92 protein-coding genes, 2 tRNA genes and 5 pseudogenes are annotated in these 106,816 nt (G+C 65.7%); 47 read left to right on the top strand and 52 right to left on the bottom strand.

Annotation, left to right across the window (positions count from 1 at the left end; translation table 11 throughout):
* Nucleotides 1-326 precede the first annotated feature (326 nt).
* Nucleotides 327-992 carry a TetR/AcrR family transcriptional regulator gene (locus L5G33_RS15885; protein ID WP_236999151.1) on the bottom strand — a complete coding sequence of 222 codons (666 nt, stop codon included), beginning with the start codon at nucleotides 990-992 and terminating at the stop codon, nucleotides 327-329.
* A 113-nt stretch (nucleotides 993-1,105) separates the two neighbouring features.
* On the opposite strand from L5G33_RS15885, the gene L5G33_RS15880 reads away from it, so the two are divergent.
* Nucleotides 1,106-2,338 (top strand): oxygenase MpaB family protein, encoded by a 1,233-nt coding sequence (locus L5G33_RS15880; RefSeq protein WP_236999150.1) that lies wholly within the window; start codon nucleotides 1,106-1,108, stop codon nucleotides 2,336-2,338.
* 77 nt (nucleotides 2,339-2,415) lie between these two features.
* Here L5G33_RS15880 and L5G33_RS15875 read toward each other — a convergent pair whose 3' ends face one another.
* The 12 genes from L5G33_RS15875 to L5G33_RS15820 all read right to left on the bottom strand — a co-directional run bounded on the left by L5G33_RS15875 (nucleotide 2,416) and on the right by L5G33_RS15820 (nucleotide 15,060).
* Nucleotides 2,416-3,186 (bottom strand): enoyl-CoA hydratase/isomerase family protein, encoded by a 771-nt coding sequence (locus L5G33_RS15875; protein WP_236999149.1) that lies wholly within the window; start codon nucleotides 3,184-3,186, stop codon nucleotides 2,416-2,418.
* Entirely contained in the window at nucleotides 3,186-4,064 is an 879-nt protein-coding gene (locus L5G33_RS15870) for a 3-hydroxyacyl-CoA dehydrogenase family protein (RefSeq protein WP_308191588.1), read from the bottom strand. The genes L5G33_RS15875 and L5G33_RS15870 overlap by 1 nt, the downstream gene beginning before the upstream one ends.
* Entirely contained in the window at nucleotides 4,061-4,609 is a 549-nt protein-coding gene (locus L5G33_RS15865; RefSeq protein WP_236999148.1) for a DUF6158 family protein, read from the bottom strand. The genes L5G33_RS15870 and L5G33_RS15865 overlap by 4 nt, the downstream gene beginning before the upstream one ends.
* Before the next feature lie 55 nt (nucleotides 4,610-4,664).
* Nucleotides 4,665-5,225 carry a gamma carbonic anhydrase family protein gene (locus L5G33_RS15860; RefSeq protein ID WP_236999147.1) on the bottom strand — a complete coding sequence of 187 codons (561 nt, stop codon included), beginning with the start codon at nucleotides 5,223-5,225 and terminating at the stop codon, nucleotides 4,665-4,667.
* The gene (locus L5G33_RS15855) at nucleotides 5,222-6,103 is read right to left on the bottom strand and encodes an amidohydrolase family protein (RefSeq protein WP_236999146.1); all 882 of its coding nucleotides are present in this window, start codon (nucleotides 6,101-6,103) and stop codon (nucleotides 5,222-5,224) included. Before L5G33_RS15855 ends, L5G33_RS15860 begins: the two co-directional genes overlap by 4 nt.
* Before the next feature lie 11 nt (nucleotides 6,104-6,114).
* The gene (gene fdxA / locus L5G33_RS15850; protein ID WP_236999145.1) at nucleotides 6,115-6,444 is read right to left on the bottom strand and encodes a ferredoxin; all 330 of its coding nucleotides are present in this window, start codon (nucleotides 6,442-6,444) and stop codon (nucleotides 6,115-6,117) included.
* 8 nt (nucleotides 6,445-6,452) lie between these two features.
* The gene (locus L5G33_RS15845; protein ID WP_236999144.1) at nucleotides 6,453-7,460 is read right to left on the bottom strand and encodes an NAD(P)/FAD-dependent oxidoreductase; all 1,008 of its coding nucleotides are present in this window, start codon (nucleotides 7,458-7,460) and stop codon (nucleotides 6,453-6,455) included.
* Nucleotides 7,457-9,046 carry a benzoate-CoA ligase family protein gene (locus L5G33_RS15840; RefSeq protein ID WP_236999142.1) on the bottom strand — a complete coding sequence of 530 codons (1,590 nt, stop codon included), beginning with the start codon at nucleotides 9,044-9,046 and terminating at the stop codon, nucleotides 7,457-7,459. The genes L5G33_RS15845 and L5G33_RS15840 overlap by 4 nt, the downstream gene beginning before the upstream one ends.
* Before the next feature lie 2 nt (nucleotides 9,047-9,048).
* On the bottom strand, nucleotides 9,049-10,749 hold the full coding sequence (boxC, locus tag L5G33_RS15835) for a 2,3-epoxybenzoyl-CoA dihydrolase (protein ID WP_236999141.1): 1,701 nt from the start codon (nucleotides 10,747-10,749) through the stop codon (nucleotides 9,049-9,051).
* Between the two features lie 46 nt (nucleotides 10,750-10,795).
* The gene (gene boxB, locus L5G33_RS15830; RefSeq protein ID WP_236999140.1) at nucleotides 10,796-12,289 is read right to left on the bottom strand and encodes a benzoyl-CoA 2,3-epoxidase subunit BoxB; all 1,494 of its coding nucleotides are present in this window, start codon (nucleotides 12,287-12,289) and stop codon (nucleotides 10,796-10,798) included.
* A 58-nt stretch (nucleotides 12,290-12,347) separates the two neighbouring features.
* Nucleotides 12,348-13,898 carry a phenylacetic acid degradation bifunctional protein PaaZ gene (gene paaZ, locus L5G33_RS15825; protein WP_236999139.1) on the bottom strand — a complete coding sequence of 517 codons (1,551 nt, stop codon included), beginning with the start codon at nucleotides 13,896-13,898 and terminating at the stop codon, nucleotides 12,348-12,350.
* Between the two features lie 244 nt (nucleotides 13,899-14,142).
* The gene (locus L5G33_RS15820) at nucleotides 14,143-15,060 is read right to left on the bottom strand and encodes a PaaX family transcriptional regulator (protein ID WP_236999138.1); all 918 of its coding nucleotides are present in this window, start codon (nucleotides 15,058-15,060) and stop codon (nucleotides 14,143-14,145) included.
* Between the two features lie 188 nt (nucleotides 15,061-15,248).
* Here L5G33_RS15820 and L5G33_RS15815 point away from each other — a divergent pair, with 188 nt between their 5' ends.
* From L5G33_RS15815 to L5G33_RS15800, 4 genes are all read left to right on the top strand, one after another.
* A complete protein-coding gene (locus L5G33_RS15815) occupies nucleotides 15,249-15,821 on the top strand; it encodes an acetate uptake transporter family protein (protein WP_236999137.1) in 573 nt (190 codons plus the stop codon).
* Between the two features lie 68 nt (nucleotides 15,822-15,889).
* Complete coding sequence (gene metA / locus L5G33_RS15810) at nucleotides 15,890-16,804, top strand: homoserine O-acetyltransferase MetA (protein WP_236999136.1); 915 nt, start codon at nucleotides 15,890-15,892, stop codon at nucleotides 16,802-16,804.
* Between the two features lie 45 nt (nucleotides 16,805-16,849).
* Nucleotides 16,850-17,494 (top strand): hypothetical protein, encoded by a 645-nt coding sequence (locus L5G33_RS15805; RefSeq protein WP_236999135.1) that lies wholly within the window; start codon nucleotides 16,850-16,852, stop codon nucleotides 17,492-17,494.
* 619 nt (nucleotides 17,495-18,113) lie between these two features.
* Entirely contained in the window at nucleotides 18,114-18,710 is a 597-nt protein-coding gene (locus L5G33_RS15800) for a recombinase family protein (RefSeq protein ID WP_236999134.1), read from the top strand.
* A gap of 190 nt (nucleotides 18,711-18,900) precedes the next feature.
* Here L5G33_RS15800 and L5G33_RS15795 read toward each other — a convergent pair whose 3' ends face one another.
* Nucleotides 18,901-19,416 carry an antitoxin Xre/MbcA/ParS toxin-binding domain-containing protein gene (locus L5G33_RS15795; RefSeq protein ID WP_236999133.1) on the bottom strand — a complete coding sequence of 172 codons (516 nt, stop codon included), beginning with the start codon at nucleotides 19,414-19,416 and terminating at the stop codon, nucleotides 18,901-18,903.
* Nucleotides 19,417-19,420: 4 nt separating this feature from the next.
* Nucleotides 19,421-20,275 carry a hypothetical protein gene (locus tag L5G33_RS15790; RefSeq protein WP_236999132.1) on the bottom strand — a complete coding sequence of 285 codons (855 nt, stop codon included), beginning with the start codon at nucleotides 20,273-20,275 and terminating at the stop codon, nucleotides 19,421-19,423.
* Nucleotides 20,276-20,592: 317 nt separating this feature from the next.
* Between L5G33_RS15790 and L5G33_RS15785 the strand changes: the two genes are divergently transcribed.
* The 4 genes and pseudogenes from L5G33_RS15785 to L5G33_RS15770 all read left to right on the top strand — a co-directional run bounded on the left by L5G33_RS15785 (nucleotide 20,593) and on the right by L5G33_RS15770 (nucleotide 26,181).
* Nucleotides 20,593-20,742 (top strand): hypothetical protein, encoded by a 150-nt coding sequence (locus tag L5G33_RS15785; protein ID WP_236999131.1) that lies wholly within the window; start codon nucleotides 20,593-20,595, stop codon nucleotides 20,740-20,742.
* 344 nt (nucleotides 20,743-21,086) lie between these two features.
* A pseudogene (locus L5G33_RS15780) lies at nucleotides 21,087-21,239 on the top strand (ImmA/IrrE family metallo-endopeptidase); the annotation flags it as partial.
* A gap of 338 nt (nucleotides 21,240-21,577) precedes the next feature.
* Nucleotides 21,578-22,567 (top strand): hypothetical protein, encoded by a 990-nt coding sequence (locus L5G33_RS15775; RefSeq protein WP_236999130.1) that lies wholly within the window; start codon nucleotides 21,578-21,580, stop codon nucleotides 22,565-22,567.
* Nucleotides 22,552-26,181, top strand: coding sequence for a DEAD/DEAH box helicase (locus L5G33_RS15770; protein ID WP_236999129.1), 3,630 nt, complete (start codon nucleotides 22,552-22,554; stop codon nucleotides 26,179-26,181). Before L5G33_RS15775 ends, L5G33_RS15770 begins: the two co-directional genes overlap by 16 nt.
* Before the next feature lie 423 nt (nucleotides 26,182-26,604).
* Here L5G33_RS15770 and L5G33_RS15765 read toward each other — a convergent pair whose 3' ends face one another.
* The 4 genes from L5G33_RS15765 to L5G33_RS15755 all read right to left on the bottom strand — a co-directional run bounded on the left by L5G33_RS15765 (nucleotide 26,605) and on the right by L5G33_RS15755 (nucleotide 28,883).
* Nucleotides 26,605-26,868 carry a hypothetical protein gene (locus L5G33_RS15765; protein ID WP_236999128.1) on the bottom strand — a complete coding sequence of 88 codons (264 nt, stop codon included), beginning with the start codon at nucleotides 26,866-26,868 and terminating at the stop codon, nucleotides 26,605-26,607.
* Nucleotides 26,823-27,245 (bottom strand): AAA family ATPase, encoded by a 423-nt coding sequence (locus L5G33_RS19500; RefSeq protein WP_372476919.1) that lies wholly within the window; start codon nucleotides 27,243-27,245, stop codon nucleotides 26,823-26,825. Before L5G33_RS19500 ends, L5G33_RS15765 begins: the two co-directional genes overlap by 46 nt.
* A gap of 1,208 nt (nucleotides 27,246-28,453) precedes the next feature.
* A tRNA-Gln gene (locus L5G33_RS15760) sits at nucleotides 28,454-28,525 on the bottom strand.
* Nucleotides 28,526-28,607: 82 nt separating this feature from the next.
* A complete protein-coding gene (locus L5G33_RS15755) occupies nucleotides 28,608-28,883 on the bottom strand; it encodes a hypothetical protein (RefSeq protein ID WP_236999127.1) in 276 nt (91 codons plus the stop codon).
* Nucleotides 28,884-29,171: 288 nt separating this feature from the next.
* On the opposite strand from L5G33_RS15755, the gene L5G33_RS15750 reads away from it, so the two are divergent.
* The 3 genes from L5G33_RS15750 (at nucleotide 29,172) to L5G33_RS15740 (ending at nucleotide 32,424) form a co-directional block, all read left to right on the top strand.
* A complete protein-coding gene (locus L5G33_RS15750; RefSeq protein WP_236999126.1) occupies nucleotides 29,172-29,843 on the top strand; it encodes a GntR family transcriptional regulator in 672 nt (223 codons plus the stop codon).
* Between the two features lie 127 nt (nucleotides 29,844-29,970).
* Nucleotides 29,971-31,443: a bifunctional UDP-N-acetylglucosamine diphosphorylase/glucosamine-1-phosphate N-acetyltransferase GlmU gene (gene glmU / locus L5G33_RS15745; RefSeq protein WP_236999125.1), complete on the top strand. Its 1,473-nt coding sequence runs from the start codon at nucleotides 29,971-29,973 to the stop codon at nucleotides 31,441-31,443.
* 3 nt (nucleotides 31,444-31,446) lie between these two features.
* The gene (locus tag L5G33_RS15740) at nucleotides 31,447-32,424 is read left to right on the top strand and encodes a ribose-phosphate diphosphokinase (protein ID WP_236999124.1); all 978 of its coding nucleotides are present in this window, start codon (nucleotides 31,447-31,449) and stop codon (nucleotides 32,422-32,424) included.
* A gap of 20 nt (nucleotides 32,425-32,444) precedes the next feature.
* Here the strand turns inward: L5G33_RS15740 and L5G33_RS15735 are convergent, their stop codons facing one another.
* Entirely contained in the window at nucleotides 32,445-33,062 is a 618-nt protein-coding gene (locus tag L5G33_RS15735; protein ID WP_236999123.1) for a hypothetical protein, read from the bottom strand.
* Nucleotides 33,063-33,105: 43 nt separating this feature from the next.
* Between L5G33_RS15735 and arsC the strand changes: the two genes are divergently transcribed.
* Nucleotides 33,106-33,447, top strand: a complete 342-nt coding sequence (gene arsC, locus L5G33_RS15730; protein WP_236999122.1) for an arsenate reductase (glutaredoxin) — start codon at nucleotides 33,106-33,108, stop codon at nucleotides 33,445-33,447.
* Between the two features lie 3 nt (nucleotides 33,448-33,450).
* Here arsC and L5G33_RS15725 read toward each other — a convergent pair whose 3' ends face one another.
* The gene (locus L5G33_RS15725) at nucleotides 33,451-33,888 is read right to left on the bottom strand and encodes a limonene-1,2-epoxide hydrolase family protein (RefSeq protein WP_236999121.1); all 438 of its coding nucleotides are present in this window, start codon (nucleotides 33,886-33,888) and stop codon (nucleotides 33,451-33,453) included.
* Nucleotides 33,889-34,051: 163 nt separating this feature from the next.
* On the opposite strand from L5G33_RS15725, the gene L5G33_RS15720 reads away from it, so the two are divergent.
* The 5 genes from L5G33_RS15720 (at nucleotide 34,052) to L5G33_RS15700 (ending at nucleotide 39,117) form a co-directional block, all read left to right on the top strand.
* Nucleotides 34,052-34,663 carry a 50S ribosomal protein L25/general stress protein Ctc gene (locus L5G33_RS15720; RefSeq protein WP_236999120.1) on the top strand — a complete coding sequence of 204 codons (612 nt, stop codon included), beginning with the start codon at nucleotides 34,052-34,054 and terminating at the stop codon, nucleotides 34,661-34,663.
* Nucleotides 34,664-35,230: an aminoacyl-tRNA hydrolase gene (gene pth / locus L5G33_RS15715; RefSeq protein ID WP_236999119.1), complete on the top strand. Its 567-nt coding sequence runs from the start codon at nucleotides 34,664-34,666 to the stop codon at nucleotides 35,228-35,230.
* Nucleotides 35,231-35,339: 109 nt separating this feature from the next.
* Complete coding sequence (locus L5G33_RS15710) at nucleotides 35,340-36,677, top strand: GH1 family beta-glucosidase (RefSeq protein WP_236999118.1); 1,338 nt, start codon at nucleotides 35,340-35,342, stop codon at nucleotides 36,675-36,677.
* Complete coding sequence (locus L5G33_RS15705) at nucleotides 36,674-37,924, top strand: MFS transporter (protein WP_236999117.1); 1,251 nt, start codon at nucleotides 36,674-36,676, stop codon at nucleotides 37,922-37,924. Before L5G33_RS15710 ends, L5G33_RS15705 begins: the two co-directional genes overlap by 4 nt.
* A 122-nt stretch (nucleotides 37,925-38,046) precedes the next feature.
* Entirely contained in the window at nucleotides 38,047-39,117 is a 1,071-nt protein-coding gene (locus tag L5G33_RS15700; protein ID WP_236999172.1) for a beta-ketoacyl-ACP synthase 3, read from the top strand.
* 37 nt (nucleotides 39,118-39,154) lie between these two features.
* Here L5G33_RS15700 and L5G33_RS15695 read toward each other — a convergent pair whose 3' ends face one another.
* The 3 genes from L5G33_RS15695 to L5G33_RS15685 all read right to left on the bottom strand — a co-directional run bounded on the left by L5G33_RS15695 (nucleotide 39,155) and on the right by L5G33_RS15685 (nucleotide 41,664).
* A complete protein-coding gene (locus L5G33_RS15695; protein ID WP_236999116.1) occupies nucleotides 39,155-39,916 on the bottom strand; it encodes an ABC transporter permease in 762 nt (253 codons plus the stop codon).
* Nucleotides 39,916-40,929: an ATP-binding cassette domain-containing protein gene (locus L5G33_RS15690; RefSeq protein ID WP_236999115.1), complete on the bottom strand. Its 1,014-nt coding sequence runs from the start codon at nucleotides 40,927-40,929 to the stop codon at nucleotides 39,916-39,918. The genes L5G33_RS15695 and L5G33_RS15690 overlap by 1 nt, the downstream gene beginning before the upstream one ends.
* A 105-nt stretch (nucleotides 40,930-41,034) precedes the next feature.
* Nucleotides 41,035-41,664 carry a PadR family transcriptional regulator gene (locus L5G33_RS15685; RefSeq protein ID WP_236999114.1) on the bottom strand — a complete coding sequence of 210 codons (630 nt, stop codon included), beginning with the start codon at nucleotides 41,662-41,664 and terminating at the stop codon, nucleotides 41,035-41,037.
* Between the two features lie 86 nt (nucleotides 41,665-41,750).
* Between L5G33_RS15685 and L5G33_RS15680 the strand changes: the two genes are divergently transcribed.
* The 3 genes from L5G33_RS15680 to L5G33_RS15670 all read left to right on the top strand — a co-directional run bounded on the left by L5G33_RS15680 (nucleotide 41,751) and on the right by L5G33_RS15670 (nucleotide 45,183).
* Nucleotides 41,751-42,770, top strand: coding sequence for a beta-ketoacyl-ACP synthase III (locus tag L5G33_RS15680; RefSeq protein WP_236999113.1), 1,020 nt, complete (start codon nucleotides 41,751-41,753; stop codon nucleotides 42,768-42,770).
* 144 nt (nucleotides 42,771-42,914) lie between these two features.
* Nucleotides 42,915-44,522, top strand: a complete 1,608-nt coding sequence (locus L5G33_RS15675) for a peptide chain release factor 3 (RefSeq protein WP_236999112.1) — start codon at nucleotides 42,915-42,917, stop codon at nucleotides 44,520-44,522.
* 1 nt (nucleotide 44,523) lies between these two features.
* A complete protein-coding gene (locus L5G33_RS15670; RefSeq protein WP_236999111.1) occupies nucleotides 44,524-45,183 on the top strand; it encodes a hypothetical protein in 660 nt (219 codons plus the stop codon).
* A gap of 38 nt (nucleotides 45,184-45,221) precedes the next feature.
* Here the strand turns inward: L5G33_RS15670 and L5G33_RS15665 are convergent, their stop codons facing one another.
* The 6 genes from L5G33_RS15665 to L5G33_RS15640 all read right to left on the bottom strand — a co-directional run bounded on the left by L5G33_RS15665 (nucleotide 45,222) and on the right by L5G33_RS15640 (nucleotide 52,006).
* A complete protein-coding gene (locus tag L5G33_RS15665; protein WP_236999110.1) occupies nucleotides 45,222-46,223 on the bottom strand; it encodes an enoyl-CoA hydratase/isomerase family protein in 1,002 nt (333 codons plus the stop codon).
* Nucleotides 46,224-46,238: 15 nt separating this feature from the next.
* Nucleotides 46,239-48,071 carry an ABC-F family ATP-binding cassette domain-containing protein gene (locus tag L5G33_RS15660; RefSeq protein ID WP_236999109.1) on the bottom strand — a complete coding sequence of 611 codons (1,833 nt, stop codon included), beginning with the start codon at nucleotides 48,069-48,071 and terminating at the stop codon, nucleotides 46,239-46,241.
* Nucleotides 48,072-48,154: 83 nt separating this feature from the next.
* On the bottom strand, nucleotides 48,155-49,078 hold the full coding sequence (locus tag L5G33_RS15655; RefSeq protein WP_236999108.1) for a 4-(cytidine 5'-diphospho)-2-C-methyl-D-erythritol kinase: 924 nt from the start codon (nucleotides 49,076-49,078) through the stop codon (nucleotides 48,155-48,157).
* Nucleotides 49,075-49,950, bottom strand: coding sequence for a 16S rRNA (adenine(1518)-N(6)/adenine(1519)-N(6))-dimethyltransferase RsmA (gene rsmA, locus L5G33_RS15650; protein WP_236999107.1), 876 nt, complete (start codon nucleotides 49,948-49,950; stop codon nucleotides 49,075-49,077). Before rsmA ends, L5G33_RS15655 begins: the two co-directional genes overlap by 4 nt.
* A gap of 17 nt (nucleotides 49,951-49,967) precedes the next feature.
* Nucleotides 49,968-51,044 carry a resuscitation-promoting factor gene (locus L5G33_RS15645; RefSeq protein WP_236999106.1) on the bottom strand — a complete coding sequence of 359 codons (1,077 nt, stop codon included), beginning with the start codon at nucleotides 51,042-51,044 and terminating at the stop codon, nucleotides 49,968-49,970.
* 92 nt (nucleotides 51,045-51,136) lie between these two features.
* The gene (locus L5G33_RS15640) at nucleotides 51,137-52,006 is read right to left on the bottom strand and encodes a TatD family hydrolase (protein WP_236999105.1); all 870 of its coding nucleotides are present in this window, start codon (nucleotides 52,004-52,006) and stop codon (nucleotides 51,137-51,139) included.
* Nucleotides 52,007-52,111: 105 nt separating this feature from the next.
* On the opposite strand from L5G33_RS15640, the gene L5G33_RS15635 reads away from it, so the two are divergent.
* From L5G33_RS15635 to L5G33_RS15620, 4 genes are all read left to right on the top strand, one after another.
* Nucleotides 52,112-52,816, top strand: a complete 705-nt coding sequence (locus tag L5G33_RS15635) for an HAD family hydrolase (RefSeq protein ID WP_236999104.1) — start codon at nucleotides 52,112-52,114, stop codon at nucleotides 52,814-52,816.
* An 88-nt stretch (nucleotides 52,817-52,904) separates the two neighbouring features.
* Nucleotides 52,905-55,277 carry a glycoside hydrolase family 65 protein gene (locus L5G33_RS15630; RefSeq protein WP_236999171.1) on the top strand — a complete coding sequence of 791 codons (2,373 nt, stop codon included), beginning with the start codon at nucleotides 52,905-52,907 and terminating at the stop codon, nucleotides 55,275-55,277.
* Between the two features lie 16 nt (nucleotides 55,278-55,293).
* A complete protein-coding gene (gene metG, locus L5G33_RS15625) occupies nucleotides 55,294-56,859 on the top strand; it encodes a methionine--tRNA ligase (RefSeq protein ID WP_236999103.1) in 1,566 nt (521 codons plus the stop codon).
* 19 nt (nucleotides 56,860-56,878) lie between these two features.
* A complete protein-coding gene (locus tag L5G33_RS15620) occupies nucleotides 56,879-58,051 on the top strand; it encodes an aminodeoxychorismate synthase component I (protein WP_236999102.1) in 1,173 nt (390 codons plus the stop codon).
* On the opposite strand, the gene L5G33_RS15615 is transcribed toward L5G33_RS15620, so the two are convergent.
* From L5G33_RS15615 to L5G33_RS15605, 3 genes are all read right to left on the bottom strand, one after another.
* Nucleotides 58,031-59,053 (bottom strand): tellurite resistance/C4-dicarboxylate transporter family protein, encoded by a 1,023-nt coding sequence (locus L5G33_RS15615; RefSeq protein ID WP_236999101.1) that lies wholly within the window; start codon nucleotides 59,051-59,053, stop codon nucleotides 58,031-58,033. The two genes, L5G33_RS15620 and L5G33_RS15615, sit on opposite strands and share 21 nt — an antisense overlap.
* Before the next feature lie 53 nt (nucleotides 59,054-59,106).
* Nucleotides 59,107-59,955, bottom strand: coding sequence for a 16S rRNA (cytidine(1402)-2'-O)-methyltransferase (gene rsmI / locus L5G33_RS15610; protein WP_308191586.1), 849 nt, complete (start codon nucleotides 59,953-59,955; stop codon nucleotides 59,107-59,109).
* A gap of 114 nt (nucleotides 59,956-60,069) precedes the next feature.
* A complete protein-coding gene (locus L5G33_RS15605; RefSeq protein WP_236999100.1) occupies nucleotides 60,070-60,681 on the bottom strand; it encodes a TetR/AcrR family transcriptional regulator in 612 nt (203 codons plus the stop codon).
* Between the two features lie 188 nt (nucleotides 60,682-60,869).
* On the opposite strand from L5G33_RS15605, the gene L5G33_RS15600 reads away from it, so the two are divergent.
* A complete protein-coding gene (locus L5G33_RS15600) occupies nucleotides 60,870-62,447 on the top strand; it encodes a dolichyl-phosphate-mannose--protein mannosyltransferase (RefSeq protein WP_372476918.1) in 1,578 nt (525 codons plus the stop codon).
* Here the strand turns inward: L5G33_RS15600 and L5G33_RS15595 are convergent.
* Nucleotides 62,395-63,627 carry an MFS transporter gene (locus L5G33_RS15595; protein WP_236999099.1) on the bottom strand — a complete coding sequence of 411 codons (1,233 nt, stop codon included), beginning with the start codon at nucleotides 63,625-63,627 and terminating at the stop codon, nucleotides 62,395-62,397. The genes L5G33_RS15600 and L5G33_RS15595 overlap by 53 nt on opposite strands.
* A gap of 121 nt (nucleotides 63,628-63,748) precedes the next feature.
* Nucleotides 63,749-64,615 carry a universal stress protein gene (locus L5G33_RS15590; protein WP_236999098.1) on the bottom strand — a complete coding sequence of 289 codons (867 nt, stop codon included), beginning with the start codon at nucleotides 64,613-64,615 and terminating at the stop codon, nucleotides 63,749-63,751.
* 165 nt (nucleotides 64,616-64,780) lie between these two features.
* Between L5G33_RS15590 and L5G33_RS15585 the strand changes: the two genes are divergently transcribed.
* Complete coding sequence (locus L5G33_RS15585) at nucleotides 64,781-65,077, top strand: hypothetical protein (protein WP_236999097.1); 297 nt, start codon at nucleotides 64,781-64,783, stop codon at nucleotides 65,075-65,077.
* 27 nt (nucleotides 65,078-65,104) lie between these two features.
* On the opposite strand, the gene L5G33_RS15580 is transcribed toward L5G33_RS15585, so the two are convergent.
* On the bottom strand, nucleotides 65,105-66,838 hold the full coding sequence (locus L5G33_RS15580) for a cation:proton antiporter (RefSeq protein ID WP_236999096.1): 1,734 nt from the start codon (nucleotides 66,836-66,838) through the stop codon (nucleotides 65,105-65,107).
* Nucleotides 66,839-67,023: 185 nt separating this feature from the next.
* On the opposite strand from L5G33_RS15580, the gene L5G33_RS15575 reads away from it, so the two are divergent.
* The 8 genes from L5G33_RS15575 (at nucleotide 67,024) to L5G33_RS15540 (ending at nucleotide 76,364) form a co-directional block, all read left to right on the top strand.
* Nucleotides 67,024-68,037 carry an AurF N-oxygenase family protein gene (locus tag L5G33_RS15575; RefSeq protein WP_236999095.1) on the top strand — a complete coding sequence of 338 codons (1,014 nt, stop codon included), beginning with the start codon at nucleotides 67,024-67,026 and terminating at the stop codon, nucleotides 68,035-68,037.
* A 5-nt stretch (nucleotides 68,038-68,042) separates the two neighbouring features.
* Entirely contained in the window at nucleotides 68,043-69,515 is a 1,473-nt protein-coding gene (locus L5G33_RS15570) for an FAD-dependent oxidoreductase (protein WP_236999094.1), read from the top strand.
* A gap of 133 nt (nucleotides 69,516-69,648) precedes the next feature.
* Nucleotides 69,649-69,942 carry a hypothetical protein gene (locus tag L5G33_RS15565; protein ID WP_236999093.1) on the top strand — a complete coding sequence of 98 codons (294 nt, stop codon included), beginning with the start codon at nucleotides 69,649-69,651 and terminating at the stop codon, nucleotides 69,940-69,942.
* The gene (locus L5G33_RS15560) at nucleotides 69,939-71,603 is read left to right on the top strand and encodes an alpha/beta hydrolase (protein ID WP_236999092.1); all 1,665 of its coding nucleotides are present in this window, start codon (nucleotides 69,939-69,941) and stop codon (nucleotides 71,601-71,603) included. Before L5G33_RS15565 ends, L5G33_RS15560 begins: the two co-directional genes overlap by 4 nt.
* Nucleotides 71,604-71,654: 51 nt before the next feature.
* Complete coding sequence (locus L5G33_RS15555; RefSeq protein ID WP_372476917.1) at nucleotides 71,655-72,344, top strand: HNH endonuclease family protein; 690 nt, start codon at nucleotides 71,655-71,657, stop codon at nucleotides 72,342-72,344.
* A gap of 104 nt (nucleotides 72,345-72,448) precedes the next feature.
* Nucleotides 72,449-73,630 (top strand): tyrosine-type recombinase/integrase, encoded by a 1,182-nt coding sequence (locus L5G33_RS15550; protein ID WP_236999091.1) that lies wholly within the window; start codon nucleotides 72,449-72,451, stop codon nucleotides 73,628-73,630.
* 14 nt (nucleotides 73,631-73,644) lie between these two features.
* Nucleotides 73,645-73,959, top strand: a complete 315-nt coding sequence (locus L5G33_RS15545) for a helix-turn-helix domain-containing protein (RefSeq protein WP_236999168.1) — start codon at nucleotides 73,645-73,647, stop codon at nucleotides 73,957-73,959.
* A 203-nt stretch (nucleotides 73,960-74,162) separates the two neighbouring features.
* A complete protein-coding gene (locus L5G33_RS15540) occupies nucleotides 74,163-76,364 on the top strand; it encodes a tyrosine-type recombinase/integrase (RefSeq protein ID WP_236999090.1) in 2,202 nt (733 codons plus the stop codon).
* Nucleotides 76,365-76,524: 160 nt separating this feature from the next.
* Here the strand turns inward: L5G33_RS15540 and L5G33_RS15535 are convergent, their stop codons facing one another.
* The gene (locus L5G33_RS15535; RefSeq protein ID WP_236999089.1) at nucleotides 76,525-77,334 is read right to left on the bottom strand and encodes an HNH endonuclease family protein; all 810 of its coding nucleotides are present in this window, start codon (nucleotides 77,332-77,334) and stop codon (nucleotides 76,525-76,527) included.
* Nucleotides 77,335-79,016: 1,682 nt separating this feature from the next.
* Between L5G33_RS15535 and L5G33_RS15530 the strand changes: the two genes are divergently transcribed.
* On the top strand, nucleotides 79,017-79,364 hold the full coding sequence (locus L5G33_RS15530) for a TetR/AcrR family transcriptional regulator (protein ID WP_236999088.1): 348 nt from the start codon (nucleotides 79,017-79,019) through the stop codon (nucleotides 79,362-79,364).
* Between the two features lie 30 nt (nucleotides 79,365-79,394).
* Nucleotides 79,395-79,553: a hypothetical protein gene (locus tag L5G33_RS15525; protein WP_236999087.1), complete on the top strand. Its 159-nt coding sequence runs from the start codon at nucleotides 79,395-79,397 to the stop codon at nucleotides 79,551-79,553.
* A 231-nt stretch (nucleotides 79,554-79,784) separates the two neighbouring features.
* On the opposite strand, the gene L5G33_RS15520 is transcribed toward L5G33_RS15525, so the two are convergent.
* From L5G33_RS15520 to L5G33_RS15495, 6 genes and pseudogenes are all read right to left on the bottom strand, one after another.
* Nucleotides 79,785-80,189: a hypothetical protein gene (locus L5G33_RS15520; RefSeq protein ID WP_236999086.1), complete on the bottom strand. Its 405-nt coding sequence runs from the start codon at nucleotides 80,187-80,189 to the stop codon at nucleotides 79,785-79,787.
* A 268-nt stretch (nucleotides 80,190-80,457) separates the two neighbouring features.
* A pseudogene (locus L5G33_RS15515) lies at nucleotides 80,458-81,698 on the bottom strand (IS3 family transposase).
* 54 nt (nucleotides 81,699-81,752) lie between these two features.
* Nucleotides 81,753-82,523, bottom strand: a pseudogene (locus L5G33_RS15510) (IS110 family transposase); the annotation flags it as partial.
* A 120-nt stretch (nucleotides 82,524-82,643) separates the two neighbouring features.
* Nucleotides 82,644-83,246 (bottom strand): carboxymuconolactone decarboxylase family protein, encoded by a 603-nt coding sequence (locus tag L5G33_RS15505; protein ID WP_236999085.1) that lies wholly within the window; start codon nucleotides 83,244-83,246, stop codon nucleotides 82,644-82,646.
* 90 nt (nucleotides 83,247-83,336) lie between these two features.
* Nucleotides 83,337-83,873 carry a cupin domain-containing protein gene (locus L5G33_RS15500; RefSeq protein ID WP_236999084.1) on the bottom strand — a complete coding sequence of 179 codons (537 nt, stop codon included), beginning with the start codon at nucleotides 83,871-83,873 and terminating at the stop codon, nucleotides 83,337-83,339.
* A gap of 46 nt (nucleotides 83,874-83,919) precedes the next feature.
* On the bottom strand, nucleotides 83,920-84,753 hold the full coding sequence (locus L5G33_RS15495; RefSeq protein WP_236999083.1) for a mycofactocin-coupled SDR family oxidoreductase: 834 nt from the start codon (nucleotides 84,751-84,753) through the stop codon (nucleotides 83,920-83,922).
* A 207-nt stretch (nucleotides 84,754-84,960) separates the two neighbouring features.
* Between L5G33_RS15495 and L5G33_RS15490 the strand changes: the two genes are divergently transcribed.
* The 7 genes from L5G33_RS15490 to L5G33_RS15460 all read left to right on the top strand — a co-directional run bounded on the left by L5G33_RS15490 (nucleotide 84,961) and on the right by L5G33_RS15460 (nucleotide 94,488).
* Nucleotides 84,961-86,121 carry an acyl-CoA dehydrogenase family protein gene (locus L5G33_RS15490; protein WP_236999082.1) on the top strand — a complete coding sequence of 387 codons (1,161 nt, stop codon included), beginning with the start codon at nucleotides 84,961-84,963 and terminating at the stop codon, nucleotides 86,119-86,121.
* The gene (locus tag L5G33_RS15485) at nucleotides 86,114-87,274 is read left to right on the top strand and encodes an acyl-CoA dehydrogenase family protein (protein ID WP_236999081.1); all 1,161 of its coding nucleotides are present in this window, start codon (nucleotides 86,114-86,116) and stop codon (nucleotides 87,272-87,274) included. Before L5G33_RS15490 ends, L5G33_RS15485 begins: the two co-directional genes overlap by 8 nt.
* A 92-nt stretch (nucleotides 87,275-87,366) precedes the next feature.
* Nucleotides 87,367-88,581, top strand: coding sequence for an acetyl-CoA C-acetyltransferase (locus L5G33_RS15480; RefSeq protein ID WP_236999080.1), 1,215 nt, complete (start codon nucleotides 87,367-87,369; stop codon nucleotides 88,579-88,581).
* A gap of 37 nt (nucleotides 88,582-88,618) precedes the next feature.
* On the top strand, nucleotides 88,619-90,781 hold the full coding sequence (locus L5G33_RS15475; protein WP_236999079.1) for a 3-hydroxyacyl-CoA dehydrogenase NAD-binding domain-containing protein: 2,163 nt from the start codon (nucleotides 88,619-88,621) through the stop codon (nucleotides 90,779-90,781).
* A 104-nt stretch (nucleotides 90,782-90,885) separates the two neighbouring features.
* Entirely contained in the window at nucleotides 90,886-91,677 is a 792-nt protein-coding gene (locus L5G33_RS15470) for an SDR family NAD(P)-dependent oxidoreductase (protein WP_236999078.1), read from the top strand.
* Nucleotides 91,678-91,761: 84 nt separating this feature from the next.
* Nucleotides 91,762-92,412: a TetR/AcrR family transcriptional regulator gene (locus L5G33_RS15465; RefSeq protein ID WP_236999077.1), complete on the top strand. Its 651-nt coding sequence runs from the start codon at nucleotides 91,762-91,764 to the stop codon at nucleotides 92,410-92,412.
* 243 nt (nucleotides 92,413-92,655) lie between these two features.
* The gene (locus tag L5G33_RS15460; RefSeq protein WP_236999076.1) at nucleotides 92,656-94,488 is read left to right on the top strand and encodes an AMP-dependent synthetase/ligase; all 1,833 of its coding nucleotides are present in this window, start codon (nucleotides 92,656-92,658) and stop codon (nucleotides 94,486-94,488) included.
* Between the two features lie 354 nt (nucleotides 94,489-94,842).
* On the opposite strand, the pseudogene L5G33_RS15455 reads toward L5G33_RS15460, so the two are convergent.
* From L5G33_RS15455 to L5G33_RS15430, 6 genes and pseudogenes are all read right to left on the bottom strand, one after another.
* Nucleotides 94,843-96,223, bottom strand: a pseudogene (locus L5G33_RS15455) (IS1380 family transposase); the annotation flags it as partial.
* A gap of 314 nt (nucleotides 96,224-96,537) precedes the next feature.
* Nucleotides 96,538-96,885 carry an IS3 family transposase gene (locus L5G33_RS15450; protein ID WP_236999075.1) on the bottom strand — a complete coding sequence of 116 codons (348 nt, stop codon included), beginning with the start codon at nucleotides 96,883-96,885 and terminating at the stop codon, nucleotides 96,538-96,540.
* A gap of 372 nt (nucleotides 96,886-97,257) precedes the next feature.
* Entirely contained in the window at nucleotides 97,258-98,361 is a 1,104-nt protein-coding gene (locus L5G33_RS15445) for an agmatine deiminase family protein (protein ID WP_236999074.1), read from the bottom strand.
* Between the two features lie 237 nt (nucleotides 98,362-98,598).
* Complete coding sequence (locus tag L5G33_RS19495) at nucleotides 98,599-98,781, bottom strand: transposase (RefSeq protein ID WP_372476924.1); 183 nt, start codon at nucleotides 98,779-98,781, stop codon at nucleotides 98,599-98,601.
* Between the two features lie 17 nt (nucleotides 98,782-98,798).
* Nucleotides 98,799-98,969, bottom strand: coding sequence for a hypothetical protein (locus L5G33_RS15440; RefSeq protein ID WP_236999073.1), 171 nt, complete (start codon nucleotides 98,967-98,969; stop codon nucleotides 98,799-98,801).
* 1,018 nt (nucleotides 98,970-99,987) lie between these two features.
* Entirely contained in the window at nucleotides 99,988-102,846 is a 2,859-nt protein-coding gene (locus tag L5G33_RS15430; RefSeq protein ID WP_236999072.1) for an NACHT domain-containing protein, read from the bottom strand.
* Nucleotides 102,847-103,093: 247 nt separating this feature from the next.
* Between L5G33_RS15430 and L5G33_RS15425 the strand changes: the two are divergent.
* The 3 genes and pseudogenes from L5G33_RS15425 to L5G33_RS15415 all read left to right on the top strand — a co-directional run.
* Nucleotides 103,094-103,249, top strand: a pseudogene (locus L5G33_RS15425) (GmrSD restriction endonuclease domain-containing protein); the annotation flags it as partial.
* A gap of 501 nt (nucleotides 103,250-103,750) precedes the next feature.
* Nucleotides 103,751-103,823: transfer RNA gene (locus tag L5G33_RS15420), tRNA-Ala, on the top strand.
* An 89-nt stretch (nucleotides 103,824-103,912) separates the two neighbouring features.
* The gene (locus L5G33_RS15415) at nucleotides 103,913-104,173 is read left to right on the top strand and encodes a DUF3263 domain-containing protein (protein ID WP_236999071.1); all 261 of its coding nucleotides are present in this window, start codon (nucleotides 103,913-103,915) and stop codon (nucleotides 104,171-104,173) included.
* Between the two features lie 217 nt (nucleotides 104,174-104,390).
* On the opposite strand, the gene L5G33_RS15410 is transcribed toward L5G33_RS15415, so the two are convergent.
* From L5G33_RS15410 to L5G33_RS15400, 3 genes are read right to left on the bottom strand one after another with little or no spacing between them, the layout of a single operon-like run.
* The gene (locus tag L5G33_RS15410; RefSeq protein WP_236999070.1) at nucleotides 104,391-105,107 is read right to left on the bottom strand and encodes a hypothetical protein; all 717 of its coding nucleotides are present in this window, start codon (nucleotides 105,105-105,107) and stop codon (nucleotides 104,391-104,393) included.
* 18 nt (nucleotides 105,108-105,125) lie between these two features.
* The gene (locus L5G33_RS15405; RefSeq protein ID WP_236999069.1) at nucleotides 105,126-105,308 is read right to left on the bottom strand and encodes a hypothetical protein; all 183 of its coding nucleotides are present in this window, start codon (nucleotides 105,306-105,308) and stop codon (nucleotides 105,126-105,128) included.
* Between the two features lie 17 nt (nucleotides 105,309-105,325).
* Nucleotides 105,326-106,735: a SepX/GlpR family protein gene (locus L5G33_RS15400; protein ID WP_236999068.1), complete on the bottom strand. Its 1,410-nt coding sequence runs from the start codon at nucleotides 106,733-106,735 to the stop codon at nucleotides 105,326-105,328.
* Nucleotides 106,736-106,816: the final 81 nt, after the last annotated feature.

Genomic DNA, 106,816 nt, shown 5'->3' with positions numbered 1-106,816 from the left:
GAAAAAATCCATCACACACTATCGAGTTCTCAAAGAACACACACCCACCAGCACCAACCCAAACAAATCAGGCCGAACTCCAGCGAACATATACTGTTGTATCAACCGTTTCAGGCCGACCTTTCCAGAGTAGCAGCACCCTGATTTGCTAAGCAAACCGGTGGATTCTGACCGCTCCGGTCCCGCACGACGTCCGCCGTCCGATCGCGAGATCATCTGGCGGAGAAGTTTGGGGGTTTGTCTTCGCGGCCGTGCCGCTCTGACTGGACATAAGTTACGCACATCCAAACGGAGCGTCAAATCCGCTGGTCAGACGGGTGCGAATGTCAGTCAGTCGGAACCTTGAGCATCGGGAGCAGGTATGAGCGAGCGAGTTGTTCCAGCTGAGCAGTGTCGTCGAGCCGTACCTGTCCGCCCGGCGTGGTCACGAACGAGCCGGTGAGGCGAGCGATGAGTTCTGCGGCCATGTCCGGATCCACCGAGGGATCGAGGTTGCCAGCCTGCTGCTCCCTACCAAGCGCGGTCGCTACGAACTGGCTGACCGCATACATGTTCCGTCCGCCGCCGCCTCCGACCAGTCCGGGAACGAGTGCCGGGTCGTCTGCGATCAATCGCTTGATGAGCGGGTTGGACCAGATCTGTTGAATCGAGGTGACGAATCCGGTGACCAGTCGTTCAGCGAAGGTGTCGGCTTCGGCCATAGCCTTCTGAAAGTAGGCGAAGTATTCCGACAGTTCGTGCGCGATGACCTCGTCGACGAGTGCATCCTTGCTGTCGAACTTGCGGTAGATGGTGATTCGGGACGTGCCCGCACGCTTCGCGACGTCTTCCATTGAGGCTCCGGAGACCCCGTCGATACAGAACTGCTCATAGGCGGCAACCAGTAGCTTCTCCCTGGTCGCGTCGGCCGATCGGCCCGGTGGCGCACTGATCGCACGTTGCGTCGCACGCTCGAACAGCGTGGGCGGCACGGTCGCCTTCTCGATCGTCATCGGTTCGACCCTACCTCCCGATGTCGCGGGCTTGTGACGGAGACCACTGAATGCTAGGAATGTTACACAGTTAGTTGTGTTGTTTCATATCGGCCGGATCGGGACGGGAAGAAATGGAAGACCTCACACGTCGACGCGTACTGCAAGCGGGAGCTGGGGCGGGGGCCGCGCTCCTCGCCGCACCCGCATTTCCGTGGACCTCCGGGCCGGCGGAGGGCTCGCCCGGTTCTAGGCCCGGGGTCGGTGCGAAACACACTGACGCGAAACACACTTGGGATGACGAGCCCGACGAACTCATCGCCGACATCTATCGACATCGCGACGTAACCAAGGTGATCAACGCTCTGCGCGGATGGACCAAGAACGGTCAGGCTCTGCCGAAGTCACTGCCCTCGGATCTGCGGGCCTTCATCGAGGACGCACGCGAGCTCCCCGAGTGGGCAGACCGGGGCAAGCTCGCCGATGCGGTCACTTTCAATCAGAAGCGCGGCACCTATCTCGGAGCTCTCTACGGGTTCGCGAGCGGGATGATGAGCGCCGTCATCCCCCACGAGGCGATGGTCGTCTACTACTCGCGCGGCGGCGCCGCCCTGAAGGACAGGATCTCCAAGACCGCCAAACTCGGGTACGACATCGGTTCGCTCAACGCGTATCAAGACAGCGGCGAGATGGCAGTGACCTGTGTGAAGACGCGGCTCATCCATTCGGCGGTCCGGCACCTGTTACCCGAGCAGCACCAATGGTCCTCACGCATGCCGTACCAGGAGAAGCCGATCACCCAGGCCGATCAAATGGTGACCTGGCACAGTCTGCCGACCACCGTCATGCGGATGCTCAAGCGCTGGCAGGTTCCGATCGATCCGGCGGAATCGGCCGGATTCCTGCATTCGTGGCAGGTCGCAGGACACATGCTCGGCATCCAGGACGGCCTCATCCCCGCCACTTGGTCGGACGCCGAAGCGCAAGCGAAGATCGCGCTCGACCCTGTCCTCAAGGGCACCCCAGAAGGCCGCAAGCTCGCCGACATGCTGCTCGATCTCGGCTTCAACCTGGATCTCAGCCTCCTGTCGCGCGGCGTCCTCGGCGCCCTGACCCGTTTCATGCTCGGCGACAGGATCGCGCGCGAACTGCGCATCCCCCGTGAGCCGGTCTGGGATCCACTGCTCGAGACCGCGTGGGGCCCGTTCATCCTCGTCCGCGAAGGCATCCTGCAGGCCGGCATGCCGAAGGAGGCGTACTGGACGTTCGACGAAATGCTGCGCCAGTTCGTCCTCCTGTACATCTCCGAGCTGCGCATGCCCATCACCATCGAACTGCCGTACACGAACAACCCGAACTACAGGTAGTTCACCCGTACTCGCCCCGGGGGCCCTTGGAAGGAGGGCGGACCGTCCGACATCACTGACTGTCGGACGGTCCGCCGTCACTCACGACCAGCAGCGAGCCTCAGGGCCTCTGAACTCTTCCGGTCCAGGAAGGCGGTCATCCGCCGATGCTTCTCGTCGGTCTCGAAGAGGACGGCCTGCGCGACGTTGTCGAAGGCAGGGTGCGCAGACCTGGGCATCCGCAGAGCGAGCTTGGTCATTCGGAGTGCGAGCGGCGCGTTCTGAAGCATCCGGTCGATCCAACGGTTGGCGGTCGGCAGAAGGTCGTCGGGTTCGACGACCTCGTTGAGCAGCCGCACGTCGAGCGCCTCGCTGGCATTCAAGGTGCGTCCGGCGAGCAAAATCTCCTTGGCGAGCGGCTCGCCGACGAGTTCGGTGAGCCGCCACGAGGCCCCGGCGGCGGCGAGAATCCCGAGACCGCCCTCCGGATTGCCGAGCCTGACGCTCGGTGTGCCGATCCGGAAGTCGCACGCGTACGCCAACTCCGCTCCCCCGCCGAGCGCGAACCCTGCGACAGCGGCGACCGTCGGCATCGGCAGAGCCGCGATCCGGTCGAAGACCCTTGAGTTCACCCCGGCCAACGCATCGACGTTCCGTCGCTCGCGTAACTGGCCAATGTCGGCGCCGCCCGCGAAGATCTCCGTCCCGCCCGTTACGAGCAGCGGTTTCGGGTCCTTTTCCACCTGGTCGCAGACAACGTGGAGTTCGGCGACCATCTCCGCGTCGATCGCATTCCGCGTCGCGGGCCGGTCCAAGGTGATGACGACCCGGTCGTCGAGGGTCTCGACCGCGAGACGTTCGTCGCTCATCAGTCGTCCCACTCGTAGAACCCGCGGCCAGCCTTACGGCCGAGGTCACCGCGTTCGACCATGTCGACCATCAACTGCGGCGGTGCGAACCGCGATCCCAACTCCTGCTCGAGATACCGCGCGACTCCGAGACGCACATCGACGCCGACGACATCCGTCAACTTCAACGGCCCCATCGGATATCCGTAACCGAGCTCCATCGCGGCATCGATGTCGGCGGCCGCCGCGACACCGTCTTCGACCATCCGGATCGCTTCCAGACCGACCGCGACACCGAGTCTGCTGCTCGCGAAGCCGGGAGCGTTGCGCACCACGACAGGCGTCTTGCCCAGAGCACGCACCCAGCCGGCGGCACGCTCGGTGAGCGAGGCGTCGGTGGCGTCTGCGTAGACGACCTCGATGAGCTTGCTGGCCGGTACCGGATTGAAGAAGTGCAGTCCGACGAGGCGTGTCGCGTCGCGCATCGCCGCGCCGAGCACGTCGAGCGAGATGCTGCTCGTGTTGGTCGCGATCACCGCGTCGTCGGCGACGACGCCTTCCACGCGGACGAGGGTCTCGGTCTTGAGCGCGATGTCCTCGGGAACGGCTTCGACGACCAGACCCGCTGATGCGAGATCACCGGCCTCCGTCGTGTGCTTGAAGCTCGCGAGTACGCGCGCCGCGTCGTCGAGGACGCCACGCTTCACACTCGCGTTCACGGCGCGTTCCACCCGCTCGCGTGCTCCGGCAGCCGCGTCGTCGTCGCGTTCGAGCACCGTCACCGAACTGCCCGCTAGGAGAAGCGCGTGGACGATCCCCGCGCCCATGCGTCCGCCGCCCACCACCGCGGAGACTTCCGGAAGCGCGGGGACTTCGGGGAGCGCGACCGAGCCGGTCACTCGCCCGCCTCCGCCAACCGAGCGCGACCCGCATCAGTCAGCACCCGGTCGGACTGCTCAGTGATCAACAGCGGCGGATCGGACTGGTACAGCTTCGCCAACGCGGACCGCTCCAAGCTGACCTCACGCGCCGCCTGATGCACCTCGAGCTTGTGCATGCGGCCGCCGTCGGCCGCCGCGATCCGCGACAGCAGCGCGACGGCCGGGTCGGCTCCATGGTCCGACGGCCCGCCGGACGCGGCGGGCTCGTGGTCGAGCAAAGCCGTGATCTGCACCAGGATGCCGCGCAACGCCTGCTTGAGGACGTCCAGCTCAGACCGCTCGCTGGCCGCACCGCCCGACCCCTGCCAGGTGCGCATCGGATGCCTACGCAGATACTCCTGCTCCAACTCGAGCATTCGCGCCGTGTGCGTCGCGAACTGTTCGGCGGTGCCGTTGAGAAAGACCCAGTTGCGCGTCTCATGCGCGGTCGTGCCCTGCTGTTCGAGGTCGGCGTCGCTCAATTCGCGCGCCGGGCGGCCGGTGAGGCCGGTCGTGGGGGTCATGGCGTCTCCTGTGCGTGGGTTGATGGTCGTGGGGTGAGGTCTCGACTTCGCTCGACTAGCGAGGTTCTCGACTCTTCTCGGGGAGCAGTTCGGGTTCGCAGGGACGGAGGTCAGCGCGGAAACGGCTCGCGTTCTCGCGGTACTCGTCGACGCCATACGCGATCCACGCCGAATGGTCGTCGCCGACGACACCGCGGGGCCGGGCGGGAACACCGAGCAGCATCGTTCGCGGCGGCGCGACGGTGTCCTCCGCGACGAGTGCCTGTGCGCCGACCACACTGTCGTCGCCGATCTGCGCGCGGTTGAGAACTACCGAACCCGAGCCGATCAGGCAGCGGTCGCCGACAGTGCAGCCTTCCAGGTGGACGATGTGCCCGACGACGCAGTCGTCGCCGATGATCGTCGGCCACTCCTGCGTGGTGTGTAGCACTGTGTTGTCCTGAATCGAGGTGTGTTCACCGATCACGATCGTGCCCAGGTCGCCGCGGAGGACTGCTCCGGGCCACACCGACGCCTCCGCGCCGATCGTGACGCGGCCGATGACGACGGCCATCGGGTGGACGTACGCGGTCGGATGGACGAGCGGAGTCGAATCGCCGAGAGCATAGAAGGTCATGGTGTCTCCTTCACGGCAGCGAGATGGTCGAGCCCGGCGTACACGCGCATCGCGTTGCCTCCGAGGACGAGGTCGGCCGTCTGTTCGTCGAGTCCGACGTCAACGACGGCCCGCGCGTTCGCTGCGACGCCGGGCACCCCCGGCCAGTCGGTGGCGAAGATCCACTTCTGCGACAGGCGTTTCAAGCTGAACTTCGAGTAGTAATCAGGCAGTCGTTTCGGCGGCAGACCCGACAGCTCGATCCACACGGTCTCGTACGACAGCGCCATGAAAGCCGCTGCGTCGTACCACCATCCGCGGCCGCCGTGCGCGAGCACGACATTCAAACTCGGGAAGTCGCGGACCACCGGGAGCAGGATCTCCGGGTCGGCCAACTCGTTCATCGATCCGGGGAAGGTACTCGTACCGCAGTGCACGATCAGCGGCACACCGCGTTCTGCCAGCACCTGGTAGGCGGGGTACAGCGCCCGGTCGTCACACCGAAACCCGCCGTGGACAGGGTGCAGCTTGAGCGCGGCCGCGCCATGATCGAGTTGGCGGGACAGCTCTCTCGCGATCGGGAAGTGCAGGTGCGGGTTGACGTTGGCCACCGGACGGAACCGCACCGGGTTGTGCTCGACGAGCGGCAACAGATCGTCGAAGAGCTGCATGCCCGTCGCCTTCGGGCTGTACTCGCACAGCAGGAGTGCGGCGTCGACGCCCTGCGCCGCGAAGACTGCGTCGAGCTGCGCCGGGATCGGCGCCCCACCGGCGTCCCACACCGTCTCCAACAGCCCGTCCGGGCCGAACTCGCGCGCCCAATCCACCCATGCCGGAGCAAGCGTGTCGAGCATCGGGACGTGGACGTGCGCGTCGACGAGCAAGTGTCGGTCAAGCACGGCACGTCACCTCACCGGTCCGCGACCATCGGCGTGTCGACGCCGAGCGGCCCCACTTTGTGCGCGCCACCCGGAGCACCGAGCGGCTCATCGCGTCCGGGCAGCGCGAGTTCGAAGAACGCGCGGTTGTCGGCGATGAACTCCTCGTCGTCGTCGGGCACCCGGCGGTCCTGACTGATCGCCTCCACCGGACACACCGGCTCGCACGCGCCGCAGTCGATGCACTCCTTCGGATTGATGTACAGCTTGCGGTCGCCCTCGTAGATGCAGTCGACGGGGCACTCCTCCGTGCAACTGCGGTCCATGGTGTCGACACAAGGACTGGCGATGACATAAGGCATGACTTCTCCTAGTGAGGGTTGTCCGTGGAATGACCCGGAAACAGCATCGCGTCCGGATCGAGGTGGACGGCGGCGTTGTTCACCGCTGTTGCGACCTCCCCGAAACCGACGGCGATCAGCCGGACCTTGCCGTCGTAATCGGTGATGTCGCCCGCCGAGAACACACCCGGGACATTGGTGCGCATCGCCGAATCGACGACGAGGTGCCGGTTGTCGTGCAACGCCAGACCCCAATCGCGCAACGGGCCGAGGTTCGCGGTGAATCCGAGAGCGGCGACGACACGCTCGCATTCGAGCACCGTGGTGCCCTCGCCTTTCGTCTCGACGACCGCCTTTTCGATACCGACCCCGCCTTCGAGGCCAGCGACCTGCGCGTTGATCATCACCGAGATCTCTGGGTGCGTGAGCACCTTGTCGACGCTCGCCTGATGCGCACGGAACTTGTCGCGTCGGTGCACCAAGGTGACGCTGCGGGCGATCGGCGTCAACATGAGACACCAGTCGACGGCCGAGTCGCCGCCGCCGACCACGACGACGTTCGCGTCGTGGAACGGTGTCGAGTCGGGCACGAAATAGTCCAACCCGCGACCGAGGAACTCTTCGCCCGCCGGCAGCGGACGCGGCGTGAACGTGCCGATCCCGCCGGTGATGACCACCGCCCCGGCATCGACTATCGAGCCGTCTGACAGTCCGACGAGATGCCTGCCGTCGGCGGACGTCTCGTGCGTCTGCGCCTCCCGCCCCAGCAGATATGTCGGGTGGTACTGCCCCGCCTGTTCGACGAGGTCGGCGACGAGCCGGCGGCCGGTGACCGCCGGGAACCCGGCGATGTCGTAGATCTCCTTCTCCGGATACATCGCGGTGATCTGACCGCCGAGCTGACTCAACGAGTCGACGACGGCGACGCTCAGACCGCGAGCACCCGCGTAGTAGGCGCCGAACAAGCCGACCGGACCAGCGCCGATGATGAGGATGTCAACAGTAGTGTCCCCCGTCGCTTCGCTCGCCCCGGTCACAACACCGCTCCCGTCAGCTCGCCCGCACCGTCCGCGAGTTGCTCGCGGACACGGAATCGTTGAAGTTTCCCCGTTGCCGTCTTCGGCAGCGATGTCGCGAAGACGATGCGCCGCGGCGCCTTGAAGTGCGCCAGCCCGTCGCGACACCAGGTGATCAGTTCGGTTTCGTCGACGCCGCCCGCAGATTCGGACAGGACGACGGCTGCGACCGGCTTGTCGAGTCCGTTTGCGTCGGCGACACCGACGACGGCCACCTCAACGACCGCCGGATGTTCCAGCAGTCGGGACTCGACCTCCGACGGCGACACCCAGATGCCGCCAGCCTTCACCATGTCGGAGTTGCGTCCCAGACACGTGTAATCGCCGTTCTCGTCGCGCACATACGTGTCGCCGGTGATCAGCCATTCCCCGCGGAACACCTGACGGGTGGCGTCGGTGCGCCGCCAGTAGCCCAGGGCGATCGACTCGCCGCGCACCTGCAGCGCGCCGGGCGTCCCGTCGGCGACGGGTTCGCCGTCGTCGTCGCATATCCGCAGTTCGTAACCGGGGACTGCGGTGCCCGTCGTGCCAGGGACGATGTGGTCGGGCCGGTTCGACAAAAAGATATGCAGTGCCTCGGTCGATCCGATGCCGTCGATGATGTCGACGCCGAACCGTTCTTTGAAACGCCGCAGCAGCGGTGCCGGCAGCGGTTCGCCCGCCGAGGTCGCGAGCCGCACCGACGCGAACGCGTCATCGGCGAGGTCGCTGTTGAGGAGCCCGGCGTAGAAGGTGGGCACCCCGCAGAACAGGGTCGGCTTCTCTGCGGCGACCCGTTCTGCGACGATCGCGGGCGTCGGGCGACGGCGCTCCAAGATCGTGGTCGCGCCCACCGACAGCGGGAAGAAGACCGAATTGCCGATGCCGTACGCGAAGAACATCTTGGCGACCGACAGACAACGGTCGTCGCGGGTGATGCCGAGGACCCGGCTGCCGTACGTCTCGCAGACGTGGCGGATGTTGGCGTGCCGGTGCATCGCTGCCTTCGGAGAGCCTGTCGTGCCCGACGTGTACAGCCACAGCGCCCACGAGTCGTCGGCGGTGTGCACGTTCTCGCGCAGGTCAGGCGCTGCGGCGGCCCCGCTGGCGACGAATGCGGGCCACGACCATCCGGTCACGCCGTCCGGCACGCGCAGGTCGCCCGCGCCGTCGAGGACGACGGTGCCGACGTCCGGCGCCGCGGTCAGCCCCTCGTTGACGGCATCGACGAACTCTGCGCTGCACACCACCAGATGCGCCCCCGCATCGGCCATGATCTTGCCGAGCTCGGCGCCGGTGAACATCGTCGAGATCGGCACCGCGACGACGCCCGCGCGGAACGCGCCGAGTATTGCCGCAAGCATCGGGACGTCGTCGGCCATCACGATGAGCACGCGGTCGTCACGGTGCAGGCCGCTCGCCCGATAGGCAGCGGCGACATCGCCGATCAGCCGATCGAGCTCGGCGTAGCTGACGGTGCGGGATCCGACCGCGCACGTCCGGTCCCCGTCGCCAGCGTCGACGCGCCGAGTGACGAGGTACTCGGCGGCGTTGAAGTAGTCGGTCATGATCACACCCGGCCGAAGTCGTACTCGCCGCGCTGACCGCTACCGTACCTGCGGAGTGCACCGTCGGGTCCGGAAGCGTTGGGGCGGATAAAGATCCAGTTCTGCCACGCGGTGAGGCGACCGAAGATCTTGGTCTCCATCGTCTCCGGTCCGACGAAGCGGTGGTTGGCCTCCATGCCGGTCAGCGAGTCCGGTGAGAGCGCGGCCCGCTCCTGCAGGACGATGCGCAGTTCGTCGTCGAAGTCGATGTCGTCGAGGGCCATCGTCACCAGGCCCGCGGTGTCGGCTGCCGCCGCGTCGAGGTCGGAGCCGATAGAGGCGCGGGCGGCGGCCAGGTCGTGCTCACGCCCCCAGAAGCGGGACTCGATGCGCGAGAGACCGTTGCCCATCGGGTAGACGCCGTCGTTGGACGCAGTCAGCCGGATCGTCGCGGGGGCGGCATCGGGATCGACATCCTCGTAGACGCCGTCGAGCATGTACTGGCGGTCGGCGGCCAGCGCGATCTCGGCGAGCAACCCGACGAAGGCGCTGCCCGGTTCGATCACGGCGATCAGGCTGCGGCTGGTCACGTCCAGCCGCTTCATGACTCGCTTGTAGTAGTGGCGGACCTCGCCGACGAACCAGTGGTCGCCGTTCTCCAAGAGTTGAGCGTCGTAGGCGAGCGCGTTGCCTGCGTCGCCGACCACCCGGAGCACCCATGTGCCCAACAGGTTCTCGTTGGTACGCAGATGCAGGATCAGATCGTCGAGTTCACGAGACACTGCCAACGGCCAGTAGTCGACGCCCTGCGCGAGCGCCGCCGCAGCGTCGGCGGGCGGTGCGTCGGTCGGCGCGTGGACGGTGATCTCCACTTTGCGGCCCGCACGATCCAGGGTCGCAGACAGGTGAGGATAGGTGATCTCGGTATCGGTGATCTGCCGGTCGAGCGGCGTCAACGCGACGCCCGGACCGCCTGGGCGGTGCGACGACGCTGCCCGTTCGTGAGCCCGCGCGGTGACGGCTTCGTCGAACGCGTTGCGCGGAACCGTCGAGTCGATGAGGCCCCATTGGACGGCGGTGTCGCCGCGGTAGCCTTCCGATTTCGTGGCGAACATGTCGGCACGATCTTTACGAACGTGCCGCTTGTCGACGACGCGGGTCAGCCCGCCGGTGCCGGGGAGGACGCCGAGCAGCGGGACCTCGGGCAGCGAGACGGTCGACGAGTTGTCGTCGACGAGAATGATCTCATCGCACGCCAACGCCACCTCGTAGCCGCCGCCGGCCGCGGTGCCGTTGAGCGCCGCGATCCACGTCTGGCCGGAGTTCTCGGTCGCGTCCTCGATGCCGTTGCGGGTCTCGTTGGTGAACTTGCAGAAGTTGACCTTCCACGAGTGCGGCGACTGCGCGAGCATCCGGATGTTGGCGCCTGCACAGAACATGCGCTCGAGTCCACCGGTCAGGATCACCGATTTGACCTCGGGATGTTCGAATCGGAGTCGTTGGACGATGTCGTACAGCTCGATGTCGACGCCGAGGTCGTACGAGTTCATCTTGAGCTGGTAGCCGGGCACCAGGCCGCCGTCCTCGTCGACTTTGAGGGTGACGGTGGCGATCTCGCCGTCGGTGGCGAGAGTCCAGTGCTTGTACTTGCTCGGGTCGGTGGCGAAGTCGACGACTGGCGGCGCGGTCTGTTCGGGTGCGGTGGGCTCGTCGAGAACGGTCATGGCGGAGTCCTTCGGATGGGTCGGGTGGGCTGTCGGGGCGCGGCGCTCAGGCCAGGCCCTCTTCGGCGAGGTGGACGTAGTCGAACTCGACGGGCTGCGAGTTGATTCCGGTCTTCGGCGGTGCGATCCAGCTGGCGAACTCGCCGTACTCGTACTCGGGCACCATGAGCGCGGCGACGGCCTGGCGGTCGGCATCCGACGGCAGCCAGCCGTCCTTGTGAGCTTCCCAGGCGGCCGCGTCGAGGACGTCACCGTCCGGGCTGACGTGGACGTCGGCGTACACGCCGACCTTGCGGTGGAAGCCTTCATGAGGGAGCGTCAGACGCTGCTCGAGTTCGGCGTCCTCGAGTTCCTGATTCCATCGGGCTACGCCGTTGGCGCAGTCGGCGACGTACTCGTTGCGCAGATCGAGGTTCAACGATCCGAGCGCAGGCACCGTCTTCTCACGGATCTCGCCACCGTCGACATACGCCATGGTGCGCTCGTCGTCGAGGAGCGTGTGATCGTCCTTGCGACGCGTCTCCTGCCAGCGACCTTTGAGACCTTCGGAGTAGTAGTTGCCCGCATTGGTCGACTGTTCGGACCCGAACAGGTCCATCGACACCGAGAACTGGAAGTTCAGGTACTTCTGGATGATCGACAGCGGAATGACGCCCGCCTCAAAGAGGCTCTTCTCGTCGTCGGTGCCGAGTTCCTTCATCTTCTGCGCGGTCTTCTCGACGGTGCGCTGGACGCCGGTGGTACCGACGAACATGTGGTGCGCCTCTTCTTTGAGCATGAACTCGCAGGTGCGCGCCAGCGGGTCGAAGGCCGACTCTTTGAGGGTGCCAAGCTGGTATTTGCCGTCGCGGTCGGTGAAGTAGGTAAACATGAAGAACTGCAGCCAGTCGGTGGTCTCTTCGTTGAAGGCTCCGAGGATGCGCGGGTTGTCGAAGTCGCCGGAGTTTCGCTGCAGGAGCTTCTCGGCCTCCTCGCGGCCCTCGCGACCGAAGTACGCCTGGAGCAGGTAGACCATCGCCCACAGGTGGCGGCCTTCTTCGACGTTGACCTGGAACAGGTTGCGCATGTCGTAGATGCTCGGGGCCGTGCGGCCAAGGACCCGTTGCTGTTCGACGGACGCCGGCTCGGTGTCGCCCTGCACGACGATCAGCCGCATCAGGTCGGCGCGGTACTCGCCCGGCACCTCGTTCCAAACCGGTTCGCCCTTGTGCTTGCCGAAGTTGATCTTCTTGTCTGGGTCGGCTTCGGCGAGGAAGATGCCCCAGCGGTACTCCTCCATCGGCACGTGATCGAAGTGCGCCCAGCCGTCACGGCCCACCGCGACCGCGGTGCGCAGGTAGACGTCCTTGGTCGGGATCGCCGGACCGAGGTTGCGCCACCAGTCGAGGAACTTGGGCTGCCAGCCTTCGAGCGCGCGTTGCAGGCGCCGGTCACCGGCGAGGTCGACGTTGTTCGGAATCTTCTCGCTGTAATCGATCTTGCTGAGGGGGCCGGTGGGCTTGGGTGCTTCGCCGGTGCGGTCAGTGGTGGAGCTGGTCATGGTGTCTTCTCCTGTGTCGAGTGGAGTCGGGTCGTGCGGGAGGATGGGTTGGAGCAGGTCATCCGAGGGAACGCAGCAGGTCGGGCCCTGCTTGGACGGCGGTACGTTGCATATGGTGGTGGACGGCGCGCAGTCCGCCTTCTTCTTCACCGCCGCCCGCGCGCCCCGGTCCGCCATGAACGAGTTGCGGCATCGGGATCCCGTGTCCGGTCGATTCGGGTGCACTGTCGCGGTCGACGACGAGGACGCGCCCGTGGTGGGCGGCGATGCCCAGGACGGTCGCACGGGCGAAGTCTGCGTCGCCGCTGACCACCGAGGCGGCCAGTGATCCCTGACCGCGCGCGACCTCCGCGATCACGTCGGCGGCCGACCCGTCGTACGGCAGAAGCGTGGAGACGGGGCCGAATGCTTCGACGTAGTGCGCTGCCTGCGACGTCTCGTCGCCGCGCAGCAGGATCGGGGCGAGGAACGCCCCGATCTCGGGGTCTGCGCCGACGACGTCGACGGTGGTCGGGTCACCTGCGACGATCCGCGCGTCCGCGGCGAGTTCGGTGATCTTTGCGCGCACGTCGTCACGCTGGTCGGTGCCGACGAGGGCTCCCATCGTGACGCCGTCGGCGCCGGGGGCTCCGACGACCACGTCGGCAAGCCGGGCGGCGACCGCATCCTGGACGGCGTCGAGGTGGGCGGACGGTACGAACGCGCGGCGGATGGCCGTGCACTTCTGGCCGGCCTTGGTGGTCATCTCGGTGACGACCTGGTCGACGTAGAGGTCGAACTCCGGGGTCCCGGGCGCAGCGTCCGGGCCGAGAACCGACGCGTTGAGCGAGTCGGCCTCGGCGGTGAAGCGGACGGAGCGTCCGACGACGCTCGGATGCGATCTCAGGCCGGCGGCGGTCGAGGCGGAGCCGGTGAATCCGACGCTGTCCTGGCCGTCGAGCAGGTCGAGGAGTCCGTTGACCGGTCCGGCGACGAACTGGAGCGCACCGTCGGGGAGGGCTCCCGATTCGACGATGATCCGCACCGCGTGCTCGGCGACGTACGCGGTCGGTGTCGCGGCTTTCGCGAGGGTGGGCACGCCCGCGAGAACTGCGGGAGCCAGCTTCTCTAGCATCCCCCAGACGGGGAAGTTGAAGGCGTTGATCTGGACCGCGACACCCAGGCGGGAGGTGAGGATGTGCTGTCCGAGGAACAGCCCGTGCTTGCCGTACGCCGTCGGCTCGGGGTCGTCGACGATGACGGTTCCGTCGGGGAGTCCTTTGCGTCCGAGTCCGGCGTAGACGAGTGCGGTGCCGAAACCGCCGTCGACGTCGACCTTCGCGTCAGCGCGCGTGGACCCGGCCTTCGCGGACAGTTCGTACAGTTCGTCCTTGCGTTCACTGAGCGCGGCTGCGGCGGCTTTTAGCGACGCGGATCGTTCGGTGAAAGTCATTGCGCGGAGGGCGTTTCCGCCGGTGTCGCGAGCGTAGGCGAGGACGTCGGCGAAGTCGACGTCCGCGGCGGCGACTTCGGTGACCGGCGCACCGGTGACCGCGTCGCGAACGACGCGAGCGTCGCCTGCACCGGTACGCCATTCACCGGCGAGGTAGCTGGGGAGTGTGTCGACCACATCGGCTCCGTTCATGGGCTGCTATCGGGGTCTTCCATCTGAAAAACACCCTACAACTGTTTAGTACTTCGTCAAGATATTGTCACATATTTAGGGTGACCTAACCCACTTGACCAGTGAGAAGTGCCCTGCCTGACTGCACAAATTCGAGACGCAGAGCGACAACAAGCGCTTAACCCTGCCGTTGGTGTCAGTGGGTGACACCAACGGCAGGGTTAAGCGCTACGAAGCAGGCGCGTCGCGCCTAGATGCGCTGTGCGGCGTCCGCTTGGAGTTCGTCCCAGCGAGCCTGCGCGCGACGATGCCACTGCGAATGGCGGTCATGGAAGACGGCGGCAGCGCGCGGACCGGGCCATTCGTGGTCGAGCAGTTCGCGCGGCAGATCGGGGTCGAGGAACGGGAATCGTCGCCATTCCTGGACCAACGCGACCTGAGCCGCGAATGCGTCGACTGCCGACTCCGCACGACGCTCCGAGAACAACCCGAGGAAGTCGAGGTAGCGGGATTCCACGTCGGCGAGATCCCACGCGGAGGAGACAAGCGACTTCTCGTCGCCGATACCCGAGGCCTCCCCGACCCACGAGAAGGTCTGACCCGTCAGACCGAGCTCGTCAACCACCCGTCGGACGTCCTCGACCTTCGAGGTGTCCGGAGTGATCCACAGTCCCGACTGCGGGGAGCCCAAGCCGAGCCATGTGAACCGGGTCCGCAACCGATGCCGCAGTTTGCGTTGCGTCTCGGGGATCGAGACGGCGAGTGTCAGCCATCTTCCGTCCCACGCCGGTGCGCTGCGCATGAAGCCGTAGATCCGTTCGGCGCCTTCAGTGAGGAGTTCGACACCCGAATCCGTCAGCTCCCACGCACTGCGTCGCCCGTGACGACTCGACGCGAGCAGCCCCTCCGACGAGGTGCGGGACAGCGCTTGGCGTGCCGCTCGCTCTTCGACGTCGTGGAGTGCCAACGCATCCAGGATCGTCGCTGTCCAGACCGGCTCGTGTCGCGGCAACGCGAACTCGCCCAGGATCGTCAGCAGCAGCGAGCGAGCGCTGGCCGACCCGACCTCGCGTCGTCGGCTCAGGGGGTTTGACCCCCCGGCCACATGCTCCGCTGTCACATACCCCTCCTCGACGATCTGCGGCGGCAACACCACCTGGTCAAGCACTATAACGCCCGTGCATACAGCGAAAAGCGAACGCGCGCCGCCCATTCGATCACCGTCCAGCGCGGGACCCTCCGATTTCTTTCTACATTTCCATAACGTATCTCCACTTTTATGTATTATTCACCACACTCGCGTCGTCTGCGCGAGCTTCACCGCTCCCCTCCCTCGCCCTTCGTAAAGGACCCCCCATGAGCACGTCATCGCATATCCCCGTCGGCCCCACGAACACCATCGGAGACCCCGGCGGAGCAGCCCTGTTCACGTTCGGACTCGCCCTCACCTGGGTCTTCTTCGCCGAGGTGGTCAATCACGACGCGATCGGCGCACTCGTCTTCGGACTCCTCGTCGGAGGGATCGGCCAGACGATCGGTGGTGTCCTCGCGATCATCCGCCGAGACAACTACCTCGGAAACCTGCTGATCACTTACGGCATCTGGCTGATCGGCTTCTTCCTTCTGTCGATCCACGAGCTCGGCAACGCCGACGCCCGGGCGTTCTGGTCGTTCGCACTCGTCATCCCGTCGGTATTCCTCGCGGTTCCGGCGATCCGCAGTGGAGCGACCGCGATCATCGTCGCGTTCGTCTTCCTCATCGCGCTCGAACTTTTCCTCGGTTTCTCCCTCCTGCACGGTGACGTCACGTGGCTGGGCAAGGCCGTCGGCTGGTCCGCACTCGCGTCGGCGCTGCCGATCTACTACCTGGGCTATGAGCGGCTGATGGGCGCCGTCGCACCGAAGTCGCCCGCCGCTGTCGCCGGCTGACGCATCGAAGGTGAACAGGGGAGGAACTGCCAAAGTCTCCCCTGGCCGCAGAACTACACTGGTCGACGATGCCTGTCACAATGCCGCACGAGCTTCCCGCCAGGGCGATCCTTGAGGCGGAGAACATCTTCGTCATGTCCGACGAGCGCGCCGGACATCAGGACATCCGGCCCATGCGGATAGCCATCTTGAACCTGATGCCGATGAAGGTCACCACCGAGACCCAGTTGCTGCGGCTCCTCAGTAACACCCCGCTGCAGATCGAGATCACGTTGCTGCATACGGCCAGCCATGTCTCGCGGACTACGTCGGCGGAGCACCTCGATTCGTTCTATTCGACGTTCGACGATGTGGCACACCAGCATTTCGACGGCCTCATCATCACTGGCGCACCGATCGAGAAGCTCGACTTCGAAGACGTCGACTACTGGCCGGAGATGACGAGGATTCTCGACTGGACCCGCACCAACGTGCAGTCGACCCTCCACGTCTGCTGGGGCGCGCAGGCCGCCCTCTACCACCACTACGGTGTGGGCAAATACGAAGTGCCGCAGAAGATCTCCGGCGTCTTCAACCACCGGCTCACCGGCGCGAAGTCGCCGATCATCACCGGGTTCGACGACGAGTTCCTGGCGCCACACTCGCGCCACACGGACGTCCACGCATCCGAGATCGAGGCGACCGGTGAGGTCGACGTGTTGGCCGTGAGCGAGGAGGCCGGAGTGTTCCTGGCGGCGACCGCGGACGGCCGTCAGATCTTCGTGACCGGCCACCCGGAGTACGACGCGGACACGCTGTACCGCGAGTATCGCCGCGACAGCGAGCAGGGACTGCCGGTGCCGGTTCCCGCACACTACTTTCCGAACGACGATCCCACCGCAGTCCCGCTCAACCGCTGGCGCGGACACGGACACCTGCTGTACGCGAACTGGCTGAACTACTGCATCTACCAGGAGACGCCGTTCGATCCGGCCGAGGACTGAATCGGTGGGTTTCGACGGCTGGACGGGCGGAGAGGCGGCGCGATCATGACGGCAAAGGATCGCAAGGAGTCATTGCTCGATCGGGCCGTGGAGAAGCTGTTCGTCGGCTCGGGGTCGGACGTGCCGTTTCTCATCCGACACAACTGGGCCCTCCCGGCCAGCATCTTCGGCGGCTGCGGCGCCTTCCTGATCCTCGTGGTGATCGCAGTCCTCCAAGGCTGGGCACCGGTACTCATGTGGATCGTCATCGGGATCAGCGTGGTCAGCGCCCTCTTGATGCTCCCTACCTTTGTGCAGATGTTCAGGGCAACGCGCGGGCCGCTCCCGGCACTCGACCGGACGCCCCGCACCGCCGAAGTCACGCTGCACGCCGACGACGGCGACGGCGGGCAAATCCTCCTCGTCGAATACCGCGACAAGGACGGCCAGGGACGCGACGCGCAACTCGCCGACGTGATCCACGATTCCTGGGAGGATCGGTTCGTACCTGGTTCACAGTGGCAGGTCTACGCCTTCCGCGACCCCGCGCTCGGCGACACCGTCGTATTCCTCACCGAAGCGCACAACGACGTGTGGCGCAACGGGTGGAAGCTCGACGGTGTCCGCATCGGCGGTGAAAGCGGACCGGTCAAGCCCGGCCCTGGATCGCCGTTCCTGCGAGACGACTCGAAGTGGGAGTTCGAGTCGTGATCCAGACGACCGCGAGGTTCCTGACATCCGTTGACCTCGTCAACCGGGCCATCGGAAATGCTGGCGGCGACGTACACCAAGATCTCCATCTTGCTGGCCTGTAGGGCGCCGATTCGTGTCTTCCCCGAGCATTGCCAGCTCAGGGAAGACGACAGCCAACGATTGCTAGCTTCTCGACCTGTTCCTTTGCTGCGCATTCCTGTGCCTCGTCGACTGCGCCTGGTCTTGGCGTCGAGTGCCGCTCGCGCGGCCACTCTGAATCCTCGACGTCAGCAGAAGGCCTGCGGCGAGAAAAAGTCCCCACGAAAGAAACATCGGATCCCACAGCCACGCATGGCCGATCATTGCGCTTCGGTCATATCCGCCGTCGGGATTGATGATCCCGCTCAAGACTAGGTTGCCGATTAGGGTGTTCACGCCTCCCCATATCACGAGCACCGATGCCCCCAGCCAACAGAAGGGGCGGATTAGCCGCGCAGCACGGCCCCACGCGTGCTGCGTAAGCGGCAAAAGGGCGAACCCTATCTGTAGATCTGGTACCAGCAATCGCGGCCAGTGTTCACGCAGGTGGCCCGATACCATATCCAAGTACCAGTTCCGCACTGCCACGGAGGCCCGAATGAGCCGAGTCGCCTTCTACGCTCGCGTGAGCACCAAGGGACAGAGTCTGAATCAGCAACGCGATGCGCTCGCCGCCGCACGTATCACCCCCGACCGCGAATTCTCGGAGAAACTGTCGGGAACCGCTGGCGTCGAACGCCCGCAGTACACCGCTGCTGTCCAGTGGCTTCACGAGGGGGGCGAAGGCGGCACGCTTGTCGTTGCCGCGATCGACCGCCTCGGACGCTCAGTCGCCGAGGTAGCGGCGACTGTCGCCGAACTGGCTGCCGCCGGAATCGCGGTGCGGTCGCTGCGCGACGGCGTCGATACCAGCACGAGTGCAGGCCGACTCGTCGCGAATGTGATGATCAACCTCGCCGAGTATGAACTCGAAGTGGGCCGCGAGCGACGTGCCGCTTCCCGTTCCGCGCGAAAAGCACGCGGCCTGAACGCGACCAAGCCGCACAAGATGTCGGCCACCGCACGCCGAGAGATCGCCGAACGCTATCGCGACGGCGAACCCCTGCAGCATTTGATGAGCGTGTACGGCGTCGGCCGCTCGACCGTCCTTAGGTACGCACGCGACCACGACTGCCTGCGAGGCAACACGCTGTAGAGGCATGGCTCTTCGAGCCGACTCGTGGTTCCTGCTAGCCGATCGTTCAGATAACCCGACAGTATGTTCGATTTAACTGAACCACGGGCCGTCGGCGGTACAGGACCATGCTCGGATCGACGATCATGACCGGGAACTCTGCGAGGTCGACAGGTGTCTGACGGAACTGCCAGGGCGACGTCTTCACGGCTCACCCGGCCCACCGAGCGGCATCAGCGCGGGCTTCGGCCAACACCACTCCCGGATCGCGCCCATCGCGCAGGTAGTCCACGGCCGTGGCGCCGCCGAGAGCCTGATTCCGCGTCCGCAGCCAGAGCGCCGCAGTCCACGCATCGGTAGACCCACGCAGGACCGTCCAGACCTCGTCGAGGTGGTCGATCAGCTGACTATCGTCGGTGAACTGCCATACCGGGTATACCCACGTCCGTCGGGCTTCGGTCAGCTGGCAGCCGATGATCGTTCCCGCAGCGACTCGTTTGGCGACCGCCTGCTTGCTGATTCCGAGGATGCTGACGACGCCTGCGGTGTCGTAGAACGGACCCCCGGCCTGGTCATACACATCGCCAGTGGGGAGTGCCGCAATCATCGCGTCGGCGATGGCATCGATGTCGGTGAAGATCTCAGCGTCAGCACCAGTCGCGGCGGCGGCGAACTTCTCGTCGAGGCGCTTGCGCAGCGCTTTGACGATCTCAGCTTTGCGGTCCACGAGCCTATCCGTTCGTACGCGCTGCTTCATCGGCCGAAGGCTCCCCGTCGAGCGGCTCATTTTCGTCGGTGTACTCATCGCCCCAGAGCGCCCAATAGTCGCTGTCATCCCAGTCGCACTCGCATGTGATCAGTTGCCCCTCGCAGTTAGGACACTCCTCCAAGACACATCCGGGGCCGTGCTGCTCGCCCAATGCGGCAGCACAGTCCCGGCAGAAATCGGCGGGCGCCCGGCCTTCCATGTAGTCGGCGGCCCACCACTTCTCCTGCCCCCATGGCGTGCGCGACACCTCAACCCCGGCGAGAACAAGAACTTGCACGCGCTGAGCGGCAACCAGTCGGCGCGCCCACATGCGATGCATTTCGCGCCCTCGGAAGACGATGAACTCGCGGCGAAATGACTCAGCCATGTCCATGGCAGTTTGTACATGCTCATCCGGGATGTGATCAGAGAGCGACCCCGCGAAATGGGCGCCGTGGAACTTGTCGAGAAACTCAAAGATCAGGAGGTAGTTTTCTCGCACTTCCTCCAGGACGAGGTCTACTTCATAGTGCGTGATCTTGTTCCGCCATCGGATCGCAGTCTCGATTGCCTGTTTGTCCGCCGCGTCAATGCCCACACGGGCCGACAGAAGACGAGGTATTGCTCGCTCGAGCCCCACCGTGAGTTTGCCGGGTCGATCGACGTCCTGCCATATCAGCAGCTCATGCTCGTTGAGTAGTCTTTGCTTGAGGAGGAGTTCCACGGCGTGCACCAGATTAAGCACCGCGAACTTCCATCGTGTCGGATCGGTCGCAGCTCTTTCGACGTAAGCGAGCGACTCGGCGAATGAGTCATAACCATTCTCGAGCAGAGACATGCGGAGGCTAGTTCGAACGACTTCGGTCATCAGGTCTCGATCTCAGTAGGAACGTACGTGGGCGTCGGCGCTAGGCGTGTCACCAGGCTATCGGCGCCCAATGTCTCCAGCGCCAGGAATCGCACGACCGCTTTCGCCACCAGCGGGTCGCCTGGCCCTCGGGGATAGTCAAGTCCGCGCTACCTGTGAATGCGCTACGTCGACCTGACCTTAACGTCGCCACAGTCAGCGTTCCGCATGCCTGGGCGGACCCACCGCTCATCGCCCCGTGCACCGACGCCCCTGGGCACCACGACACGTAGGAGAGAATCGGGAAAATGGACACCACCTGCCGTTTCGAAGTGGCCCGTGCCAACCCGCGATTCTCGGGGCGGATTGAGATTGAATTCGCCGATCGCACTGTTCGCGATATCGACTTTACCGACGACATCTACGGTCCCAATCCTGGAGTCTTCGAGAGCCAGTGACGAACTGGCCGCGCCGGGCGCACAATGGTGCGAGGAGGCAGAGCGATGAGTGCATTGAGTGGAGATGCCCTGGTCGGTCGACGAGTGGACAGTCAACGCTCGGTCCAGGATCTCACAGAGTTGCGCCGTCAGGCTGAACGTCGCATTGGGCGACCGATCGCCCCCTCGACGAATGAACTAGCGCTGTATTGGGACGCGCGACTCGAACCTCCGTCGCTCGACAACGGGCGACCGGACTCTACGGCACCGGAACGATCTGGCTCCTGAAAGCGAGAAGCCAGGTTCCTGCTTGGCAGGGGGCCTGGCTCTCTAAACCTGCTCGTACGTCGGGGGTTGGATCACCCGTCGTCAACGAACGCCTGCCGACACCGCGCAAGCGATTGACGCTCGCGCACGAGTTGGGGCACCTGGTGCTGCACAGCGAGTTCGACGCCAACGAGTTCGCCGCCGAGTTCTTGATGCCCGATACTGCGATAAGGCCGGAACTCACAGCGCTCAAACCCACCTAGCCGACTCAGGGCTCCTGCCAGCCGATCATCCGATAACCCGAAGATATATTCCGGTTATCTGAATCATGACTGCACTGGGGTGAAGACACGCCCATCGCCTCAGGTCTGGGAAGTCCTCTTCGCCCTTGCCCCAGGCCTCCAGACGGCCCTACTCGAACACAAGATAGCTACGAAGCAGAACCTTGGTGGCAGATTGGCGCAGGCACTCCGCTGCGCCCCGCTCGCCGTCACCACTGCGGGAGGCACCACAGTGCCGTCCCCCGGTAGGCTCGGACCATTGTGGCGTCTGACGCGGCGTCCGCCAGACACGAATGAGGAAGCACGCAGTGAGCGGGACATCGACGCCGGCCAAGAAGTCAGCGAAGAAGGCTGCCAACAACGTCGCGGCTACCTCCGCAGCCAAGGCAAAGGCAGTCGTTCCCGAGCCAGTACCAATTCCGATCCCGGCAGTCCTCGCCCTGGCGACGGCGAGCGCTCAGGGCGACAGACTTGACGCCTTCACGGACTCCGCGCTTGACGACGCCGGTATTGGCGGGGTTTGTCGCTGGCATAGCGCGAAGGTCCTGGCCTTACCTGATGACGAACGTGCCGCGATCGCCTGGATCGTGGCGCAAGCGGTCATGCGGAGCCGTACCGGAGGCAATAACGCCTTCGATGTTTGGCACACGGCCATCACCACCAAGACGAAGCTGTCGGGGAAGGACGCCAGGCTGGTCGAACTGTTCATCGATGACGTCTTCGGGCTGCCCGGCGGCATCAAGCCCCCGGCGGACCATCTACTCGGACACGTGGGCGAATGGCTCTGGTACCTCCACCTGTCCGAGTTCGCCGAGGACCACCGTTCGATTTTGAACCTGGAGTCACCGAAGTTCGGCGTGACTGAGCAGGGAGCAGATGGTCTGGCGCTGTACGAGTCCCTGACCGGGGAAGACACATCCTTCTGTCTCTGGGAGATGAAGAAACTCACCGGAACATCGCCAATGTCCGGAACCACAGGGAAGGCCTACCGCCAGCTTCGTGAAAATGGCGGCAAGTATCTGGCGAAGCTCACCAAGAGCTACGCCGAACAGCCTGGTCTGGTGGGACAGTTGGGCAGCGAACTCGCCGAACTGTGGGTGGAACAGAGTTCGCGGGCCGGCGTTGGAGTCAGCGTGGCAACGGATCGAGTTCCGCCGGAAGCTGCGCCGTTCACCACGATGGGCACCCATTTCCCGCAGTTCGACAGTCCAGGCCAACTCGAAGGCCTGCTGCTCACCGTCGAAGACCTCTGGCAGCTCGCCGTCACCGTTCGGAAGTACCTGTGGACCGCGCTCTAAGACCAGAGTTCGTCGCCGAGGCGCTCGGGGAGCACGCCGAAGAAATCCTGCTGCCTACGGTCGAACAGCTCATCGAACTCATCGCAGCAGTCGAAGTAGGCGCCTTCGCCGGGATGGACGATACCGACGAACAGCTCCTCGAAACGGCCTGGTACCTGCACGGCGTCGCCTCAGCGTCCCTGGCGGCAGAGCTTTACACGGCCGCCAGGCAGCAGCGCGCCTTCGCCGTCTCCGCCCACATCTTCGATCTGGCGCTGAACACGTCGAACCTCGGCCTGATGGACCGGTTGAACTACGCGTTCGCTGCTCAGGTCGGATACCGCCGCGCAGATCTGGACCCGAACGCCACCGCCATCTGGCGGCGAGTAGACGCCGACCTGGACGACAGTCCGCCCCAAGGTCCGAACGCCGGGGAAGCACAGAGCGTCCCAACGAGGGAAACCTCGGACGACGGAGCGGATCGGTCGGGCGAAGACACCGAGCCTGATACCGAGGCCATCACCTCAGGCATCGGCCTACCCCGCGGCAGCGCCTTCTCCCTTATGGCACTGCGGGCAGGTATCGCGTTCTTGGGCCTAGACATCGGTCGCATATCCGAACTATTGACAACCTGGCGGGCAAACGTCGAGAATGTGCGCGAAATCATGGGTACCGACTCCCTGGTCCCGACCATGTTCGGGCCCGCTGAGCAGGTTGTCTTAGCCATCGAGGACCTCGTTGACTACCTTCGCTACGGGCAAGGCACGAGGCTGGAGACTGCACGGGCCGCCCTGCAGTCGGTTGTCGACCTCTCAGCAGGAGAAGGAGACGCAGACTCACGCTGGGTAGCGGCCCACCTGCTGACCATCGCCGACGGGTTGGAGGACTCCAGCATCTGGAGCGTGCTGCCGCCCGACAGCCCGCCCGAACTCGCGCAAGCCTTTACGATCGGCACACCCCCGGTTCTCACCCTCTGGCCGCCACAACGGGAACTACTGCGCCGCACCGAACTCAACCCCCTCGACCCGGCGACCACGAGGCTGCTCCTGTCCGTGCCCACAAGCGCCGGCAAGACACTGCTTGCCCAGATCATCATGTGTCACCACCTGGCCACGGCATCCGGCGACGTCTGCTACGTGTCGCCGCTGAGAAGCCTCGGACGTGAGATGCGCCAAGCGCTGTCCAGCCGGCTCCGGATCCTGCACAAGAGCCTCGGTGATGACCTACCCGACTTTGGGTCGATGAACCTGAACGACCTGCTCGCATTCTTCAGCGAAACAACCAGCGCAGCCTCAGTTGAAATCATGACCCCAGAGCGGCTCTCACACCTTCTGCGCCGCGACCCGGATGGCGTCCTCGGGCGCTTCACGATGTTCGTCATCGACGAAGCACACCTCGTTGCTGAACCGCATCGCGGGTTTCTGCTCGAATCAATCCTCAGCGTCTTAGGCACGTCCGATGCTCGCCTGGTCCTGCTCTCCGCCGTGATGGGAAACGCGCAGCAAGTCGCCTCCTGGCTGGACGACAGCAGCCCTAACACTCTGTTCTCGTCCGACTGGCGCGGCCCCCGCAGGCTTCACAGCGTCCTCAACAGCGAGATCGTGTGGGACAGCGCACGCGAACTGAAAACGAGGTCGGTGGTCTACCCCGTCCGCAAAGAGTTCGACGTGATCGGCAAACTCCGCATCAAGCCAGCTGAAGCTGCGACCAAAATCCTGTGGACCGATCGCGAGCGTCCGCTCGGCGTTAGGCAACTCGAATACCCGGCCGGCCGCGGCAAGCCCCGGGTCGGCAAGTCAACTGCTTTCTACAAAATTTGCGCCAAGACAGCCTGTGCCTTCCTGCCCGCAGGAAGCCTCCTGATGATCGTCACCAGGCGCGACTTCGCACGAAACGCCGCGACAGTGATGGCGGCTGGGCTTCCGATCAGCAACCGGACCGGGAAGCTGATCGGATTCCTTGTCGAACGCCTCGGAGTCGAACACCCCCTCATCGAGTGCGTCAGGTACGGGATCGGCTATCACCACGCTGGCCTTCCCGTCGACGTTTTGGACGCGCTTGAACAGGCCATCCGCTCGGAGAATCTGCTCGCACTCGTGGCCACGTCGACGTTGACCGACGGCGTGAACCTGCCGGTCCGGACGGTCCTAATTGCCGAGACCTCCTATCCGACCCAGGACAAGTCGCAGCACTACGACGCCGCTCGGCTGCTGAACGCGGTTGGCCGGGCGGGCAGGGCAGGCCGCGAGACCGAAGGCTGGATCATCCTCGCACTGCAGCAGGAATCGAAGGCCTCGGATTTCGACAAGCTCCGCCCTGCCGTCGACGACCTGCTCATCGAGTCGACTCTCACCTCGGACGAGGCGTTGGAGACCTTGGAGGAAGCCGAAGCGCTGCTCGCATCCAGCGCCGACGAACTCTTCACGCTCGCCGATTCCGCAGCAGCAAGCTTCGCGTCGTTCGTGTGGTTCGTCCTGTCAGCCCACCAGAGGCTGGAGGAACTGGCCACCAGCAACAACATCATCGCCTCCGTGAAGCGACTCCTCGCCTTCGATCAGATGTCGCCGGAGTTGGCCGCCCGATGGATAGCGTTTGCCCAACGGATCACCGGAATCTACGAACATACACCCGCCGACAGCCGGCACCGCTGGGCGATCGCGGGAACCTCTCTGGGTAGTGCTCGCGAACTCGAACGGCTCGCTATGCGCGTGGCTGACCTGGTCGCGACGACCTACTCCGACCCGACCGACGACGGCCGCGCACGCGTCCTCACCCTCCGAGAGGCGCTGAACGTGCTCGACGAAGTCGCAGTCTTCGACACCCTCCTCGCGCTCCCCGAAAGCGGAAAAGTCTGGACCTTCAAGAAGACTCCCGCAAAGCGCGAGACCCTGGAAATCGAAGTCGCACCATTCTTGCAGGGGTGGCTCGAAGGGCTCGACACGCCCTCGCTCGCAGCAGCGACACAGCCCATGGTCTCCGACGCCGCCTGGCGCCTTGAGCAGACTGTCGACGCCATCAGCGGCGCCATCGAGCACTTCTTCAGCTGGACTATCGGAGTCCTCGTCGAACAGGCAAACGGCATCCTGAGCGAGGCCGACGCACCGATCCGGCTACCCGAGGATCTGCCACTGATGATCAGGTACGGCGTGGACACCCCGCAAGCCGTCGCGATCCTGAGTCGCGGTGTCCGCTCAAGGCGCCTGGCCCACGCCGTCGGCCGCAAGGCTGCGGGCATGGGGCTTCAACTTGACGAGACAATCACTTGGCTCCGCATGCTGCACATCTCCGGCTGGGTTGACGAGTTCGACGCAACGCCGCGCGAGATCGAGGACCTGGCAGACCTCACACGCGATGTATCCGCCACCAGCCTGCTGCGACAGCTACTTTCCTCCGCTGAAGCAACGGCCAACCTGCACCAGCCCATGGACCCGTACCCGCTGTCTGAGATACCTGTCTCGCTGAGGGCGGACAGAGCAGCTGAACCCATCGAAGTGTGGACCGTCGGCGAAGCTTCCTACAGGATCGGTCTTGTTGCCGCTGAGCATCATGCGGACTACATCGCACTGGTTAAGGCAGGCCTGTCGTTCTCCGTGAGAACCGAGGGAGGCGTCCTCACCATTCGCACTGACAGCTGACGGGTGCGCCCGGCTGCGAGCTCGCCGCGCAGCACGACAACCACCGCTCCAGTCGAAAGCACAGGGTGTGCTTGTCATCTCGCGAGCCTCAGCGAGCCATCGATCCGGGTTCTTGCTAACTGAGACTGGATTCGTCGATAATCCGCTTTGCAACTGCGGCTTGGAACTGCTTGCTCGACAGGAGTTCCTCGTACAGCGCGACCGTTATGCGCTGCAGACTGACTCGGTGAGGACCGTCGGACTCTTCGAGGTCCAGCAGCATCTGCTTAAGGTCTCGACTGAGCGCACGCGGCAGTCGGACGGTCAGACTTGAGGTCAAGTCGGCGGCTCTCCCGCTAGACGCAGCGCGTCCTTTCTCAGACTTGGTGGACGGTAGCGAAGCTGCGCGTTTCGCTTGAGCACGTAGCCCGTCGGCGGTCCCCGTCACGCGCCGAATCCTGGCTCGTACCGTTTCACTGAGGTCAGCAACTCCTCTGCCACATCACGGTAGATTCCAGGGCTTACGTTGCGCCCGAAGGATTGTGCGAACCGCTCCAGGCGCGGGATCCGGGTGCGAAGCACCGGCAGTCCCATCTCAACGAGGATCTCGGCGAAGACGTCGCCCGATGCTGCCGACGCGATCACTTGCGAGAGGAGTACCGCTACGACGGGGCTCGTGTTTCGAGCGGAGATGACATCCTCGAGCATGTCGTGCACTGCGCCGATCCGTCGACGTCGATAGTGGTGGGTGCGCAGGGGATGACTACATGGGTCGCTGCGTGGAGCGCGGAGGTGATGACCCCTCCGGCGATGTCCATTGGTGGTGTGTCGATCACGATGTCGTCGAATCGACCCCTTGTTAGGCCTGGCAGGCGATTGTGCAGACTCGCCGAGGGCAATGCGATGACGTCGACCCGCCACTTGTCGCCAGCAAGGTCTGACCATCGCAGAAGGCTCTCGTTCTCGCCGTCCGCATCCACGACCAGCACTCGTCGCCCGCTGTCGGCCAGCGTGTGAGCAAGGTACGCAGTCGTCGTCGTCTTCGACGTTCCCCCTTTTGGGTTCACCACTGCTATGACATTCATAGTTTCCTTCCGTTCGGTTCGTGACGTCGTGACTTCCTGCTGTCTTGACGTCGTGGCGTCTTGACGTCATGACGTCCTGCTGTCTTGACGTCATGACACCGTGGCTTCATGACGCGACCTGACCTAGCCTTCGCCCGGACTCTTGACTACTGCGACGACGACCTGCGCGTCGCCGTCGTGCGGCGTCAGCGTCAGCGGACCGACGCTGGGCTATCGCCGCACGACGTGCTCTGGCGCAGATGGCGTGTGGGAACCGTGCGCCGGCTTTGGCAAGTGGCGTGCGGTCGAGTCGATCCCCTTTGAGCAGTGCGCCGCCGCAAAGCAGGCAGCATTTGCCCCATCTCGTCTGCCAGTGCGGTGCTTTGAAACCCGGTTCAGGTGTGGGGCCGACTGCGCGGCCAGTCCGCTCGCTGGCTGGCACCGTGACGGCACCACTCACGACAGCCGAGAGCGTCGGTGCGTGGGTGCGGAGAACATAGGCGACAGTGGCGGCGGGCAACCCCAGGTCGAGTGCTCGGGTCTGAAGGTTCGCCTTCGTGAGTGTCATGGGACTATCTCCTGGTCGGATGGAGTGTGTGTAGTGGACCTGGATGCCAAGCCACCCAGAGCGTCCCGGCGGTTCGCCGCTGATTCCGCCTGTCAGCGCCCATGCACCATCGCCACGGGACACCGGAACGGGCCGCGGGGATACATCGTGGGAGGCCCACAGGCTCTGATCAGGAGCGGTGGTGGGTCGCGTGTGCCAGCTGGTTATACGTCGGGCTGTGCAGGAACGACGGTCAGTCAGTCAGTTCCCGCTATGGTCTGCGCAGCTCGGATGGACGACGCTGAGGCCACCACAGAGGGCCTCGGCAAAGTCAAGAAGTTCGTCGATGCACGACCGATAAACGACCACGAGTGTGTCGATAGAAGATGGCCTAGCCATGAGAAATCCCTTCGGTCGGTGGCGAAGGGAGAACCGCTGGTCAGCGGTGGTGGACGACGCGCCCGCCGAGCGGGTAATGGTGGGTGTCAACGCGGGTGGAGATCACCGTCCTGATCCCCTCGCCAGACCCCGGCAGGTGTTGGAAGCACCTGGTCGGGGTCGTTATTTTTCCGGCCTGCAGACGCCTCATCGAGCCCATTGGGCCATCGCGTATGCGCAAGACATCGTCCTGACGGAAATAAGCGTTCGCTTATCATACCGACTGAACTGCGCCTTTGCTTCGCTCCGCCGCCAGGACTCGAACCTGAAATGCCTGAACCAAAATCAGGAGTGTTGCCGATTACACCACGGCGGATTGCTGCGGCCTTGATTCTGCCACAGCGTCTTCAGCGCCACCCACCGAGCCGACCGCGGTGGGTCGGCCCGGTCCCGACGGCTCAGTACAGGCTCGGCGCCGGCGAGCAGTTGGCCGGGAAGACGGCCGCCGTGGAATGCGGCATGACCACTGCGATCGACGGGTAGACGATCCCATTCGGGCAGGTGTAGTTGCCGTAGCCGATGCCCACGGTGTCTCCGTGGTTGTGGCAGATCGAGCCTGTGCACACGATGTTCGGCGCTGCGTCGGCCGCGCCGACACCACCGAACATCGCGGCTGCGCCGACCCCGGCGAACAGGCCGGCTCCGGCGATCATTGTTCGAACACGTCGGTTCATTTGGACTCCCCCTCGTACACGCCCCGGCATCTCCGGATGCGTCCCCTGCGCGTCGCATCGTTTCGCGACTCACCGACGGTGATTATTCCGTATCGGTCATACGCCCTGATCTCCGGCACCGTGGGGCCAGACCTTCGGCCGCGAGTCGCGCCCCACCCCATATATGAAACGCCGACCATCCTGCGGATCCAGCCTGCACATCGGACACGGCGATCGCGGACGTTGCGGCCCTACTGCGGGGCCAGCGCAAGCATCCGCGACAAGTCATGTTTCATATATCATCCATTCGTGTCTACATCAGGTCCCGCGCGGCAGCAGTTGACGGACGAAGTCGCCGATCGGCTGCGGTGGAAGATCATGACTGGCGAGCTGGCCCCGGGCGGCTTCATCCGGCTCGACGAAGCCGCGGTCGAGTTCGGGTGCAGCGTGACCCCGGTGCGCGAAGCCCTCGTCGCCCTGCGCAGCGAAGGTCTGGTGCGAAGCTACGCACACCGGGGTTTCGCCGTCGCGGCACTCAGCCGACGAGACATCGTCGACATCTTCTGGATGCAGGCGGAGTTGAGTGCCCGAATGGCCATGCGCGTGCCGGAGAACTCGACTCTGACCACGGCCCTGCCCCGCCTGAACGAGACCGTCGACCGCCTCGAGGTCGCCGTCGACGCCGGCAACGCGCGGGCGATCTCGGCGACCGAACGCGAATTCCACCGTGCGATCTACCGGTTGGCCGACAGCCCGAAGGCCGCCTGGCTGTTGGGTTCGGTGGCCCGCTACAGCCCGTTCGAGCTGTACGCGGAAGACCCGGAGTGGGGCCGACTCACGGTGGCCGGCCACCGCAGGCTCATCGCCATGATCGGCGACGACGACAAGCCGGGGATCCACGCCGAGGTTCGGGCTGCGTACACCGATGCACGCGACCGGCTCATCGCTCGTCTCGACGCAAGCGGCTTCTGGCAGGACTGACCGGGGGCGTCGTTGACCCGGTCGGCGCGAGCTCTCGACCGGCCCGGCGGGGCTCGACGAACAACCGGACCCCGGTGCGTAGGATTTCCTCGGCAGCCGTCAACAGTGTCGAGTGAAGGACCCATCCATGAGCAGACAGCCCGGCCAGACCGGAATCGCGGTCATCGTGCTGGCAGCCGGAGCAGGTACGCGCATGAAGTCGAAGACGCCGAAGATCCTGCACCGCATCGGTGGCCGGTCGCTGGTCGGACACGCCATGCACGGCGCGGACGGTATCTCCCCGGACTCCCTCATCGGCGTGGTGAGTCACGAGCGTGAGAAGGTCAGTGCCGAGATCGGCTCCGTCGCAGCAGTTCTCGGTCGCAACATCGTGATCGCCGAACAGGAGTCGCCGCTCGGCACGGGCGACGCCGCTCGCGCGGGAATGACCGCGATCCCCGACTTCGACGGAACCGTCCTCGTCACCGTCGCCGATGCTCCCCTGCTCGACGCGCAGACGCTGTCCGAACTCGTGGCGGCACACACCGAGGGCGACGGCGCCGCCGTCACCCTCACCAGCTTCGTCGTCGCCGACCCCACCGGATACGGCCGCATCGTCCGCGGTGCCGACCGGTCGGTCACCGCCATCGTCGAACACAAGGACGCCACCGACGCGCAGCGAGCCATCGACGAGGTGAACGCGGGCATCTACGCCTTCGACGCCGCCGTCCTGCGCGACGCGCTGGCCGGCCTGTCCACCGACAACACCCAGGGCGAGTACTACCTGACCGACGTCATCGAGATCGCACGGACCGCAGGACGCACCGTGCGCGCCCACGTCGTCGACGATCCCGCCGTCGTCGCAGGCTGCAACGACCGCGCGCAGCTCGCCGACCTCGGAGCCGAACTTAACCGTCGCACCGTCCGCCGCCACATGTTGGCCGGCGTCACCGTCGTCGACCCGGCGACCACCTGGATCGACGTCGACGTCGTCCTCGGCCAAGACGTGCACATCGAGCCGGGCACTCAGTTGCGCGGACACTGCGTGATCGCCGACGACGCCGTCATCGGCCCCGACACCACCCTCGCCGACGTCGTCGTCGGCGAGGGCGCATCGGTGATCCGCACCCACGGTTCGGGCGCGAACATCAAGGCGGGCGCCACTGTCGGTCCCTTCGCCTACCTGCGGCCGGGCACCGACCTCGGCGAGGCAGGCAAGATCGGCGCCTTCGTCGAGACCAAGAACGCGCACATCGGCACCGGTACCAAGGTCCCGCACCTCACGTATGTCGGCGACGCCGAGATCGGCGACTACACGAACATCGGCGCGTCGAGCGTCTTCGTCAACTACGACGGTGTGGACAAGCACAGAACGGTCATCGGATCGCACTGCCGGACCGGCTCGGACAACATGTTCGTGGCACCGCTCACGATCGGCGACGGTGTGTACACGGGTGCGGGTACCGTGCTCCGAGGGGACGTTCCATCGGGTGCACTGGCCGTGAGCGCTGGATCACAGCGCATCATTGAAGACTGGGTGCCCACCAAGCGCCCCGGGACGGCTGCCGCCGAGGCTGCGGTCCGAGCCAAGAACGGTCGAGACCAGGAGAATAAGAGCTAGCTGATGAGTTGGACTACCGACAATCAAAAGAACCTCATGCTGTTCGCGGGCCGCGCGCACCCCGAGTTGGCTCAAGCAGTCTCCGACTCCCTCGGCATCCCCGTCACCCCGCAGACGGCCCGCGACTTCGCGAACGGCGAGACCTTCGTGCGCTTCGAGGAATCGGTCCGTGGCAGCGACGCGTTCGTCCTGCAGAGCTGCCCGTACCCGATGAACCAGTGGATCATGGAAACGCTCATCATGATCGACGCGCTCAAGCGCGGGTCGGCCAAACGCATCACCGCGGTTCTGCCGTTCTATCCGTACGCGCGCCAGGACAAGAAGCACCGCGGCCGTGAGCCGATCTCGGCCCGGCTCATCGCCGACCTCTTCAAGACCGCGGGCGCAGACCGCATCATCACGGTCGATCTGCACACTGATCAGATCCAGGGCTTCTTCGACGGCCCCGTGGACCACATGCACGCCCAGGGACAGCTCGCCGAGTACGTACGCAACAAGTACGGCACCTCCAACATCTGCGTCGTGTCGCCGGACGCCGGCCGCGTCAAGGTCGGCGAGAAGTGGGCCGACGCCCTCGACGGCGCACCACTGGCGTTCGTCCACAAGACCCGCGACCCCGATGTGCCGAACCAGATCAAGTCGAACCGAGTGGTCGGCGACGTCGCGGGCAAGACCTGCGTGCTGATCGACGACATGATCGACACCGGCGGCACCATCGCAGGCGCCGTCGACGTCCTCAAGCAGGCGGGCGCGGGCGACGTCGTCATCGCGACCACGCACGGTGTGTTCTCGCATCCGGCCGCCGAGCGTCTCGCCAACTGCGGCGCCTGCGAAGTGGTCGCCACCGACACCCTGCCCATCCCGGACGACAAGCAGTTCGAGAACCTCACCGTCCTCTCGATCGCTCCCCTGCTCGCTCGGACCATCCGCGAGGTCTTCGAGAACGGTTCGGTCACCAGCCTGTTCAACGGGATCGCCTGACCCCGAACGTGTAGTCCCGATCAGCGGCGCGACTGCCGCGCCGCGATCGCGACTCCACCACCCACGACGACGACGCCGGCGAGCACCACAAGCGTCACGATCCACCACGATCGCGACCCGCTCCCGGCGTCGTTCGCTGTCTCCGCCCCCGACGCGTCCGGAAGGCCACTTGCCTGCGCCGTACCGGCCAACGGCTCCAGTCGCGGCCCGGCCGACGCAGGCATCGCGGTGGCACCCAGCCGGGAAATGTTGCTGCACAACGACGCCGCCCACTCCGTCTGTACCGCGGCCGGATCACCGCCGATGGGTGTGCCGCGTGCAAGAGCCAGAGTTCTGGGCTGCCCGATCTCCAGTTCGACGCCGCACGACGCACTGCTCGACGAGGTGGCGATCTCGATCCGCTCGTGCACGCGCGTCTTGTAGGAGGCGTCGACCTCGAACTCGTAGACGCGGTCGAGGCCCCGCTCAGACACGCCGACCGCCCGACCCTGCACGATCGCGCCCGCGTCGGCGGACACCTCGTCCGCCGTCAATGGCAGGCAACTGCACGCACACGCCGAGCCCGGCGACGTACTCGTCGCGCCGACCGCGACGACGACCATCAGCACCGCCAGGATCAGCCGAACCGCGGTTCTCATCTGAGCACCGTAACCCGCAGACAGCACACGGTACGGTTGAACGGTGGACGCAACGATCTATCACAACCCCCGCTGTTCGACGTCGCGCAAGACCCTCGCGAAACTCGAGGACGCCGGAGCCGACGTCACGGTCGTCAAATACCTGACCGACGGGTGGACTCGCGACCAGTTGTCGAAGCTGTTCGCCGACGCCGGACTCACCGCGGGCCAGGCCGTCCGCAAACGTGAAGCGGCCTACACCGACCTCGGACTCGCCGACGCATCCGACGAGAAGATCCTCGACGCGATGGTCGAACACCCGGTCCTCGTCGAGCGCCCGTTCGTCGTCACCGACAAGGGCACCCGGCTCGCCCGCCCCGTCGAGAACGTCGACGAGATCCTGTAGCGCCTACTTCCCGACGCCGTTGATCCTCCGGTTCAGGGACGGGACGACGACGCCGACGAGAGCGCGGACGATTCCCTTGGTGAAGTCGAAGAAGTCGAAGTAGTCGCGCCAGACTGTGATCCGTCCTTCGCGGACCTCGAAGCGTCCGCACACCCAGAACCGCATGTGGATCGGCCCGAGCTTCAATTCGTCGATGCGTTCGGTGAGGACGACGCCGTCGGCGTCGGCGCTGATCGCGAGGATCTCGACGTCGAAGCCGAATCCCGGCCGATTCAATCCGCCCATGATCGGAGCGAACTTCGCCTTCCCACGCACCGTGGGCAGCGAGACATTCGTGTAGACGATGTTCTCGTCGACATCGGCGAGCGCGGTGCGCAGATCACCGGACGCGAGGCCCGTCAGAAATTGTCGGACCAGGTCAACCGGATTCTGTGACGTCATGACCACATGGTAGGCTACCTGCCGTTGTCTCGGCGAGGGTGATTCGTTCACCGTTATCGGCGCGACTGCGGACTCCTCCACGCCCCTCAGGGCGAACGGTTTCTGCGTGTCGATGCCGCATCGTCGCGGCGCCACCGAACCGAAATCTATTGGAGGACATCACATGTCGGATTCCACTCCGTCGCTCACCGTCGCCGTTCGCACCGGTAAGGGCAAGGGCGCCGCGCGCCGCGCCCGCCGCGACGGCCAGGTCCCCGCGGTCATCTACGGCCACGGTGCCGACCCCCAGCACCTGCTGCTCCCGAAGCTCGAGCTGAACACCATCCTGCGCAACTACGGCCTCAACGCGGTCATCGACCTCGACATCGAGGGCACCAAGCAGCTCGCCCTGGCCCGTCAGGTGGACGTCCACCCGCTGCGCGACTACGTCGAGCACGTCGACTTCCTGCTCGTCCGCCGCGGCGAGAAGGTCATCGTCGACATCCCCGTCATCGTCGAAGGCATCCCGATGGGCGGCACGCTCACCGTGCAGGAAGCCGGTTCGGTCGAGGTCGAGGTCGATGCGCTGGCCATCCCGGAGAACATCGTCGTCGACGTCGAGAACGCCGCGGCAGGCACCATCATCACCGCAGGCGATCTGAACCTGCCGGCCGGTGCGGACCTGGTGACCAACGCCGAGTACGCGATCGTCGCCATCAACGAGGCCAAGTCGGCTTCCACTGCCGAGGAAGACGCGGAGGCCGAAGCCGAGGCCGACGAGGCCGCAGCCGAGTAAGTGAAACTCATCGTCGGACTGGGCAACCCCGGTCCAACCTACGAGAAGACCAGGCACAACATCGGCGCCATGGTCGCCGACAGCCTGGTCTTCTCGTACGGCGAGAAGTACTCGGTGCACAAGCGTTCCGGCGCCGAGACCGCGACCGTACGGATCGGCGACGAACCCGTGATGGTCGCGAAGGCCCGTGCCTACATGAACGTGACCGGACGCCAGATCGGTCCACTCGCCGCGTACTACTCCGTCGCACCCGCCGATCTGATCGTGTTGCACGACGAGCTCGACATCGATTTCGGCCAGGTCCGGCTCAAGCTGGGCGGTGGCGAGGGCGGCCACAACGGACTGCGCTCGATCACTTCGGCCGTCGGGACCCGCGACTATCTGCGCGTCCGGCTCGGTATCGGCCGTCCGCCCGGGCGACAGGATCCCGCCGACTACGTCCTGAAGGCGTTCCCGTCAGCGGCGAAAGCCGACGTGGAACTGCTGATCGCGAACGGCGTCGACGCCGCCGAGACACTGGTGAAGCAAGGACTCGAAGCCGCACAGAACGTCGTCCACGCCTGGTAGCGGTACAGCAGTTTCGCCGACTCTCCCCCGTCGGCGTCGCCGATCGGCGATGATGATCTCGACCACTAATTGATCGATCGATCCACATCGCTGTTCGTCAAGGAGCCGTATGCAGGCCGTTCCCGTTCTCCCACACCGCATCCGATGGTCCGCCGCGACGGCGGCATTCCAGGTCGAAGGCGCACGCGCGGAGGGCGGCCGCGGCCGCTCCGTGTGGGACGCCTGGGTCGACACCCCGGGCAAGGTAGTCGACGGCGCCACCGCGGAACCGGGGCCGGACAGTTACCACCGCTGGACCGACGACGTCGCGCTCGCCGCAGGCCTCGGTCTGGACCGCTACCGCTTCTCCATCTCGTGGACTCGCGTGCAACCCGACGGAAGCGGCGCCCCCTGCGCCGCCGGGCTCGACTACTACTCACGCCTGGTCGACGACCTCCTCGCTGCGGGCGTGACACCGTTCCCGACCCTCTACCACTGGGACCTGCCGATCCCGCTCCACGAGGCGGGCGGTTGGACGGTCCGCGACATCGTCGGCCGCTTCACCGACTACGCCGACACGGTCGCACAGCGGCTGGGCGACCGTGTCGAGAACTGGTACACGGTCAACGAGCCCGCGATGACCACGCTCGAAGGCTATGCGATCGGTTCGCTCGCGCCCGGCGAGTCCCTCCTGTTCGATGCTCTTCCGACAGCCCACCATCAACTGCTGGCGCACGGCCGCGCCGCACGCGTCCTCCGCGAGCACGGTGCCCAGGCTGTCGGCGTCGCCAACAACCACACCCGTGTGCTCGGGCTCCGCGACACCGCCGCCGACGCGGCCGCCGTCGCCGCCTACGACGCGATCCACAACCGCGTGTTCGCCGACCCGATCCTCACTGGCGCATACCCTGACCTGCCCGGGATCGACGTCTCGATGCCGATCGTCGACGGCGACATGGAGGTCATCTCGACGCCACCGGACTTCTATGCGATCAATTTCTACAATCCGACGACCGTCACCGCACCCGGCCCCGACAATCCGATCCCGTTCGAGATCGTCCCGACACCCGGCGCGCCGGTCACCGGTTTCGGCGACGAGTGGCCGATCGTGCCGAGCGCGCTGCGCGATCTCCTCGTCGGGTTCGTCGAGCGGTACCCGAACCTGCCGCCCGTCGTCATCAGCGAGAACGGTGCGTCGTTCCCCGAACCAGACACCTGCGACGGCCCGATCGACGACGCCGATCGCATCGCCTACCTCGACGGCCATCTCCGTGCGATCGGCGAAGCGATGTCGGCCGGAGTCCGGGTGGACGAGTACACGGTCTGGTCGCTGCTCGACAACTTCGAGTGGGCCGACGGCTACACCCAACGGTTCGGCCTCGCACATGTCGACTTCGCGTCCGCCCGCCGAACACCGAAGTCGTCGTACGACTGGTATCGCCGAGTGATCGCGCAGAATCGCGCGTGAGCGCCGCGGTCCCCGGCGGTCGCCGCTGGATGACGTTGTTCACGCTGGCGTGGCTCGTCATCTGGATGGTCCAACTAACGCCCCTGCAACTACTGCTTCCGTTGCAGTTGGACGACCAGGTGTCCGACGGCGGCGACGAGTGGATCCGTGGCGTCGTCGTCTCCGGACTGATCCTCGGGATCGGCGGACTCGCGGGCGTCGTCGCCGGTCCGTTAGCCGGCGCCGCATCCGATCGTACGGACGGCGCCCGGATGCCGTACGGACTCGGCGGTCGCCGCCGCATCTGGGCGGTCGGCGGCACGTGGCTGATCGCGGTCTCGTTGATCCTGACCGGTCTCGCACACCGGCCGTGGCTCGTCGGTGTCGCATGGGTCGGGGTGTGCATCGGCATCGGTATCGCATCGGCCGCATTCGCGGCCCTCATCGCCGACCAGTTGCCGCCGGACAAGCGCGGCGGCGCGTCTGCCGCCATCGGCTCGTCCCAGGCGCTCGGCGTCGTGCTCGGCATCGGCGCCGTCGTCCTCCTCGGGCTCGACGTGCTGCCCGGGTACCTGCTGCTCGCAGTACTGATGGCCGGGGTCGGCACGTGGGCTGCGTTCGGGCTACCCGACCCCGTCGTCCCCCGCGCACAGCTCGCGGTCGGCGTGCACCGGGACCGGTGGGCGTCGTTCCGCGACCGGGACTTCGTGTGGATGCTGACCGGACGACTCGTCACCAACGTCGGAAATGCGCTCGGCACGAGCCTGTTCCTGTTCTTCCTGATGTACGGGCTCGGCCAGCGAGAGTCCGATGCCGAGGACAACCTGCTGGTCCTCGTCGTCGTGTACACCGTCTTCGTCGTCGGCGCGTCGATCGTGTCCGGTCTGGTCGCCGATCGTCGCGGACACCGTCGGGCGTTGACGGTGGCTGCGGCCCTCGTCCAGTCGGTCGCGGGCATCGTCGTAGTCGCCAGTCCGACGTTCACCGCGACGATGGTCGCGGCGGCGATCATGGGTGTCGGCTACGGCGCATTCTCGACGGCAGGCCTGGCCTTCGCCACCGATCTCCTGCCGTACGCACAGGACCACGGCCGCGACCTCGGCATCGTCAACGTGGCCGCCGCACTCGGCCAACTCCTCGGCCCGGTACTCGGCGCTGGACTGGTCGCGTTGGTCGGTGGATTCTGGCTCGTCTTCGCCGGAGCCTGCGTACTGTCGATCCTCGGCGGACTGATCACTCTGCGCGCCCGGGACCCGAACCTGGTCTGATCGGTCTAATGCCGCAGACGTAGAATTCCCCGAGACTCCGGTCCGACGTGGTACCGGTTCGAGCATGAAGGAATGACCTCTTGGCGACACTGGTAACCCCGCCCTGGAAGCCCGACGTGGCGATGCTCGGCATCGGCGCGTACCGGCCTGCGCGGCTCGTGACGAACGACGAACTCTGTACCGTTCTCGACTCGTCCGACCAGTGGATCTTTGAACGCAGCGGCATTCACAACCGTCGCTGGATCAGCGGTGACGAGTCGATGCGCAGCATGTCGGCCGCCGCCGCCGACCGCGCGATCGAGAACTCGGGCATCGACCGCGACAAGGTCGACCTCGTCATCATGGCCACGAGCAGCTGGCCGTACAACGTCCCGCACGGCGCACCGCTCGTCGCGGCCGACATCGGTCTCAACGGCGTCGCCGCGTTCGACGTCTCCGCCGGGTGCGGCGGTTTCGGGTACGCCCTCGGGGTTGCAGCCGACGCGATCCGCGCGGGCGGCGCCACGTACGCCGTCGTCATCGGCGCCGAGACCATGTCCGTCGGCCTGGACGTCACCGACCGGTCGACCGGCTTCATCTTCGGCGACGGCGCAGGCGCGGTCGTCGTCGGTCCGAGCGACATCAACGGCATTTCGCCGATCGAGTCCGGCAGCGACGGCAACAGCGCCGAAGCCATCATTCAGAACTTCGACACCGTCTCGTACATGGCGCGCGCGGTGGAGTACCAGGGCAAGGATCCGGTGACCGATCCGGTCGGCCGAATGGTGATCAGCATGGAGGGCCCGCGCGTCTTCCGATGGGCCGCGATCACCCTGCCGAAGGCGCTGACGACGTTGTTGACGACGTCCGGCGCCGGGGTCGACGACATCGAGGTTTTCATCCCCCATCAGGCCAACGCACGCATCAACGACCTGATGAAGAAGAACCTCGGGTTCGCCGACGACATGCCGATGGCCAATGACATCGAGAACACCGGCAACACATCTGCCGCGTCGATCCCGCTCGCCATGGAGGAGATGCTGGCGACGGGTAAGGCCACGGGCGGCGAGACCGCCCTCATGCTGGGTTTCGGCGCCGGACTGAGCTACGCGGGCGCCGTCGTCACCATGCCTCCTGCGCCGAAGATCACGAGCTTCGACGGCCTCGCCGACGCGACGCCCGGCCCCCTCGCCACGCACCTTCGTCTCCCATAGGAGCCCGCACCGGGTCGAGCCCCAGGCAGGGGGAGCCCTATGCGTTCTCCTTCCGGAACACGGCGGTCCCCCACCACGTGCCGAGGGCGCTCAAGATCAGCGCGGCGAGAAGACCCCAGCCGACTTGGCTCGATATGACGTCGCCGAGGAACGAACTGCGGACACCGTCGGTGATCCACCGGAACGGGATGAAGTCGCTGATCCGCTGCAGCCAGTCGGGGCCGATCGTCATCGGCAGCAGGATGCCCGAGAGCAGCAGGATCGGCATCATCACCATGTTGATGACCGGTGCCATGACGTCCTCGCTCTTAGTGGTCAACGCCAACGCGTTCGACGCGGCAGCACAGGCTCCGCCGACGAGCAAGGTGATGACGAGGCCGACGAACACCCCGCCGAGCGACCCGCGCATGCCCATCGCGTACCCGAGGCCGACGAGGATGAGCGCCTGGACCAGCAGTTGCAACAGATCGCGCAGGATGCGTCCGAACAACAGTGCCGTGCGGCTGGCCGGAGTCACCCGTTCGGCCTCGATGACGCCCTCGCGCCATTCCCCGATGAGGCTGAAGCCCGCGAACATCGCGCCGAAGATGCCCAGCTGGACGAGCAGTCCGGGGACGAAGAAGGTGTAGGCGTTGTCTCCCGCGCCGGGGAACTGCGCGACCAGCGGTTTGAGCAACGGGCCGAACAGCAGCAGGTACATCACCGGCTGCATGATGCCGATCAGCACCCAGGCCGGGTTACGTAGATTCATCCGCAGCTGGCGACGGAACACAACGTACGACTCGGTGGCGAACGCCATCACACGGCCTCCTTCTCGGTGCCGGCGATCGCGTCGGTCGACGAGTCCTCGGCCGGGGTGTCGTCGCGCAGCGAACGACCGGTCAGGGTGAGGAAGACGTCGTCGAGCGTGGGTTTGACGATCTCGATGCCTTCCAGGATGGTGCCGTGCGAGTCCAGGTCGCGGAGAAGACCGGGCACCACCCGGCCCGACCCGCGGACGCGAGCGCTCACCGCGGTGCCGTCGATCTGGACGTCGGTGCCGATCGTTGCGAGCGACGTCGCAGCCCCGGCCACGTGCGCCGCGTCGCCGAACTCGAGCCGGACGAGGTCTCCGGACACCTGCGACTTCAGGTTCTCCGGGGTGTCGGCGGCGACGATGCGACCGTTGTCGATGATGAGAATGCGGTCCGACAGCGCATCGGCCTCGTCGAGATAGTGAGTCGTCAGGAACACGGTGGCTCCCCGGTCCGACCGCAGCTTGGCGATGTGCTCCCACAGATTGGCGCGCGCCTGCGGATCGAGTCCGGTGGTCGGCTCGTCGAGGAACACGAGGGTCGGATCGTGGATCAACCCCATGACGATGTCGAGCCGACGCTTCTGGCCGCCCGACATGTTCTTGGGCATGCGATCCCACAGCCCGTCGAGCTGGAGTTCGTTGAACAGCTCTTTGCCTCGGGCGACGGCGTCGCGTCGCGACATCCCGTACAGCTGTCCGTGGTCGCTGACCTCGTCGCCCGCCAATGCCTGCGAGAACGTCGATCCGGCCTGCGACACGTATCCGATGCTGCGTCGGACGTGAACCGGCTGGGTGAGGACGTCATAGCCGTTGACGGTCGCGGTCCCCTCCGTCGGTCGCAGAAGCGTGGTCAGCATCCGGAGCGTGGTGGTCTTACCCGCACCGTTCGGGCCGAGGAAGCCGACGACTTCCCCTTCGGCGATGTCGAGGTCGACGCCGTCGACCGCGCGGACCTTTTTGGTCTGTTTGCCTCTTCCTGTTGTGAACGTCTGGACAAGTCCCCTGGCGTGGATCATTCGCGAGTCACTTCCTCCGGATTAACCCCGTGCTCAAATTTGATCAACTCAATGATGTTCGCGTCGTTCGAACGTGTCAACAGGTTTAGCAGCAGCCTCCGACAATCATCGTGTGCGCAGCGCACGCAGATATCGGTCGCGCTCGACGAGCATCTCGGGGCCCGGGTCGTCCGAGGGCGGTGCCCACGCCTGGTCGAACGTCGACCGCATGTCGTCCCACCCGTCGAACACGGCGTCGATCCATTCGCGTTCGGTGCACGCCAGCCGGGTCCACAGATCAAGGGTGCGTTTGGCGTGCGGCGGGGAGTACTCGTCGGACCGACCCGCGACCAGTTCGTCCAGGGCGTCGATGAGCGCGGTGCGCCGGTTGGTCAGCGCTGCGCGCGCACGCTGCTCGCCGAGCGTCGGCAACAAGCTGAACGCGGCTAGGAACGCCCGACGGTCGAATACGTTGACCGACTCGATCGATTCGACGATCAACGTCTCCAGCCGCGTCCGACCGTCCGGCGTGATCTCGTAGACGACGACGTCACGCCCGTCGTCGTCGACAGCCGTCGCACGCAGCAATCCGTCCTCCGCCAGCCTGCGCAACCCGTGATAAATCGAGCCCGGCCGCGTGCTCGCCCACTCGTCCACCCGCCACGACAGGAGCTCGCGCCGGATCTGGTAGCCGTTCACCGGCTCGAACAGGCTCACCGCGCCGAGCAGTAACAGCCGCGTCGTACCTGCAGACATACCTTTACGGTAGCCGGTACTTCCCGGTAGCCCGGTTTACGTGAGACCGTGAGTAGTCACAGACGGGAACTCAAAGGAGATCGTCCATGGTCCAACTGCATGAAGCGACCGGTATCACCAAGATCGGGATGCTCGGGATCGGCGCGTACCGACCCGAACGTGTCGTCACCAATGATGAGATCTGCGAGAACGTCGACTCGTCCGACGAATGGATCTACACGCGCACCGGGATCAAGTCGCGTCGGTTCGCACGTCGCGACGAGACAGTCGTCGAGATGGGCGTCAACGCCGGCCGCACCGCGATCGCGAACGCACTGCTGTCCGGGGCCGACATCGACGCCGTCATCCTCGCCACGAACACACACCTGCTACAGACGCCCGCCGGCGCGGTGAAGATCGCGACCGAACTCGGCGCCAACGGTGTCCCGGCGTTCGACGTGACCGTCGGCTGCGCTGGATTCGGCTACGCGATGGCGTTGGCAGGCGACATGGTGCGCGGCGGCAGCGCGACCAACGTGCTCGTCATCGGCGCCGAGCAGTTGTCGGTGACGCTCGACATGACCGATCGCGGCAACTGCTTCATCTTCGGCGACGGCGCAGGCGCCGTCGTGGTCGGCCCGACCGACCAGCAAGGACTCGGCCCGGTGATCTGGGGCAGTGACGGCACCCAGTTCGACGCGATCCGTCAGGACATCGACTGGCTGAGCTACCTCGACGGCGACGACCACGCGCAACGGCCGTACATCCGCCTTCAGGGCACCGCCGTCTTCCGGTGGGCCGCGTTCGAGATGGGCAAAGCGGCTCAGCGCGCGCTCGACGTCGCGAAGGTCGACGCCTCCGAGATCGACGTGTTCGTCCCCCACCAGGCGAACACGCGCATCAACGAGTTGCTCGCCAAGAGCCTCAAGTTCCCGGCGTCGACCGTCGTCGCCAACGACATCGAGACCACCGGCAACACGTCTGCGGCATCGATCCCCCTCGCCATGGAGACCATGCTCTCGACCGGTCAGGCCAAGCCCGGCGACACCGCCCTGCTGCTCGGCTACGGCGCGGGTCTGAGCTACGCGGCTCAGGTCGTCACCATGCCGCCGATCCCGTTCGAGTAGCGAGAATCGAACTCGCCAGCTCCGCACTGCCCCGAATATCGCGTTGGGCGATCGGACGTTCAATCGTCCAACGCGATTTCCAGGGCAGTGAACGATCTGCCCCCTCTTTTGCCGCAACGACCTGCGGACCGATAGCGTAGACGAGTGAGTTCCGAGGTCATCGGGCGTGAAGTCAAGCGCCGTCGCACGTTCGCCATCATCTCCCACCCCGACGCCGGTAAGTCGACGATGACCGAGGCGTTGGCGTTGCACGCCCGCATGATCAGCGAGGCCGGCGCCGTGCACGGCAAGGGCGGTCGACGCTCGACGGTGTCGGACTGGATGGAGATGGAGAAGGCGCGCGGCATCTCCGTCAGTTCCACCGCCCTCCAGTTCAAATACTCGGCGTCGGGCGACGACGACGATTTTCCGCACGTCATCAACCTCGTCGACACGCCGGGCCACTCCGACTTCTCCGAGGACACCTACCGTGTGCTGACCGCGGTCGACGCCGCCGTCATGCTGATCGACGCCGCGAAGGGCCTCGAGCCGCAGACACTGAAACTGTTCCAAGTGTGCCGCCACCGCGGCATCCCGGTGATCACCGTCGTCAACAAGTGGGACCGCCCCGGCCAGACGCCGCTGGAACTGATCGACGAGATCAGCGATCGCATCGGCCTCATCCCGACCCCGCTGTACGTCCCGGTCGGCATCGCGGGCGACTACCGCGGCCTGCTCGACCGCCGCACCGGCGAGTACATCAAGTTCACGCGCACTGCAGGCGGCGCGAAGATCGCGCCCGAGGACATCCTCGACGCCGAGACCGCTCGTGCCACCGAGGGCGCCGCGTGGATCGCGGCAGCCGAGGAGAGCGAACTGCTCGGCGAACTCGGCCAGGATCACGACCAGGAGATGTTCCTGGCAGGCCAGACGTCGCCGATGATCTTCACGTCGGCGATGCTCAACTTCGGTGTCCGCCAACTATTGGAGGCGCTCGTCGAGTTCGCTCCCCCGCCGCGCGGGCGCGTCGCGATCGACGAGAGCACCCGCGAGGTCACCGACCCGTTCAGCGCCGTCGTCTTCAAGGTGCAGGCCGGCATGGACAGCTCGCACCGCGACCGTCTCGCCTACATGCGCATCGTCTCCGGCGAGTTCGAGCGCGGCATGGTGGTCAACCACGCGCAGACCGGGAAACCGTTCGCCACCAAGTACGCGCAAGCCGTCTTCGGCCGCGACCGAGCGACCGTCGACACCGCGTTCCCCGGCGACGTCGTCGGTCTCGTCAACGCGATGGCGCTCGCCCCCGGCGACACCCTCTACCTGGATCCGAAGGTCCAGTTTCCGCCGATCCCGTCGTTCGCGCCCGAACACTTCTCGTCACTGCGCGTGACGACGGCCGACAAGTACAAGCAGTTCCGCAAGGCCATCGACCAACTCGATGCCGAGGGCGTCGTCCAGGTGCTGCGCAACGATCTGCGCGGCGACGCGTCCCCGGTCCTCGCCGCCGTCGGCCCCATGCAGTTCGAGGTCGTGACCGCTCGGATGAAGGCCGAGTTCAACGTCGACACCATCATCGAACCGCTCGGCTACTCACTGGCCCGCCGTACCGACGAGGCGAGCGCACCCGAGCTCACCAAGCAGCGCGGCGTGGAAGTGTTCACCCGCAGCGACGGCGCGATCCTTGCCTTGTTCAGCGACAAATGGCGTCTCCAGTACATCGAGAAGGAACACTCCGACCTCGTCCTGGAACCGCTCGTCGCCGCGGCCGACTGACATGCGCGCGCGGCGGGCGGCGACCCCGGTCGTGTACGCCGCCGCCTGCGCCGTCGCGCTCGCGGCGTGCGGATCGTCCGACCCCGACGAACCGTCGCGCCCGCCGCAGCCGTCCGAGGCGCAGCGGCTTTCCCTCGACGACTGCGACGCCGCCACCCGGACCGGAACAGTCGACCGCAGGGTGCACGGCCTGCGGTACGCGCACGGCGTGATGCAGGTCAGGGTCGAACCGTCCCGCGGCGACGATCAGTGCATCGAGTTCCTGAAATGGGGCAACGCCGCCGTCGGAGTACCACCCGACACCCTGCTGTTCACTTTCTCGGGAGGCGGAGGTGAGGGCGGCCAGTTCGAGTTCCTGTCGTCCGCCCTCACCGGCGGCCGCATCCCCGGTTCCCCGCCCGCAGGCAAGCTGACTGACCCGATCAGCGCGAAGGTCGGAGTCTCCGTCGACGGCGCCTACTATGCGGCGTCGACCTGTTCGCTGACTCTCACGCAAGTGACCGAACAGCGTGCCACCGGACGCTTCGACTGCCCCGAGGCGATCGAACAGAGCGCGAACCCGTTCTCGCCGTCCGACGACGTCCCGTACGACGACGAACCCGCACCCACGTCGTCACCGCGTACCGCCGACCTCTCCGGACGATTCGACGTGGTGCGGTAGGGACCTCGACCAGTTCGACCAGCAGGAGGAGCGGACCTCTATTCGTTGACGAGGGCCGCGATGGACTCGGCGGACACCTCTTCGATGGTCGGGGGGACGAACGACGGGTCCCGGTCCTTGTCGACGAGGACCGCGCGGACGCCTTCGGCGAAGTCGGGGTGGGCGGTGATCTTCTCCGCGGTCGACAGTTCGCGCTCCAGGCATTCGGCGAGCGACGACGCCTCGCCGAGTTCGAGGAGTCGCGCGGTGACGAATAGGCTCGTCGGCGACGCCGACCCCAGGAGGGTCAACATCTCCTCGGCCCACTCGTCGCCAACCGCGCCGCGCAAGCCGCCGACCACACCGTCAACGCTGACGTCGCCGAAGTAGTCGGCGATCTTCCGGAGCGGCAACGTCGACTCGACCGGATCCCGGTGCTCGGCGAGAGCCTCCGCGAGTCCTGCGCCCGACCGGATGGTGTCCGCGACGACGCCTAGATCCTCGGACGGCACATAGTGCGTGGCGAGGCCAACTGCGACGGCGTCCGCGCCGCGCAGCCGCGCACCGGTCAGGCCGAGCCACATGCCCACGCCTGCGGGTAGCCGCGACAAGAAGTAGGTGGCGCCCACGTCCGGAAAGAAGCCGATGGCTGTCTCCGGCATGGCGATCATCGCCTTCTCTGTGACGATGCGGATCTCGCCGTGCACACTGATACCGAGGCCGCCGCCCATCGCGGCGCCGTCGATGAGCGCGACGTACGGCTTCGGGTATTCGGCGATCAACTGGTTGACGCGGTACTCGCTCGCGAAATACTTGGTGACGGCGGCGGCATCGCCCGCGAGCGCGCTGTCACGGATCGCGCGGATGTCGCCGCCCGCACAGAACGCGCGGTCACTCGCCGACGTGACGAGAACCGTCTCGACGGCATCGTCGTCCCCCCACCCGACGAGAGTCTCGTGCAGGTCGTCGATCATCGTCTGGTCGAGCGCGTTGAGCGCTTTCGGGCGGTCGAGGACGATCTCGCCGACGCCGTTGCTCACCGAGGTACGGATGTAAGACATGGCCACAACGCTACGTCAGCCGACGATCTCCGAGAGTTCCAGCCAGCGCTCTTCGAGTTCCTCGGTCTCGGCCTGCGCGGCCCGCAGCTTCTCGGTGAGTTCACCGAGCCCGGTGTAGTCGCCCTGATCGTGTGCGGCCATCTGATCATGCAGCGTGGCGACCTGCGCCGATAGCTTCGCCATCTTGCGTTCGACGGCGTTGAACTCCTTGCGTGCCGCCTGGTGCTCGGCCGCCGACATGGTGACGTCGGACGACGACTGATCAGCCGAGGTCGTCTTGTGCGCTTTCGCCGTGGACTTCGTCGACTTCTGCGCGTCCACTGCCCGCCGCTCGAGATACTGGTCGATTCCGCGCGGCAGGTTCGTCAGCTCGCCGTCGCCGAACAGCGCCCACGTCGAGTCACAGATCCGCTCCACCAGGTACCGGTCGTGGCTGATCACCACGAGCGTGCCCGCCCATGAGTCGAGGAGGTCCTCGACTTGCTGGAGGGTGTCGATGTCGAGGTCATTGGTCGGCTCGTCGAGCAACAGCACGTTCGGCTCGCCCATCAGGACGACGGTGAGCTGGAGTCGACGTCGCTCGCCGCCGGACAGGTCGCCGACGGGCGTGCGCTGTCGAGCAGGCGAGAACCCGAGACGCTCGGCGAGCTGACTCGCCGACAGCTCCTTGTCGCCCAACATGATGTGGCCTGCCACGTTCTCGACGACGTCGAGCACGCGCAGCGACTCGTCGAGATCGTCGAGTTCCTGCCGGAGCCAGCCGATGGAGACCGTCTTGCCTTCGATGCGTTTGCCCGGATCAACGGGGACGTCGCCCGCGAGGGCACGCAGCAGCGTCGTCTTGCCGGAGCCGTTGACACCGACCAGCCCGATCCGCTCCCCCGGCGCCAACCGCCACGTCGTGTCCGCCAGCAGCACGCGGCCTGGCTCACCGTCCGAGGACGGCGCCCGCAGCTGCGCATCCTCCAACTCGATCGCGACCCGTCCGAGGCGTCGTTTCGCGAACGCCGACAACGCGACGCTGTCACGCGGCGGCGGGACGTCCGAGATCAGCTTCTCGGCGGCCTCCACCCGATACTTGGGCTTCGAGGTGCGGGCGGGTGCGCCACGACGCAGCCAGGCGAGTTCCTTGCGCGCCAGGTTGCGGCGACGTTCCTCGGCCGCGTCGGCCTGGCGGACGCGTTCGGCACGGGCGAAGACCCAGTCGTTGTAGCCGCCCTCGTACTCGTCGACGCGGCCGGAGTGGACCTCCCAGGTGCGGGTCGCGACGGTGTCGAGGAACCAGCGGTCGTGCGTCACGACGATCAGCGCACTGCTCCGGTTCGTCAGGTGCTCGGCCAGCCAGTAGACCCCTTCGATGTCGAGGTGGTTGGTCGGCTCGTCGAGGATCAGCAGGTCGGCTTCGGTAACCAGGGCTGCCGCCAACGCGGTACGACGCCGCTGTCCGCCGGACAGTTCGCTCACCCTGCGGTCGAGCAGGCCGTCGACGCCGATGCCTTCGATGATCCCGCGGATTCGGGCGTCCGATGCCCACTCGTGTTCGGCCACTCCCACGCCGACGACGACGTCGGCGACGGTGCGGTCGGCGGGCATGTCGCCGCGCTGGGTGACCGTGGCGACGACGGCCCCACCGACGCGGGACACCCGTCCGTCGTCGGGTTCGGTGATCCCGGCGAGGATTTCCAGCAGCGTTGTTTTACCGCCGCCGTTGAGTCCGACGACGCCGATCCGTTCGCCCTCGTGGACGCCGACGCTCACCTCGTCGAGCAACGGTTTGATGCCGAAGCTCTTACTGATCTTCTCCGCAGTGATCAGCGAGGTGTTGGTGCCGTTGTTGACCGAGGCCATGTACTCCCGTTTCGTGTGTGTCGGATCCGTGTGCGCCAGAACCGTCCTGTGTGTCCTGTATCCCCTGTGTGTCCTGTATGAGATCAGTGCCCGTCGACCGGCACCAACCGCGCTCCGGCCACCGGACCCGATGCGGTCCGGACCGCTTTGGCCACGCCCGAGCCGGACAGTTCCGCGGCGACGCGGACCGCGGCGTCGAGGTCCGCGCACAGGAACGCGCAGGTGGGTCCAGAACCTGAGACGATGCCCGCCAAGGCTCCGGCCTCACGGCCGGCCCGCAGCGTCCTGCGCAGCAGCGGCTGTAGCGACAGTGCGGCCGGCTGCAGATCATTGTGGAGCAACGGGGCCACCGTGTGCACATCACCGGATGCGATGGCGACCATCAGATCGTCGGGCCGAGCCGTCAACGCGTCCGTCGGGCGGTCGCCGTCGGCTCGCAGCCGGTCGAGTTCTCGGTAAACGTCGGGCGTCGAGAGCCCGATCCCCGACACCGCGAGCACCCAGTGGAACTCGCCGCGGTGCAGTACCGGCAGCAACTGTTCCCCGCGCCCGGTGCCGAGCGCCGTCCCGCCGGTCAGCGAGAACGGAACGTCCGAGCCGAGCGTCGCCGCGATGTCGAGCAGTTCGGTGCGCGGTAGATCGACCCGCCACAGCCGAGCCGCGGCGACCAGGGCGCCGGCCGCATCGGCCGAACCGCCAGCCATGCCACCCGCTACGGGAATGTGCTTGTCGATGGCGATCGTGACGTTCGGCTCGCGGCCGATCCGCTCGCCCAGAGCGATCACGGCCTTCGCCGCGAGGTTCGAGGCGTCCGCCGGGACCGCTCGGCGGTTGTCGCCGGTCACGGTGACGCTCAAGGCGTCCGCCGGGCGCACAGTCACATCGTCGTACATGCCGAGCGCGCAGAACAGTGTCGCCAGTTCGTGGAATCCGTCGTCTCGGAGCGGTCCCACGCCCAGGTGCAGGTTGATCTTCGCGGGGACCCGTGCGGTTGCGCCGCCGATCATGACGGTTCGCAGCGCGCTGCTGACGCTGCGGATTCGGCGAGCCGGACGAAGTCGTCGACGGCGAGCCGTTCTCCGCGGATCTGCGGGTCGATGTCGGCGGCGCGGAGGAGTTCTTCGGCGCGCGCCGGGCTGCCGGCCCAGGTCGCCAACGCCGACCGCATGGTCTTGCGTCGTTGGGCGAACGCCGCGTCGATCGCTGCGAAGGTGAGACGGCGGTGCTCCGGGTCGAGTCCGAACCGGTCGGTCCGTTCGATCCGGACGAGGCCCGACTCGATCTTCGGCTCCGGCCAGAACACATGCTTGCCGATCGAACCCGCGCGCGAGACGTCGCCGTAATACCTGGCTTTGACGCTCGGCACCCCGTAAATGCGGCCGCCCGGGGTGGCCGCCAACCGGTCGGCAACCTCGGCCTGCACCATGACGAGCGCGGTCCGCAGAGTCGGGAACTTCGCCATCAGATTCAGCAGGACGGGAACGGCGACGTTGTACGGCAGGTTCGCCACCAGCGCTGTCGGCGCGACCGGCAGGTCTGCTGGTTCGACGGTGAGCGCGTCGGCGGTGACGACATCGAACGCGTCCACCTGGTCGGGCGCGTAGTCGCCGATGGTCTGAGGCAGACGTGCCGCCAGCTTCGGATCGATCTCCACGGCCACCACGCGGCCCGCTGCACCGAGTAGCGCGAGAGTCAGCGAACCCAGACCCGGCCCGACCTCGAGGACGACGTCGTCGGCGCCGACACCGGACGACGACACGATGCGGCGCACCGTGTTCGCGTCATGGACGAAGTTCTGTCCGAGAGTCTTCGTGGGTCGGACGTCCAGGTCCGCGGCCAATGCGCGGATCTCGGCCGGACCGAGGAGTCGGGGAGGCATAGCTCCCAGGATAGGCGTCAGCGCATCCCCAGCTGCGACGTGCACGACGGCCACGCTCCCCAGCCCTGTGCGGCCTGGGTCTTCTTGGCGATCGCGATCTGCTCTTCGCGGGTCGCCAGGTCGGCGCGCGGCGCGTACTCCTGCCCGCCCCAGCGGTCCCAGGTGTTCTGGTCGAACTGGATGCCTCCGTAGAAGCCGTTTCCGCTGTTGACCGCCCAGTTGCCGGTCGACTCGCACTGGGCGAGACGATCCCAAACGCCGTACGGGACGTGCGGTGCACCCGGTTTGGTTCCGACTCGAACAGTGCTGGGAGTCGGCTTCTCCAAGACCTGCTCGGAAAGCTTGACCTTCTTGGTGACCTTGCCGTTTCGCGTGGTGATCTTGTACGTCACCTTTGCTTTGCCGGGCTTGCCCTTCTTGACGACCTCGCGCTTGCCGGTGGTCAGTTCGGGGTCCTTCTGCTCGATCTCCGGGGACTTGACGTCCTCGTCGACCGTGACGTCCTCGGTACGGATACGGGTCACCTTGATGACCATGTCCTTGCTGACCGGGGTGCCCGCGGCAGGAACCACCTTGTCCGTGGGTGAGAGCGGATTACCCGACGCGTCCAACAGGTCGGCGACGGTCTTCGCGGCGATCGTCGGCCGCGAGACGTCGGTGCCGTCGCGTAGGACGACACGCTTGGGAAGGATCACGTCGAGGTCACCGCCTTCGACCGGAAGCGGGGAGTCGAGGCTGCCGTCGACGACGCTGGCGCTCAGGCCCTGTTCGGCGAGCACCTCGCGAACATCCGACGCGTTAGTCGTCACGGTCTCCGGCTTGCCGTCGATGAGCAGGGTGACCTGCTTGAGGCGATCGACCTGGATCGTCTGCCCGTCACTCAGCGAACTCGAGAGCGGTGCGCTGATCAGGTCACCGCTCGCCGGCTCAACGCCGTTGTCGCTCAGGACGTCTTCGACGGAGAACGCCATGGTCTGCACCGTGGTCTTCTCGCCGTCGACGGCGAGGGTCACCTCGCGGTGCATGACGGCGCCGGTGATGGCACCGGCCGCCACAGTGGAGGCGACTGCGGCCACCGCGAGGCGGGCACGCATGGAAGTAGACGCGTTGATACGTGTGAAAACAGACAAGGCTCATTCATCCTGACGGGTTCCGGGATCACGATACGGTAACGAACCGGGTGTGGTTACCGCAACGTAACCGCGTAAGCGCGTCTCGTGTTCGCCGTCAGGACGGCAGCCATCTCCTCGTCGTCGAGCCCCTTCACCGACGCCAGAGCACGCGCCGTGTACGGGAGGCAATACGACTGATTTGGCTGGCCACGGTAGGGATGCGGGGTCAGGAAGGGGGCGTCGGTCTCCACCAACATCCGCTCTGCCGGGGTGATGTCGGCTGCGGCACGCAATTCGTCGGAGTTGTTGAATGTCACAGTCCCGGAAAAGCTCAAGTAGTAGTTGCGATCGACGCATTCGGCGGCGATGCGGCGGTCTCCGGAGAAGCAATGCATGACGACGGTGTCCGGGCTGCCCTCCGCGGCCAGCACGTCCAACAGGTCCCGGTCGGCGTCGCGGTTGTGGATCATCAGCGCCTTGCCGGTGCGTTTGGCGAGGTCGATGTGCCAGGCGAACGCATCCCGTTGCGTCGCCGGATCAGCACAGTCGTCCGACCGCGTCGTCCAGTAGTAGTCGAGCCCCGTCTCGCCGACCGCGACCACCCGCTCGTCGACGACCATCTCCTCGAGTTCGGCACGGGCCGCGTCGTCGAGGTCGGCCGCATGCGTCGGATGCAGGCCGACGGCGGCGAACGCCCGCGGATCCCAGTGCGCGGCCGCGACCGCCCACCGCGCGTCGACCATGTCGTCGGCAACGGTCACCACGTGCGAGACACCGACCGCTTCCGCGTGGTCGAGGATTGCGCGGACGTCCTCGGCGGTGCGACCGCCGCACGCCGCAAGATGCGTGTGCGCGTCGATCAGGCCGGGCAGCGGCGCCGGGTCGGGCGGGGGCGTCTTGCGGCGGTCCTTCTTGCTGGAACTCACACGCCCACTGTGCCGCATCGGTCCACGCACTCGTCCGCGACGTCCGGTTTCGAGCCGATTACATATCGATGAACCAGCCGCGCCCGCGCGCATCACGCACCGGAGAGCGGTAGCGTCGTAGCGGTGCTGGGCCTACCTGACGACATCACCGTCGCACTCTTCGACCTGGACGGCGTTCTGACGACGACCGCCGTCCTTCACAAGGCCGCGTGGAGGAACGCCTTCGACGCGTTCCTCGCCGAGCGCGGCGACCAGTCGGGGCCGTTCACCGACCGCGACTACCTCGACTTCGTCGACGGCCGACCGCGCCTGGACGGGGTCCGCAGTTTCCTCAGCTCGCGCGGTATCACCGTCGACGACGCGACCGCGGGCGCGATCGCCGAGGCCAAGAACGCCGAGTTCATGGCGGTCCTGGACCGCGACGGCGTCACCGCCTACCCGGGTTCGGTGCGCTATCTGACCGCGGCGCGCGCGGCCGGGCTGCGGATCGCGGTGGTCACGTCCTCGCGCAACGGCGAGAAGGTCCTCGCCGCGGCAGGACTGGCCGAGTTCGTCGAACACCGAGTGGACGGGAACACGATCGTCGCCGAGAAGCTGGCGGGCAAACCCGCCCCCGACTCGTATCTGCGCGGCGCGCAGCTGATGGAGGTGCACCCTGGCCGCGCGGCTGTCTTCGAAGACGCGATCTCCGGTGTCGCCGCCGGTGCGGCCGGTTCGTTCGGTTACGTGGTCGGCATCGACCGGGTGGGCGGCGACCAGGCCCAGTCGATGCGCGCCGCCGGTGCATCTATCGTCGTGACAGACCTCGACGACCTCCTGCAGAGCTGAAGGATTCTCGCCAGTGACGGACCCGATCACCGCCGATCTCGCGCACACCACGCACGGCGACACCTCGAGCCACCCCGACACGCTGCACGTGCCGACCCACGGGACACGCCCCGACCACGGGTTCGACGTGCATCCGTGGGAACTGCGGTGGCGCGGCTTCGACATCGACACCATCGGACGCACCGAAGCCCTCTTCGCTCTCTCGAACGGCCACATCGGCTTGCGCGGAACGTTCGAGGAGGGCGAACCGGTCGATGTTCCGGGGACCTATCTGAACGGCTTCTACGAGTTGCGCGATCTGCCGTACGCGGAGAGCGGTTACGGGTACCCGGAGTCGGGCCAGACCGTCGTCAACGTCACCGACGGCAAGATCCTCCGACTCCTCGTCGAAGACGAGCCGATGGACCTGCGGTACGGCAGCACCGTGCAACACGAGCGTGTGCTGGACTTCCGGACCGGCACGCTCAAACGGGAGACGTTGTGGACGTCGCCGACCGGACGCACGGTCCGGATCCGTTCCGAACGTCTCGTGTCGTTCACCAAACGCACCGTCGCCGCGATCCGCTACGAGGTCGAGCCGATCGGTGAGGACATGAAGCTGGTGCTTCAGTCCGACCTCCTCGCGAACGAGCCGATCGGCGGCCCCGGCGGCAAGTCGGCCGCCGACGACCCGCGCCTGGCCGCCGCGCTCGACAATCCGCTGGTCGCCGACCTCGCCGACTGCGAGGACTACTCGGCGGTCCTGGTGCACCACACGAAGCGATCGGGGCTGTCTGTCGCGGCCGCGATGGACCACGAGATCGAACTGCCCTCCTCCGGCGACACCTCGGTCCGCGCCGACGGCGACCTCGCCCGACTCACCGTCGCAGCGACCGTCCCGCAGGGCTCGAAGATCGTCGTCACCAAGTTCCTCGGCTACGGCTGGTCCGCGCGCCGCAGCGTCCCCGCGCTCCGCGCGCAGGTGGACGCCGCCATCGCGATGGGTCGCGAGACCGGCTGGGAGGCTCTCAAAGCCGAGCAGATCGCGTACCTCGACGACTTCTGGGCAGACGCCGACATCGAGATCGACGGCGACTCCGAGATGCAGCAGGCGATCCGGTTCTCGCTGTTCCACGTCTTGCAGGCGGGTGCCCGCGGCCAGTCGCGTGCGATCCCCGCCAAGGGCCTGACCGGCCCGGGGTACGACGGCCACACCTTCTGGGACACCGAGACGTTCATCCTGCCGATGCTGACGTACACGGTTCCCGCGGCAGCCGGCGAGGAACTCCGGTGGCGTCACGGCACCATGTACAAGGCGAAGGCGCGCGCCGCCGAACTCGGTGAGACGGGTGCGATGTTCCCGTGGCGTTCCATCAACGGCGACGAGTGTTCGGGCTATTGGCCTGCCGGCACCGCGGGAGTCCATGTGTCGGCCGACATCGCGAACGCGACCGCCCGCTACATCCGCGCGACCGGTGACGAGGCGTTCGAGGTCGAGTGCGGCGTCGAACTGCTCGTCGAGATCGCACGGTTCTTCACCGGACTGGGCCACCACGACGCCAACGGCCGTTTCCGCATCGACGGAATCACCGGACCCGACGAGTACACGGCGATCGTCAACAACAACCTGTTCACCAATCTCGCCGCACAACAGGCGTTGCGCGACGCGGTGACCTCCGTCGGCAGACATCCCAGCGTCGCCCGTGAACTCGACGTCACCAGCGCCGAGCGAGCGCTGTGGACCTCGTGCGCCGACGACATGGTGATCCCGTACGACGAGTCGCTCGGCGTCCACCAGCAGTCGGAGGCGTTCACGCTCCTGGCCCTCTGGGACTTCGAACGCTCTCGCGGCAGGTATCCGCTGCTGTTGAATTACCCGTACTACGACCTGTATCGCAAGCAGGTCGTGAAACAGGCCGACCTCGTGTTCGCGATGTACCTGTTCGGCGACCGGTTCACGCCCGCGCAGAAGCTCGCGAACTTCGACTACTACTATCCGATCACCGTCCGCGACTCGTCGCTGTCGGCGTGCTGTGAGGCCGTCACGGCCGCCGAGGTCGGCTATCTCGACCTCGCGTACGACCTGATGAGCGAATCGGTCTTCACCGATCTCCACGACCTCCACTCGAACGTCTCGTCGGGACTTCACATCGCGGCGCTGGCCGGCGCGTGGACCGACTGCGTCGCCGGCTTCGGCGGTATGCGCGACTTCGGCGGGACCATCACGTTCGCTCCGCGCCTGCCCCGCCAGCTCACGTACATGAGCTTTCGCATGATGATCCGCGAATCGCGGATCGTCGTCGCCGTCGACCGATCCTCGGCGACGTACCGCTTGATGTCAGGGCCGACGATCGAACTGGCGCACCACGGGGAACGCTTCGTGCTCGGCGACGCACCGGTCCGCAAACCGATCTCGCCGCCGGCGGCGCAGCATCCGCCCGCCGCTCCCCCAGGGTGCGAACCGTACCGCCGGTCGCTCTGACTATCCTGGGACCACTATGGTCAACGCTTCCGCCGCAGCGACATCCCCTGCTGACGCCCCGCCGTTCTACATCACCACCGCGATCGCATACCCGAACGGCGCCCCGCACATCGGACACGCCTACGAGTTCATCTCGGCGGACGTGCTCGCCCGGTTCAAGGCCCTCGACGGCTACGACGTGCGGTTCCAGTCGGGCACCGACGAGCACGGCCAGAAGATGCAGCAGACAGCGCAGGCCGAAGGCGTGTCGACAGCGGACCTCGCGCGCCGCAACTCCGACCGCTTCGAGTCGCTGCACGCCGCGCTAGGCACCGATCTGAGTCGGTTCATCCGCACCACCGACACCGATCACCATCGTGCATCGGAGGAGATCTGGAAGCGGATGGAGGCGGCGGGCGACATCTACCTCGACTCGTACGCCGGCTGGTATGACGTGCGCGACGAGGCGTTCTTCACCGCGGACGAGACGAGCGTCGACGCCGACGGCGATCGAATCGCCACCGAGAACGGCCACAAGCTGACGTGGACCGAAGAACAGACCTACTTCTTCCGGCTCTCCAAGTACAGCGAGCCGCTGCTCGAGTTGTACCGCGACAACCCCGGTTTCATCGGGCCGGACTCGCGGCGCAACGAGGTCACCCGATTCGTCGAGGGCGGGCTCAACGATCTGTCGATCTCACGCACCACGTTCGACTGGGGCGTCAAGGTGCCGGGCAATCCCGACCACGTCATGTACGTGTGGGTTGACGCGTTGACGAACTACTTGACCGGGGTCGGCTTTCCGGACGATCCGGCGACGCTGGAGCGCTATTGGCCCGCCGACCTGCACATCATCGGCAAGGACATCATCCGGTTCCACTGCGTGTACTGGCCTGCGTTCCTGATGAGCGCCGACATCCCGGTGCCCAAGCGGGTGTTCGCGCACGGCTTCTTGAACAACAAAGGCGAGAAGATGAGCAAGTCGATCGGCAACGTCGTCGACCCGCACACCCTCATCGACGAGTTCGGGCTCGATCCGGTCCGCTACTTCTTCCTCCGCGAGGTCTCCTACGGGCAGGACGGCTCCTACTCGGCCGACGCGATCGTCTCGCGCAAGAACGCCGACCTCGCGAACGAGTACGGCAACCTCGCGCAGCGCACCCTGTCGATGGTCGGCAAGTACTTCGAGTCGACGATCCCGCAGCCGGGCGACCTCACCGCCGACGACGAGGCTCTGCTCGACGCCGCCGACGCACTGCTCGACCGCGTCCGCGCACATTTCGACGTGCAGGCGATCCACCTCGGCCTCGAAGCCCTATGGTCGGTGTTGGCGGACGCGAACCGCTACATCTCGGCGCAGGAGCCGTGGAAACTCGCCAAGACCGACCTCGACCGCACCGGGACCGTCCTCTACGTGTGCGCCGAGGTAGTCCGCATCGTGACGCTGCTGACGCAGCCCGCCATGCCGTCGTCCACCGCGACCCTGCTCGACTTCCTCGCCGTCGACGCCGACGCGCGTACCTTCGCCGCCGTCGCTGATCGGTTGACCCCGGGCACCGCCCTGCCGAAGCCGAGCCCGGTGTTCCCCCGCCACGAGGTGTAGACGGCGCTTGGCGACCGTGGTGACCGTTCCGACCCCCGTCGAGCTCGTGCAGGCCCTGCACGCACGCGCCGTGCGTGAAAGCCTGCCACCGCCCGCTGCTCTCGTCGGCCGGTGGCTCGACGCGGACGCGGTGATCGCACCGTCGATCGATGTACGGCCGGGCGTCGCACTGCCGGATCTGCCCGACCGCTTCTGGCTGGGCGCGATCTCGTATGCACCGCCCGGGCAGACCCCCGACGTGGTCGGCGGGCTCTGCAGCGGCCTCCTCGTGTTGCGCGACAACGCGTGGGCGTGGGAGTCAGTCGACGGGTCGGCGTGCCCGCCGTGGGTGCTCCAGACCCTGTCGGACCTCTCCCCGCTTCCCCCTCGGTCCGGGTCGTGGTCGGCGACGTGGTCGCCGCCCGACAAGAAACCGCACGTGGATGCCGTCGCCCGGTGTCTCGACGCGATCGCCGACGGCGAGGTGTATCAGGCATGCGTCTGTACCCGGTTCACCGGCGTGCTCGACGGCGACCCGCTCGCATTCTTCTGCGATGTCGCAGCGTCAAGCCGGCCTGCGAAAGCCGCGTGGCTATCCGGCGCGTGGGGGTCGATCGCGAGCTTCTCCCCCGAGCAGTTCCTGGACCGGCGGGGCGGCGAGGTCTCGTCATCGCCGATCAAAGGGACGGTGCCCGCACACGTCGACCCGTCGGTGCTGTCCGTGTCGGCGAAGGACACCGCAGAGAACGTGATGATCGTCGACCTCGTCCGCAACGACCTGGGCCGCGTCGCGAGGACGGGATCAGTGCGGGTGCCCGACCTACTGTCGGTGGTCCCCGCTCCAGGCCTCTGGCATCTGGTGTCGACGGTGCGCGCCACACTCGCGCCCGCGATCGGCAACGACGCACTGCTGGCGGCGACGTGGCCTCCCGCGTCGGTGACCGGGACGCCGAAGATCCGAGCCGCCGAACTGTTGGCCGGCTGGGAGGAACACGAGCGCGGCGTCTATTGCGGCGGCATCGGCGTCGCAGGCCCCGACGGCCTGCTCGACCTGTCGGTGGCCATCCGGACTGTCGTCGTCGGGCCGGACGGCGCGCTGACGCTCGGTGTCGGCGGCGGCATCACCGCAGACTCCGATCCGGACGCGGAATGGCAGGAGTGCCTGGACAAGGCGGCGTCGATCGTCGACGCGCTACCGGTCACCCCGCACTAGCAGCCGTCCCTGCGTCCACACCATCGCGACGAAGGTGACGCCCCACGCAATGGACGCGATCCAGATTTCGACGTGACCGATGCCGTTGACGATCGGCAGGTCGTGCGCCGTGCCGAGGGCGCGGCTGGCCACCCCGTACATGCCGAGCGGGAAGATGATGGTCCACAGGCCCACCTCGTAGCGCAGGGGGACGCGGTGGACGACGTGTCGCCAGTAACCTGCAACGAGGAGTGCGGGCACCAGCCAGGTGCCGAACGCCCAGAGGATGAACGTGGACGCACTCACGGTGGTGCCGACGACGTCGACGAGCGGGACTTTCGTCATCTTCTCGACGTGTGTCCCGGCGACCACCGAGATCGCTGTCGCCCCCATCGCCACCCAGTACGCGCCGGACACGTCCGCGGGAGATGGGCGTGCGATCAGAAGTCGTGCGGCGACCAGGACGGCCACCGCGATGTACAGGACCACCCCGATCGACCAGCACGAGACCGCGAGCAGCGCGAACTCTGTCCGGAAGCCGACCTTCGGCTGCAGGCTGGCCGCGAGGATCGCGACGGCCTGGGTCGCGACCACCCAGACGAACCAACTGCCGTCGGCACGGCGCATCGGAGCCTCGTCGCCGCGCGCGGCGAACGCGATGGCCGGGAGCGCGTAACCGAGCACGAACCAACTCACCGCGGTGATACCGAGCGCGACCTCGGCGACGCCGAGGCGACCATCCAAGAGGAGCCTGGTCCCGATCACTCCGGTGCCCGCGACGAATGTGAAGAATCCGAACGTGCGCGTCGGCGACCGCAGATCGGTGGCGACCGCGTCCCGGTACCGCGCGAACCGGACCAGGCTCGCGACGACCAAGACCGCGTACGCGACGACGCCGATCCACAGGAGCGCGCCCGACACCAGGTCCCAACCCTGCACGTTCATCGCGATCGAGACGATCCCGGTCGCCATCACCATCGCGAAACAGGCGGGGTTCAACCCGCGGATCACCTTCTCCAGCATGGTCAATGATTACCGTGTCATCGACGGTATGCACGGTTTATTCGTATAACTCGTCACTCGCGTGCGGCCACCACGGCCTCGTACACGTCGCGCTTGGAGAATCCGGTTCCCGCCGACACGTCGGCGCAGGCATCCTTCAACCGGTCCCCGCCATCGACAAGGGCACGCGCCCGCGCGACGAGGTCGTCGATCGTCGCCGAGTCGTCGACCGCTGTGGCGCCCGCGACGACGACGGTGATCTCCCCCTTCACCCCGTCGGCAGCCCACTCGGCGAGCTCGCCGAGTCCGCCGCGTCGAACCTCCTCGTACGTCTTGGTCAGTTCGCGGCACACCGCGGCACGACGGTCCGCGCCCAGCACGTGCGCGGCATCGGCGAGCGTCTGCGCCAGCCGGTGCGGCGACTCGAAGAACACGACGGTTCGCTGATCGGCGCGCAGGGTCGCCAACCAGTCGTGTCGGGCGCCGGACTTGCGCGGAGCGAAACCGTCGAAAGCGAACCGTTCGGATGGCATCGCCGACAGGGCTAGCGCGGTAGTCACCGCGGACGGTCCCGGAAGGCAGGTGATGCGCAGCCCGGCGTCGGCGCACGCCACCACGACGCGGTACCCGGGATCACTCACCGACGGCATGCCCGCGTCGGTCACCAGCAACACGGTGGCCCCGGCCTCGATCTCGTCGACGAGCTTCGGTGCGCGCACCGCTTCGACCTGGTCGTAATAGCTGACGACGCGGCCGCTGATCTGGACGCCGAGCGACGACGCGAGCGCCTTGGTGCGACGCGTGTCCTCGGCGGCCACGATGTCGGCGGTCGCGAGGGCCTCACGCAGCCGCGTCGACGCATCGTCGGGCCGCCCCATCGGAGTACCCGCCAGAATCAACACGCCCGCACCGTCGTCGCTCACGACGTCCAGGCTACGGCTTGTCTCCGACGGCAGGGGCTTGTCTCCGACGGCAGGGGCTTGTCTCCGACGGCCGGGGCTTGTCTCCGACGGCAGGGGGTCACCTCCGACGGCAGGTCATCGCAGATAGCCGAGGATCAAGGTCACTGCGCTCTCGACGACTGCGTTCACCCGTTCGCGAGATCCGGTGCCGAGCCAGCACAGGGTGATGCCGTCCGACAACGCGATCACCGTCGGCGCGAGTTCGGCTGTCGGCTGACTCCACGAGCGACCGCCGATCCGCGCCGACTCGTCGAGCACTCGCGCCGCGACGTCGTAGTAGCCGTCGTAGAGCCGCTCGGCGAGATACTCGAGTCCGGGGGTGCGCCGGGCGTACAACGCGAGACCGATCAGCACCTGTTGGCGGGCGGGCTCGGTGATGGCGTTCTCGGCGAACGCGAGCAGGCCTGCACGCACGAGGTCTTCCATCGGTGTGTCGCCGACCGGAGCATCGGCCAGCGTCTCCAACCATTCGTTCATGGAGTCGAGTTCCTGGGCGACCCCGTGCTCGACGACTGCGGCCAACAGTTCGTCCCGCGAGGCGAATGCGTAGAAGATGCTCGACTGCCCCATGTTCGCCTCGGTTGCGATGCGGCGCGTCGTCGCCGCTTCGACGCCGTCCGCGGCAATCACGCGCAGTGTTGCGGCGATCGCCGCTTCGCGTCGCTCTTCCAGGCTGAGCCGTGCCATTCGGGCTACCTCTAATCTCGTCGTCGTCTCCACGATGCGTTCGCACCGGCCGGGACCGGTGTGCAAGTCCTCTAAGCGTACGGTGTGCCGCCGACGCCGAATCGAGTTCTATACCGAACGGCACGGCTCTGCGTCGCAATGAGATTCAGCCGATAATGGGTCGAACTGACATGCCCTAGCATGTGTGTGTGACGACTGCCGCCCCTGCTGCCGACCCCGAGAGCTCGGACGTCCGGCCGCACACCGAGGATCTGGGTACCAGCCCCGGTCGTGCGGTCCCCACGCCGATCTTCGGCGCGTCCGATCGCCTGCGCGGCACGATCGTCGGAGTCGTCATCACCCTGATCGCCGTCGCCACCCGATTGTGGGATCTCACCCATCCGACGGATGGCGGGACACCGGTCTTCGACGAGAAGCACTACGTCCCTCAGGGTTGGCAGGTCTTGACCGGCGGCGACTGGATCGAAGACAACCCCGGATACGGTCTGGTGGTGCACCCGCCGGTCGGCAAATGGATGCTGGCGGTCGGCGAGTGGATGTTCGGGTACGGACCGATGGGCTGGCGGGTCATGTCGGCGGTGTCGGGCATCGTCATCGTCCTCGCCGTGTACCTGACCGTGCGACGGCTGGCGCGTTCCACACTGGTCGGCGCACTCGCCGGCGTGTTCGCGATCTGCGACGGCGTCCTGTTCGTGCAGTCCCGGATGGGCATGCTCGACATCTTCCAAGCGTTGTTCGTGGTGCTCGCGTTCGCCGCGATCATCGCCGACCGCGACCAGATGCGGGCCCGCATGCACCGGGTGTGGTCGCAGGGCCGGATCGACGATACCCCGTTCGGCCCACGCCTGGGTTTCCGCTGGTACCGGTTCACGGCGGGAGTGATGCTCGGCCTGGCGTGCGGCACCAAATGGTCGGGCCTCTACTTCGTCGTCTTCTTCACGCTCCTGTCGCTCGGATTCGACGTCGCGGCACGCCGGGCCTACCACGTGAAGCGACCGTGGGTCGGGGTGCTGCGTCGCGATCTGATTCCGTCGGGCGTCTCGCTGGCACTGATGCCGATCGCCATCTACCTCGCGAGCTTCGCGACGTGGTTCGCGTCGGAGACGTCGGTCTACCGCTATGTGGTCGGCTCCGAGGTCGGCACCGGCGGGACCTTCGCGTGGGTGCCCGCGGCGTTCCGTTCGCTCTGGTATTACGAGTCGGGCATTCTCGAGTTCCATGCGGGGCTGACGAATTCGGCTGGCAACCACCATCCGTGGGAGTCGAAGCCGTGGACGTGGCCGATGAGCCTGCGCCCGATGCTGTACGCGATCGACTACGGGCCGGACCAGTGCGGCGGCGGCGACTGCGTACGGGCGCAGATGCTCATCGGCACGCCCGCCCTGTGGTGGTTGGCGTTCCCGATGATCGCGTGGGCGATCTGGCGGATCGTGTCTCGTCGGGACTGGCGGTACGCCGCGGTGCTCGTCGGCTACGCGGCCGCGATCGTGCCGTGGTTCGGCGACCTCGACCGTCAGATGTACTTCTTCTACGCGACAGTGATGGCCCCGTTCCTGGTGATGGGGCTGGCTCTGTGCTGCGGGGACGTTCTCGCGTGGGGCGCGCGGAGCAGACGGTCGGACCGGAAGACGATCGCAGTCCTGTCGGTCGCGGTCTTCGCCGCTCTGGTGATCGCGAACTTCGTGTGGCTGTGGCCGATCTTGACCGGCGCGCCTATCTCGAACGTCGAGTGGGGTCGTCAGATGTGGTTGCCGAGTTGGTCGTGACGGGCAGGTCGCGAGCGGCGTCTCCCGCCACGAGCCACAGGACGAGCGCGACGACCACGATGCCGCCGGTCACCGCGAACGCCGGACCGTAGCCCCACCGGTCGGCGATCAGACCGGCGATGAGCGGGCCGCTGACCGCGCCCAGATCGGACGCCATCCCGTAGGCGGCCAACGCCGATCCGCCCCGTTCGCGTCTGGCGAGAAGATCGCCGAGTGCCGCTTGATGTGTCGGCGCGAACAGACCCGATCCGATTCCGGACACGGCGGTCAACGCGAGCACGACCCAGATGTTGGGTGACCAGCCGAGCACGATCGTGGACGCGGCGGCGATGATCAGCCCGGGGATCATGACGGGGCGTCGCCCGAACCGGTCCGACAGTCGACCGGAGACGATGATCGCGACGATGTTTCCCGCGGCGTAACAGGCCAGGACGATGCCCGCCCAGCCTGCGGATTCGCCGAGCCCCTGTTCGACGAACAGCGGGACCACGGCCACTCGAACACCCATGGACGCCCAGCCCTGAGCGAAGTTGGATGCGAGGATCGCCCGGTACTCGGCCCACCGCAGCGCCTCGACGAAGCCCGCCGCGGGCAGCGGAGCGTGCGCGCCCGGTTCGGTCCGCGGTTCGGGTGCGGGCGGCATCGCGGTCGCGACGACCGCTGCCGCGATGAGCAGCGCGATCGCATAGACGACGAACGGCATGCGGAGCCCGAAGTCGACGAGGGCCGCTCCGACGAGCGGTCCGGCGAGGTTGCCGACGAGGAAGCCCGCCGAGTAGTAACCCGAGGCCCGGCCGCGGATCGCCTGTGGCGCGAGGCGGATGAGCAGTGCCATCGCCGACACCGAGAACATCGTCGACCCGATGCCGCCAGCGGCGCGGAACACCAGCAGCTGCCAGTAGGTCTGCGCGAACGCGCACGCCAGAGTGCTCAGCGCGACGACCATGAGGCCGGTCAGGTAGATCCGCCGCTCCCCCAGCTTGGTGACCAGGCGGCCGGTGGCGGGCGCGAACGCCAACCGCATCATCGCGAACGCGGATACGACGACGGTCGCGGCGGTGATGCCGACGCCGAAGTCGCTGGCGAAGATCGGAAGGGCTGGCGCGATGAGCCCGTAGCCGAGCGCGATGACGACATTGGCCGCCAGCAGGACCCATAGTCCGCGTGGGAGTTGTTTCATTCCTCGACTTCGGACGACGCCGTCACCGACCGTCGCATGCTGCGGCGGAGTTCATCAGACACGCTGTAGACAGTAGCGGCGGGCACCGGCTGAAGAGTCGGTGCCCGCCGCTGTCACCGCGTCACTTGCGGACGATCATCACCGGAACGTGCGCGTGGTGGAGCACCTTCTGACTGCGCGAACCCAGGAGCAGACCGGTGAATCCACCTCGACCGCGGCTGCCCATGACGATGAGCGACGCGTCGTCGCCCGCCGCCTCGAGGATCGCCTTGGCAGGCTCCTCGGGGATGACGACCCGGTTGACTTCGACGTCCGGATAATCCTGGGAGTAGCCCGCGATCCGCTCCGACACCGCTTCGACGGCCTGACGAGACATCTCGTCGATCTCCGCCTGGTCGAGCCCGAAGCCGTGGAGAGCGTCGGCGTCGAGCGGCGTCCACGTGTGGACGGCGGTCAGCGTCCGGTTGCGGACGCCTGCCAGTCGGTACGCTTCGGCGACGGCGGGGTCGCTGACCGCCGAGTCGTCGATGCCGACGACGATCGGGCCGTCGCCGCCGAGCGAGCCCGCGGGCACGATTACGACGCGTCCCTTCGCGTGGGCTGCGACGCTGGTGCTGACCGATCCGAGGAACAAGCCCTTGACGCTGCCCAAGCCGCGGGTGCCGAGCACGATCATGTGGGCGTGCTCACCGATCTCGAGCATGACGCGGGCGGCGTCGCCTTCGACGATCGAGCCGGACACCTCGATGTCGGCGACCTCGGCGCGAGCCACTTCGGCCGCCTTCTGCACTGCTGCAGTGGCCTCCGCGCGGATTGCGTCGATCACGTCCTGCGGGATCACCAGGCCAGGCGCGTAATCGCTGGTCGTCGACGTGTAAGCGGCAACGATCTTCAACGGGAGGCGTTCGGACGCTGCAGCACTTGCAGCCCATTTGACGGCGTCCGTCGACGCATCCGAACCGTCCACACCGACCAGGATCAAGCTCATCGCGAATGCACTCCTTCTCAGCAGGGCCGGACTACCGCGGATTCGGCGCCCCTCGGCCTCGTTTCCATTCTGTCGCAATCACTCCCGAAATGCATGGACCCGGGTAGGTCCAAAGTCCCCAGGTAGGCTGGCGGCACTGTCCGATTCGATCACCAGGAACGTTCGATGACCTCCCCGCTCCGCTCCGGCCCCGCCCGCGACGCCGCATTGCACGTACTCATTACATTCGGAGTGGGCATCGTGCTGCTGATCGTCGCGCTCAACACGTCCGACGGGGTGCACGACGCGTTCATCGTCGCAGGCCCGGTCGCCATCGGACTGGGCACAGTCTCCGCCATGATCCGCACCGCTCTCGCCTGGCGTGCCAACGTGGGGTGGCAGGTGTGGCAGGGCGCGTCATGGTTCCTCATGGCACTCACCGTCACCTGGGTGTTCGGCGCGGTCCCCGCCCTCGTCACCTAAACTCGCACGCCCCACTCGGTTGTCGCGTCAGTCTTTGACGGGCGCCTGGGCGTCGAGACTCAGTTCCTCCGCGTCGAGCCGGTCGAGAGAGACGGTCAACGCGCTGGAACTGTAGGCGCCGGTCTCGCGGAGCTCCAGAAGCCGCCGCCGCTGTTCGGAGACGATGAGCCTGCGGACACGCCTCATCTGTTTCGCGGTCTCCAAGCGTCTGTCGATCATGATCTCGTCGAGCCGGTCTTCGGCCCCGCGTTCTTCATCCCCGAGTTCTTCATCCCTGTCGACTGCCTCGAGGCGTCGAACAGTCTCGATGGTGCTCGCGAGCTCGGAGTCGGCTCCGCACGCGTCGGGCGCCCTCATGACACGATCGGTCACCGCAGCCAACTCGCGGCCGATCGCGCGACGCTGCGCCATCTCCTGCGCGGCGTGGTCGGGCAGCCGCATCCACTTGACGAATGCGCCGAGCGTACTGCCCTGGATCAGCAGTGATCCGACAGCGACGAAGAATGCGAGCAGGACGAGCATCGACCGGTACGGTGTGTCGGCGGGCAGCGTCTGCGCCGCCGCGAGCGTCACGACTCCGCGCATCCCGGCCCACACCACGACGAACCCCTCCCGCGTACCGATCGACTCGGCGCGGTAGTAGGCGATGTCGGCGAGCCGACGGTCGATCCGACTCTGCACCACCCGCAGTCGGCCCGTGTCCAGATGATCGGCGTCGGCCAAGTCGGTCTGCAGCTTCTCGAGTCGCTCCTCACGCCCAATGACCCGCTGCGCACGACGCTCCGTCCAGTGCACCAACGGGATAACGAAGATCAACCGCAGCACGATCAAGAGCACGAAACCGACCGCGGCGGGCCACGCCGCATGCCAGACCGTCTCACCGCTCTCGTGGACGTCGAACACCAGGTCCTTGAGTTCGAGCCCCATCAGCAGGAAGACGCTGCCCTCCAATAGCAGTTCGACCATCCGCCAGTTCTGCACGTCGGACAGCCGGTGCGCCGCAGTCAGATGACGGACCGCGCCCCGCCCCGCGACCAGGCCCGCAGCGACCGCAGCGACCAGCCCGGAACCCTCGACGAGTTCCGTCGGGATGTACGCGACGTACGGGGTGAGGAACGAGACCGCTGTCGCGACCGCGGGATTAGCGATTCGCGCACGGAACCGGACGAACACCCAGCCGACGGCGGAGCCGACGGCGACCGCAGCCACCACCGTCCACACGAACGAGATCGCGACACCCCACAGCGACACGCTCGCCGCCATCGCCGCGATTGCCGCACGCAACATCACCAGCGCGCTCGCATCGTTGAACAGACTCTCGCCGCTGAGCACGGTGATCAGCCGGTTGGGCGCGCCGACACGTTTGACGGTCGTCGTCGCGACCGCGTCGGTCGGGCTGAGGATCGCGCCGAGCGCTACACCGGTCGCATAGTCGGCGTCGGGGAGTATCCACATGAACACCGCGCCCAGCCCGAGCGCGCTGACGATGACGAGGACCACGGACAATCCGCTGATCGCACGGAAGTCACGTTTGAACTCCATCGAGGGCATCGCGACAGCCGCCGCGTAGAGCAACGGAGGCAGGACGCCCATCAGGACGATCTCCGGGTTCAGCGCGATCCGCGGGACCCCGGGAAGGTAGCTGACCACGACACCGAACAGGACGAGCAGCAACGGAGCCGCGATACGCAGTCGCGGGGCGAGCAGATTGGCCGCAGCGATCGCGAGCACACACATGACGACAATCAGAACAACTTCCACGTCCTACATTGTCGGGCATCGACCCCCATCCGTGGCATCCCCCGGCCACGTCGGGCCGTCAACTCATGCGCCACCACCCATCGTGTCATCGAGCATTGACAAGATCAATGATTGGTGTCACGGTTAAGTCATCAAGGTTCGTTCTGCTGACTCGTCAGCAGAACACCAGCAGAGGGAGATGTGAGATGACTTCGACGCAACCGCGGCCGACCACCACGTATCAGCCGCCCGTGAAGCAGGACGCAGAGCTCGACTACGAGCAGGTTCTCGACGATCTGTCGTCCGCGTCAGTGCACCGGAACTTCGATCCGTACATCGACATCGCCTGGGACGCTCCGGAGATGGCGATCGTTCCTGACGACCCCCGCTGGATCCTCTCGTACACAGTCGACCCGATCGGCCGTCACCCGTGGTACCAGTCGCTTCCCGAGTCCGAACAGATCCGCCTCGGCATGTGGCGCCAGGCCAACGTCGCCAAGGTCGGCCTGCAGTTCGAGTCCATCCTCATTCGCGGATTGCTTCAGTACTCGGACCGCCTCCCCAACGGCGACAAGCGGTTCCGTTACACCACGCATGAGGCGAAGGAAGAGTGCAACCACACGCTCATGTTCCAGGAACTGGTGAACCGGATCGGGATGAAGACACCCGGCATGCGCCGCTGGCTGCGCCTGCTCTCGCCGATCGTTCCGCTGTTCTCGACGATCACTCCGACCGTCTTCTACTTCGGCGTGCTCGCAGGCGAAGAGCCCATCGACCACATCCAGAAGGACTTCCTGCGCGGCAAGGACGGCCTGCACCCGGCGATGTCGGCCGTGATGGAGCTGCACGTGGCCGAGGAGGCTCGGCACATCTCGTTCGCGCACAACCATTTGCGAGCGACGATCCCGAACAAGGGCCGTCTCACCAAGTTCGTCCTGTCGATCGCGATGCCGATCGTCATGCGCGTGCTGTGCAATGCGATCGTCATCCCGCCGGCCGAGTTTCGCAAGGAGTTCAACGTGCCTCGCGAGGTGATGAAGGACATCTTCTGGGAGTCCGAGCAGTCGAAGGTCTTCTTGGCAGGCGTCTTCGGCGACGTCCGCATGCTCGCTGAACAGTGCGGTCTGATGAACCCGGCGTCCCGCCGAGTCTGGCGTGCCCTGGGCATCGACGGCCGCAACTCGCGGTTCCGCAGCGAACCCGCCTATACCGCGAGCTGACGCCGGTGCCCCACGTCGTCACACAGGCGTGTTGCGGCGACGCTTCGTGCGTCTACGCATGCCCTGTCAACTGCATACATCCCACCCCCGACGAGCCTGATTTCGGCATCGCGGAAATGCTCTACATCGACCCGGCGACATGTGTCGACTGCGGCGCGTGCGTCTCGGCGTGCCCGGTCGGCGCCATCGTCCCCGGCCACCGCCTGCCTGAGGAGGCGCAGCGGTTCGTCGACGTCAATGCCGAGCACTACGGCCACACGCAGGACGATTTCGTCCGCTTCCCGGTCCCGCGCGACAAGCGCCTGCCGCTCGCACCGATCTCCAAACCGCGGGCGGTCCGCGGCGGCCCAGACCTCCTCGAAGTCGCGATCGTCGGGTCGGGACCGTCCGCGATGTATGCGGCCGACGAACTCCTCAAACAGCCGCGCGTGCGCGTCACCGTGTACGAGCGGCTCGACCTACCGTTCGGTCTGTCGCGCTTCGGTGTCGCCCCCGACCACACGTCGACCCGCACCGTGATGAATCTGTTCGACGACATCGCTCGCCATCCGAACATCACCATCGCCCTCAACACCGAGATCGGCCGCGACGTGTCGCTCGACGAGCTACGCGCACGCCACCACGCGGTGTTGTGGGCCGGCGGCGCGCCGACCGATAAGACATTGCAGATTCCCGGCGTCGAACTGTCCGGCGTCCAGAGCGCGACGTCGTTGGTCGGCTGGTACAACGGGCACCCCGACTTCGTCGACGCCGGACCCGACCTGTCGGCCGAGCGGGTCGTGGTGATCGGCAACGGCAACGTCGCCCTCGACGTCGCACGCATCCTCACCGGTGACGTCGACGAGCTCGCGAAGACCGACATCTCGCGTGACGCGCTCGCCGCACTGCGCTCGTCGGCCGTTCGCGAAGTCGTCGTCGCGGGTCGTCGCGGCCCCGAGCACGCCGCGTTCACGTTGCCCGAACTGATCGGCATCGCCGACGGGCACGCTCGCGTGTGGGTCGACCCCGCAGACCTCGAAGGGGTATGGGCCGACGGTGTAGACGATCCGACGCTAGCCGCGAAGCTCTCTCTCCTGCAGGAGATCTCGCAGCGCCCCAAGCCCGCCGAACCCTTCATCCGACTGATGTTCGGTAAGACTCCGGTCGCCGTCGTCGGTCAGGAGAAGGCGACCGGCGTGCGCTTCGTCCGGACCGGGACCAATCTCGAGGAGACACTCGACACCGGTCTGGTGCTGACCTCGATCGGCTACCGCGGCGTCCCCGTCGCCGGACTCCCGTTCGACGAGAACACGGGCACCATCGCGAATGTGGCCGGACGAGTCACGGACGGCGGCACCCCGGTGCCCGGGATGTACGTGACCGGCTGGATCAAACGTGGACCGTCCGGTTTCATCGGCACCAACAAGACCGATTCCGGGGAGACCGTCGCGCATCTTCTCGAAGACGCTGAGGCAGGTGCCCTCTCCAGAGTCGGCTGACCATCTGCCGCAGGCTGGATTCGCTCGCCGCAGCGTCGCTGTGGAATTCCGCAGAACCGTGCACGGTCCCCGCACGTCTAAGGAGTAGAGGCCCGGTCGTCGTACCGGGTGCACTGCGGCGGACGGGGACATCATGGCGGGTTTCGGGATCACACCGGCTCAGATCGCACAGATCGCGGCGGACTGGCGCGAGCTGGGGAGCGTGATCGTCGAGACCCGGCTCGATGATCCGCCTGCGAGTTCCACCTCGCACACGGTCGCCGCCGCGGCGATCGCCACCGTCAAGGCCAAGACCGTGTCGGCGACCGACGGGCTCCGGCTGGTGGCACTGGCCGACGCACTCGCCAGATTCAACGCGCTCTCCCAGGAGTCGGATGCGGCGTCCGCCGATGCGATCGGCGACGCGACCCGCGAGAGCGTCCGATGACCAGCATCGACGACGTCCTCGCCTGGGACCTCAGCGGATTGCCCACCGCAGCCGCGCAACTGGCGACTCTCACCGATCGCCTCTGGGACGCGAGTCGGGAGGCGGTCGTCGCCGCCGGCTCGGACGAGGCATGGCACGGGGCGACCCACGATGCGGCGACCCAGCGCGTCGGAGTGGTCGCGGTGTCGATGCGACGATCGGCCCAGGCGACCTCGACCGCAACCGATTACGTCCGCGGCAGCACGGCGATCCTGGAGAACGCGCAGTCGACGCTGCGTGCTCGGGTGCTCTCCGCGCGCAACGCCGGGTTCACCGTCGCACCGGACGGCTCCGTGACCCACGCCGATCCCGAGCGCCGCGCCGACTCCCTCTACCTGACCGAGGCCGTCCAACAACTACTGGCGACGGCGGGCGAATTCGACCGGGTGTTCGCGAGCGAGATCTACCGGACCGCTCTGCAAATCGACGGCTCCGGAGACGCAGTCGGCCTGCCCGACGGCTCTTCAGGAAACCCGGACAAGGCTGCGCAGGCCCTGCACGCACTCTCCCCGGAGCGTCGTCGAACGTACTGGGAGTCGCTGTCGCGCGCGGAGAAGGACAAACTTCTTCGGTCCGCACCGGAGGTCGTCGGCAACCTCGACGGGCTCCCGTTCGACGACAGGATCACCGCGAACAGGGTCACGATGCTCGACCGGCTCGACGACGCACGCGAGTCAGGAGCCGACGACGACGCCGCGCGACTGCGGTCGATGCTCACCGACGGCCGCACATTCCTCGCCTACAACCCGGACACCGGAGAGTTCATCGAGCTCGTCGGCGAGATCGCTCCCGACGCTCGCGGCACAGCAGTCTTCGTCCCGGGCACCGGCACCGCGGGCGACGACGTCGACGACCTGCGCCGGCGGGCGCTCGCACTCAACGAGCAGACCGGTGCGCCGATCATCGTCTGGGCAAACGGCACGTTCCCACAAACCATCGTCTCCGATCCCCGCCACGCTCCGCTGAAGTCGATGGCCGTCGACCCGCGTCTGGCAGCCGAGAACGCACCGCGACTCAAGTCGTTCACCGAGGCCCTCGATGCGGAACTCGCGACTGCCGCACCAGGCGTTGAGACGACCGTCATCGGGCACTCGTACGGCGGCACCGTCGTAGGCACCGCCGAGCAGCTCGGCATGCGGGCCGACCGCGTCGTCTATGCGTCGGCAGCGGGGACAGGAGCACTGCCTGGTGTCGGATGGCACAACCCCGACTCGGACGTCGCCCGATACTCCATCACACCGCCCGGCGACCTGATCCATTACGCGCAGGACGGCGGTGGACTGCTCCACGGCGGCGACCCGGACGACGCCGACGGCGTGGTGAGGCTCGACAGCGGCTACCTCTCCCCCGACGATCACGGGCACCGCGCCCTCCTGGAGGGGCCGAGCTCGCATTCGGCGTATCTGGACGACCCGGGCTCGGACGCGTTCGGCGCCATCGCCGACGTCATCGTCGGCGACGAGCCGGCGCGGTACGTCGACCGTCGGCCCGACATGCACCAGGTCGACGACCTCACCGAGGACGTCGTGAACAGTGCGTCGGCCATCGGCCGGCTCAGCGGTCACCTGCTCCTCGACACGGTCGCCGGTCCGGCGCGTGGACTGCTCGGCCTGTTCGATTGATCCGACTGTCGGATGCACGAATTGTCGGAGGTCGACGGCACAATGGGTGCCATGTCGTACTTCCCCGACCGCGGGCCGGCCGTCGCCGCCCTGACGGCGATCATGGTGGGCGGCCTCGCCCTCACCGGCTGTTCACTGCCCGGCGCCGATCAGACCGATGTCGCGTGGTCGTCTGCCGTGCCCGACGGCGCCGTCGAGCAGACGCCTGCATCGATCTCGCCGTCGTCGCCGCTCCCGTCGACGAGCACCGTGTCGTCGGCCTCCTCCGACGCACCTGCAGGGTCCGCCGACGCACTCACCGCGCTCGACACGATCGCGGTGAAGGGTCGCGCACCGAAGACCGGATACGACCGTGCGCTGTTCGGGCAGGCATGGGCCGACGACGTCTCTGTCGAGGGCGGCCACAACGGCTGCGACACCCGCAACGACATCCTGCGACGAGACCTCACCGAGCTCACCACCAAACCTCGGACGCACGACTGCGTCATTCTGACCGGCGTGCTCGACGACCCGTACACCGGCACGACCATCGCATTCCAACGCGGCCAGAAGACGTCGACCGCCGTCCAGATCGACCACGTCGTCGCACTGTCGGACGCATGGCAGAAGGGCGCACAGCAGCTGACCACTGCCGAACGGCAGTCTTTCGCGAACGATCCCCTCAACCTGCAGGCAGTCGACGGCCCGACGAACATACTGGAGTGGGTCCGGGTTCGTGTAAGCGATCAAGCCGCGCGCTGACCTGCCAGTGCTGGTCACGGACGTGCCTGGCTGCGAGCCTACCGCCAGAGAATTTCGCCAGTAACTATCGGATTTCGACAGTTACTAGCGTATTGTTTCAAAGTATGGACGATTCGGGAATCACCGTCCTGCGTCCTGAACTATCGGACGCGGGTAGTGGTTCTGCTGAGCGCCGGGGAGCTGCGGGTGCGCTCGCTGAAGTGGTCCCGTTCGGTCGACCTGGAAGGTCCTCGCCAGATGACGCGCAGTCGTATTTTGTCGATACGCTCGCCGAGTACCGGTGGGCCCGTGATGCAGCGGGTCTGGCGCCGGGGACGCTCGAGAATCTGATCCAGCCGATCATCGAGATCGCGGACTACTTTGAGACGCAGCCATGGAATCTAGCGCCGCAGGATATCGACCGCTACTTTGCCGGCCCTGGAAAGCATGCGCCGAGCACGGTGCGGGGCAAGATGCAGAAGATCGACGGATACTTCGCGTTCTTGGAGCAGCGATACGGCTCTGAGATCCATCGCCGATTCGGTGTCACTGTCAGCTCTCCAATCGATGCGTTCAACAGGTCTATCCATCGCGGCGACTTCGAGCTGCGTGTGCCGCCGTCGCGCCGCGACACGTTGACGTTCTTCAGCGGATGGCGAGACGCTTTGCCTCACGCCCGTAAGCCCTACGTCGCGAGCCGCAACTACGTGATGGCCAAGCTTGCCTACATCTCCGGTGTTAGGGCTGCGGAGCTGTGTGGGGTCGGGTTGAACGAGATCTACTGGGACTCTGGGCAATGGGGGCGGTTCCTTGTGCGGGGCAAGGGCCATGGCGGCTCAGGTCCTCGCAAGAGGCTCGCGTTTCTTTTTGCTGATGGTCGCGAACTGTTGTGGTGGTATGTCGAGGAAGTTCGCGGCGGTTTCGCTGACGACCCTTCGCATCCGCAGGCCCCGCTGTTCCCGTCTGAGCGGCTACCGAAGGCCCTCTCGACGCTTGGGATGTCAAACGCTCCGGGTTCGCCGATCACGCCTGCCACGTTCCGTGACGCTCTGTCGAGTGCGAGTGCACAATTCCTGCCTGGGCCGGTGAGTCACCTTCATCCGCATCTGTTGCGGCATGCGTGTGCAACGCACAACTACGAGAGGGGAATGGGATTGTGGGAGGTACAGAAGCTGCTCGGACACGAGCGAGCGTCAACGACAGTCGGGTATTTGGCGACTGCGGCGGCCGATCCTGAGATAGCGAGTCGCGCGTCGGCCGAGCGAGTTGTCCAGCGTCTACGCGTTGATGAAGGGAGGCTCCGGTGAAGTGGAATCTACGCATGGTGGCGGCGCAGCGGGATATCTGGCGGCCTACCGATCTCTTGCAGGTTTTCGCTGAAGTCGGGTTCACTCCGTCGCTTAGCAAGGTCGCCAAGCTTTGGAGCGGTCAGCCGATCAGTGTCCGGCTCGACGAGCTCGACAAGATGTGTACTGCCTTGAACTGCACGATCGCGGACCTCTTAGAAGCTGAGCCGGTGGCCGCGGCTGCCGATAGCCCTGCTGAGGCGGTCGGCGACAGTTCTGAACATCATTCTCAACGGCCAGTCCCGCGACCGTTGCGTGCAGGACGGCCGAACCTGCGGCCTCCGAACTAACTTGTCCAGGTGAGGCGGTTCCGATGCCCAGGGATGTGTGTCAGTGTCAGGGCTGTTTCGCGTGGGCCGCCGATGTCGATGCAGCCTCAAGGTTGTGTACGAACTGCCGGATCTGGGCCGCGAATCCGAAGACGTCGATGTGTGTGTGTTGGCGATGCGGGCACCGGTCGTGGCTGAACCGGAACGACTTGTGCCGGTTGTGCATGGTGACTGTCCGCACTGTTGCGCCGCACTGGATGCTCAGTCCGATCGCCGGGTGTGGCAACCAGCTGTTTTTGAACCTCGACCACATCCGTCTACCGTTAGCGCGCGGCTTCAACCGCGGCGACGCCGCGCGGCGCAATCCGAGCCGTCTTCCGCCTCGATCTCCCGCCTGGGTAATACGGGCGACTGCGTTGCCTGCAGTCGACGATCCGACGATCTGCCCACCACCGACGAGCCCAGGCCAACTCGAATTGTTTCCCGTGCGTCGGCACCTCACCCGCGCGTTGGCATCGCGAATCTTCAATCGCGAAGTCGACGGCCTCGACGAGGCGATTTCGGCAATTGCGGCGATGAAAGCCGAGTATGGTCGCGGCGGCGCGTGGAGTGCCGCACTGACCAGAATGATGAGACTGGTCCTCGCCGCGATGATCGCCGACGAGGCGGAGGCTATGACCCCCTCCGACGCCGACGGCATCGACGACTACCGCGGTTCGATCGTCGAGGTGCTTCGCCGAGTCGACCGCTGGGACGAGAACGGTCGCCCAGCAACTCGCGGCTCGCCCTCTCCCGCGAACGATGCACGTCGCAAGTCCTTACCGACGACGCGGTGGCGGACGAAGAAGCCAGCCCATCAGCGGCAATGCGCAGAGTGCGGTTCGTGGGGAAACGACTACACGCTATGTGGCCGGTGTCGGTGGTGGCGTCAAGGACATCCCGTCGGGGACTGTGAACGTTGCGGTCGCAGCGGCATACACGTGGGGACAAGCGAGTTCATTCCGGACGACGACCGCACGCTGTGCCGCAGCTGCACGCTCACTCTTGTGACCGCGTGGCCAGACCCAGTACCGCCCACCGGAAATCAGCTGTTCTTCGCCGGACCGTTGGCGCCAGCGATCAGAACCCAGAGCGGAGCCCTAGGCTACGAGCCGCCCAACTGGCGAACTGAACAGGTAATTAAACGGCGTCGCGAAGAACCCGCAAGCGCAGCGTCGGAGCACCGTCAACACCGCGGCCAATTTGAGCTGTTCTCCCTGACCCGCGACTGGAGCGGTGTGTGCGACGATCCACCACCTGCACTCTCACCCGAAGACATTGCACTGCTCGAGGCAATGAGGACGTACGTATCGGAGATGAAATGGTCACCCCCGGCGATCCGCGTCCTGCTCCGAACTCTGCGGATCCTCTTCGGCTGGCTCGGCTCCGATGCTCCGATACACGAGCACGACGTCTGGCCCCTGAACGCTGCATACGACAACGTGACTGCTGTACACGCCGTGTTCGTCCTGGAGGCGTTCTCTATGGTCGACCGGGACGAACCCTCGACGTCGGACGAACGATGGGTCCAGGCTCGGATAGAGGAGCTCAAACCACCCTTTGCCACCGAAATCGAGGTGTGGGTCCGCGCAATGCGCGGATACGGCCGGCGTCGCCGCCCTCCGCTGCAGTGGCGGGTGATTGCCGGCTACCTGCGGCGAGCTCGCTCGCTCATCGAGTTCGCCGCCGAGCGCTACTCATCGCTGTCAGAGGTCACTGCTGACGACGTTCGGCGGTGGCGCGACGAGAATTCGACTACGCCTGATGCCGGAAACTATGGTGTGGCCGTTCGTTCTATCTTCGGGACGCTCAAAGCCGAGAAAGTCATCTCCACAGATCCCACGTCCAGAATCCCATTTCGGGTGGTTGATCACTTTCCTGTCGGTCTGCCCGACGATGCCATTCAGGGGCTTCTCGATCGTACAGCGACGCCGATGGCCCGCGCGATGGTCGCGTTGACGGCGATCCACGGCGCATCACGTTCGGAGATCGTCCACCTGAAGATTGGCGAGATCGATATGGCCCAGGCACGAATTACGTTGCCCAAGCGAGTGATCTATATCGACCACGTCACGATGGACGCCTTGAGTCGTTGGTTTGCTGAGCGGTCGACTAGTTGGCCAATGACGAGAAACGATCACGTCTTCATAACCAGAAACTCCGCGTTCACCCCAGAGGACAAACCGATCTCTGGAGATACCCTCGCGAGCGCCTTTCGCTCCATCGGGACAACATGCAATGCACTACGCACCGACCGTATTCTGTACGAAGCGAAGATATCGGAGGATCCGGTCGGCCTGATGCGGCAGTTCGGGCTCTCGGTGGGCAGCGCTATGTCTTACATCTCCGCAGCTCATCCAGAAAAGTCCTCCACAACTCGCCGGTAGCCAAGTGTTCCCATTCGGTACGTAGAGATGCTTCGCCGCCGGGTAACGGCCCCAACGAGCCAGTTCCAAATAGTCGCGGAGATGGAAAGCCACGGACAGATCGGTCATGTTCCACTGTCGGGATGCGTATGCGCCGGGCCAACGTGCACCTGGCGCGATCTCATGGGCTCACAGTGCGCTGAGAGGCCTCTGCCTCGGTCGGCAAGCTCTGCCCTGGACACCGGGCTAGGACCCTCTCCATCGCTTCGCCCTCGGATTTGGTGACCCATAGTCGGTACTTGCTTTTCACAGCGATCTGCCGGGCCACGTACATGCAACGGAACTTCCAGTTCGGAACCAACCACGACGCGGAATCGGAGTCCGATTTGGCCGAATTCGGTGCACGCGTTGTGGCGATCAGATTGAGTGGGTCGTTGGCCAGGTTCACTCGCTCGGCCGCCGTAATCTGTTGACCGCCCTTCTGCCACGCATCGCCGAGAGCGACGACATGGTCGATCGGCACGAGCTGCGAACTCTCTTGCCCGCGAACGAAGTTCAACGTCACTCCCGTATAAGGATCGGTCAAAATACCTGACTGAACCACGCACGGCGGAAGGACCGGAGCTGCCGGCTTGGCCTTGCAGATGACGTTGGTCAGATCGCGCGACAGGATGTTCTCGCGAGTACTCAATGAATCACCGCCCCACAAGGCCGTGTTCTCATCAGTCCACGCCTTCCCGAACTGGCTACGCGCATACCCCGCCTTGGGCGCTCGCCCCTTGACCGGCAACCCCGCCAACGCCACCGCCGCACTTCCCGTAGCCGACTGCTCGACCGCCGGAGGCGTCACCTGCGCCGCGCCAGAAGTCTCCGCAGACGAAACCTGCAAGTCAGTGGTGACCTCCTCGGCGCTCGGCACGATAGAGCATCCCGACAGCACGGCGACCGCGGCGAAGCACGCCATCCAGCGCAGTACGATGCGCCGATTCACAGCAACACCTCGACTCTCATGCCTTCCGTCCCTCGCACGTCACGTAGGAGATCGTTCGCCAACTCAGGTACCGCGACCTGAGCGAACCGAACCGCCCCTGAACGTGATCTCGTGATAATTCGGGTGCTCAGCACGTCGTGTCCCACAGCGCCGTGTTGTCGTCAGTCCATGCTGGGCCGAAATGTTTTCGGGTGTGGCCAGTCTTCGGTGCACGTCTTTTCACGGGAAGGTCGGCAAGGGTGTGCGCGGCTGCACCTGGTATCACCGAACTGCTGCGCTGAGTTGTGCCCAGACTTCCGAGATCGGCTCTCGGCAACGCGGCACAGGCCGACGCAGAGAGCGCGCAACTTACGGCCAGCGCGATCGCCGACGATGGTCGCCACTGTTTCTCACGTCCGAACCATAGCGAGAGACACCGACATTGCCGACAGGAGCCGCGCTTAGGCGCCGAGCCCGGCCACGACCGACAGCACCATCATCTCGGCATTGCTTGCTCAACTGACCGCCAAAGACGCCGAGACCAGACGACTTCGAGCCGACATCAACGCCAAGGACGATCTCATCGCCAGCCTGTACGGACGCCTCGACTCCTACACAGGTCCTTGACGCACACCGTCGCCCACCAGCATCAGGAATGCGCTCACTGCACGGTTCACCCGACCTGACTCGACAGGGCACATTCGCGCGCACAGTGCCGCTGCCGCTCGATTCTCAGGCGGCCGGAACGTCAGGCCGACAGCGTGGCCCGTTAACGGGAGCGAGGAGCATCGACAGTTCGGGGGAGTCCAGTCGTCGCTACCGGGGTGGAGGAGAACGCCGCGCGGCCCGCGAAACGCCTCGGGGCGCGGAGGAACGTGCGCAAGCATGTCGGCGATCACCCGAAGAGCTAGTCGCGATGCGGCTCCGCGCGGGTCGGTGGCACACAGCCTCGACAACTCGGCGTTCTTACTCATCAGGTGAACGGGCGCGAACCACGTCACAGGTATGCGCCGCCGTCCCATGCAGGACGGTATGAACCGAAGTGACGGAGCGGCCCACGCGAGAGTACGACTTCGTGTCGCATGGCGCACGACATCAGGATCCCCGGCGAAGTCAAGAAGGCACGTTGCGACTACTGCGGCTGCACGCTGAATACGGTGCGCAGCCTCGTAGCACGAGCATGCCTCCCATGCTTGCCCTGAAGAGCAGCAGCGGTCGGGTGTCTTCGTCGGTCTCTGCCGTAACGAGGTCACTGAGCATGCACGGCCAGTCGTCATAACGGACCCGGCCGGGATGCTCGACCTTGGTCAGGCCGTACAGGGGTACGTCAGGTGCCAATACATCGCATCCCTCGGAAGCAGGATCGCCGCTAACGGCCAGACGAGCCCGCTGTGCCCACCTGCACCGTGAACAAGCATGACGCGTATCGGTGCGTCCGGACGTGGCACGCGAGCAATGTGTACATCGACTGCGCCAGCACCGTGACCCCGAGTCTGTGGTTCGCGTACCCACTTCCACCATGTCGACTTAGATTCAACGGGTTCGGCGATTCGGCGCCAACGCTCGGGAAGGAACTCAATGTAGGGGTTCGTTGTCATGACATCCAGCCTCGCTCTGACTTCAGAGGGCAACAACTCGCATTCCAATACCATTGCCGTATGCGGAAAAGACCACGTCAACAACGGTCTACGTTCACTGTTGACGTGATTGTCGAAGCAGCTACTCGCTTACTCGCCAGCGAAGGCCGAATCCTGACCACCAATCGGGTCGCCGAACGCGCGGGCGTCTCAATCGGATCGATCTACCAGTACTTCGGCGGGAAACAGGCGATTCTCAACGAGATCGCCCGACGTCACCTACGCAGTGGCGAGGATGCGATCAACGAGGTGCTCGCACACAATCCAGTCGGCGCCCGTCCGTGGCCGGACGTACTCTACGACCTGGTGGCGGTGACCGTTTCGCAGAACAGAAGCCACGGACCAGCTCATGGCCGACTTCGGCACCTCGTCATGTCGCATACGCTGGCCGAAGAGTACGAAGCCCTCCTCTGACGGCTTGCAGCGGCTCTAGCCGACTATCTCGTGGACGACGGCGTACCCGCGATCGCCGCTGAGCGCGCCGCGGTGCTCGCCGTCCTGGGTATCGAAACTCAGGTCCACTATCTCACCCAGACATCACTTTCGAACACGTCGATCACCCGCGAAATAACCGACCACGCTGTTCGCGCGCTGACTCTGTGAGGGCGACGTCGTCGTATCACCGCCTAGCATCGCCGGCCCACTGTCGGCGGCGACTCGACCGCAGAGCGCCGCAGCGAGTCGGACTCGAGGAGATCGTCGACGAACGCCGCTAGCTGCCGTCGGATGTGCAGTGGGGCTCCACCAGCGAGTCGAAGACCGCCTCGGCCTGCGCGAGTGCATCGAGTCGATTCCCGATTCTCTGTGTGGCTGCGAATTCAGCGTCGGCGTCCACTACTCGCGCACCAGCGCGACGGCGGCCGAGATGAATGTGTGCCCGACGGAGCTGGGATCGGCGGCGATGACCCTTGCTGGTGCGTGATCGTTCAGGTGTGGGTTGCGGCCTTGAAACCACGCCTGGATCAATGCGGGGGTGGCGCCAAGGCGGTGTTGCAGGGCAGCGACGGTGTAGGCCGCGTGCAACCGGGCGCGAGCGTCGTCCCCGATTGTGACCGCGCCGGTGATGTAGCCGGTGACCGTGGAGGTGCTCGACGCGCCTGCGAGATACGCGACCAGACGGGCTCCGAGCAAGATGCGCAGTTCCTCGACGAGCCTGGGCCCGTCGAGGGTGGCCACGCGAGTTGTCACCTGGTGGTAGACGGTATCGACGGATGTGTGAGTCGACTCCATGAATGTCATCGTCGCATAGTGACACCGTCTGATTCGCCCAGTTCTCTCGCCCGGGTGAGTACTGTGCTCTCAGCGGATGTTCGTCACTGGTCCACAGGGTTCGGTGGTGTCCGGTTACGCCGTGCTCACCGGTAGCCATGCTGAGCGGCGGAGGAGTCGCAGTCCGTTGAGCGCGACGATGATGGTGGAGCCTTCGCGTCCGGCGACGCCCAGGGGCAGGGGCAGCGTGCCGAGGCAGGTAGGCGTGATGTCAAGACCCGGGTTTGTTGGAGAGCGATCAGTTGTTCTGTGAGGTGAGATCTCGGGCCGTGTTCGTGGCCCAGTAGTCGGCTTCGATCGCCGCGGGTGGTTGGTAGTCCAAGGCCGAGTGCAGGCGGGTGGTGTTGTACCAGTGAACCCATTCGGCGGTGGCGATCTCGACGGCGTTGGTGCTTGTCCACGGTCCCTTCTTGTAGATCAGCTCGTGCTTGTACAACGAGTTCAGGGCTTCGGCCATCGCGTTGTCGTAGGAGTCCCCGCGCGAGCCGACTGAGGCGATGGCGCCGGCTTCATCGAGGGCCTGGGTGTAGCGGATGGCTCGGTATTGCACACCGCGGTCGGAGTGATGGATCAGCGCGGTCAGGTCCTGACCGGACCGTCGGCGCAGCCACAATCCCATCGCCAGGGCGTCGATCGCAAGGTCAGCGAGCATGCGGGTCGAGGTCTGCCACCCGACGATCATCCGGGAGAACACGTCCAGCACGAACGCCACGTACACCCAGCCGACCTCGGTCCGCACGTACGTGATGTCGGCAACCCACAACTGATTTGGCGCCTCGGCGGCGAACATGCGATCGACCAGATCGGCCGGGCGTGCGGTCTCGGGTGCCGGGCGGGTGGTGCGCGGGAACTTGCCCCGCACGACACCGCGGCTCCCCAGGTCAGCGCAGAGTCGTTCGATGGTGCACTTGGCCACGGTGATCCCTTCCAAGTGGAGGGCGGCGCGGATCTTGCGTCGCCCGTAGATTCCGCCGGAGGCCTCATAGACCCGCACGATCTGGGTCTTGAGGTACTCGTCGCGCACTGCTCGGACCGACGGCGGTCGGCTGCGGGCGGCGTAGTAGGTCGATGGCGCGATCGCACAACCCGCCTCCGACAGGGCAGTGCAGATCGCCTCGACGGGCCATCGATGTCGGTGCTGATCGATGAAGGCGACGATCAGCGGTGTGGCCGGTCGAGCTCGGCCGCGAAGAAAGCCGACGCCGTCTTCAATATCTCGTTCGCCCGACGCAGCTCTCGAACTTCCTTCTCCAACAAGCGGATCCGCTCAATGTCGGAAACCGTTTCAATCCCAGGCGATTCGGCTTGGCCGGCCTCCACTCTGCGGACCCAGTTCCGCAGCGTTTCGGGGTTGATGTCGAGTTGCTTAGCGATCCGGGCCAGAGCTCCGGACGCGGTCTCGGGATCCTTCCGAGCATCGATAGCCATCCGTGTGGCACGGTCCCGCAACTCGGGTGAGTACTTCGATGGGCGAGGCATGAAACAAGTGTCCCTTCCGGTAAAACCTGCCTCCATCAAACCCGGGTCAATTCAGACGAACGAGCCGATTGTGTTGCCGGTGGACCGTTCCCAGTCGCCAATCTCGACCGCGAGGCCGAACGCGGTCAAGGTGCTCACCCCGCGCAAGCATCCCAATCGGTGCACGACGTCGGTGAACTCACTGTTCGAGGCCATCTGCTCGATCGCCGCGTCCAGACAACGGCGTCGGGCATGCATCGTCAGCACGTGGTCGTAGTCGGTGTCGAAAGTCATCCGGGTCGCGGGCGAAGTCAACAACGGGGCTGCTTCGGTGCGCAGCCACGGTCGTGTGCTCCGGTCCACGCCGCACCGCCGTAGTAGACGATGCCGTGCCGCAGCAACAGTTTCGAGAGACGATGCCGAGCCCGCATCAGATCACCACGACAGTCCTCTCGAGCTCGGACCAGATCCCGGGCGGCCTCCTGCTCGACCGTCGGAAATAGACACTGCCGTAATCTCATCCAGACGCAACAGCCGGGCCAGGTGCACGGCATCCCGCGCATCAGTCTTCACCCGATCACCGGCTGGGCGTTGCAGCTTGCTCGGTGCGGCCACCTCGCACCGAATTCCCTGAGCTGTGAGGTACCGACACAGCCCGAATCCAGTCGGGCCTGCCTCATAGGCCACCGCGACTGGCCCGGCGAGCTCCTTCAACCACGACTGGACATGCGCATAATCCGGGGTCAATCTCGCTTGGATCAGCTCGCCTGTCACGCTGTCGATCGCCGCCGCCGCGACCGATCGTGCGTGCACATCGAGTCCCACACTCGTACGCTCTGAAAACACCGGGGCCTCCCACAATGTCGGATAGGCCGGGCAGGGACACCTGCTCGGTAACCCACGAGTCTTTGTGCGTGAGGCCCCGGCCCGCAACCCCGACCAATGCCGGGCGTCACTCCATACCGTCTAGGGAGTGGCGGACGGTGCTTCGGTGACGGGGTCGTCGCGGTCGTCGAATTCGAGGCGCAGAGCCCGGCAGATGGTGGAGTGCATTTCGTAGAGGCCGATCGCGAAGGTCAGCTCGAGGATCTGCTCGTCGGTGAAGGACTCGACAAGGGCACCGAAGATCTCGTCGGGGACGCGGCCGCCGCCGAGGACGAGGCAGTCTGTGTAGGTGAGGGCGGCGCGTTCGGCCGGGTCGAAGCAGGTGGCAACCTGCCAGGCGGGCAGTGCGTCGACCTGCTCGTCGGTGGCGCCGGCAGCGCGGGCGAACTTGCTGTGCTGGGAGAAGACGAACCTGCTGCCGCGGGCCCAGCCGGCGCGGGCCTGGCATAGCACCCGAATAGCGGGTGGGATTGTGCGGTCCGGGTTCTCGTACACCTCGATGCCCTGAGCGACGTATCGGAAGAGGTCGGGGACGAGGGCGTAGGTGGTCCACCAGTCCCCCCGTGAGCCTGTCCGTGTGCCCGGGTTCTGCACCGGGTCTCGGTCACCGAAGAGGCGGTCGTACCACTTCGAGATCACCGGGTCGGTGACGTCGGCTCGTGAGACTTGGCGCAGGCGCGGCATGGGGTGTCCTTGATCGGGTTGCTGGCCGACACCGCCGAGAGCGTTCGCCTGGAACGGTCTCGGCGGTGTTCGGAAGGAGGGTGCGAGCGGTCAGTTGCGTTCGGCGGGATCGACGGCAGTGACCATGACGCCGCTGATGACGGCCACCTGGCCGGACCGGTTGCTCCAGGCGTGCGGGGTGCCGCGCTGGACGAGGGTGTCGCCCTGCGTGAGTAGGACTTCCTCCTCGTCGAGCAGGGCATAGATTTCTCCTGAGACGACGGTGATGATGTCGACCGTCGGGGTCTGGTGGAATCCCGGCGGCCGGCCGTCGAGGTCGTCGAGGCCCGCTGATTGGATGGTCTCGCGGTAGGAGTCGGGGTCGGCGGACCAGCTTTCGTCCGGAGCGACGGAGGTGAGGAAGACCTTCACCCCCTCGCGAGTGGGCATGTACCGCTCCTGCTGCTGCACCAGGTCCGCGCCGGCGATCACCGGCAACGACTCGGCCTCGAAGAGGACGGTCGAGGTGACGTTGGGTGAGGGATACCGGATCGCACCGGTGGTGTCGGAAGTGACTTTCGAGGTGCCCTTATCGCTATAGCCGGTGACGACGATGCGGGCCTTCTGATCTACATCGGTCAGGTTCACGAGTACCTTCTTTTCGGGGTTGTGCGGTGTGAGCGATCCAGACACGTCAGGAGATCGCGCTGCCGCCGTCGACGGAGATGTTGGTGCCGGTGACGTAGCGGGCGTGGTCGGAGGCGAGCCAGAGTACCGCTTCGGTGATGTCGCCGGGTTCCATGTACGGCACCCCGAGTGGGACCATTCCTGCGGCGCGGGAGAGGAACACGTCATCCGAGGGTTCGTCCTGGTCGGGCACGAACAGCCGCTTCATGGCGTCGTTGCGGAAGATCGGGGTGTTGGTGTTTCCAGGGGAGACACAGTTGGCGCGGATGCCGTGTGGGGCGAGTTCGAGGGCGGCGGTCTTCACCAGGCCGACGAGTCCGTGCTTGGCGGCGACGTAGTTGCCGATGTTTTGGAGCGGCTTGAGTCCTGCGGCGGAGATGGTGGCAATGATCGAGCCACCCTTTCCGGCGTCGACCATGGTCGGCAGTGCGGCGCGGAAGGTGTGCCAGGCGCCGATCAGGTCGACGTCGACCACCGCGCGGAAGTCTTTGGGGGTCATCTCCCACAATGCTCCCGCTTCGCTCCAGATGCCGGCGTTGGCGACGACGACGTCGGGGCTACCGAACGCGTCGATGCCCGATTGCATGACCGCGGCGACTTCGTCGTAGGTGCGGGCATCGGCGACCCCGCTGACCACTTCGGCGCCGGCTTCCTGGACCAGGCGCACGGTTTCGTCGAGGTCATTCTTGGTGGCCATCGCGTAGGGCACCTCGGACATCTGGCCGCAGATGTCGAAGAGCACCAGGCGGGCCCCCTCCTTCGCGAATCGCACCGCGTGCGAGCGGCCTTGGCCGCGGGCGGCTCCTGAGATCGCGACGACCTTGCCGTCGAAGTCAGCCATTTCGATTCCTTCCAATCCCGAACGGGAACGACTGTGACACACACCATATGTGCACATAAGCAAAACTATCGTATTGCTTATGGTACCGCAAGAGTCGGTTTTCCTTGGGACTATTGACAGGCAAATTTTCCTGGTACTAATTGCAAGACTGTAGTACCGTGAAAATGACCCCACTCGGGGTTCCCATCGATAACGGAGTGGACCCACGTGAAGAGCGAGAATGAACGCGTTGCATCAGCCGCCCAGGCCGTGCTCGAAGAATTTCCCCCGGACCAGGTAGGAATCACGGCGTTCTACGGTGCCTGCTTCGATGCCGGACTGTCTTGGGTGCACTTCCCGGCGGGACTGGGCGGACTCGGGCACTCCCGCGGCGCGCAGCAGGCCGCCGACGAGGTGTTCCGGGAGGCGGGGGTGCGCTCGCCGTTCTTCGAGAACCCGATCGGCTACGGGATGGGCGCGCCGACGGTGTGCGAGCACGCCGCCCCCGAGCTCGCCGCCCGGTTGCTGCGACCGCTGGCGACCTGTGAGGACATCTGGTGCCAGCTGTTCAGCGAACCCTCGGCCGGCTCGGATCTGGCCAGTCTGGCGACCTCCGCGGTCCGCAACGGCGACCGGTGGATCGTCAACGGGCAGAAGGTGTGGACGAGCTACGCGCACCGGGCCCGGTGGGCGATGCTGCTCGCCCGCACCGACCCGGCCGCCCCGAAACACCAGGGGCTGACGTACTTCGTCGTCGACATGCACCACCCTGGCGTGCAGGTGCGACCGTTGCGACAGATGACCGGTGAGGCCGAGTTCAACGAGGTCTACCTGACCGACGTCGTCATCCCGGACACCCACCGGCTCGGCGAGGTCGGCAACGGCTGGCGGGTGGCGATGACCACCCTGATGAACGAGCGGTCCTCGATCGGTGCCGCGGTCGTCACCGGCGCCGAGATCGCGCTGGACTTGTGGCAGTCGCGTCCGGAGAGCCACACCCCGGTGTTGCGGGACCGATTGGTCGAACTGTGGATCGCCGATCAGTCGCATCGGCTGACCACCGCCCGCGCCCAGGTGGGCGGTGCATCCAGTTCCCCCGGGCCGGAGGGATCGATCGCGAAACTCTTCGGCGCCGAGTTCAACCAGGACGTCTTCGACTTCTGCATGGACCTGCTCGGCCCCGAGGCCACGCTCTACGACTCCTACGACCTGGCCCCGGCCGCGAACGGCCACTCGATCCAACGCCAGTTCCTGCGCTCGCGGGCGAACACCATCGAGGGCGGCACCTCCGATGTGCTTCGCAACATCCTCGCCGAGCGGATCCTCGGCCTGCCGAAAGAACCCCGTACCGACGACACCCTGCCGTGGAAGGACATACCCCGTGGCTAACGCATCAACTCTCGTACTCCGCGGGAACGAATTCACCTTCAGCTACGAACAAGCCGAGCTGCGCCGCACCGTTCGCCGCTGGTGCCAGCAGCACTGCACGCCGGAGTCCGTGCGGCACACCATGGGCACCGACACCGGCTTCGACCGGGCCTTGTGGAAGAAACTCGGCGCTGAAGTCGGGGTGATCGGCCTCGACGTCCCCGTCGAACTCGGCGGGGAGGGCGGCACCCTGGTAGACAAGGCGATTGTCGTCGAAGAACTCGGCGCTGCCCTCGTCTGCGGGCCGGTCCTCGGCACACTGGCGCTGGCCACGTCACTGCTGGCCGCGGTCGCAGACCAGTCCAGTACCCCGGGGCTGCTCGAGGCACTGGCCGCCGGGACGACCACCGCGGCCGTGGGTGTCCCGCACCGCGGCGCCGGCATCGACGTCGCCGGGATCGCGGCCACCGCGCACTGCCGCGACGGGCACTGGACGCTGTCCGGCACCGCAGAACATGTCCTCGACGCCCCGCAGGCCGATGTGGTACTCGTCGCCGCCCGGTCCGACGCCGGGGTCGCACTGTTCCTGGCCGATGCCGGAGCACCCGGCTACGCGGCGCAGCCGCTGAGCACACTCGACCTGACCCGCCGCCGCGCGAACCTGGCCTTCGACGACTGCCCCGCAACGCTGATCACCAGCGAAACCAACGAAGTCGCCGCTCTCACCGCGGCCTACGACCGCGCCACTGTCCTGCTGGCTGCCGAGCAACTCGGCGCCGCCCAGCACTGCTTCGACGCCGCCGTCGCCCACGCCAAGACCCGGATCCAGTTCGGGCGACCCATCGGCTCCTTCCAGGCCGTCAAGCACCGGCTCGCCGATCTGATGATCACTCTCGAACACGCCCGCTCGGTCGTCTACTACGCCGCCTGGGCGCTCAAGGAGGACGGCACCAACCCCGCCGTGCTGGCGAGCCTGGCGAAAGCGACCGCGACGGACGCCTTCAGCACGACCGCGGCCCAGACCCTGCAGATCTTCGGCGGCATCGGATTCACCTGGGAGCACCACGCCCACCTCTACTTCAAGCGCGCCGTCACCGACGCCGCCACCTTGGGCAGCGCCGCCGAGCACCGCGAACGTCTCGCCGCTCATCTGCTCGACCAGCCGCACACCTGAACCCATACTCCCCCACGGTTCCGGTTGTCGGCACCACTACCACACCGCACCCTCTCCCGGCCCCGACCAGGGGCCACACAGAAAGGACCGTCATGACGGCAGAAGCGCTGATCTACGACGCGATCAGAACACCGCGCGGCAAGGGCAAGAAGGCCGGCTCCCTGCACGAGGTCAAACCCGTCGCCCTCGTCGTCGGGCTGATCGACGCCCTCCGCAGCAGGCATCCGAACCTGGACCCGCACCGCATCGACGACATCGTCCTGGGCACCGTCGGCCCCATCGGTGAACAGGGCGGGGTCCTCGCCAAGACCGCGGCGCTGCGCGCCGGGCTGCCGGAGACGGTGGCGGGCGTGCAGCTCAACCGGTACTGCGCCTCCGGCCTCGAGGCGGTCAACACCGCCGCCGAGAAGGTGCGCTCGGGGTGGCACGACCTGATCCTCGCCGGCGGCGTCGAATCGATGTCCCGGATCCCGATGGGCTCGGAGGGCAACCCCTGGGCGATGGACCCCGAGACAAGCTACGAAACCCGATTCGTCCCACAGGGCGTGGGTGCCGATCTGATCGCCACCCTCGACGGATACACCCGGGAAGATGTCGACGCCTATGCCGCCGAATCCCAGGCCCGCGCCGCCAAGGCCCAGGCCAACGGCTTCTTCAACCGGTCGGTCGTCCCGGTCACCGACCGCAACGGGCTGACCATCCTCGAACAGGACGAATTCCTCCGGCCCAGAACCACGGTCGAGACCCTGGCCGCACTGCCACCGTCGTTCGCGAAGGCCGGTGAACTCGGCGGCTTCGACGCGGTCGCGCTGCAGAAGTACCACTTCGTGGAGAAGATCGAGCACGTCCACACCGCCGGTAACTCCTCGGGCATCGTCGACGGCGCCGCCCTGGTCGCGATCGGCAACGAACAGACCGGCCGCGACCTCAGGCTGACCCCGCGCGGGCGGGTGGTGGCCACCGCGGTCTCCGGCGCCGACCCCACCATCATGCTCACCGGCCCCGTTCCGGCGACCCGCAAAGCCCTCGCCCGCGCCGGCATGAGCATCGACCAGATCGACCTGGTCGAAATCAACGAGGCCTTCGCCGCCGTGGCCATGCGGTTCATGCGCGATATGGATCTGCCGCACGAGAAGGTCAACGTCAACGGTGGCGCGATCGCGCTCGGCCACCCGCTGGGCGCCACCGGAGCGATGATCGTCGGCACCGTCCTCGACGAGCTCGAACGCCGCGATCAACGCTACGGCCTGGTCACGCTCTGCGTCGGCGGCGGTATGGGCATCGCCACCATCATCGAACGCTTCTGAAACAGCCACCCGCACACCCGAAGAGAGCCACACGAATATGAGTGAGCAGACAGCGATCCGCTGGGAGAAAGGCGACGACGGAATCGTCGTGCTAACTCTCGACGACCCAGGCCAGTCGGCCAACACAATGAACGATCTCTACCAAAAGACCATGCAGCATACCGTCACCCGGATCGAGGCCGAGAAGGGCGCCATCCGCGGTGTGGTCATCACCTCGGCGAAGAAGACCTTCTTCGCCGGCGGCGACCTGCGGGACCTTTCCGCCGCCCGCCCCGACGACGCCGCGCGGCTGTTCGACGAGGCGGCCGCGGCCAAGAACACCCTGCGCCGACTCGAGACCCTCGGCCGCCCGGTCGTGGCCGCCTTGAACGGATCCGCGCTCGGCGGCGGCCTGGAAATCGCCCTGGCCTGCCATCACCGCATCGCGGTCGCCGGCAGCAACGCCCGGTTCGGGTTGCCCGAGGTCACCCTCGGGTTGCTGCCCGGCGCCGGCGGCATCGTGCGCACCGTGCGGATGCTCGGGATTGAGAAGGCCTTACACTCGCTGCTGCTGCAGGGTCAGCGCCTGGCCCCGGCCGCCGCGGTCGAGGTCGGCATCGTCGACGAACTGGTCGAGGACCCCGAGCAGCTGCTCGAGCGGGCGAAGGCCTGGATCCGCCAGCACCCCGATGCCGGCCAGCCCTGGGACACCCCGGGTTACGCGATCCCCGGCGGCACCCCAGCGAACCCGTCGTTCGCCGCCGTCGTGCAGACCCTGCCGTCGGTGCTGCGCAAGCAGCTACGCGGCGCCCCCTACCTCGCGCCGCGCAACATCGTCGCCGCCGCCGTCGAAGGCACCCAGGTCGACGTCGACACCGCGCTGCGGATCGAGAACCGCTACTTCGTCGACCTGCTCACCAGCCAGATGGCGAAGAACATGATCCAGGGCACCTTCTTCGACATGCAGACCGTGGCAGGCGGCCACAGCCGCCCCGGCGGCCACCCGACCTGGAATGCGCGCAAGGTGGCGGTGGTCGGCGCCGGGATGATGGGTGCCGGGATCGCCTACTGCTGCGCCCGCGCCGGCCTCGAGGTCGTCCTCAAGGACGTCACCCTCGAGGCCGCCGAGGTCGGCAAGGCCTACTCGGCGAAGATCGTGGACAAGGCCGTCACCCGCGGCCAACTCGATACGGCCACCCGGGACGCGGTGCTGGACCGCATCACCGCGACCACTACGGTCGCGGACTGCGCCGGCGCCGATCTGGTCATCGAGGCGGTGTTCGAGAATCCCGACCTCAAGGCCGCCGTGTTCGCCGAACTCGAACTGGTAGTCGCCGACGGGGCGGTCCTGGGCTCGAACACCTCCACCCTCCCGATCACCGGCCTCGCCGAAGCCGTATCCGCCCAGGAGAACTTCATCGGGCTGCACTTCTTCAGCCCGGTCGACAAGATGCCGCTGTTGGAAATCATCAGCGGGGCCCGCACCAGCGACGCCACCCTGGCGAAGGCGTTCGACCTCGCCCTGCAGATCAAGAAGACCCCGATCGTCGTCAACGACAGCCGCGGCTTCTTCACCAGCCGCGTCATCGGCACCCGGGTGCTCGAGGGCCTGGCCATGCTCGGCGAAGGTGTCGACCCGATCAGCCTCGAGCGGGCCACCACCGAGGCTGGGTATCCGGTCGGCGTGCTGCAGATCAGCGACGAACTCAACCTCCAGACGATGCACAAGATCCGCACCGAAACCCTGAACGCCGCCGCGGACACGGGCGCACCCGCGGCGCACCCGGGCGACACGGTCATCGCGGCCATGCTCGAACTCGGGCGCCCCGGCCGCGCTCAGCGGGCCGGCTTCTTCGACTACGACGAGCACGGCACCCGGACCCGGTTGTGGCCCGGAGTGCGGGATCACGTCCCCGGCGGCGATGCGGAGGTTCCGTTCGAGGACATCAAGGAACGACTGCTGTTCGTCGAGGCCCTCGAAAGCGTGCGCTGCCTCGAAGAAGGCGTGCTCATCTCGGTCGCCGACGCCAACGTCGGTTCCCTGCTCGGGATCGGCTACCCGACCTGGACCGGTGGGGTGTTGCAGTACATCAACGGCTACCCTGGCGGAGTCGCCGCCTTCGCCGCCCGTGCAGAAATCCTGGCCAAGGAGTACGGGGACCGCTTCGCACCGCCCGCCCTGCTCATCGAAAAAGCCAGCACCGGCTCGACATTCGCCTGACCTACGTCAGAGCCCGCCGTGGGGCGCTGCCGGGTACGTGCACTCAGCAGCGCCCCACACAGCAACCCACATAACGGACAACCACCCAAGCCGAAAGGCCCCGTATGACTTCCTCCTCCACTGATCTCGCCGGCCGTGTCGCATTGGTCACCGGCGGCGGCCGCGGCATCGGCCGCGCAACCAGCCTCGCCCTGGCCGGGCGCGGCGCCGCAGTCGCCGTCAACTGGGCCCGCGACGAGCAGTCGGCCCTCAACACCGTCAGGGAGATCCGCGACCTCGGGGGCAATGCCGTCGCCACCCGCGCCCGCGTCGACAACATCGACGACACCGAGGCCATGGTCGAGCAGGCCGGCACCGAACTCGGCCCGATCAGCATCCTGGTCCACAACGGCGGCATCGCCAGCCGCGGCCACCTCGTCGCTGACACCGGCGTCGACGAAGTCGAGCGGCTGCTGCGCGTCCACGCCATCGGCCCGCACCAACTGACCCGATTCGTCCTGCCAGCGATGCGGCAATGCCCCCGCGGAGACATCGTGATGATCAGCAGCGTCGCCACCCACCTGATGGAAGCCGGTGGGGCACCCTACAGCATGGGCAAGGCCGCACTCGAAGCCCTCGCCTACACCCTGGCCAAGGAAGAAGCCGACAACGGGATCCACGTCAACATCGTCGCCCCCGGCCTGGTGGCCTCCGAGATGGGCGATCGGATGATCGCCGCACGCAGCAACGGCACCGCCACCCGCGCCGTCGAACTCGACCCCCAGAGCCCCTTCGGGCACGTGTGTCGACCCGACGAAATCGCGGACGTGGTCACGTTCTTGGTCTCCCCGCCGGCCGGCTACCTCACCGGGCAACGCATCGTCGTCGACGGCGGCGCCAATCCGCACCGCCAGTGACCGAAACCGGGCAACAGCCGCGCCCACCCCCTCGTTGCGGTATTATGCAGTAGACAATCGTACCGACGGAAGGCACACCCCGAGATGGCCGAGTTCAGTCTCCCCGTGCACCTGCGCCCGCCCGCTCTCGGCCCGAAGGATCTCTCCTCCCGAGCAGCGCAGATCCTCGACGAGATGGGCAATGTCTTCATCACCGAGGGCTTCAAGCACCTGACAATCGCTGACCTCGCCTCCCGATTGCAGTGCTCGCGCCGCACCCTCTACGAGATCGCCCCCAACCGCACCGAACTCGTCCTCATCGCCATCGACCGCCGGTTGCGACGCGTCGGGCGGGTCGGCGCCGAGCGCCTGCACTCGATCACCGATCCGCGCGAACTCCTCGAGCAGTACATGCTCGCCGGCCAGTCCGAGGTCTACCGCACTGACGTCCGCTTCACCGAGGACGCCGCCCGCGACCCCGCGGTCACCCGGCTGATGACCGACCACTTTCGCTACCACGTGGCCATCGTGCAGGCGATCATCGAATACGGCATCGACCAGGGCGCATTCCGCAAGGTCAACACCCGCGTCGTCGCCGAGGTCATCGACGCCTCGCTGGCCCGGTTCGCCGATCCCGACTTCGGCCACGCCACCGCGGGCATGACCTTCGAGGACGCCACCACCGAACTGGTACCTCTGCTACTGGCCGGGATCGACGTCGCGAGCCGCTTCACCCCCGTCGCCTCTACGCGCTGACCTCCAGATATCGGCGGTCGGGGAGTTCGGCGAAACCTCTGGCGGTACGATCATAGGAATGATAGTCTCCTAATACGTTTTCACACCGGGTGTGAAAGACGTTCCACTACGCGTGTTGCGCATCCGCCACCGGCGAGGAGTCGCAGATGACATCACGCGAAACCCTCACCCGCACTGCGCGAAAGGCGACGCCCGTCGCCGACCCACACGTTCAAGGAAGTTGCACCGGGAGGCCAGCACATCATGACCGACGCAGAGATCACCTGCCCACACCCAGACGGGGGAACCGTCACCACCCTGGTCGAGGCGTTCGAGCGGACCGCGGCCCTACAGCCGGACGCGGTCGCCCTGCGCACCCCCGGTGACCACCTGGCCATCACCTGGCGCGACTACGCCGCCCGCGTACACGCACTGACCGCCGGGCTGGCCGCCCTGGGCGTGCGCCGCGGCGACACCGTCGGGATCATGCTCACCAACCGGCCCGAGTTCAACCTCGTCGACGCCGCCGCGATACACCTCGGCGCGGTCCCGTTCTCGATCTACAACACCAGCTCACCGGACCAGATCGCGTACCTGTTCTCGCACGCCGAGAACACCGTCGTCATCACTGAAAAGGCGTTCCTGCCAGGCATCGAGGCTTCCGGGGCCCGGCTGCAGCACATCATCTGCGTCGACGGTCCCGCCGACGGTGCGCTGACCCTCGAGGACGTCGAAGCCGCCGGCTCCCCGGACTTCGACCTCCAGGCCGCGCGGGCGGCGATCACCGCCAGCGACATCGTTACCCTGATCTACACCTCGGGCACCACCGGTCCACCCAAGGGTGTCGAACTCACTCACCGCAACATCATTGCCCAACTCGGCTGCCTGGCACCGCTTCTCGGGATCGGCCCCGATGATGCCACCGCGTCCTACCTGCCGCACGCGCACCTCGCCGACCGCACCGCCAGCCATTACGCGAGCATCATCCACGGCCAGCAACTCACTCTCGTCGCCGATCCGCGCACCATCACCGCGGTGCTGCCCGACATCCGACCCACGATCTGGTTCGCCGTGCCCCGGATTTGGCAGAAGATCAAATCCGGCACCGAAACGGCCCTGGCCGCCGACCCTAACCCGATCACCCGGAACCTGAACCTATGGGGGCTTAACGTCGGACGCAGAGCAGCCGAATACACCCTCGCTGGCACCAGACCGCCCGCCCCCCTGGTCGCGCAGCACGCGGTCGCCAACCAACTTGTCCTGGCGAAACTCCGTCGCCGCCTCGGTCTCGATCGTTGCCGGTGGGGAATCTCCGGTGCCGCACCTATTCCCGCGGATACCCTCGCGTTCTTCTTCGGTCTCGGGATTCCGATCTATGAGGTCTGGGGCATGTCCGAGACCACCGCTACCGTCACCAGCAACGCGCCCGGCGCGATCAAGATCGGTAGCGTCGGCAAGGTCGTGCCCCCCTCGCAGCTCGCCCTCGCTGCCGACGGGGAACTGCTCTACCGTGGCCCACAGATGATGCGCGGCTACCGCAAGGATCCCTACAAGACCGCCGAGGCGATCGACACCGACGGCTGGCTACACACCGGGGACATCGGCGAAATCGACGAGAATGGGTTCGTCACCATCGTAGACCGCAAGAAGGAACTGATCATCAACGCGGCCGGTAAGAACATGTCCCCCAGCAACATCGAGAACGCAATGAAGGCCGCCAGCTCCCTGATCGCTCAGGTCGTCGCGATCGGCGACGCCCAGCCGTACAACACCGCCCTGATCATCCTCGACCCCGACGTCGTCGCCGCCCGCAAGGACGCCCTCGGACTCACTGACCCCTCCTCGGCAGCGGCCGCCGTCAGTCCGGTGGTGCGCGCACTAATCACCGATGCCATAAGAGAAGGCAACAGCACCCTCTCCCGCGTCGAACAGGTCAAACGGTTCCGCATCCTGCCCCGGCCGTGGGATCCGGGTGGCGACGAGATAACCCCCACCATGAAACTCAAACGCAGGCCCATCGCCGAGAAGTATGAGGCAGAGATCGAATCCCTCTACGAAGCGACCCCCGGACCCGAGGTCGTTGACCTGGGCTCCTGACGATTGGCCGCAAACCCGGATCCGCACGAGGCGGCGGCCAACCGGCGGCAACAACATCCAAAGAGCCAACAACCAGCAGCGATGCGGGGCGCTGAAGGTCCGGTTGTCACTTCAGCTCAGTGATTCTCACGCCGAGTGAGTGGTCTATGTAGATCAACTCATATGCGATCGGGTGAGGTTGCCGAGTGTTCGTTAAGCCTCGATCCACCGATGAGCACGGGGTTGGCTCGGTGGGCGTGATCGTCGGGGGTGATGTGTCGAGGGCAGGGGTGAGTTCCGGGCGTCGCATCCCGGTTGTCCACGTGATCCTGGGTCGTGCCGCTTCGGCGGCGATGGCCAGATGGCTGCCATTGGTGGTGGCGCGTGCGTGACCGTGAATAGTCGCGCGAACGCGTTCTGCCATGGCCAGGCCTCGGGGAGGTGCAGGGTGATGCGGCGTGCGGAACGCGCCAGTCGCGCGGGGACTGTGACGAGGGCGCGGCGAATTGTTGCGGTCGTCGCCCGCGCCAGCGGTCCGGCCTGATCGGCGATTATGCCGGCGGTGCGGATGACGTTGAAGGCGATGACGGCGAGGACGAGTCGGGCGGCGTTGGCGGTGAAGTTCCCTGAGGGCAGGTGCGCGAGGGTGGAGTTCTTCAGGTCGGCGTGACTTGCTCGATGATCGCGTGTCGGCGGTGGACCTGGTCGGCAGCGATCGTGTCGAGAGTGCTGGTGGTGAAGAACGCGTGGAAGCGGTGCGTGTCGAACAGCGTCGGCTGAAATAGCTTTTTCCTGTTCAACTCCGGGATGTGCCTGACGACTAGACGCCCCTGAACTCGGTCCTTCTTCGGTTTCGAGGAGAACGCGGTGAAGGAGACCTCAGCCACGTCCGCGTCGGAGGTCCAGGTGTGTGTCGTGGTCGTAGACCGCGTCGGTGTACTGGATCTTCGTCCAGGCATCGTCCGCGATCGAGCCGACCGCGCGTTTGACTGCGGGATCCTGCCGGGCCGTGATCGACACGTCCGCCCCGGCCTTGAGCGCCGCGGCCACTGTCGCGTGGCCGTAATACGCGGAGTCCGCGCGCAGTAGGACCGGTGTTGCTGCCGTGCCGGGCAGTCGGGTGACGGTTGTGAGCGCGTCGGCGACGATTCGGGCGGCGCCGCGTGGGGATCCGGCGGCGCCTTTGCCGAGGCGTTGTCCGATGATCACCGGGGCGGTCTGCTCTATCGATACTCCTCGCCAGGAGCGCGTTGAGACCGCGAACACCGGAGTATCCGAACCCCGCGCCCTGCTTCTTCGGCCCGTGGACCTCGATGATCGTGTCGTCAACATCAACGAACACCATCTGCCCGTCCGTGGGCGCGGGGACGATCGCAGCCTCCCCGGCGAGGTTGATCAGCATTCGAGATGCGACGGCATCGAGTTGACGGACATGGGCGAATGTGAACTAGCGCAAGAGCGAACCCAACGTCGAGGGCGCGTAGATCGAGGTGAAGAGCTTCGTCATCCCGCTGTGGCGCAGCACCGCCATGTCATCGACTGAATCTGCTCCCGCGACCATTCCCGCTACCAGCGAAGCGACCTTCGACCCGGCGTTCGAACCCTTGTCCGTCGGGACGCTCAACCACTCATCGGCGAGACTCCGCTGCCCGGCTTTATCGGCAAGGCGGACGATCGGGAGCACACCCGAGACCGACACGAGATTCGGATCATCAAATGACCAAGCGACGGACCGTGCGGCGTGAGAAACTTGCATCTGCGAGATGCCTCTCTTATCGGGCGAAATGGAACCTTAGACAAGTCCTATTTTCCCTGATCAGAAAGGCATTCTCCGTTTAACGCGCCGACCTCAACCCGCCCGCAATCGGTGGATCCAGGTTAAGCCCTGGCGGTCGACGCGGCTGTCGATTGCCATGCCGAGTGTATTTGGTAACTAGCGCTGCAGTCGGTGACGCCTCGATCGACCAGCCGACGCCCCGCCGTGAGTGGTGTCCAGGACGGCGCAGCAGGACACATTCCCCTCGCGGGGACGCGCGGTAGTGTCGGTGACCCACGGTTTGATCCGGGCCACTACCGCTGAAGTCCCACTCGACGAGATTCAATGGCGATCGTGTGGGGTTTGACCTGCCGCCGCTTTCGCCGTTCAATGATGCCCTGCAACCCGGCGCGCTGCATCAACATCTCGACCTGACCGTGACCGCCGAGAATCCCGTGGCCGTTCGTGAGTTCAGCGTGGATCCTACGAGCACCGTAGATGTCGTGGGACTTGGTGTGGATCTCGGTGATGATGTCTGTGAGCATCGCGTGCCGAATCGAGCGCTCAGAAGGTGCTCGCGTACGGATGTTGTAAAAGCCCATCTCCGACCTGCGTAGCACACGACAGCCGATCTGAACGGCCAGACCTTCTGCGGCGATCACCTCGACCCCCGCGTACCGCCTTTTGGGGTCCGCCGCTTCCTTGATGAACTTGATCGCCCGGTGCGCGCGGCCATCAGATCGGTCCCGAGCGCCGTGATCTGCTTCCTTGCTGCCGCCAACTCGCCCTTCTCCGGGAGCGAACCTCCAGGCGTACCTGTCTGGAGCCACGACCTGCGGTGACAGGTCGGGCAGGCTTTTATCAAGCTACAGAGGAAACCGGGTCGACGTCGCCGCAATCGCGTGGACAGATCCTAGGAATGTCACCACCGCACGCGGCGGTGCCAGGCGACTCACGAGCCATACCCCCCGACCACGACGACATCGCCCTGCCAACAAGCCCCAAACCCGCCACCTCAAACACTGGCAGGCGATTCAGCGGCCGGCCGCAGAGTCACTTGTGCAATCGCCTGGGTGGAGAACGTTAAGACCCGTGAAATTCGGCACAGATCGCGCCCTGGTGGCAGGTTGTTGCTGGGTGATGCAGTGGATGCCGCCGCCGCGGGCGAACAGGGGCCGCGCGTCGATGGTAACGACCGTCCGGCCGGGATACATGGTGCCCAGGATCTCCACTGCGACGGCGTCGTTCGGATCGTCGAAAGAACAGGCGATCACGGCCCCGTTCACCACTGCGTGGTTGATGTAACTGTAATCGACGAACCCGTCGTAATCGCGGAGCACCTTCGGGGCGGGGACAGAGAGGACCTTCCAGGACCGCCCCGCGGCGTCGGTCGATTCCTCGAACACCCGACGCAAGCGGGCGCAGCGCTCGTGGTCCGGATGGGACGGATCACGCTGATCGTGCACCAGTACAGTGCCTGGTGATGGGATAGTCGCGACGATGTCGACATGCCCGCGGGTTCCGGCCGGCTCGTAGTCACGGGCGAGACCATAGGGCAACCAGACAGCATTCGTCGCACCAATTGTTCGCCTCATTTCTGCCTCGACCTGCTGCCGCGACAGTCGCGGGTTGCGGCCCGAGTCGAGCTGGACGGTGTCTGTCAGCAAGACGGTCCCATTGCCGTCGACATTGATACCTCCACCCTCGTTGACCAGCTGGGAACCGATATACTCAGCCCCCGCGGCCTGTCCCACGAACCTCCCGATCCGATTGTCCTTATCCCAACCTGAACGCGGGCCAGTCCAACCCCAGCCGTTGAATACCCAATCCACCGCACCGAGTCGGCCTGCCTCATCGAGGACGAAAGTCGGACCGATATCACGCATCCAGGCGTCGTTAAGCGGCGCCTCGATCACAGTGACCCGACGGGAGAGACACCGCGCGGCGGCTCCCCGCTCCGCAGGATCGACCACGACAGTCACTGGCTGGAAGTCGACGACCGCATTCGCGACTGCTGCCCATGTAGCACGAGCAGAACGCCGCTCCTCGGTGGTCTCGTCAGACAGGCGATCGGACATCGGAAAGGCCATCCACGTTTGCGCCTGAAGTGCCGTCTCCGACGGCGTACGCCACGTCATTGCGTACCGGTCGTGTTGCGCGTCGTCACGTGAGCGATGACTAAAATGTTCGGGCGAGCCAGTGTAGAAGCGTTCGAGATGCGCATGGGTTACATCCTTGGAAGTGCCATCGGTGTTCGTACGGTCTGATCAATCGCAACCGGCCAGCTACGGTCGAGACCACGGGCACCCCAACCTGATGCGGATGCGATCTAAGTGGGTTCCTCGAGGTTGAGCGGCACTCCTTTGCTCTGGAATTCATGGATCCTCGGCCAGCTGGGCACGGCAGTGGAATCGTATCCGGCGGCGCAAGTTCTCGGCGCTTCGGAACTCGCGGGCGACGCGCCTGACTTGCGCGACCAGCCGGGTATAGCCCTCGGTGCGGGCGTTAGTGAGCCCGGTGTCGACAGACGCAAGGGTCGCGGGCCACCAGACCTCGATCGCGATGGCGCGGCGGGTCAGCTCCGGCGGGCGGCGTCAGCGCACCAGTAGTAGAAGCGTAGAACGAGCGCATACTTGTGATCGTCCACGAAATTGCGAGCGCCAGTCAGAAGCCAGCGTAGTTCTTCCTTCGCAATGTAGGCGTCCAGGATCGGCACCGCGGGATCGTTGTCGATCAACGCGCTCACGCCACGCGCAAGATCGGTCCGACAATCGTTCTCACGCTGTGAGGAGGCGCCTCCTGTTCGCCCATTCCGGGTCCTTCTTACGACCGCGGCCAGGGGCCGACCCGGATATCCGGCACCCATGAATCGAACGCCCCGGTGGTCGTGACCGATTGCTCAGGCCCCGGTCATGACCACCACCGCACGCCGCTGCCTCGATCAGCGCCGGGCTCTGGATGCGGGCCAACTCAGTCACGCTGTTCGACGAGATATGGTCAAGACCTGTGGATGAAGTGTTGCCAGGTGGCCTCGCTTGCGTCGGCTGATTCGGTGTCGAGGATGCGCCTCACATTAGAGGCTCCGCGCCCGCGCCGTCCCCCCGGACGTGCTCTTACCGATCGGTAATCGGATACACATCGCGCGGGCCTGTGTCACCCACTACCGCCTAGCCCTGTCGTCATACATAGTCGGATACGCAAGAAGTGGGCTACAGATAAGGCGACGACAACACGCCGTGCCCGCCGAGCGAACGCGATAGCGGAGGGTACCGCGCTCAGATCATCGCCGACGATGACGACATCGGCAGCTTGCAACGCCACATCGGAACCGGCGCCACCCATCGCGATCCCGACTTCGGCCACAGCGAGCGCGATAGACACTCGCACAACACACGCGCAACGTGCCACGAAACCCGAAAACACCCTGCGGCAGAGCAAAGTCCGCAAGCGTAAAACCCATAAACTACAAAGCCGACCTGACCCAACTCAACATTCGGTAACCCGAACCCCGACACGCCGCCACTCCGCCCAGATCATCCAGTAGCTCAGCGCTCGCATACCCGCTACCGACAACCAGGTACGCCCCACCAAGAACTCCGGACTCACGTTTCTCACCACTTCAGAGCGGCTGACGTACACGCCTCGGCATCAGAAACACCGCAGCTCAATTACAGGCAACATCGGATCATATTTAATTGACGTATTGGAAGCGCGATCACTTCCAATACACTCCAAAGGTGTAAAGCACCGAAATCATGTTGGGGTTATTCACTCATGATCGGGATGAGGTGACCGACAGGGCGTCGCGAGTACTTGGCTGCGGCTAATCGCGTAACCATGGCAGATGCAGCCCAGTCTTGAGAGTGATCAAGTGCATCCAGACACGCTTTGAGAAGATCAGCAGCAGCAGCACTACCGAGAGCCGACTCGAGACCGGGGGCCTGAGTGTTGAGTGTGTCAGTTACTGGCCACAGGTCGCCCCGGCGGGTCCGTGTGAGCTTCAGCGCCGCTAAATCGGCCATCGCGTCTTCGGCGAGCAGTGCGTCGGGCGGTTCGAGGACGCTCGACAACTCATCGAATGCCGGGCGGATAAGTTCGGCGACGGTGACGGTCTCTACGCCGCGGGAGTCGGATGAACGGCGAAATATCCACATATTGACAGCGCGCCGGAGGTCTTCGTCGCTGTAGGAGCCAGGGATTCGAGCTGAGCCGTAGTGCCCGTGGTGCATGAGGATCTGGGCGATCGCCTTCCGCTCACCTGTCGCGGCTTGTGCTCTGGACATTTCATTTCGGATGTGAGCGCTGTCGAGTTTGTTTCTAGCGGCGGTGTTCTGCAAGGCGACCGCCACAGTCCGAGGCTCTTGCAGGAGCGGGCCCTGCAAGCAGCGTAGGGCGACGTGGATGAGACGCTTCTGGTCGTTGGGGCGGTCGGCAACAAGTCCGTCTTGTAGGAGGTATGCGGCGAGCTCTGGCCCAGCGGGACATAGCCAGGACGGCCAGTCGCTCGATTCGTCACAGTGCTCCACGACCTCGAGGAGCAGGTCTCGGCGGTGCCTATTGTCAAGAGCGAGCTTGCCGGCCCCGAACAGCCAGGCGTTTCGCCAGTGCGGACTCAGGGCAGTCCGCTGGAGGTTTGCGCGGGTCAGTTCGTCATCTTGGTCGACCAAGCGACTACCGGCCATCAGCTCTTGCAGGCTTCGCACGTCGAATGAAACGGTGTCGTCCTCGTCTGCGGTGAGCAGGACGAGTCGCTGCGTGGCAACGTCGAAGATCCTGTTCGCGAATGCTGACGCACTGTCCTTGTCGTGTCCGTCACCGAGCATGTACTTCTCCGCGAGATCGGAGAGCTCGGCCCGTGGCATTCTGGCGACGACCTCGTCGGTCGTTTCGCAGCGAATCTGGAGAATGAGACCAACAATCTGGTGCAACTCGATGATCGCTGCGCGGTGATCTCGAAAGAATGTCCTGTTGGCGGTGAACTTGCTCGCCTCTCGTTTGTAGACAGTCTCGAAGTAAGTCCAGAAGAGCTGGTAGCGAGTCGTCGGCAAGGATGTAGAGCCGCCAAGGATGATCGTCATGATTAGCACCTGAAGCGGAGTCTTGAGCAGACGTTCGATCGCGGGATTCTTGATGGCCTGGCCAAATCGGTCGAGCACGCGTTCGCGGTGCGGTGCGTCATCACTGAGGCGCTGCGAGGTAATGTGGTGGGCGTAGCGGACGGCCTCTTCGATGGTGAAGTCGCCTAAGTCGATCTGCTTGAAGTGCTCAGGAAATAGCTGTTCGGTGTAGCCAGTCCTACGGGTCGTGATGACCATCAACAGGTCCGAATCGTTGGCGTCAGCCCAATCGAGGAGTTCGCCGATCTCGTCGACGACACGGTCGCGGTGCTGCGGCATGGTGACCTCGTCGTATCCGTCGAAGATCAACAACGTTGGCCAAGCCTTCATCCAGTTCGACAAGGTAATCGGTTCGATCGACATTTCGGTGCTCTTGGTAACCGCGTCGGCGAGCCAGCGCTTGATGTTCGGGCCTCCAGACGGGCCCATGTCGTTCGCCATCTTGGCAAGATCGACTCTCAGTGGCCATCGAACGCTCCTTGGGCCGACCACTCCAATGCGTTCGAGAGATCTGTCAGTGCGTCCGACGAGATCGATGATCGTCGTCTGGTTCGCTTCATGGCGGACGAAGTTCGCCCGATAAACCTGGGTGATGTACTGCGCTACCGTGCTCTTTCCGTTTCCGGGGGCGCCAGTAATGACGAGGTGACGAGGAGCACCGAAATGCCACAGTGACTTTCGGGTGACCTGGTCTGCTCGCTGGACGATCTCGGTGAGCATCGACGTCATTCTGCTTCCGTCGCACTCGGCTGGCAGGTCGACGATGGCGTTGTCGATCTGGTGACGGGCATCGGGGGTATCACCTGCCTCATCGAACCGTAGCCACTGCTCGTGGCGCAGGGTGCTCTGCGCATGGTCGACAAGAAAGGAGGACACCCGTTGCGGGTCCAGAGCCCCGGAGCTCAGCATCGTGAGGCGCGTGAGTAGGTCTCCGACGGTCAATAGAGAGGGAAACGCGTCACGAATGTCGGAGTGAGCGGATACGAGGGCGTTCAACGTATCGCGGTGCCATACGTTTACGTTGCGGAGTCCGCGGTCGTGCAGGCTCCGGGTTTTCTCTCCGGCACCGTTGGTGCGATCCTCGTTCAGCTTTGTATCGATGTACCTCGTGATCTGGTCGATGCCGCCGACTGTGTCCTCCGCCGATAAGCGAGCGTTGGTCACAAACAGCAGGTTGTCGGGCAGTTTCGCCCGGCGACCGGAGGCCCAATCGTTGAACTCAGCGCCGATCTGGCTTTTGAGCCAAGCGAGGTCCTGCGCGGGCGGACCAACACGTTCGCGTTGTTTCGCCTGTACCACGGTGTAACCGGTCCAGCGTCGATCGGTGGGTATCGAGCCGGTGTCCTCTGTCCACACGATGGTGCCGGTATACGTGGCTTCGCGGCCACCATCCTTCCCGGATCCGAACACTTCAATGTGTGGACCGAGTAGTTTTGCGGCCAGCGCGACTGCGAGCTGCTCAAATGCGCGCGGCCCGAGTTCTTCGAACGCCCAGTCACTAGCCATAGGTGGCAACATACCTGGCCGGATGCACTCGTATGCCGTCAGATCATGTTCACGAGGCATATCCCGCATCGAGCGCGCATCGGCAACCGGACACGCTCGCTCGGCTGCCACCTGGGACTGAACCCGACATCCCCCACCAGGAGCGTCCACCCCTCGGAACCCGCGTACATTTTTGGCTACAGTGTTCAATATCGGTGCGAGTTCCCAGCCAGCGTAGTCGCAGATCCTGCGAACCCACGCGGTTATGCGTAAGCGCGACGGCGACGCCGCGACGTGGCTACCACCGAACAAGGCGTACCGCTGTACCTACGTCTCGCGGCAGATCGAGGTGAAGGCTCGCTACCAACTCTGGGTGACCAAGGCCGAGGCGGAAGCGATGCGTCGGATTCTCCACTCCTGCTGAATCTCCCCTCACTAAATCTCAACGACTGGTCGAGATCTCGCCGTCGCGAACATGGTTGCGGGTAGGTGACTGCAGGTGAACACGAAATTTCGAGCGAACGCCGAGCTATCTCACAGCGCATTCGGTGGTGCGCATACGACGAGGTCACCGACCGTCGATCTCGCCCTCGTGATGGGTACCACTCGTTTACGAACTATGTGAGGTACACCCAGACAGTCGGAAGTTAGGCAAACCTTATGTAACGATCTTCGTGCATCAACCGATGCGACTCATCCCAACGAAAGGCCAACCGTGGACTTCCCGGCCCTCACTCAGTTCTTCAACGACTTCACCGTCTTCGGTGGCGACTTCCTGTCGATCGCACTGACCTTCGGCTTCGGCGCATAAGGGTCCCGCGTAAAAGTGGCACAGTGATGCCCGGGTCGCAGCGGACGCGACCCGGGCATCACCGCTACTCTACGTCGCTGTTATAGTGGACAGCGGTTCACTTCGGTGACACCCGGGGCTATGGCGCAGTTGGTAGCGCGACTCGTTCGCATCGAGTAGGTCGGGAGTTCGATTCTCCCTAGCTCCACATACGAAGGCCAGGTCAGCGGAGCATCCCCTGACCTGGCCTCATTTCATTTCACGGCGCGCACGCAGCGGAGGAGTCGACGATCGGACATGAACTCCTCCGCGACGCCGCCCCAGGGTGACGAAGAGAAGCCTTCCGACGCCCGGCTGTCCGACGAGGACCGGGCGATCATCGACCTCTCGAAGCGGCATTACCGCACCGCCGACGCCCACGCCGCAGCGGTCCGCACCGAGCTCGGGCTGTCCGTGACCGACTACTTCAGGAAGCTCAACCGACTCGCCGACGATCCCGCCGCGTTCGCCTACTCACCCATCGTCGTCAAGCGATTGCGCCGGAACAAGCTGCACTGATTCAGCTTTCGGAACGGTCCGTTCGTCTACCGGTACGCAGACCTACACCGCTCAGGCCATGCGACCGGCTATAGACCCACGCTCGCCCTGAGCGGTGTCACCGTACGCATTGAAGGACAGCTCCGCCCCGCCCCGTGCCGCGCAGCGCGGGCGCCGACGGCAGCTTTATCGGTGCGAACAACTCAGGACTCGACGGACTGCCCGGTGCCGAGTGCACCTAGCTGGACGCGCGTGTCACGACACCGGGGTGCGCGTCAATCCATGCCGTCGCCTGCCCGACCGCTCGGTGCAGCGCGATGCGTTCGCCGATGTAGGTGAGAGGCCCTCCGAGGAACGGAATCCATGTCCCCCACCCGATGGCCCGCGGCATCGACGGACGAGAGTCCAATGACTTCGACAGCTCGTAGATCGTCGTCCCGATCCCCCACGTCTGCTCGACGAGTCCACCCTCGGCGTCATCACCGGCGTGTGGCTTCTCGTCATCGACTCCCACCACGGTCTCGGACACGTCGCGGTCGAAGAGGATGTCGGCGAGCATGACCACGCCCACCGCGCGCGAGGTGGCTCCGTGTTCGCGCGCCACGGCGCGTAGGACGAGCGCCTGACCGGCATAGCCGAGCCACGCGCCCAACGGCAGCATCCTCGACCACACGCCGAACACGCCGGGGAAGGCGGCCGCCGCCGTCGTCAGCGCGCCGACCCGGTTCACCCACCAGGCCGCACGGTCGTCGACGTCGAGACCGTCCCACGAGTCGGTGCCCGGCCAGTGCGCGGCGTCGAGCGCCCACGACCCGACACCAGATACACGGCAGTCCCGCTCGCCGCGCTGTTTGAGATGCAGCGGATCGGTGTCGGCCAACAGTCTCAGGACACCGTCGACAGCGCCAACCGTCCGGTCCACGACGTCGACCAGTTGGGCGTCGCTCAAAGTCATGACGTCCAGGGTACGGTGTCAGTCGTTCTCGGAGTCGTCTTGATCGTCGGCCGCGGCATTACGCGCCGCAGCGATAGCCAGTGCATTCCGGGCGGTCGCCTCGTCCGGGTATGGTCCCATCCGGTCGAAGACGTTCGCGACCTTGCCGCGAGTCACTTCGCCGGTCGAGATCTGGTAGTACCACTCGTCTGATCCACTCATGGCTCCACGATCCCAGATCAGACGGCTGCGCGGTGGGCAGAGCCGTCGAATCCCCTGTCGTCGAATCCGCTGTCGTCGAAGGCCCCGTCGTCGAATGTCGAGTCGTAGCGGTGTGCCTCGCCGAAGTCGTAGGTGGGTAGATGATCGAACGCCGGGTCCTCATCGTCGATCTCCAGGACGATCGCGCCGCCCGGTCGACGCAGACGCGCGGGCGGGGCGACGTACAACGGCTCGGCCTGCTCGCGGCGAACCCTCGCATCTTCGGCCTGGCGGCGACGCTGCCGGGCCACCCGCTGTGCGTGTCGTTGGTGCTCCGCCCGGACTGCGCGCCGCAGGAACGTCAGGTAGGCGGCGAACACGACCACCATCACACCGACCGCCACGTATCCGAGCGGCTGCACGAAGAACGCGGACACGACGGCGGCGAGGGTCAGCAGCGAGAGCGAGGCCAGGATGCGTCGGCGCTCCCGGTAGGTGGCCTCCTCGCGCGCCTGAACGTGGCCGGGGGCAAGACCTCCGCGGCCGCGGAGCTCGCGCGGTGTCGGCTCGGGTACCGACGACGCCTCCTCGACATCGCTCTCGTCGTCGGCGTCGTCGGACTCCTCATCGAGGATGTCGAAGGCCTCGTCGGCGTCGTCACGCTCGTCGGTGAGATCGTCCTCGTCCAACTCGTCGTACTCGTCGTCGAACTCGTCCTCTTCGAACTCTCCCTCGTCGAACTCACCGTCGAGTTCGTCCGTCTCCTCGTCGGTGACGAGCGGATCGACGCGGGCGGCCTGCGCCTCGTCGAGGTCGACCACTTCGACGTCGACGATGTCGAGCACATCGGTGACCTCGGCGGGACTCTCGGCGTGGGCGCGCAGCGTTGCGGGCGAAGGTCGCGACTCGTCCTCGACGATCTCGGCGTCGATCTCGACGATCTCTGACTCGGTGGTCACAGAATCTGGGGTTACAGAATCTGGGGTTACAGAATCTGGGGTCGCAGAATCGGTCTCCGCAGCCTCAGCCGTCCCCGTCTCCGATTCCGTCTCCGTCGCAGATTCCACGGTCTCGACGTCGACGATGGTCTCGTCAATCGATACGGCATCAATCGATACAGCATCAATCGATACAGCATCAATCGATTCGTCGGCTTCGATCTCGTCAGCTTCGATCTCGTCGGCTTCGGCCACTGCGGCCTTGGTTGCCTGCGCTTCGGCAGCGCGACGCTCGGCCAGACGCTTGGCGGTGTTCGCCGCACGTTCGGACCTCGCGTGCGCCGCCGCACGGCGGGATGCAGCACTGCGACTGCCGCCTCGATGGACGACACGCGTCTGTGCGGCGGCCTTGGTCGATGTGCGCGCGGCCGGTCGCCCGCGCAGCACCATCGGCACCAGGACGAACAGCCAGACCACGATCAGGAACACCCAGAGCACTGAATTAGGCATGTCGGGTGCCTCCCTTCTCCGAGTCGAGTGACGAGTCTCCAATCAAACACCCTAGGGAGGCAGGGCCTTTCGATCGGTCAG

The sequence above is a fragment of the Gordonia liuliyuniae genome, assembly GCF_021738805.1.
Classification (GTDB): domain Bacteria; phylum Actinomycetota; class Actinomycetes; order Mycobacteriales; family Mycobacteriaceae; genus Gordonia; species Gordonia liuliyuniae.
Note: the sequence above shows the minus strand (reverse complement) of the source record. Positions and strands in the feature narration are given on the sequence as shown.

Bases quoted from the DNA above. Each gene is read 5' to 3' on its own strand.
- L5G33_RS15695 (WP_236999116.1), bottom strand. From the start codon at position 39,916: ATGGCGTTCGCCACCGAGTCGTACGTTGTGTTCCGTCGCCAGCTGCGG.
- L5G33_RS15475 (WP_236999079.1), top strand. From the start codon at position 88,619: ATGAGTGAGCAGACAGCGATCCGCTGGGAGAAAGGCGACGACGGAATC.
- L5G33_RS15800 (WP_236999134.1), top strand. From the start codon at position 18,114: ATGAGCCGAGTCGCCTTCTACGCTCGCGTGAGCACCAAGGGACAGAGT.
- L5G33_RS15415 (WP_236999071.1), top strand. From the start codon at position 103,913: ATGAACTCCTCCGCGACGCCGCCCCAGGGTGACGAAGAGAAGCCTTCC.
- L5G33_RS15575 (WP_236999095.1), top strand. From the start codon at position 67,024: ATGACTTCGACGCAACCGCGGCCGACCACCACGTATCAGCCGCCCGTG.
- boxB (WP_236999140.1), bottom strand. From the start codon at position 12,289: ATGACCAGCTCCACCACTGACCGCACCGGCGAAGCACCCAAGCCCACC.
- L5G33_RS15460 (WP_236999076.1), top strand. From the start codon at position 92,656: ATGACCGACGCAGAGATCACCTGCCCACACCCAGACGGGGGAACCGTC.
- L5G33_RS15540 (WP_236999090.1), top strand. From the start codon at position 74,163: ATGGTGACTGTCCGCACTGTTGCGCCGCACTGGATGCTCAGTCCGATC.
- L5G33_RS15560 (WP_236999092.1), top strand. From the start codon at position 69,939: ATGACCAGCATCGACGACGTCCTCGCCTGGGACCTCAGCGGATTGCCC.
- L5G33_RS15555 (WP_372476917.1), top strand. From the start codon at position 71,655: ATGTCGTACTTCCCCGACCGCGGGCCGGCCGTCGCCGCCCTGACGGCG.
- L5G33_RS15430 (WP_236999072.1), bottom strand. From the start codon at position 102,846: ATGGCTAGTGACTGGGCGTTCGAAGAACTCGGGCCGCGCGCATTTGAG.
- L5G33_RS15655 (WP_236999108.1), bottom strand. From the start codon at position 49,078: ATGATCGGCGGCGCAACCGCACGGGTCCCCGCGAAGATCAACCTGCAC.
- L5G33_RS15665 (WP_236999110.1), bottom strand. From the start codon at position 46,223: ATGTCTTACATCCGTACCTCGGTGAGCAACGGCGTCGGCGAGATCGTC.
- L5G33_RS15690 (WP_236999115.1), bottom strand. From the start codon at position 40,929: ATGATCCACGCCAGGGGACTTGTCCAGACGTTCACAACAGGAAGAGGC.
- fdxA (WP_236999145.1), bottom strand. From the start codon at position 6,444: ATGCCTTATGTCATCGCCAGTCCTTGTGTCGACACCATGGACCGCAGT.
- L5G33_RS15445 (WP_236999074.1), bottom strand. From the start codon at position 98,361: ATGACGTGGCGTACGCCGTCGGAGACGGCACTTCAGGCGCAAACGTGG.
- L5G33_RS15605 (WP_236999100.1), bottom strand. From the start codon at position 60,681: ATGGCACGGCTCAGCCTGGAAGAGCGACGCGAAGCGGCGATCGCCGCA.
- L5G33_RS15495 (WP_236999083.1), bottom strand. From the start codon at position 84,753: ATGGCTGACTTCGACGGCAAGGTCGTCGCGATCTCAGGAGCCGCCCGC.
- L5G33_RS15865 (WP_236999148.1), bottom strand. From the start codon at position 4,609: ATGACCCCCACGACCGGCCTCACCGGCCGCCCGGCGCGCGAATTGAGC.
- L5G33_RS15410 (WP_236999070.1), bottom strand. From the start codon at position 105,107: ATGACTTTGAGCGACGCCCAACTGGTCGACGTCGTGGACCGGACGGTT.
- L5G33_RS15585 (WP_236999097.1), top strand. From the start codon at position 64,781: ATGACCTCCCCGCTCCGCTCCGGCCCCGCCCGCGACGCCGCATTGCAC.
- L5G33_RS15470 (WP_236999078.1), top strand. From the start codon at position 90,886: ATGACTTCCTCCTCCACTGATCTCGCCGGCCGTGTCGCATTGGTCACC.
- L5G33_RS15710 (WP_236999118.1), top strand. From the start codon at position 35,340: ATGCAGGCCGTTCCCGTTCTCCCACACCGCATCCGATGGTCCGCCGCG.
- L5G33_RS15590 (WP_236999098.1), bottom strand. From the start codon at position 64,615: ATGAGCTTGATCCTGGTCGGTGTGGACGGTTCGGATGCGTCGACGGAC.
- L5G33_RS15880 (WP_236999150.1), top strand. From the start codon at position 1,106: ATGGAAGACCTCACACGTCGACGCGTACTGCAAGCGGGAGCTGGGGCG.
- L5G33_RS15840 (WP_236999142.1), bottom strand. From the start codon at position 9,046: ATGACCGACTACTTCAACGCCGCCGAGTACCTCGTCACTCGGCGCGTC.
- L5G33_RS15680 (WP_236999113.1), top strand. From the start codon at position 41,751: ATGGTCCAACTGCATGAAGCGACCGGTATCACCAAGATCGGGATGCTC.
- L5G33_RS15700 (WP_236999172.1), top strand. From the start codon at position 38,047: ATGCTCGGCATCGGCGCGTACCGGCCTGCGCGGCTCGTGACGAACGAC.
- boxC (WP_236999141.1), bottom strand. From the start codon at position 10,749: ATGACCGTTCTCGACGAGCCCACCGCACCCGAACAGACCGCGCCGCCA.
- L5G33_RS15645 (WP_236999106.1), bottom strand. From the start codon at position 51,044: ATGCGTGCCCGCCTCGCGGTGGCCGCAGTCGCCTCCACTGTGGCGGCC.
- L5G33_RS15815 (WP_236999137.1), top strand. From the start codon at position 15,249: ATGAGCACGTCATCGCATATCCCCGTCGGCCCCACGAACACCATCGGA.
- L5G33_RS15505 (WP_236999085.1), bottom strand. From the start codon at position 83,246: ATGCCGCGCCTGCGCCAAGTCTCACGAGCCGACGTCACCGACCCGGTG.
- L5G33_RS15660 (WP_236999109.1), bottom strand. From the start codon at position 48,071: ATGGCCTCGGTCAACAACGGCACCAACACCTCGCTGATCACTGCGGAG.
- L5G33_RS15405 (WP_236999069.1), bottom strand. From the start codon at position 105,308: ATGAGTGGATCAGACGAGTGGTACTACCAGATCTCGACCGGCGAAGTG.
- L5G33_RS15565 (WP_236999093.1), top strand. From the start codon at position 69,649: ATGGCGGGTTTCGGGATCACACCGGCTCAGATCGCACAGATCGCGGCG.
- L5G33_RS15735 (WP_236999123.1), bottom strand. From the start codon at position 33,062: ATGAGAACCGCGGTTCGGCTGATCCTGGCGGTGCTGATGGTCGTCGTC.
- L5G33_RS15670 (WP_236999111.1), top strand. From the start codon at position 44,524: ATGCGCGCGCGGCGGGCGGCGACCCCGGTCGTGTACGCCGCCGCCTGC.
- L5G33_RS15765 (WP_236999128.1), bottom strand. From the start codon at position 26,868: ATGCTCGAGGATGTCATCTCCGCTCGAAACACGAGCCCCGTCGTAGCG.
- L5G33_RS15785 (WP_236999131.1), top strand. From the start codon at position 20,593: ATGGACACCACCTGCCGTTTCGAAGTGGCCCGTGCCAACCCGCGATTC.
- L5G33_RS15720 (WP_236999120.1), top strand. From the start codon at position 34,052: ATGTCGGATTCCACTCCGTCGCTCACCGTCGCCGTTCGCACCGGTAAG.
- L5G33_RS15400 (WP_236999068.1), bottom strand. From the start codon at position 106,735: ATGCCTAATTCAGTGCTCTGGGTGTTCCTGATCGTGGTCTGGCTGTTC.
- L5G33_RS15480 (WP_236999080.1), top strand. From the start codon at position 87,367: ATGACGGCAGAAGCGCTGATCTACGACGCGATCAGAACACCGCGCGGC.
- L5G33_RS15685 (WP_236999114.1), bottom strand. From the start codon at position 41,664: ATGTCTGCAGGTACGACGCGGCTGTTACTGCTCGGCGCGGTGAGCCTG.
- metG (WP_236999103.1), top strand. From the start codon at position 55,294: ATGGTCAACGCTTCCGCCGCAGCGACATCCCCTGCTGACGCCCCGCCG.
- L5G33_RS15640 (WP_236999105.1), bottom strand. From the start codon at position 52,006: ATGCGGCACAGTGGGCGTGTGAGTTCCAGCAAGAAGGACCGCCGCAAG.
- L5G33_RS15550 (WP_236999091.1), top strand. From the start codon at position 72,449: ATGGACGATTCGGGAATCACCGTCCTGCGTCCTGAACTATCGGACGCG.
- L5G33_RS15595 (WP_236999099.1), bottom strand. From the start codon at position 63,627: ATGAAACAACTCCCACGCGGACTATGGGTCCTGCTGGCGGCCAATGTC.
- rsmA (WP_236999107.1), bottom strand. From the start codon at position 49,950: ATGCCTCCCCGACTCCTCGGTCCGGCCGAGATCCGCGCATTGGCCGCG.
- L5G33_RS15790 (WP_236999132.1), bottom strand. From the start codon at position 20,275: ATGTCTCTGCTCGAGAATGGTTATGACTCATTCGCCGAGTCGCTCGCT.
- glmU (WP_236999125.1), top strand. From the start codon at position 29,971: ATGAGCAGACAGCCCGGCCAGACCGGAATCGCGGTCATCGTGCTGGCA.
- L5G33_RS15885 (WP_236999151.1), bottom strand. From the start codon at position 992: ATGACGATCGAGAAGGCGACCGTGCCGCCCACGCTGTTCGAGCGTGCG.
- L5G33_RS15805 (WP_236999135.1), top strand. From the start codon at position 16,850: ATGACGGCAAAGGATCGCAAGGAGTCATTGCTCGATCGGGCCGTGGAG.
- L5G33_RS19500 (WP_372476919.1), bottom strand. From the start codon at position 27,245: ATGAATGTCATAGCAGTGGTGAACCCAAAAGGGGGAACGTCGAAGACG.
- L5G33_RS15545 (WP_236999168.1), top strand. From the start codon at position 73,645: ATGGTGGCGGCGCAGCGGGATATCTGGCGGCCTACCGATCTCTTGCAG.
- L5G33_RS15465 (WP_236999077.1), top strand. From the start codon at position 91,762: ATGGCCGAGTTCAGTCTCCCCGTGCACCTGCGCCCGCCCGCTCTCGGC.
- L5G33_RS15860 (WP_236999147.1), bottom strand. From the start codon at position 5,225: ATGACCTTCTATGCTCTCGGCGATTCGACTCCGCTCGTCCATCCGACC.
- metA (WP_236999136.1), top strand. From the start codon at position 15,890: ATGCCTGTCACAATGCCGCACGAGCTTCCCGCCAGGGCGATCCTTGAG.
- L5G33_RS15755 (WP_236999127.1), bottom strand. From the start codon at position 28,883: ATGAACCGACGTGTTCGAACAATGATCGCCGGAGCCGGCCTGTTCGCC.
- L5G33_RS15725 (WP_236999121.1), bottom strand. From the start codon at position 33,888: ATGACGTCACAGAATCCGGTTGACCTGGTCCGACAATTTCTGACGGGC.
- L5G33_RS15875 (WP_236999149.1), bottom strand. From the start codon at position 3,186: ATGAGCGACGAACGTCTCGCGGTCGAGACCCTCGACGACCGGGTCGTC.
- L5G33_RS15740 (WP_236999124.1), top strand. From the start codon at position 31,447: ATGAGTTGGACTACCGACAATCAAAAGAACCTCATGCTGTTCGCGGGC.
- L5G33_RS15615 (WP_236999101.1), bottom strand. From the start codon at position 59,053: ATGCTGGAGAAGGTGATCCGCGGGTTGAACCCCGCCTGTTTCGCGATG.
- L5G33_RS15520 (WP_236999086.1), bottom strand. From the start codon at position 80,189: ATGACATTCATGGAGTCGACTCACACATCCGTCGATACCGTCTACCAC.